The 115,343-nt window shown below is 36.6% G+C and carries 111 protein-coding genes and 1 riboswitch (2 of these 112 only partly in view); of the genes, 42 read left to right on the forward strand and 69 right to left on the reverse strand.

The genetic code is table 11. The features are described from left to right. The 5 genes from ACWPWS_RS15195 to ACWPWS_RS15215 form a co-directional block, all read right to left on the reverse strand. On the reverse strand, positions 1-676 hold the start of the coding sequence (locus ACWPWS_RS15195; protein WP_454047077.1) for a SusC/RagA family TonB-linked outer membrane protein. It extends 2,657 nt beyond the left edge of the window; 676 of the gene's 3,333 nt are visible here — the first part of the coding sequence; its start codon is at positions 674-676; the stop codon falls past the left edge of the window. A gap of 6 nt (positions 677-682) precedes the next feature. Then, positions 683-3,256 carry a zinc-dependent metalloprotease gene (locus ACWPWS_RS15200; RefSeq protein WP_454047078.1) on the reverse strand — a complete coding sequence of 858 codons (2,574 nt, stop codon included), beginning with the start codon at positions 3,254-3,256 and terminating at the stop codon, positions 683-685. A gap of 130 nt (positions 3,257-3,386) precedes the next feature. Next, entirely contained in the window at positions 3,387-4,973 is a 1,587-nt protein-coding gene (locus tag ACWPWS_RS15205; protein ID WP_454047079.1) for a histidine kinase, read from the reverse strand. A 225-nt stretch (positions 4,974-5,198) separates the two neighbouring features. Continuing rightward, on the reverse strand, positions 5,199-5,765 hold the full coding sequence (locus ACWPWS_RS15210; RefSeq protein WP_454047080.1) for a cysteine hydrolase family protein: 567 nt from the start codon (positions 5,763-5,765) through the stop codon (positions 5,199-5,201). Between the two features lie 19 nt (positions 5,766-5,784). Then, positions 5,785-6,729, reverse strand: coding sequence for an alpha/beta hydrolase (locus tag ACWPWS_RS15215; RefSeq protein WP_454047081.1), 945 nt, complete (start codon positions 6,727-6,729; stop codon positions 5,785-5,787). 143 nt (positions 6,730-6,872) lie between these two features. Here ACWPWS_RS15215 and ACWPWS_RS15220 point away from each other — a divergent pair, with 143 nt between their 5' ends. The 4 genes from ACWPWS_RS15220 to ACWPWS_RS15235 all read left to right on the forward strand — a co-directional run bounded on the left by ACWPWS_RS15220 (position 6,873) and on the right by ACWPWS_RS15235 (position 9,443). Continuing rightward, the gene (locus tag ACWPWS_RS15220; protein WP_454047082.1) at positions 6,873-7,232 is read left to right on the forward strand and encodes a winged helix-turn-helix transcriptional regulator; all 360 of its coding nucleotides are present in this window, start codon (positions 6,873-6,875) and stop codon (positions 7,230-7,232) included. Between the two features lie 178 nt (positions 7,233-7,410). Continuing rightward, on the forward strand, positions 7,411-8,586 hold the full coding sequence (locus ACWPWS_RS15225) for a thioredoxin family protein (RefSeq protein ID WP_209788225.1): 1,176 nt from the start codon (positions 7,411-7,413) through the stop codon (positions 8,584-8,586). Positions 8,587-8,599: 13 nt separating this feature from the next. Next, the gene (locus ACWPWS_RS15230) at positions 8,600-9,232 is read left to right on the forward strand and encodes a DUF3575 domain-containing protein (protein WP_454047083.1); all 633 of its coding nucleotides are present in this window, start codon (positions 8,600-8,602) and stop codon (positions 9,230-9,232) included. Between the two features lie 4 nt (positions 9,233-9,236). After that, the gene (locus ACWPWS_RS15235) at positions 9,237-9,443 is read left to right on the forward strand and encodes a hypothetical protein (protein WP_209788219.1); all 207 of its coding nucleotides are present in this window, start codon (positions 9,237-9,239) and stop codon (positions 9,441-9,443) included. Here the strand turns inward: ACWPWS_RS15235 and ACWPWS_RS15240 are convergent, their stop codons facing one another. Next, positions 9,444-10,640: an exo-beta-N-acetylmuramidase NamZ family protein gene (locus ACWPWS_RS15240; RefSeq protein WP_454047084.1), complete on the reverse strand. Its 1,197-nt coding sequence runs from the start codon at positions 10,638-10,640 to the stop codon at positions 9,444-9,446. It lies immediately after the preceding gene. Positions 10,641-10,644: 4 nt separating this feature from the next. Between ACWPWS_RS15240 and ACWPWS_RS15245 the strand changes: the two genes are divergently transcribed. Continuing rightward, on the forward strand, positions 10,645-11,874 hold the full coding sequence (locus ACWPWS_RS15245; protein ID WP_454047085.1) for an ABC transporter permease: 1,230 nt from the start codon (positions 10,645-10,647) through the stop codon (positions 11,872-11,874). 132 nt (positions 11,875-12,006) lie between these two features. Beyond that, positions 12,007-13,005, forward strand: a complete 999-nt coding sequence (locus ACWPWS_RS15250; protein ID WP_209788211.1) for a PLP-dependent cysteine synthase family protein — start codon at positions 12,007-12,009, stop codon at positions 13,003-13,005. Between the two features lie 56 nt (positions 13,006-13,061). Here the strand turns inward: ACWPWS_RS15250 and ACWPWS_RS15255 are convergent, their stop codons facing one another. From ACWPWS_RS15255 to ACWPWS_RS15265, 3 genes are read right to left on the reverse strand one after another with little or no spacing between them, the layout of a single operon-like run. Continuing rightward, positions 13,062-13,589 (reverse strand): hypothetical protein, encoded by a 528-nt coding sequence (locus tag ACWPWS_RS15255; RefSeq protein ID WP_454047086.1) that lies wholly within the window; start codon positions 13,587-13,589, stop codon positions 13,062-13,064. A gap of 38 nt (positions 13,590-13,627) precedes the next feature. Beyond that, positions 13,628-13,930: a chaperone modulator CbpM gene (locus ACWPWS_RS15260; RefSeq protein WP_454047087.1), complete on the reverse strand. Its 303-nt coding sequence runs from the start codon at positions 13,928-13,930 to the stop codon at positions 13,628-13,630. A 3-nt stretch (positions 13,931-13,933) separates the two neighbouring features. Continuing rightward, positions 13,934-14,848 (reverse strand): DnaJ C-terminal domain-containing protein, encoded by a 915-nt coding sequence (locus ACWPWS_RS15265; protein WP_454047088.1) that lies wholly within the window; start codon positions 14,846-14,848, stop codon positions 13,934-13,936. A gap of 93 nt (positions 14,849-14,941) precedes the next feature. On the opposite strand from ACWPWS_RS15265, the gene ACWPWS_RS15270 reads away from it, so the two are divergent. Beyond that, positions 14,942-16,141, forward strand: coding sequence for a dicarboxylate/amino acid:cation symporter (locus ACWPWS_RS15270; RefSeq protein WP_454047089.1), 1,200 nt, complete (start codon positions 14,942-14,944; stop codon positions 16,139-16,141). A 28-nt stretch (positions 16,142-16,169) separates the two neighbouring features. Further along, on the forward strand, positions 16,170-16,682 hold the full coding sequence (locus ACWPWS_RS15275; protein WP_454047090.1) for a hypothetical protein: 513 nt from the start codon (positions 16,170-16,172) through the stop codon (positions 16,680-16,682). Between the two features lie 9 nt (positions 16,683-16,691). Here the strand turns inward: ACWPWS_RS15275 and ACWPWS_RS15280 are convergent, their stop codons facing one another. The 3 genes from ACWPWS_RS15280 to ACWPWS_RS15290 form a co-directional block, all read right to left on the reverse strand. After that, positions 16,692-17,075: a DUF779 domain-containing protein gene (locus ACWPWS_RS15280; protein ID WP_105681083.1), complete on the reverse strand. Its 384-nt coding sequence runs from the start codon at positions 17,073-17,075 to the stop codon at positions 16,692-16,694. Between the two features lie 88 nt (positions 17,076-17,163). Continuing rightward, entirely contained in the window at positions 17,164-18,198 is a 1,035-nt protein-coding gene (adhP, locus tag ACWPWS_RS15285) for an alcohol dehydrogenase AdhP (RefSeq protein ID WP_209788196.1), read from the reverse strand. 208 nt (positions 18,199-18,406) lie between these two features. Further along, positions 18,407-19,936 (reverse strand): aldehyde dehydrogenase family protein, encoded by a 1,530-nt coding sequence (locus ACWPWS_RS15290; RefSeq protein ID WP_454047091.1) that lies wholly within the window; start codon positions 19,934-19,936, stop codon positions 18,407-18,409. A 181-nt stretch (positions 19,937-20,117) separates the two neighbouring features. On the opposite strand from ACWPWS_RS15290, the gene ACWPWS_RS15295 reads away from it, so the two are divergent. Continuing rightward, positions 20,118-21,041 (forward strand): helix-turn-helix domain-containing protein, encoded by a 924-nt coding sequence (locus ACWPWS_RS15295; protein ID WP_454047092.1) that lies wholly within the window; start codon positions 20,118-20,120, stop codon positions 21,039-21,041. A 77-nt stretch (positions 21,042-21,118) separates the two neighbouring features. Here ACWPWS_RS15295 and ACWPWS_RS15300 read toward each other — a convergent pair whose 3' ends face one another. From ACWPWS_RS15300 to ACWPWS_RS15360, 13 genes are all read right to left on the reverse strand, one after another. After that, positions 21,119-22,585 carry a RagB/SusD family nutrient uptake outer membrane protein gene (locus ACWPWS_RS15300; RefSeq protein ID WP_454047093.1) on the reverse strand — a complete coding sequence of 489 codons (1,467 nt, stop codon included), beginning with the start codon at positions 22,583-22,585 and terminating at the stop codon, positions 21,119-21,121. Between the two features lie 14 nt (positions 22,586-22,599). Continuing rightward, positions 22,600-25,389 carry a SusC/RagA family TonB-linked outer membrane protein gene (locus ACWPWS_RS15305; protein ID WP_454047094.1) on the reverse strand — a complete coding sequence of 930 codons (2,790 nt, stop codon included), beginning with the start codon at positions 25,387-25,389 and terminating at the stop codon, positions 22,600-22,602. Between the two features lie 429 nt (positions 25,390-25,818). Beyond that, entirely contained in the window at positions 25,819-27,270 is a 1,452-nt protein-coding gene (locus ACWPWS_RS15310) for a RagB/SusD family nutrient uptake outer membrane protein (RefSeq protein WP_454047095.1), read from the reverse strand. 10 nt (positions 27,271-27,280) lie between these two features. Beyond that, a complete protein-coding gene (locus ACWPWS_RS15315) occupies positions 27,281-30,121 on the reverse strand; it encodes a SusC/RagA family TonB-linked outer membrane protein (protein ID WP_454047096.1) in 2,841 nt (946 codons plus the stop codon). Positions 30,122-30,538: 417 nt separating this feature from the next. Beyond that, positions 30,539-31,867, reverse strand: coding sequence for a hydroxymethylglutaryl-CoA synthase family protein (locus ACWPWS_RS15320; RefSeq protein ID WP_209788167.1), 1,329 nt, complete (start codon positions 31,865-31,867; stop codon positions 30,539-30,541). A 169-nt stretch (positions 31,868-32,036) separates the two neighbouring features. Continuing rightward, positions 32,037-34,547, reverse strand: coding sequence for a M1 family metallopeptidase (locus ACWPWS_RS15325; protein WP_454047097.1), 2,511 nt, complete (start codon positions 34,545-34,547; stop codon positions 32,037-32,039). A gap of 22 nt (positions 34,548-34,569) precedes the next feature. Further along, the gene (locus tag ACWPWS_RS15330) at positions 34,570-34,788 is read right to left on the reverse strand and encodes a hypothetical protein (RefSeq protein WP_142718561.1); all 219 of its coding nucleotides are present in this window, start codon (positions 34,786-34,788) and stop codon (positions 34,570-34,572) included. A 227-nt stretch (positions 34,789-35,015) separates the two neighbouring features. Next, on the reverse strand, positions 35,016-35,810 hold the full coding sequence (locus tag ACWPWS_RS15335) for a thymidylate synthase (protein ID WP_454047098.1): 795 nt from the start codon (positions 35,808-35,810) through the stop codon (positions 35,016-35,018). Between the two features lie 135 nt (positions 35,811-35,945). Beyond that, positions 35,946-36,386: a hypothetical protein gene (locus ACWPWS_RS15340; protein WP_454047099.1), complete on the reverse strand. Its 441-nt coding sequence runs from the start codon at positions 36,384-36,386 to the stop codon at positions 35,946-35,948. Between the two features lie 123 nt (positions 36,387-36,509). Continuing rightward, positions 36,510-37,859: an alpha-amylase family glycosyl hydrolase gene (locus ACWPWS_RS15345; RefSeq protein ID WP_454047100.1), complete on the reverse strand. Its 1,350-nt coding sequence runs from the start codon at positions 37,857-37,859 to the stop codon at positions 36,510-36,512. A 146-nt stretch (positions 37,860-38,005) separates the two neighbouring features. Continuing rightward, on the reverse strand, positions 38,006-38,605 hold the full coding sequence (locus ACWPWS_RS15350; RefSeq protein ID WP_105681097.1) for an IS1096 element passenger TnpR family protein: 600 nt from the start codon (positions 38,603-38,605) through the stop codon (positions 38,006-38,008). A 134-nt stretch (positions 38,606-38,739) separates the two neighbouring features. After that, complete coding sequence (locus ACWPWS_RS15355) at positions 38,740-39,771, reverse strand: sensor histidine kinase (RefSeq protein WP_454047101.1); 1,032 nt, start codon at positions 39,769-39,771, stop codon at positions 38,740-38,742. A gap of 48 nt (positions 39,772-39,819) precedes the next feature. Beyond that, a complete protein-coding gene (locus ACWPWS_RS15360; RefSeq protein ID WP_105681099.1) occupies positions 39,820-40,494 on the reverse strand; it encodes a response regulator in 675 nt (224 codons plus the stop codon). A 324-nt stretch (positions 40,495-40,818) separates the two neighbouring features. Between ACWPWS_RS15360 and ACWPWS_RS15365 the strand changes: the two genes are divergently transcribed. Next, entirely contained in the window at positions 40,819-43,608 is a 2,790-nt protein-coding gene (locus ACWPWS_RS15365; RefSeq protein WP_454047102.1) for a TonB-dependent receptor domain-containing protein, read from the forward strand. 44 nt (positions 43,609-43,652) lie between these two features. Continuing rightward, positions 43,653-45,062, forward strand: coding sequence for a hypothetical protein (locus tag ACWPWS_RS15370; RefSeq protein ID WP_105681101.1), 1,410 nt, complete (start codon positions 43,653-43,655; stop codon positions 45,060-45,062). A 392-nt stretch (positions 45,063-45,454) separates the two neighbouring features. Here ACWPWS_RS15370 and ACWPWS_RS15375 read toward each other — a convergent pair whose 3' ends face one another. From ACWPWS_RS15375 to ACWPWS_RS15405, 7 genes are all read right to left on the reverse strand, one after another. Continuing rightward, positions 45,455-46,693 carry an amidohydrolase gene (locus ACWPWS_RS15375; RefSeq protein WP_454047103.1) on the reverse strand — a complete coding sequence of 413 codons (1,239 nt, stop codon included), beginning with the start codon at positions 46,691-46,693 and terminating at the stop codon, positions 45,455-45,457. Positions 46,694-46,772: 79 nt separating this feature from the next. Further along, positions 46,773-47,618 (reverse strand): AraC family transcriptional regulator, encoded by an 846-nt coding sequence (locus ACWPWS_RS15380; protein WP_454047104.1) that lies wholly within the window; start codon positions 47,616-47,618, stop codon positions 46,773-46,775. Between the two features lie 230 nt (positions 47,619-47,848). Then, positions 47,849-49,183 carry an amidohydrolase gene (locus ACWPWS_RS15385; RefSeq protein ID WP_454047105.1) on the reverse strand — a complete coding sequence of 445 codons (1,335 nt, stop codon included), beginning with the start codon at positions 49,181-49,183 and terminating at the stop codon, positions 47,849-47,851. A gap of 440 nt (positions 49,184-49,623) precedes the next feature. After that, a complete protein-coding gene (gene hemL, locus ACWPWS_RS15390; RefSeq protein WP_454047106.1) occupies positions 49,624-50,913 on the reverse strand; it encodes a glutamate-1-semialdehyde 2,1-aminomutase in 1,290 nt (429 codons plus the stop codon). A 74-nt stretch (positions 50,914-50,987) separates the two neighbouring features. Beyond that, on the reverse strand, positions 50,988-52,046 hold the full coding sequence (locus tag ACWPWS_RS15395) for a glucosaminidase domain-containing protein (RefSeq protein ID WP_105681106.1): 1,059 nt from the start codon (positions 52,044-52,046) through the stop codon (positions 50,988-50,990). Positions 52,047-52,112: 66 nt separating this feature from the next. Further along, on the reverse strand, positions 52,113-53,021 hold the full coding sequence (locus ACWPWS_RS15400) for a 1-aminocyclopropane-1-carboxylate deaminase/D-cysteine desulfhydrase (protein ID WP_454047107.1): 909 nt from the start codon (positions 53,019-53,021) through the stop codon (positions 52,113-52,115). Between the two features lie 311 nt (positions 53,022-53,332). Continuing rightward, positions 53,333-53,659, reverse strand: coding sequence for a hypothetical protein (locus ACWPWS_RS15405; protein ID WP_454047108.1), 327 nt, complete (start codon positions 53,657-53,659; stop codon positions 53,333-53,335). A gap of 40 nt (positions 53,660-53,699) precedes the next feature. On the opposite strand from ACWPWS_RS15405, the gene ACWPWS_RS15410 reads away from it, so the two are divergent. The 3 genes from ACWPWS_RS15410 to ACWPWS_RS15420 all read left to right on the forward strand — a co-directional run bounded on the left by ACWPWS_RS15410 (position 53,700) and on the right by ACWPWS_RS15420 (position 56,597). Continuing rightward, a complete protein-coding gene (locus tag ACWPWS_RS15410) occupies positions 53,700-53,882 on the forward strand; it encodes a DUF5522 domain-containing protein (RefSeq protein ID WP_047434227.1) in 183 nt (60 codons plus the stop codon). A gap of 1 nt (position 53,883) precedes the next feature. Further along, on the forward strand, positions 53,884-54,411 hold the full coding sequence (locus ACWPWS_RS15415; RefSeq protein WP_209788124.1) for a DUF4136 domain-containing protein: 528 nt from the start codon (positions 53,884-53,886) through the stop codon (positions 54,409-54,411). 395 nt (positions 54,412-54,806) lie between these two features. Continuing rightward, positions 54,807-56,597 (forward strand): endonuclease, encoded by a 1,791-nt coding sequence (locus ACWPWS_RS15420; protein WP_454047109.1) that lies wholly within the window; start codon positions 54,807-54,809, stop codon positions 56,595-56,597. A 173-nt stretch (positions 56,598-56,770) separates the two neighbouring features. Here ACWPWS_RS15420 and ACWPWS_RS15425 read toward each other — a convergent pair whose 3' ends face one another. The 17 genes from ACWPWS_RS15425 to namA all read right to left on the reverse strand — a co-directional run bounded on the left by ACWPWS_RS15425 (position 56,771) and on the right by namA (position 72,458). After that, positions 56,771-57,487 (reverse strand): hypothetical protein, encoded by a 717-nt coding sequence (locus ACWPWS_RS15425; protein WP_454047110.1) that lies wholly within the window; start codon positions 57,485-57,487, stop codon positions 56,771-56,773. Positions 57,488-57,591: 104 nt separating this feature from the next. Then, positions 57,592-58,242 carry a hypothetical protein gene (locus ACWPWS_RS15430; protein ID WP_454047111.1) on the reverse strand — a complete coding sequence of 217 codons (651 nt, stop codon included), beginning with the start codon at positions 58,240-58,242 and terminating at the stop codon, positions 57,592-57,594. Positions 58,243-58,260: 18 nt separating this feature from the next. Further along, the gene (locus ACWPWS_RS15435) at positions 58,261-59,034 is read right to left on the reverse strand and encodes a hypothetical protein (protein ID WP_454047112.1); all 774 of its coding nucleotides are present in this window, start codon (positions 59,032-59,034) and stop codon (positions 58,261-58,263) included. 4 nt (positions 59,035-59,038) lie between these two features. After that, positions 59,039-59,407 carry a hypothetical protein gene (locus tag ACWPWS_RS15440; protein WP_454047113.1) on the reverse strand — a complete coding sequence of 123 codons (369 nt, stop codon included), beginning with the start codon at positions 59,405-59,407 and terminating at the stop codon, positions 59,039-59,041. Further along, positions 59,388-59,948 (reverse strand): LemA family protein, encoded by a 561-nt coding sequence (locus ACWPWS_RS15445; protein WP_454047114.1) that lies wholly within the window; start codon positions 59,946-59,948, stop codon positions 59,388-59,390. The genes ACWPWS_RS15440 and ACWPWS_RS15445 overlap by 20 nt, the downstream gene beginning before the upstream one ends. After that, entirely contained in the window at positions 59,948-60,598 is a 651-nt protein-coding gene (locus tag ACWPWS_RS15450) for a hypothetical protein (protein ID WP_454047115.1), read from the reverse strand. The genes ACWPWS_RS15445 and ACWPWS_RS15450 overlap by 1 nt, the downstream gene beginning before the upstream one ends. A gap of 13 nt (positions 60,599-60,611) precedes the next feature. Next, positions 60,612-61,211, reverse strand: coding sequence for a hypothetical protein (locus tag ACWPWS_RS15455; protein WP_454047116.1), 600 nt, complete (start codon positions 61,209-61,211; stop codon positions 60,612-60,614). Positions 61,212-61,216: 5 nt separating this feature from the next. After that, positions 61,217-64,048: an OmpA family protein gene (locus ACWPWS_RS15460; protein WP_454047117.1), complete on the reverse strand. Its 2,832-nt coding sequence runs from the start codon at positions 64,046-64,048 to the stop codon at positions 61,217-61,219. A gap of 11 nt (positions 64,049-64,059) precedes the next feature. Next, positions 64,060-64,548 carry a DUF4280 domain-containing protein gene (locus ACWPWS_RS15465; protein WP_105681118.1) on the reverse strand — a complete coding sequence of 163 codons (489 nt, stop codon included), beginning with the start codon at positions 64,546-64,548 and terminating at the stop codon, positions 64,060-64,062. Positions 64,549-64,577: 29 nt separating this feature from the next. Then, positions 64,578-65,621: a hypothetical protein gene (locus ACWPWS_RS15470; protein ID WP_454047118.1), complete on the reverse strand. Its 1,044-nt coding sequence runs from the start codon at positions 65,619-65,621 to the stop codon at positions 64,578-64,580. A 43-nt stretch (positions 65,622-65,664) separates the two neighbouring features. Then, positions 65,665-67,080 (reverse strand): phospholipase effector Tle1 domain-containing protein, encoded by a 1,416-nt coding sequence (locus ACWPWS_RS15475; RefSeq protein WP_454047119.1) that lies wholly within the window; start codon positions 67,078-67,080, stop codon positions 65,665-65,667. Positions 67,081-67,114: 34 nt separating this feature from the next. Next, positions 67,115-68,089 (reverse strand): DUF2931 family protein, encoded by a 975-nt coding sequence (locus ACWPWS_RS15480; protein ID WP_454047120.1) that lies wholly within the window; start codon positions 68,087-68,089, stop codon positions 67,115-67,117. Positions 68,090-68,150: 61 nt separating this feature from the next. Continuing rightward, entirely contained in the window at positions 68,151-68,321 is a 171-nt protein-coding gene (locus ACWPWS_RS15485) for a hypothetical protein (protein WP_153816338.1), read from the reverse strand. 1 nt (position 68,322) lies between these two features. Further along, positions 68,323-70,254 (reverse strand): type VI secretion system Vgr family protein, encoded by a 1,932-nt coding sequence (locus ACWPWS_RS15490; RefSeq protein WP_454047121.1) that lies wholly within the window; start codon positions 70,252-70,254, stop codon positions 68,323-68,325. Positions 70,255-70,402: 148 nt separating this feature from the next. Further along, a complete protein-coding gene (gene tssD / locus ACWPWS_RS15495; RefSeq protein ID WP_105681123.1) occupies positions 70,403-70,807 on the reverse strand; it encodes a type VI secretion system tube protein TssD in 405 nt (134 codons plus the stop codon). A 290-nt stretch (positions 70,808-71,097) separates the two neighbouring features. Next, positions 71,098-71,376, reverse strand: coding sequence for a DUF2752 domain-containing protein (locus ACWPWS_RS15500; RefSeq protein ID WP_454047122.1), 279 nt, complete (start codon positions 71,374-71,376; stop codon positions 71,098-71,100). A 29-nt stretch (positions 71,377-71,405) separates the two neighbouring features. After that, positions 71,406-72,458 carry an NADPH dehydrogenase NamA gene (namA, locus tag ACWPWS_RS15505; protein WP_454047123.1) on the reverse strand — a complete coding sequence of 351 codons (1,053 nt, stop codon included), beginning with the start codon at positions 72,456-72,458 and terminating at the stop codon, positions 71,406-71,408. A gap of 100 nt (positions 72,459-72,558) precedes the next feature. On the opposite strand from namA, the gene ACWPWS_RS15510 reads away from it, so the two are divergent. Next, positions 72,559-73,041 carry a cytidine deaminase gene (locus ACWPWS_RS15510; protein WP_454047124.1) on the forward strand — a complete coding sequence of 161 codons (483 nt, stop codon included), beginning with the start codon at positions 72,559-72,561 and terminating at the stop codon, positions 73,039-73,041. A gap of 65 nt (positions 73,042-73,106) precedes the next feature. Here the strand turns inward: ACWPWS_RS15510 and ACWPWS_RS15515 are convergent, their stop codons facing one another. From ACWPWS_RS15515 to ACWPWS_RS15550, 8 genes are all read right to left on the reverse strand, one after another. Beyond that, entirely contained in the window at positions 73,107-73,418 is a 312-nt protein-coding gene (locus ACWPWS_RS15515) for a barstar family protein (protein ID WP_454047125.1), read from the reverse strand. Continuing rightward, positions 73,415-74,038: a Zn-dependent protease gene (locus ACWPWS_RS15520; protein WP_454047126.1), complete on the reverse strand. Its 624-nt coding sequence runs from the start codon at positions 74,036-74,038 to the stop codon at positions 73,415-73,417. Before ACWPWS_RS15520 ends, ACWPWS_RS15515 begins: the two co-directional genes overlap by 4 nt. Positions 74,039-74,315: 277 nt before the next feature. Then, positions 74,316-74,417 carry a GIY-YIG nuclease family protein gene (locus tag ACWPWS_RS15525; RefSeq protein ID WP_454047127.1) on the reverse strand — a complete coding sequence of 34 codons (102 nt, stop codon included), beginning with the start codon at positions 74,415-74,417 and terminating at the stop codon, positions 74,316-74,318. A gap of 49 nt (positions 74,418-74,466) precedes the next feature. After that, positions 74,467-74,985, reverse strand: coding sequence for a ribonuclease domain-containing protein (locus tag ACWPWS_RS15530; RefSeq protein WP_454047128.1), 519 nt, complete (start codon positions 74,983-74,985; stop codon positions 74,467-74,469). Positions 74,986-75,033: 48 nt separating this feature from the next. After that, entirely contained in the window at positions 75,034-75,825 is a 792-nt protein-coding gene (gene nadE, locus ACWPWS_RS15535) for an NAD(+) synthase (protein ID WP_454047129.1), read from the reverse strand. Positions 75,826-75,838: 13 nt separating this feature from the next. Further along, complete coding sequence (locus ACWPWS_RS15540; RefSeq protein ID WP_454047130.1) at positions 75,839-76,369, reverse strand: GNAT family N-acetyltransferase; 531 nt, start codon at positions 76,367-76,369, stop codon at positions 75,839-75,841. After that, on the reverse strand, positions 76,359-76,895 hold the full coding sequence (locus ACWPWS_RS15545; protein WP_454047131.1) for a GNAT family N-acetyltransferase: 537 nt from the start codon (positions 76,893-76,895) through the stop codon (positions 76,359-76,361). The genes ACWPWS_RS15540 and ACWPWS_RS15545 overlap by 11 nt, the downstream gene beginning before the upstream one ends. Before the next feature lie 12 nt (positions 76,896-76,907). After that, positions 76,908-77,546: a leucine-rich repeat domain-containing protein gene (locus tag ACWPWS_RS15550; RefSeq protein ID WP_454047132.1), complete on the reverse strand. Its 639-nt coding sequence runs from the start codon at positions 77,544-77,546 to the stop codon at positions 76,908-76,910. A gap of 52 nt (positions 77,547-77,598) precedes the next feature. Between ACWPWS_RS15550 and gldB the strand changes: the two genes are divergently transcribed. The 9 genes from gldB to ACWPWS_RS15595 all read left to right on the forward strand — a co-directional run bounded on the left by gldB (position 77,599) and on the right by ACWPWS_RS15595 (position 84,785). After that, positions 77,599-78,582, forward strand: a complete 984-nt coding sequence (gldB, locus tag ACWPWS_RS15555) for a gliding motility lipoprotein GldB (protein WP_454047133.1) — start codon at positions 77,599-77,601, stop codon at positions 78,580-78,582. A gap of 32 nt (positions 78,583-78,614) precedes the next feature. Then, positions 78,615-78,938, forward strand: a complete 324-nt coding sequence (gene gldC / locus ACWPWS_RS15560) for a gliding motility protein GldC (RefSeq protein WP_034695059.1) — start codon at positions 78,615-78,617, stop codon at positions 78,936-78,938. 127 nt (positions 78,939-79,065) lie between these two features. Next, on the forward strand, positions 79,066-80,205 hold the full coding sequence (locus ACWPWS_RS15565) for a cystathionine gamma-synthase (protein ID WP_065396112.1): 1,140 nt from the start codon (positions 79,066-79,068) through the stop codon (positions 80,203-80,205). A 66-nt stretch (positions 80,206-80,271) separates the two neighbouring features. Next, entirely contained in the window at positions 80,272-80,718 is a 447-nt protein-coding gene (locus ACWPWS_RS15570) for a GNAT family N-acetyltransferase (protein ID WP_454047134.1), read from the forward strand. A gap of 142 nt (positions 80,719-80,860) precedes the next feature. Further along, positions 80,861-81,373: a DinB family protein gene (locus ACWPWS_RS15575; protein WP_454047135.1), complete on the forward strand. Its 513-nt coding sequence runs from the start codon at positions 80,861-80,863 to the stop codon at positions 81,371-81,373. 246 nt (positions 81,374-81,619) lie between these two features. Then, a complete protein-coding gene (tnpA, locus tag ACWPWS_RS15580) occupies positions 81,620-82,048 on the forward strand; it encodes an IS200/IS605 family transposase (protein ID WP_454047136.1) in 429 nt (142 codons plus the stop codon). A gap of 279 nt (positions 82,049-82,327) precedes the next feature. Beyond that, the gene (locus ACWPWS_RS15585; protein WP_047378653.1) at positions 82,328-82,876 is read left to right on the forward strand and encodes an L-threonylcarbamoyladenylate synthase; all 549 of its coding nucleotides are present in this window, start codon (positions 82,328-82,330) and stop codon (positions 82,874-82,876) included. Between the two features lie 109 nt (positions 82,877-82,985). Next, complete coding sequence (locus ACWPWS_RS15590) at positions 82,986-83,330, forward strand: nuclear transport factor 2 family protein (RefSeq protein ID WP_454047137.1); 345 nt, start codon at positions 82,986-82,988, stop codon at positions 83,328-83,330. Between the two features lie 36 nt (positions 83,331-83,366). Continuing rightward, a complete protein-coding gene (locus tag ACWPWS_RS15595) occupies positions 83,367-84,785 on the forward strand; it encodes a CCA tRNA nucleotidyltransferase (RefSeq protein WP_209788039.1) in 1,419 nt (472 codons plus the stop codon). A gap of 164 nt (positions 84,786-84,949) precedes the next feature. Here ACWPWS_RS15595 and ACWPWS_RS15600 read toward each other — a convergent pair whose 3' ends face one another. The 3 genes from ACWPWS_RS15600 to ACWPWS_RS15610 form a co-directional block, all read right to left on the reverse strand. After that, positions 84,950-86,002: a DUF5074 domain-containing protein gene (locus tag ACWPWS_RS15600; RefSeq protein ID WP_454047138.1), complete on the reverse strand. Its 1,053-nt coding sequence runs from the start codon at positions 86,000-86,002 to the stop codon at positions 84,950-84,952. Positions 86,003-86,022: 20 nt separating this feature from the next. After that, the gene (locus ACWPWS_RS15605; RefSeq protein ID WP_454047139.1) at positions 86,023-87,849 is read right to left on the reverse strand and encodes a TonB-dependent receptor plug domain-containing protein; all 1,827 of its coding nucleotides are present in this window, start codon (positions 87,847-87,849) and stop codon (positions 86,023-86,025) included. A gap of 33 nt (positions 87,850-87,882) precedes the next feature. Further along, positions 87,883-88,060, reverse strand: a riboswitch (cobalamin riboswitch). Between the two features lie 137 nt (positions 88,061-88,197). Beyond that, a complete protein-coding gene (locus tag ACWPWS_RS15610; RefSeq protein ID WP_454047140.1) occupies positions 88,198-89,511 on the reverse strand; it encodes a T9SS type A sorting domain-containing protein in 1,314 nt (437 codons plus the stop codon). 154 nt (positions 89,512-89,665) lie between these two features. On the opposite strand from ACWPWS_RS15610, the gene ACWPWS_RS15615 reads away from it, so the two are divergent. Continuing rightward, positions 89,666-91,294: a helix-turn-helix domain-containing protein gene (locus ACWPWS_RS15615; RefSeq protein ID WP_454047141.1), complete on the forward strand. Its 1,629-nt coding sequence runs from the start codon at positions 89,666-89,668 to the stop codon at positions 91,292-91,294. After that, on the forward strand, positions 91,291-92,424 hold the full coding sequence (locus ACWPWS_RS15620; protein WP_454047142.1) for a hypothetical protein: 1,134 nt from the start codon (positions 91,291-91,293) through the stop codon (positions 92,422-92,424). Before ACWPWS_RS15615 ends, ACWPWS_RS15620 begins: the two co-directional genes overlap by 4 nt. A gap of 62 nt (positions 92,425-92,486) precedes the next feature. Here ACWPWS_RS15620 and pafA read toward each other — a convergent pair whose 3' ends face one another. Then, positions 92,487-94,133: an alkaline phosphatase PafA gene (pafA, locus tag ACWPWS_RS15625; RefSeq protein ID WP_454047143.1), complete on the reverse strand. Its 1,647-nt coding sequence runs from the start codon at positions 94,131-94,133 to the stop codon at positions 92,487-92,489. Between the two features lie 102 nt (positions 94,134-94,235). On the opposite strand from pafA, the gene ACWPWS_RS15630 reads away from it, so the two are divergent. The 8 genes from ACWPWS_RS15630 to ACWPWS_RS15665 all read left to right on the forward strand — a co-directional run bounded on the left by ACWPWS_RS15630 (position 94,236) and on the right by ACWPWS_RS15665 (position 98,858). Beyond that, positions 94,236-95,021, forward strand: a complete 786-nt coding sequence (locus ACWPWS_RS15630) for a hypothetical protein (RefSeq protein ID WP_454047144.1) — start codon at positions 94,236-94,238, stop codon at positions 95,019-95,021. A 20-nt stretch (positions 95,022-95,041) separates the two neighbouring features. After that, positions 95,042-95,434, forward strand: a complete 393-nt coding sequence (locus ACWPWS_RS15635) for a VOC family protein (RefSeq protein WP_209788017.1) — start codon at positions 95,042-95,044, stop codon at positions 95,432-95,434. 17 nt (positions 95,435-95,451) lie between these two features. Further along, on the forward strand, positions 95,452-95,988 hold the full coding sequence (locus ACWPWS_RS15640) for a GNAT family N-acetyltransferase (protein ID WP_454047145.1): 537 nt from the start codon (positions 95,452-95,454) through the stop codon (positions 95,986-95,988). Between the two features lie 102 nt (positions 95,989-96,090). Next, positions 96,091-96,324 carry a hypothetical protein gene (locus ACWPWS_RS15645; protein WP_309512645.1) on the forward strand — a complete coding sequence of 78 codons (234 nt, stop codon included), beginning with the start codon at positions 96,091-96,093 and terminating at the stop codon, positions 96,322-96,324. Between the two features lie 130 nt (positions 96,325-96,454). Further along, entirely contained in the window at positions 96,455-97,027 is a 573-nt protein-coding gene (locus ACWPWS_RS15650) for a Crp/Fnr family transcriptional regulator (RefSeq protein ID WP_454047146.1), read from the forward strand. 22 nt (positions 97,028-97,049) lie between these two features. Next, positions 97,050-97,601, forward strand: coding sequence for a putative glycolipid-binding domain-containing protein (locus ACWPWS_RS15655; RefSeq protein WP_454047147.1), 552 nt, complete (start codon positions 97,050-97,052; stop codon positions 97,599-97,601). 103 nt (positions 97,602-97,704) lie between these two features. Next, positions 97,705-97,890 (forward strand): hypothetical protein, encoded by a 186-nt coding sequence (locus ACWPWS_RS15660; protein WP_454047148.1) that lies wholly within the window; start codon positions 97,705-97,707, stop codon positions 97,888-97,890. Between the two features lie 50 nt (positions 97,891-97,940). Then, entirely contained in the window at positions 97,941-98,858 is a 918-nt protein-coding gene (locus ACWPWS_RS15665; RefSeq protein ID WP_454047149.1) for an alpha/beta fold hydrolase, read from the forward strand. Positions 98,859-99,018: 160 nt separating this feature from the next. Here ACWPWS_RS15665 and ACWPWS_RS15670 read toward each other — a convergent pair whose 3' ends face one another. The 3 genes from ACWPWS_RS15670 to ACWPWS_RS15680 all read right to left on the reverse strand — a co-directional run bounded on the left by ACWPWS_RS15670 (position 99,019) and on the right by ACWPWS_RS15680 (position 102,835). Then, positions 99,019-99,945: a malate dehydrogenase gene (locus ACWPWS_RS15670; RefSeq protein ID WP_034699354.1), complete on the reverse strand. Its 927-nt coding sequence runs from the start codon at positions 99,943-99,945 to the stop codon at positions 99,019-99,021. A gap of 118 nt (positions 99,946-100,063) precedes the next feature. Further along, positions 100,064-100,615, reverse strand: coding sequence for a biliverdin-producing heme oxygenase (locus ACWPWS_RS15675; protein WP_454047150.1), 552 nt, complete (start codon positions 100,613-100,615; stop codon positions 100,064-100,066). A gap of 21 nt (positions 100,616-100,636) precedes the next feature. After that, on the reverse strand, positions 100,637-102,835 hold the full coding sequence (locus ACWPWS_RS15680) for an ATP-binding protein (RefSeq protein ID WP_454047151.1): 2,199 nt from the start codon (positions 102,833-102,835) through the stop codon (positions 100,637-100,639). 380 nt (positions 102,836-103,215) lie between these two features. Between ACWPWS_RS15680 and ACWPWS_RS15685 the strand changes: the two genes are divergently transcribed. The 6 genes from ACWPWS_RS15685 to ACWPWS_RS15710 all read left to right on the forward strand — a co-directional run bounded on the left by ACWPWS_RS15685 (position 103,216) and on the right by ACWPWS_RS15710 (position 110,388). Beyond that, entirely contained in the window at positions 103,216-104,265 is a 1,050-nt protein-coding gene (locus tag ACWPWS_RS15685) for a linear amide C-N hydrolase (RefSeq protein ID WP_454047152.1), read from the forward strand. A 138-nt stretch (positions 104,266-104,403) separates the two neighbouring features. Beyond that, the gene (locus ACWPWS_RS15690; RefSeq protein ID WP_209787977.1) at positions 104,404-105,570 is read left to right on the forward strand and encodes a porin; all 1,167 of its coding nucleotides are present in this window, start codon (positions 104,404-104,406) and stop codon (positions 105,568-105,570) included. A 20-nt stretch (positions 105,571-105,590) separates the two neighbouring features. Then, positions 105,591-107,021: an anion permease gene (locus ACWPWS_RS15695; protein ID WP_079242846.1), complete on the forward strand. Its 1,431-nt coding sequence runs from the start codon at positions 105,591-105,593 to the stop codon at positions 107,019-107,021. A gap of 16 nt (positions 107,022-107,037) precedes the next feature. Beyond that, entirely contained in the window at positions 107,038-107,694 is a 657-nt protein-coding gene (locus ACWPWS_RS15700) for a succinate dehydrogenase cytochrome b subunit (protein WP_454047153.1), read from the forward strand. A gap of 11 nt (positions 107,695-107,705) precedes the next feature. Further along, entirely contained in the window at positions 107,706-109,622 is a 1,917-nt protein-coding gene (locus tag ACWPWS_RS15705; RefSeq protein ID WP_454047154.1) for a fumarate reductase/succinate dehydrogenase flavoprotein subunit, read from the forward strand. A gap of 13 nt (positions 109,623-109,635) precedes the next feature. Continuing rightward, positions 109,636-110,388 (forward strand): succinate dehydrogenase/fumarate reductase iron-sulfur subunit, encoded by a 753-nt coding sequence (locus ACWPWS_RS15710; protein ID WP_454047155.1) that lies wholly within the window; start codon positions 109,636-109,638, stop codon positions 110,386-110,388. Between the two features lie 91 nt (positions 110,389-110,479). On the opposite strand, the gene ACWPWS_RS15715 is transcribed toward ACWPWS_RS15710, so the two are convergent. From ACWPWS_RS15715 to ACWPWS_RS15735, 5 genes are all read right to left on the reverse strand, one after another. After that, a complete protein-coding gene (locus ACWPWS_RS15715) occupies positions 110,480-111,253 on the reverse strand; it encodes a cyclase family protein (protein WP_454047156.1) in 774 nt (257 codons plus the stop codon). Between the two features lie 84 nt (positions 111,254-111,337). Next, complete coding sequence (locus ACWPWS_RS15720) at positions 111,338-112,189, reverse strand: GLPGLI family protein (RefSeq protein WP_454047157.1); 852 nt, start codon at positions 112,187-112,189, stop codon at positions 111,338-111,340. Positions 112,190-112,267: 78 nt separating this feature from the next. Next, positions 112,268-112,438: a bacteriocin-like protein gene (locus ACWPWS_RS15725; protein WP_209787962.1), complete on the reverse strand. Its 171-nt coding sequence runs from the start codon at positions 112,436-112,438 to the stop codon at positions 112,268-112,270. Between the two features lie 303 nt (positions 112,439-112,741). Continuing rightward, a complete protein-coding gene (locus ACWPWS_RS15730) occupies positions 112,742-113,704 on the reverse strand; it encodes a hypothetical protein (RefSeq protein WP_454047158.1) in 963 nt (320 codons plus the stop codon). Between the two features lie 61 nt (positions 113,705-113,765). After that, positions 113,766-114,779: a nucleoid-associated protein gene (locus ACWPWS_RS15735; protein ID WP_105681800.1), complete on the reverse strand. Its 1,014-nt coding sequence runs from the start codon at positions 114,777-114,779 to the stop codon at positions 113,766-113,768. A 341-nt stretch (positions 114,780-115,120) separates the two neighbouring features. Between ACWPWS_RS15735 and ACWPWS_RS15740 the strand changes: the two genes are divergently transcribed. Continuing rightward, positions 115,121-115,285, forward strand: coding sequence for a hypothetical protein (locus ACWPWS_RS15740; protein ID WP_228421508.1), 165 nt, complete (start codon positions 115,121-115,123; stop codon positions 115,283-115,285). Positions 115,286-115,296: 11 nt separating this feature from the next. Further along, positions 115,297-115,343: the 5' portion of a DUF7674 family protein gene (locus ACWPWS_RS15745; RefSeq protein WP_209787956.1), read on the forward strand. 310 nt of this gene lie beyond the right edge of the window; only the first 47 of its 357 coding nucleotides appear in the window; it begins with the start codon at positions 115,297-115,299; its stop codon lies off the right edge, out of view.

Consider the following 115,343-nt stretch of genomic DNA (forward strand, 5'->3'; position numbering starts at 1 on the left):
AGAAGTTCTGAAGCTGGTCAATATTATCTTTATCTGTAAAGTTCGGAACATCATTTCCTTCCAATGGAAGGCCATCAATTACCCATAGTGGATCCTGAGGACCGGAAAGAGAAGCTGTACCTCTGATTCTGATCTTCGCAGGACTTCCTGGCGCTCCTGTTTCAGGAGTTACAGCCACACCGGCAATCTGCCCTGCCAGCATCTGGTCTACACTGGCAACACCAGCCTGGCTGATGTTGTCCATTTTCACTGTAGAAACCGCTGAGGTCTGCTTACGTTTTTCAATTTTCTGATATCCGGTAATGATTACTTCCTGGATCTTATTTTTGTCTGAAATCTCAGAAGTTAATCTTATGGTATAGTTCGTTTGTCCTTCATTAAGCTGAATCACTCGGGATTCGTAACCAGGGTAACTTACCAATACTGTTTTTGTATCAGCAGGGATTTCCAGGATAAATTTTCCGTCCTTATCGGTCACTGTACCTACTGATACACTTTCAATAATTCCTTCTAATTCTGTTTTTGTAGAGACGGACTGTGTCTCAATTTTTATAGATGCACCGGTAATAATATGTGAAGTATTGGAATCTTCTATTTTCCCGGTGATGGTTTTCTTTTGCTGGGCCATTGCTATATTAGCAGCCAAAAGAGGTAAAAGTATTAGAGTTTTTTTCATTTCCGTTTATTTGTTTAAAGCCTCTTGAATACGAATGATTAAATCTGTGTAATGCGCTCTGGAAGCATCATCACCTCTGTATCTTGTTCTGTTCAGTAAGTCCAGAACCTTCTGAAGTTCCGCCCTCTTGTAGGTTGTGACTTCAGATACTCTTTTCATGGATGAATAATTAATATTCCTAAGACCATGATCATCTTCATGGAAATTACAGATGGTTGGGATATTCAAAGTATTATCTGTTTTCAATCCTTTCACTGCTGTTTTTTCAAATAATTTGTTTACAGAAACGATCAGGGCATCCACATAATTTTTCTGAGTCATCTTTTCAAGCATCGTCAGGCTTCCCTTTTTACTGAAAATAGCTGTTCTTACCTGATCAAATAAATTCTCTACCGTGTAGATTTCTTCTTTCGAACCGGACATCTGATGTTTCAATTCATTTTCAAGCAACCTCAGCAATCTGTCATCCATAAATAAAGAATAGATATTCGCATACTGCATTCCTCTTGCTGTGGTATAGGGAGTCTGTTCGAATGGTCCCATAGGTGAGTCTTTAACCGGATATGTTTTTTCGGTAATCGGATTGAAGAATAACCATTCCGGAAGGTTGATCGCATTTTTAACAAGATAATCAACAGCTCTTCTCTGAATGTCTGCAGGAACTGCTTCATACGCCTTTTTCTTGTTGCCAAAAACAGTATGATTCAGGTAAATTCCTCCTACATTCGCCATCACATGACCTGTATACAGATCCCATTGCCCGATAACTCCCAGATACAGTTTTCCGGCATTTGTATATTCTTTACCGTCTTCATAGCTCCATTTCAAGAGATTATTAATAACTACTTTCAGATTTTTCATTCCGTACTCGCTGGCTTTCATCGCATCATCCCCTAAATCTTCAGACTGCGAACGCGGATCGATGGTCTCCAGGTAGCTCTGCTGCTCACCATAGAAATACATCGGGTCATCTTCGTGTTTTTCAATTAAGTTTTTCAGCGCTTTTTTCTCAACAAATTCATCCGGATACCAACGGTAACCCCAGTCTATGGCATATTTATCGTAAAGACCAATTTTCGGAGTGATAGCTGAAACACCATCCTCCGGCTGAGCTACGTAATTGTAACGTGCATAATCCATAATGGAAGGTGCCGTACCACCCATTTTGTCTGTAAATTCTTTTGAACGAAGAGACTCTACCGGGAATGCAAAAGATGCTCCCATATTGTGCTTCAGTCCGAAAGTATGTCCTACTTCATGAGATGAAACAAAACGGATAGCTTCACCCATATGTTCATCACTGAATTTATTACCTCTTGCTTTCGGATCGATAGGTCCTGTCTGAATTCTCATCCAGTCATGAAGAGAAGTCATTACATTATGCCACCAGATGATATCTGCTTCGATAATTTCCCCACTTCTAGGATCTACCACTGATGGACCCATTGCATTTGACTTTGGCGAAGCGGCGTAAGTAATCACAGAATATCTTACATCATCAATATCAAAATCTTCATCTTTCTCATCCGGCATTTTCGCAATCACTGCATTTTTGAATCCTGCCTGCTCAAACGCCGCCTGCCAGTCATGTACTCCGGCAATGATTTTCTCACGCCATTGTTTTGGGGTTGCCGGGTCTATATAATAAACAATAGGCTTCTTAGGCTCTACCAGCTCTCCTCTTAAATATTTTTCTTTATCTTCATCTTTGGGTTCAAGGTTCCATTTGGTAATGAAAAACTTTTCATCCATTTTCTGCTGATTGTCATTAAACGACCAGTGTTTTTCGGAGAAAAATCCTACTCTTGAATCAGCTACTCTTGGTCTCATCGGTATTTTAGAAAGCAGAACAAGATTGGTAGTAACCCCTAATGTTACCGGCAGATCTACTCCACCTTCATTTACAGAAGTAGATAATTGAGACTTCACCACAAGGTTCTTAGGAAATGTCTTCACTCCTTCTATATAAGAAAGACTTGATTTCACAGATCCTCCCAATCCTACATTGGCAAGAACATCATTAAAGCTCTTCTGATTACCATCAAAAACTTTGTTGACTTTAATTGCTACAGCTGTAGAATCACTGTTTTGTGCCTCAATATCAAAGACCTCAATTACAGATTCTGAAAAATTGTCTTTCACAGATTTTGTAATGGCATCATTTTTTGGGGATGACACTTTAGGAACCACAGTTTTCACCCATACTTTTTTAGCTACAGGATCACGGTGAAAGGAGATGACCTTATTTTCATAATTCATTCCTTTGTTCAAACCAGCTTCATTCACCTGCATGGGTACCTGAGAAAGTTTGTTAACCACCAAAAACTGACGTCCCATCAAACTGTCAGGAATCTCAAAATAAATATCCGTTTTTACCTGAATGGTATTAAAGAGTCCCTTTTTATAGGTTCCTTTTTTAATCAGGTCTTCAATTTTTTTTGTTTTCTTTGATGAGGATGTCTCTGTCTTATCCGTTTTTTCTTTGTTGACCTTTACTGTATCTTTATCTTTTTTCTGTGCTATTGCCATTGGTGAAGCCATAGCAAGGCCAAGATACAGTGCGAGTCTGTAATTCTTCATTAAAATAGTCCGATTCATTCCAAATAGTAAATATCTTAGTTTCAGCTCGCAAAGCTATAGGTAACGTGAATCATATATATAATATTAGGGAGTGAATGGTGATAATTTGGGAGTGAATGGATTTTTATTTTTACTCCATTAAAGGCAAAAAACATACGAAATATTCACCATCTACAGAAATATGAAGAAGATTATTCTTAAAATATCCATAAACCTGGTTCAAATAATCAATTCCAAATTTCGCTCCCTGCACCGGTTCGGTTTTAGGCTGCCAGGTATTCTTTACCGTGATTCCGTCTTTATCTACAATAATGATAATTTCCAGAGGCTGGTCTATCGTTGCAATATTGTGTTTGGTAGCATTTTCCGTGACAATCTGAAGGGATAAATACGGAATTCTTTTTTCCAGGCTTTCCGGAGCATTAATAATCAGTTCAAACCTCATCTCTTCATCAAATCTGCTTTTCAGAAGTTCCATATACTGCTGTATAAATTTTATCTCCTGTGAAACCTGAACAATATTTTCTTTCGGAGGCACTATAAGATACCGGTAAATCTTTGATAGATTCATGGTAAACTTCTGTGCATTGTCTTTATTGATTCCGATAAGCATATAAAGAGAGTTCAGTGAGTTGAAAAGAAAATGGGGGTTAATATTATTTTTAAGCTGCTGAAGCTGATTGATCACTTCTGCTTTGTGCATCTTTTCGTTTTCTATCAGCAATAAATTTTTCTCAGACTGTATTTTCTCTTTTTCCTGGTAAGCCAGACCGGTTGCCCTCTGAAATAATATAAAGACCGTTACAATAAGGAACAATGCTGCCAGAAAAATATAAACAGTATACGTTTTTATCTTACTGATATTTTCATCAATAATAAAATTAACATGATTCACTACCGTATATCCTTCAAAATTATCAGTCTTTAAAGGTTTTATGAAACGTGTTACTTCAACTCCCAGATATTCTGAAACCGCTGTTCCTTTGGTATATCCCACATCAGTTTTGCTGGCCAAAGTATCATTAGGTTTAATATCTGTAAAATCAAAAATATTCTTTCCAATGTATTTCTTTTCAGGATGGGTAATACAAATTCCTTCTTTGGTAAAGACATAAGCGTAGGTATTGGAGCTCTTGTCTACATTGATAAAATATTGATGAAGATCATCCAGGCTAACCGTAGAACCATAATACAGCTTGTTTTTATCAGGCAGTACCAAAGAATCATAGCTCACCCAGTACATACTGTCTTTTTTGGTAATTAAAAGGTCTTTGAAATGTCCCGTACCATTATTTCTTATCACAATGGGCTTTGCGGTGTGGTCTGTATTCTTAAAAATATCAGATAAGGGATTGTTACTCTCAGACTTTCCTGAACGCCTGTTTTCATAATAATACCAGCTGTAAGGCAGCAGGTTTCTTTTTTTGTTTAAATCATTCAAAACCAAAGAATAATCCTTATAGTTTTTCAGACCGTCTTTCTGGATCAGTGCACGAAGCAGATACTGATAATCTTCAATATTTCTGAATTCATGTTCTATAGATTCATATTTCCTGAAGAATGTTTTCTTGGCAAAATCATCGGTATTTTTCCGGCTGTCCTCTGTGATCAAAAGACTAAGAACAGCAAATGCTGCCACAGCAATCAGGCAGGCAGACAAAGCGGTAATATAAATGGACTTTTTGGATAAAGCGTGCTTAAAATTAATATCCCACATTCCTATTCAATCCTCTTTGCAACTGTTTCTTTTTTTTTTTTTCAAGCAGAAGACGGCATACGAGATTCGCCTTAGTCTCGTGGGCTCGGAGATGTGTATAGAGACAGGCCTATAAGTACGCGTATTTTTTGAATAAAAACATGTATTTCCAACTATATTTATGTCAAAAAAGATAAAAACCCCATCAAAAAGACGGAGTTTCAATGTATTCAGATTATTATTTTTCTACAGCTTTTTTAACAATTCTTCGGTATTCAGGATCGTTGCAAATTCTTCACTCAGATTAGCTAATGCCAGGAGATGAACCAGTTCTGCTTCATATTTTTCTCCGTGTATCCCTACTCTGTCAAAAGCTGCTGTAGCATCAGAAATCACATAGGTTTCAAATCCAAAGTTTCCCGCCATTCTTGCCGTAGTGGAAACACAATGATTGGTCGTAATTCCCAAAATTACCAGAGTATCTATTTTCTGAAGATCTAATTTTTCTTTCAAATCAGTTCCAATAAATGCGCTGTTTACATTTTTTGTAATAATTGGTTCATTATTTTGGGGTAAGACATTTTCATTAAATTCAAATCCCGGATCAGATTCATGCAGTTTCGACTTAAGGTTTGTTGAGCTATGTCGGATGTGAAATATCGGCAAATTCAAGCTTCTCCATTTTTGCAGTATTTTTCCGCTTAATTTTTCTGCTTCTTTATTATTTCTGTTTCCTCCCCAATAGTTTTCATCAAGAAATCCTTTTTGAATATCAATAAGAAGCAATGCCGGTTTTTTGTCTTGTAATTTCATCTGTTTTTATTTTACCTCATTATTTGAAAAGTCTGTTCATAAGAAACGTATTATATTCATCCTTTACAGGGGAATCGAAGAGATCAAATACATGCAGTGCACCAGGAATTACCCATAATTCAGTTTTCACTCCTGCTTTATATAAAAGCTGAGCATATTCTATATCCTCATCTCTTAAAGGATCTAACTCACAGGCAACAATGGTGGTTTGCGGCAACCTTGAAAAAGCATTATAACAGGTAAGATCCGAATATTGAATGCTTTTATCCTCATTTCCTTCGCCCAGAAAATGCAGCCACGCTATCTTTGCGTAGCTTTTATTCCATAGTGGAATATCGGTAAACTCTTCCATTGAAGGAGTATTCAGCCTGTTGTGAATCACAGGATATAATAAGAACTGATGTTCTATATTTTTAATATTATGGTCTGCTGCCATCTGAGTTACAGCCGCCGCAAGATGTCCACCTGCACTTGCTCCGAAAACGGTAATACGATCAGAATTAATCCCCAACTCTGATTCACTATGTTCAATGATCCATTGTAGAGCATCAAAACCATCTAAAACAGGAATAGGAAACCGATATTGAGGAGAAAGCCTGTAATCAACAGAAATAATGGTTGCTTTGAGTGTATCTGCTATTTCAAACATCTGGTCATCCACCTGTTCCGGTAACCCGAAAACATATCCTCCTCCATGAAAGTAAAGCAGAACCCTGTCCAGGTTGAAACCTTCAGGCTGATAAATATGAAGTCTGATCTCATATCCATCTTCTGAACTTGGTATAAAAATATCTTTTACAGCAATATAATCAGGTTTTTTAAAAGGATGTGCTTTCATAAATTCTATTCTTTCCTGTTGAATAATTTCCGGAGCATTCAAAAATAAATTTTCATCAATTTCTAACGAATAAGGAACATTTTCAATACTATTTTTTAAATCAATGTTAATTCTATTCAAATCCATATTTTTCTAAATATTTTATTCTACATAGGCAATAAAACCGCTTTCCGACAGAATATTTCCTGTTTTTATTTGTAAATTTAACCTATCAACATCGTCCTTTCCAAGTGGACAAATGATTGTCTGGAACGAACAAAAATGTAAGTATGAGTATTAAAGAATCATCCACCAATAATGAAAATAAGAAAACGCTGGAGTACAGCTGTTCTGAAATATATGCTGTAAATCTTATCAGTGGCCGCTGGATTCTTTCCATTTGTTACCATCTTAAACATGGGAAACTTAGATTTTTCGAACTGAAAGATAAAATCCACAATATTTCTGAAAGAATGCTTACCCTGCAGCTGAAAAAAATGGAACAGGAGGGGCTCATCGCCAAGAAAGTATATGCAGAAGTACCTATAAAAGTAGAATATGAGCTTACAGAAATTGGCAAAAAACTGATTCCGGTTTTGAATCAGCTGGAAGTATGGGGTAACGAACATAAACAGATGAAGAAAAAATAATCTAAATTCTCACTCATTAAAAAAAATCCCAAAGAGTAACTCTTTTTTTATACACAAACTGAAAGATCAGAAAAATAGGTATAAGTCTTAAAATTAGTTAATATCAACGTTCGATCGGCAGATTCAGCGTTTTATATTTTGAAAATTAATTATCTTCGCCTACAAATCTTATTTGAAAATGAAGAAGATCATCTCCGGGATATCTATTTTTTGTGCCATCGCTATCTCTGCTCAGGAATCCATCAAGTTTCAGGAGCTGCCATTCAAAGATATTATTGCAAAAGCCAAAAAAGAAAAGAAATTGGTTTTTATTGATGCATATGCTTCCTGGTGTGGACCATGCAAAATGATGGAAAAAAATGTTTTCACTCAGAAAGCGGTCAGCGATTATTACAATACCAACTTCATTAATGCAAGATTTGACATGGAAAAAGGAGAAGGCAGAGATATTGCTTCTCAATTCGGGGTACGTTCCTATCCTACTTATCTTTTCCTGAATGGTGAAGGAGAGCTTGTTTCCAGAAATACAGGATATATGGAAGAAAGCATGTTTGTGGCAATGGCTCAGGATATCAATTCACCCGGAAATAAAAAGGGATCTCTTAAAGATCGTTTTGCCAGTGGTGAAAAAGACCCGGAATTTCTTATCAATATCATGAAGCTGAACGCTAATACAGATTATGAATTTGCAAAAAAAGCGTCAGAAAGATATTTCCAGAATAAAAAGAAAACTGAAGAATTAACAAAAGATGAAATTGGTTTTCTTCTCTATTTCGTAAAATCATCGGAAGATACCAATTACAGTGTTTTTGCCTCCAGAAAGGCGGAGATTGTTAAGTTTCTTCCTGAAGAAACATACACCGAATTTGATGCTCAGCTCAAATTAGGAAAAATCGTAGAACAGTCTATTGATGATAAAAATAAAAAAATCAACGATGACTATTTCATGAAAGCTGCCGAACCATTGGTAGGAAAAGAAGCTGCTGTAAAAAAACTGAATCAGACTAAGCTCAGCTATTATGAACAAAACACCAATTTTCCTGAATACGAAAAAGCGGCTTTAGATTATTATAAAAATTCTGACACCTTTGATCCTAATGAGCTTCTAAGAGCTGCATGGATATTTGCAGATCATGTAAAAACACCCTCTTCATTAAAGAAAGCGACTGAATGGGCAGAAAAATCTGTCATGAGAAGCGAAACGTCAGAAAACACTTACATTCTTGCCAAACTCTACAATCTTACAGGAAATAAAGAGATGGCAAAAAACTACGCTGAAATGTCTAAAAATATGGCAGTTCAGGGCAATAAGGATTCTCAATTGGCAGATGAACTATTAAAGCAAATAAAATAAACATTACTACCGGATGAAATATAAATTATTAGCAGCAGGCATTTTAGCTTTCCTGTCCACAAGTACATTGAGCGCTCAGGAACAGGAACAAGGAGGACAGGATAAAAGTTTATACATAAAAGGAAATGCTTTATTTGCTCCACTAGGTATTTTAAACCTTGGAATAGAAAAACAGATCAGTCCAAAATATACGCTTCAGGGAGATGTTTTCATTTCACCATGGAAATCTTTTGGTGGGCATAAACTACAGTTTTACTCTATTTCTGCAGAAGGAAGATATTACTTTACGGAAGCTTTCAAACATTGGTATGTAGGTGCTAACGTATCTGTGGCGGCTTACAATGCCACAAAATGGAGTTATTGGAATGACAGCACTTTTGAAAACTGGAATGGAGAAATTCTTAAAAATTCCAATCTGTACCAAAAAGGATTTTCTGTGATGCTGGGTGTTACAGCTGGATATCAGTTCCAGTTATCCGAACGATGGAATCTTGACATTTACGGAACGATTGGAACATCACAAGGGTTTTATAAAGGGTATGACAAATCCACAGGAAAACGTTATGACTCTGCTGAGAATTTCAATAAAAGCGGTGAAATCATCCCCTACAGAGGAGGTGTAATGATTTCTTACAAATTAAAATAATACCATGAAGCTATTCGGAAGAAATCATATCATTATTTTAGTGATCACTTTTGTGATCCTTTTTTTAATGAATTATATCGGAAATGATCTGCCTGATAAATTACAAAGGGCATTAATGACTGCTTTTGCAGGGGTTGTCGGACTGACAATCGGATTATTTATATTAAATAAGGGCAGAAATGATAAAAATCCGCCCCAGAATTTTGATTAATTAATCTTCGTACACCACATATCGGGTTCTGATCTTTTCGAAACTTTCAAGATCCTTTTTCCATGAATCTTTAATTTCCGGAATTGATTTTCTGGCGATGATCTGTTTTCTTAATTCATCAGTTCCTGATAAGGTATCGAACCACAGGTTTTTCAGGAAGAAATCCTGCTGAGGATTTTTATAATTCTGATAGGCTTTGATAACCCATTCAAGATTTAATTCTCTTAAATCATTAGGATAACCGGAGAGATTTTCACCATAACATAACTTCCCGTTCAGGAAGGGATCTTTAGCACCATAGCTTGGTTTTGGCGTAAACTGATACGGCAGGCTTTCCGTCCATGGAGAACCATAAATCTGGAAAGGAAGATCTGTTCCTCTTCCTACAGAAACCTGAGTTCCTTCAAAAAAACACAAACTTGGATATAAATTGATTGCTTTATCATTGGGTAAATTAGGAGAAGGCTTATCAAGCATTGAATAACGCTGCTTTTTATGATAGTTCTTCATGGGAATAAGCGTGTATTTAGCCTGAACTCCATTTTTCAGCCATTTTTCTCCGTTTACCATCTTTCCATACTCTCCTATGGTAAGTCCATAAACAACAGGAACTTCGTGCAGCCCTACAAAACTTGTCCATTTTTTTCTTAAAACAGGGCCGTCTGTGTATCCATCATGTGGATTGGGACGATCCAGTACCATCACCTCAACATTATTTTCAGCACCTGCTTCCATCAGGTAAGACAACGTGGAAATATAAGTATAGAATCTTACTCCCACATCCTGGATATCAAAAATGACAATATCAATTCCGGCAAGCTGTTCCGGCTTTGGTTTTTTATTATTGCCATACAGAGAAACAATAGGAATTCCAGTTTTCACATCTACTCCGTTTTTCACTTTTGCCCCGGCATCGGCATCCCCTCTGAAGCCATGCTCAGGAGCAAAAATAGATTTTATTTTAATCCCGTTTTTCACCAGAAAGTCTACCAAATGAGTTCTGTCATTCATCAAGCCCGTCTGATTGGTAACAATTCCTATCGTTTTACCTTTTAACAGTGGTAAATATATTTCAGGCTGGTCTGCTCCGGTTTTAAAATCCGGTTGAACTTGAGTCTGAGAATAATATTGGTTGAATACTCCTAAAAAAATTAGGCAAATCAGAAGTAAATTTTTAATTTTGAAATCTAAATTCATAAGCTTGAAATTTCCTTTATATTTCTCTAGAAAAATAGCATTTTCCAAAGATAACAAAAATAACCTTTCAAGGGTTATCATCTTCATTGGCAGGCTTTCCGTAGCATTGGGGATTATTGTTTCCTTAATTACCGTGGCCACCGGTTTTGGTTCCAAAAAAGCTATCAAAGAGAGGCTGGCAGATTTCAGCGGCCATATCACTGTAAGATCCACACGTTCGAATTCTTCATACAATACTTCTGTTCTCGATAACCAGGGCTTAAATATTCCAAAAATAAAGGAGCTTCCCGATGTGGAGAGTACTCAAAAATATGTGATGGTTACTGGAATCATGCGTAATGAGCACAATTTTGCCGGAATCATTTTTAAGGGAATCGGAAAAGATTTTGACAGTTTGAGGTTCAAGAAATTCCTTATCGCCGGAACAACTCCCAAAGTGACAGAAAATGGGTTCAACAATGATGTTGCTATTTCGCAAAAAGTAGCCAATGACCTTCATCTCAAATTAAATGACAGCATTGTAACTGTATTTTTAAAAGCTGATCAGAAACCGCTTTACCGTAAATTCAGAGTTATCGGAATTTATAGAACGGACATCAAACTTATTGATGAACAGTTTGTTATTGGAGGAATTAACCATGCCAGAAAAATTCAGGATATGAAACCTGATGAAATCGGCGGAATAGATATTTTCCTGAAAAATGTAAATGATATCGACAAAGATTTTCCAGACATTGAAAAGCTGATCGGTTATAAAAACTATGCTGAAAAAGCTACTGAGAAATTCCCTCAGATTACAGACTGGATCAGTATTTTTGACACCAACATTGCATTAATTATCATTATTATGCTGATTGTAGTGGTGATTAATATTATTATGGTTCTTCTGATCCTTATTATTGAAAGAACAAATTCTATTGGTCTTCTTAAAACATTGGGAGCAAGCAATTCCCAGATAAGAGCCACCTTCATTAATTATACCCTGATTATTATGATTCCTGGACTTTTGTATGGTAATGCCATCGGATTGGGACTGATTTTAATACAGAAATTCTTTGGGATCATTAAACTTAATCCTGAAAACTATTATGTAAGTACCGTTCCGGTAGATCTTAATCCAATTGCAATTATATCCATCTCAGTGGGAATTCTTTTCATCTCCGGATTGGCTTTGATTATTCCAAGCTACCTGATCAGTAAGATCTCTCCGGTGAAGGCGATTAAGTACAACTAACAGGATAATTGATAATTGAAAGATATTTGTTGTTAATCAGTTGATTTCAGTGTTATCCACAACTTATCCACATGTTATCCACAGCGCAGATAATTTTAAAAGCCTTATCTTTGCGCCGCTTATAAAACATTTATGAAATACGCAAAAAATATCCTTGAAACTATAGGTAACACACCGCTGGTAAAGCTTAACAAAGTATTAGGTGAAGATTTTCCGGCATTAGTATTAGCAAAAGTAGAGACCTTCAATCCCGGAAACTCCGTAAAGGACAGAATGGCTCTTAAAATGATAGAAGATGCCGAAAAAGACGGCAGATTAAAACCTGGAGGAACTATTATCGAAGGTACTTCCGGAAATACAGGAATGGGACTGGCATTAGCTGCTATCATCAAAGGTTACAAATGTATTTTTGTAACGAATTCCAAGCAGTCTAAAGAAAAATGTGATATTCTTCGTGCTGTGGGTGCTGAAGTAATCGTTTGTCCTACAGACGTAAAACCTACTGATCCGCGTTCTTATTATTCAGTATCTAAAAGACTGGCAAAAGAGACAGAAAACGGATGGTACGTAAACCAATATGATAACTTATCCAACAGAGCGGCTCATTATGAATCTACAGCTCCTGAGATCTGGGAACAGACGGAAGGAAAGCTGACTCACTTTGTGGCAGGAGCAGGAACAGGAGGAACGATCACGGGTTGCGGAACTTTCTTCAAAGAAAAAAATGAGAACATTAAAGTAATCGGAGTGGATACTTACGGTTCCATTTTGAAAGAATTCCACGAGACAGGAGAACTGCATTACGATCATGCTTATACTTATATTACAGAAGGTATCGGAGAAGATATCATTCCTGAAAACTATGATATGTCTGTGATTGATCACTTTGAAAAGGTAACGGATAAAGACGGTGCCATCTATGCCAGAAAACTGGCGAAAGAAGAAGGTATTTTCTGTGGATATTCTGCGGGTAGCGCCATTGCTTCTTTGATTCAGATGAAAGATCAGTTTACTAAAGATGATGTCATTGTAGTTTTACTTCATGACCATGGTTCAAGATATGTAGGAAAAATCTACAATGACGAATGGATGAAAGAAATGGGCTGGCTGGAAGAAAACAAAGAAGGTTAATAAACCTCTTTACAGATCATAAAAAAACGGAGCAAAATTTTGCTCCGTTTTTATTTTTATTGCTTGATATTTTCTTTTAATTTAGTTTTAAGAAAACTGTATTCTTTCTCGCTCATTGCTTTCCTGGGAAACATATAACTGTATTTTCCTTCAAGGGAAATAAATTCATTATTGCTGTCAAAGTATTCAAAATCTTTCCATTCACTGGTTTCCTTTTCACCATCAATATTCACCGTGAAAAAATTCTGATCAAACCTGATTTCATACACTTTACACTTTTCCAGTATATTTAAGTAGTGATTCACCTGTTTTTTCCATCTTGAAACTTTATTAACGCTGACAGACAAAAAAATGGCACACAGCAAAAATATAAAACTCAAAAAGTATAAAATCCCCACACTTTCTTTACTCAGAAGATCTTTCAAAAGAAAAACAATGAAAACAATCACTGCTGCTCCAATGGTAGCAATGGTTTTACCTTTCGTTGTAGGAGAAAAAAGCAGACTTCCCTGATTACCGCTAAAATAAATATCTTCAAAAATCTTCCTATCTGTTTTTAGGGTAATCACCTTTTCTTCATTCATAAATTATAGAGTTTGCTTTAAAAAGCTACAAAACTAAACTAAATATCTTCATATTGATCACTTATTGCAGAAAGTTTACTCATTAGTTCTCTGTTTCTGCGGTTCAGAGCATCCAGTTTTTTCAGCATATTATGAATTACTTCAAGGCCTGGCAGATTAATTTCAAGATCATAATGCCAGTTGGCAAATTTCTCCAGATCAGGCAGGTCTTCATACATCAGATAATGAATATTATTTTCAATATGAATATTCAGCAGCCCATAATCTACAAGCCCATCAAAAAAAGTAATTTCTATATTATAGATTTTTACGAGTTCTTCCCGCGATATTCTTTCACTCATGGCTTAGGAATTTTTTAGTTGTTCAAAAAGTTCTTTCTGCTTTTCGGTAAGATTGGTGGGCAGTTTCACTTCATAGGTTACAAAAAGATCTCCATGTTCTCCTTCTTTCTTATAGACAGGAAAGCCCTTTCCTTTTAGTCTTACCGTCATTCCGGTTTGGGTTTCGGGCTTTACTTTAAGGTTTACGCTGCCTTCAAGGGTATTTACTTTCACTTCCCCTCCTAAAACAGCTGTATACAGATCAATCGCTACTTTGGTTTTCAGATCATCACCGGTTCTTTCAAAATCCGGATCAACCGGAATATTGAAGGTAATGTATAAATCTCCGTTTGGTCCTCCGTTTACTCCTGGATTTCCGTGTCCTTTCAGCTTAATCTGCTGCCCGTCATATACTCCTGCAGGAATAGTAATCCTGACTTTTTTCCCATTAATTTCAAAGGTTTGCGGATGGGTTTTTGCAGCATCTCTTAAGTTCAGACTCAGTTCAGCTTTTACATCCTGACCTTTGAATTTACCGGAAGCCCTTCCTCTTGAACTTTTACCGAATCCGCCACCAGATCCACCGAACATATTCTGGAAGAAATCTGAGAAATCTTCTCCTTCACCAAAGTCAGCTCCGGAATATCCTCCGTTATAACTTTGCTGCTGATATTGTCTTTGTTGTTGCTGTTGGGCTTTTTCGTATTCTTCGCCATGCTTCCAGTTTTCTCCGTACTTATCATATTTTGATCTGTTTTCAGGATTGCTGAGCACTTCATTGGCTTCATTCAGCTCTTTGAATTTCTTTTCTGCTTCTTTATCTCCAGGATTAAGGTCTGGATGATGTTTTCTTGCCTGTTTGCGGTAGGCCTTTTTAATATCATCCTGTGTTGCGCTTTTATCTACGCCTAGAATTTTATAGTAATCTATATAAGCCATAGAAATGAGGTTTACCCAAATTTATGAATTTTAGGTCTGAAAATTGTATAACGAAATGTTAAAAATAAACTTATCTTTGATAAAAAGCCCTACATGAAAGAGGTACTGAAAAACTACTCCGGAATCATATTTTTACTTTTAGGAATCACTATTGGAAGCATCATTGGAATTGTTGCTCCTGGTTTTGTGGAATATATTAAACCTTTGGGAGATATATTTCTTAATCTTCTTTTTGTGAGTGTAGTTCCTCTGGTGTTTTTTGCGGTATCCAATTCTATTTCTTCTCTGGAACAGCAGTCTAAATTTGGAAAGATCATCCTTGTGATGTCTCTTACCTTTTTATTCTTTATTCTCACAGCAGCTGTTTTTACAATCTGTGCTGTCTATCTTTTCCCGGTCTCGGGTGTCTCAGGAAGTTCTGAGATGATTACAGAAGCTGCCAATGAGGATACTTGGGGTAACAGAATTGTAAGTTTCTTTACAGTGGGAGAATTCACTGAACTTTTCTCAAGAAGGAATATGCTGGCTCTTCTGGTATTTGCATTTCTGACAGGATTTGCAGCCAGGAAAACAGGAGAAAAAGGACAGCCTTTCAGGGTTTTTATTGCTTCCGGATATGAAGTGATGAAAGAATTGCTGTTATTGGTTATGAAGCTTGCTCCTATTGGTTTGGGAGCCTATTTTGCGTATCAGGTGGCCACTTTAGGACCACAGCTTTTTGGATTTTATGCAAAGCCGTTGGGGCTTTATTATATTGCAGGAATTATTTATTTTCTGGTGTTCTTTTCTATTTATGCTTTTATGGCGAATGGGCAGAAAGGAGTCAGAAGTTTCTGGACGAATGCCATCTACCCTACCTTAACGGCAATAAGTACCTGCAGCAGTTTTGCAACGATGCCTGCAAATTTGCAGGCAGCCTCAAAAATCGGAATTCCGAATTCTATTGCCAATCTGGTGATTCCTATTGGGACTACATTGCATAAAAACGGATCTTCCATGTCTTCTATTATTAAGATCTATGTAGCATTCTTAATCATTGGAAAAGACTTTTTTGATCCTGCCAACCTACTTTTAGCGTTAGGAATTACAGTCTTCGTAAGTATTGTAGCTGGAGGAATTCCCAATGGTGGATATATTGGGGAAATGCTGATGATTTCTGTTTATAAATTACCTCAGGAAGCCATTCCTGCGGTGATGATTATCGGGACTTTGGTAGATCCTTTGGCTACTGTTCTGAATGCTGTAGGAGATATCGTTGCCGCCATGTTTGTCAACCGGTTTGTAAAAGTCTGATTGTTGTTGAACTATTTTCTTTTAACAGATGAACTCATTTTTCAAAAGCATTGGCTTATATAACAGTCTCATTATTGATCTCCAAATCAATAGTGCAGAACTGGTACAGAGATTATGGAAAGTAACCTATAAAACCAATACTACCTTTATATCTCTGGAAAAAGATTCTTCAATTCCCACGCGGTTTGAATATCGGGGAATGATTGATGCAAACAGCTTTACCATAAAAAGAAGAGCCAGGTTATTTGATATGAATCGGAGTAATCCTTTATTTCAGGGGACTATTTCTGATAAAAATGGTCAATCTTCTGTCTTTGTAGAATTTTTTCCTTCGGGTTTTCAGATGTTTAACTGGATGATAATTCTATGTTTTTGCTTCGTGGCAATTTTTGTCAATATACTGGGTGATCAAAAAAACTTTATGTTCGCAGGAATCGCTTTAGTAATTGCTGTCACTCAATATTTCATTCTGAAAAGAGGAATTTCAAAAGGGAAGTATGAGTTTGAAAGAGAGCTTATCTATATTGCTCAAAAACCTTAATCCTTTGCTTTACTCACTACGTTTTACCGGTTCCAGATTTTGATATTCATCGGGAGTAAAAAGTCTGTAATGAACTTTAAAAGTTTTTCCTAAAGGAGTTTCCAGTGAAAAGCCACCTGGCCCGAAACCGTCTGTAACATCGAGTGTAAAGTGGGAATATTGCCAGTATTCAAAAAGATCACGGTCTATCCAGAACTCATATCCACTGATGGTACCAATCATGGCATCATTCATTCTGGGAAAAAACCCTCCTTTCTCGAAACATTGCGGCTGTGTACCTTCACAGCATCCTCCTGCCTGATAAAACATCAGGGGACCATATTGGTCTTCCAGCTTATGGATGACTTCAAGAGCCTGCTCCGTTGCAGAAAGTCTTGATATTTTTGTTTCCATTGTTTTTATTTTAGCTTAAAACAAAATGTATCGTAATAAAAAATCCCGGTAAAATATATTCTAACCGGGATTCACAACACATCATCAATTAATTTGAGCCGGCAATATCCAAAACGATTCTGCCGTCAATCTGACCTTTTTTCATTTTATCAAAAACATCATTAATATCTTCCAGTTTTGCGGCAGTGACCGTAGCTTTTACCAATCCTTCATTGGCAAAATCCAGTGCTTCCTGCATATCTTTTCTTGTTCCTACAATAGAACCCCGGACGGTGATTCTTTTTAAAACGGTTTCAAAAATAGGAAGTTCAAAAGAGCCGGGAGGAAGACCGTTCAGAGCAATAGTTCCCTTTCTTCTCAACACATCTATTCCCTGTTTAAATGCAATCGGTGAAACCGCTGTAATCAAAGCACCATGCATTCCGCCAACTTCTTTATGTAAATATTCTCCGGGATCTGTATTTTTTGCATTAACGACAAGATCCGCACCTAATTTTTTTGCCAGTTCAAGTTTATCATCTGCAACATCAATGGCTGCAACATGCATTCCCATTGCTTTTGCATACTGAACAGCTACGTGTCCCAGACCTCCGATTCCTGAGATAGCCACCCATTCTCCGGGTTTTGTTTCTGTTTCTTTCAATCCTTTATAAACCGTTACTCCAGCGCATAAAATAGGAGCAATCTCCAGAAAGTTGACATCTGATTTCAAATGTCCCACATATCTTGAATCCGCAATGACATATTCTGCAAATCCGCCATCTACACTATACCCTCCGTTTTTCTGTGCTTCACAAAGGGTTTCCCAGCCCGTGATACAGTAATCGCAGCATCCGCATGCACTGTACAGCCATGGAACTCCTACTGCATCTCCTTCTTTTACAAAAGCTTCCGGTCCACAGGCCACCACAATACCTACTCCTTCATGTCCTGGAATAAGAGGCATTTTGGGTTTTGCAGGCCAATCGCCATCCACAGCATGCAAGTCGGTATGGCAAACACCGCATGCGATTACTTTGACAAGGACTTCATATCTTCCGGGTTCTCTTACTGGTACTTCTTCTATTTTCAGTGGCTGGCCGTAGCCTTGAACTACTGCTGCTTTCATTGTTTTTGGAATCATATCTTATTTTTTGGATTGAGTTATTGGGGGTTATTTGTTTTTGTATCCACTTCTGAACAGATAAGTTCTTTGCGTGAGGGATAGTAAGGGCGGCGAGGAACGAGCCGGTGCGAAATGCAATGAAGCACCGAAACGCAGTGCAGCCCTGGATAGCCCGACCGTTTTGCCCTGGAAAAAGCCAAGGCAATCGGGCACGTCCTAAATAATATTAAAAGAAACCTAACTTATTCTTGTTATAAGAAATCAGCATGTTTTTGGTTTGACGGTAATGGTCGAGCATCATTTTATGGTTTTCTCTTCCGATTCCAGATTGTTTGTAACCTCCGAAAGGTGCTCCGGCCGGATATGAATGATATTGGTTTACCCAAACTCTTCCTGCTTCAATCTGACGCGGAATATTGTACAGCTGATGGGCATCTCTGGTCCAAACTCCTGCTCCAAGTCCGTAGATGGTATCATTGGCAATTTTTATCGCTTCTTCTTCATCTTTGAAAGTGGTAAACGCCAGCACCGGACCGAAGATCTCTTCCTGGAAAATTCTCATTCTGTTATTTCCTTTGAAAATTGTAGGCTGAATGTAGTATCCCTCTTCCAAATCTTCTCCAAGGTTATTGACATCTCCTCCTACCAGAACTTCTGCTCCTTCCTCTTTTCCAAGCTGAATGTAAGAAAGGATCTTATCTTTCTGAATCTGTGAAGCCTGTGCTCCCATCATCACGGTTTTATCCAAAGGATTTCCCACTTTGATAGCTTTTACTCTTTCAATCACTCTTTCAATAAAGGCATCTGCAATACCTTCCTGAACCAGCAGTCTTGAAGGACATGTACAGATCTCTCCCTGATTAAGAGCAAAAAGTACGGCTCCTTCTATCGCTTTATCTAAAAATTCATCGTCGGCATCCATTACTGAATTGAAGAATACATTGGGTGATTTCCCTCCTAATTCCAAGGTTACAGGAATGATATTTTCTGTGGCATACTGCATTACCATACGTCCTGTAGCGGTAGATCCGGTGAATGCTGCTTTGGCAACTTTCGGATTGGTCACTAAAGCTCTTCCAAGTTCAGCTCCAAATCCGTTAACAATATTGATGGCACCAGCTGGCAAAAGGTCTCCGATCAATTCCATTAAAACCATGATTGAAACGGGAGTACTTTCTGCAGGTTTCAACACCACACAGTTTCCAGCTGCCAATGCCGGAGCGAGTTTCCAGACAGCCATAAGTATTGGGAAATTCCATGGGATGATCTGTGCGATGACTCCAAGAGGTTCGTGAACAATCAGAGATACCGTGTCTTTATCCAGTTCATTATGAGATCCTTCATCTGCACGAATTACAGACGCGAAATATCTGAAATGGTCAATGGCTAAAGGTAAATCTGCAGCCAGGGTTTCTCTTACGGCCTTCCCGTTGTCTATTGTTTCTACTGTAGCAAGATATTCTAAATTCTGTTCTATTCTGTCTGCAATCTTATTCAGAATAATGCTTCTTTCTGTAGAGGAAGTGTTTTTCCAGGTACGGAAAGCTTTATCCGCAGCATCTACAGCTAATTCCAAATCTTCTTTAGAGGAATGGGCTACCTGGGTAAATTTTTTCCCGTCTACCGGAGAGACTACGTCAAAATACTGTCCTTTAACAGGCGGTGTGAACTTACCGTCAATATAGTTATCATATCTGTTTTTGAACTCCGGACGCTGTAAAAGGGTCGTTGATCTTGGTTCTGTAATAGTACTCATATTAGTTTGTTTTATTTTTTCGATACCACCAAATTACACTGAGAAGCCAAAAAGAGTATAGCACAATCGTATAAAAAAAGTGTAAAATAGTGCAAGGGCTTCAATTTTAGTATTTTATTAACAGCAACGTACGGTCAAATTTTCTATATTTGAGTTACCTCCGCTTCCAAAAATTTTAGAAATGAATAACAATACTAAGATTTTATTAAATACTCCTGAATTACGTAAGGAGAACCAGCTATTGAGTCTTGTTGAAAACCAGACGAAGTTCAATTTAAACAATTGTGAGTTCAGCATTTATGAAACTCATAAGGCTGCTTTTGATGTAAAACTTCATTTTGAAAACATTGCTTTTACAGCCATGCTGAGAGGTAAGAAACATATGAAACTGGATAATAAAACCAGTTATTTTGATTATTATCCGGGAGAAAGTATTCTGGTAGCACCGGGCGAAACGATGGTGATTGATTTTCCTGAAGCGGATGAGACTCCTACGCAATGCATTTCATTAAGTCTTAATCCGGATTTTATTGAGGATTCCCTTAATTATCTCAATTACCACCTTCCCAAAGTAGATGAAACCTCACAATGGAATATTCAGCTGGAGGAGTATTTTCTGTTTAATAATAAAGCCCTTGCCTCAGCTACCAATAATATTATGAGAATTGCCATGGATGATAATTCTCAAAAGGATATCATGGCTGATTTTGCTCTGAAAGAACTTCTGATCAGACTGATGCAGACCCAGGCAAGGAGTATGGTAGAGAAGAATATTGTAAAGAATAAATCCAGAATAGGTTTTGTGGTGGATTATATTAAACGAAATCTGCACCAGAAATTATCCATTGACAGTATCGCTAAACTGGCTTATGTAAGCAAATCTAATTTCTTTAAAATGTTCAAAGATGAGCTGGGAACTTCCCCTAATGATTTTATTCTGCAGGAGAGAATTAACAGGGCAAAAGAGTTGCTAGCCAGTCAGACCAGTATCAAAGAAACTGCTTTTCAGACCGGGTTTTCAGATACCAACTACTTCACCAGAGTATTTAAACAACTGGAAGGAGTAACTCCGAAAAGTTATCAGGATAGGATGATTATGAGATAACTAATTGACCATATACCAATAAAAAAGGGCTCCAATTAATGGAGCCCTTCTTATGTAAAAAAACAATAATTACAAAATTAGTAACCTTTATTTTGTTCAATTTTTGGATTAGCCTGGATTGCCGTAATAGGAATTGGCCACTGCCATTTGAAGTTTCCAGCCTCAAGAGTCTGTGCTACCGCTGGTGCACCTGTACCGTCAAAAAGGTCTCCTTTACCTGATCTCTGAACAGCAAGGTTTAATCTCTTCAATGTGTACCATCTGTCATTTTCAAATGCAAGTTCCAATCTTCTTTCTTTCAGAATAGCATCTAAAAGAGGCTGTCCTGTTTCAGTACCTGGAGTAAATGAAGAATGTCTTTCTGCTCTTAACTTATTCAATAAAACAAGAGCCTGTGCACCATTACCTGTTCTGTAATAAGCTTCAGCAATATTCAATAATACTTCAGCAGATCTAAGATATTTAATCGGTACAATGTTAGCAGGGCCACCATTACCAGCATATTTTGTAACGTGGTTGTACTTTTGTCCGCTATATGTACTGGTTGTGAAATAAGCTGCTTTTCTGATATCGTCAGCTGCATAAGCTGTGTATAGATCATAATCTACAACAAACTCAGATCTTAAAGCTGGAACTGACTGGTTATAAGCTGCACCAACAGTATTATTTGGCTCTGCCGCAGCGTTCGATACCTGGAATAATACTCCGTCAGTAATTCTTGATAAACCTTCATTTTCTTTCCAGATTCTTGTAAAGTTATCCAGTGTTGTGATGCTTGGAGAAAGTCCTAATGCTAGTTCACCATATTTGATTGTATTGGTATAATCTCCTTTATAAAGATTTACTCTTGATAACAATCCGTATACAGCTGCTTTGCTTAATCTTCCTTTATCAGCATCATTTTGTGTAATATTATCAACGGCAAATAAAAGATCAGCGATAATTTTATCATATACCTGCTCAACAGTCAGGTTTCGAGATGATGCTGTATTAGAAGGATTATAATTTTCAGCATAATAAATTCCAACAGAGTTTTTAGCACCTGCAGACTGAGTTGGGATTTGAGAATATGCTCTTACAATATCAAAATGAGCGGCGGCTCTTAATGCTCTTGCCTCCGCTTCTATGTTTGTTTTCTGCGCTCCTGATAATACTCCGTTATTGATGTAAGACAATACAAAGTTTGCTCTGCTGATTACAAGGTAAGCTGCACTGTATAATCCTGTCGTCTGTGAGTTATCAGAAGAAAATTCAAAGTTTGACGCCGCAAAGTTGGTATTTCTTCCTGAAGCTGTACGGATTAGATTGTCTGTAGTAAGGTCACCCATAATAAGCTGACTTCCTGTATCACCACTGTAATATCCAGCTCCTTTAAGAACTGTATAGGCACCGTCCATAGCCTGTCTGAATGATTCAGGTCTGGTCATCGCCTGGTTCTGCTCTTCATTAATTGAAGATGTTTGATCTAAATTTCTGTCGCAAGACGTTAACGAAACAAAGGCAGTTAACGCAGCTAAACTTATTTTTATTATATTCTTTTTCATAAAGCTATTCAATATTAAAATTCTAATTGCAATCCTACCAAGATTGTTTTTACCGCTGGATAAGTATAAAGGTTATATGCTCCAGGAACAAACAATGCTGTAGATTCACCAGATCCTACTGAAACTTCAGGTTCTCCGTGGAATTTAGTTACTGTAAATAAGTTTTGTCCCTGTACATATGCTCTAAGCTTATTGATAGGAGATCCTTCTCCAAGGAACGCTTTATCAAATGTATATCCTAATGTAAGTGATCTTAATCTTAAGTAATCAGATTTTTCAATCCACTGATCAGAATCACGCATACCGTTTGAGTCAACTTTTTGGAATACCCCTGTATCTCCTGGATTTTGCCAAACCTGAGCAGCAGACTGCGCCATATTTCTACCTGCAACAGCCAATGTTGGGTCAACAGCAGCAGCATACATGTTGTTATACGTATATCCACCTAACTTGAATGCAAAGTCTGCACTGAAATCAAGTCCTTTGTACTGAACTGTAGTTCCGAATCCACCAAAACTTTTTGGGAATGGAGATTTATCAGTAAGAGGAACAGCATTAGAAGCACTGTAAACATTAGTAATATTTCCAGCTTTATCATAATATAATGCATTTCCATTACTTGGATCTACTCCTGCAAATCTAACATTATAGAATACATAAGGAGTTTCACCTACTTTAAGATAAGTATCTCCCAGGTTTCTTTCTGTCTGACCGTCTGCTAACTTATCAAGAACTGATTTCTGGAAAGACATGTTAGCATGTAAGTTCCACTGGAAATCTTTCTGCTTGATTACATCTACACTCAATTCAACTTCAAGACCTTTCTGAGACATATCTCCCGCATTGATATACTGGTAGTATCCTCCTTCTTGTTTATCTAAAGGTACAAGCTGTACGAAATCTTTTCTCTTATTTTTGTAAACTTCAACGGATCCACGGATTCTTCTGTTCCACATTGTGAAATCAACTCCTAAGTTGGTGATCGCGTTAGATTCCCATTTAAGATTACTATTACCGATGATAAAGCTGCTGGATGTACCAGGATATAATGCTCCGTTAGCACCATATAAACCATAGCTGACATTGGTTACGTTGTAGTAATCCGGCAGTGTTCCGTCATTACCTGTCGTACCATATGATCCTCTAAGTTTTAAATCATTGATAAAACCACCTTTCATGAATTCTTCCTTCGCGATATTCCAGGCAGCACTTGCAGACCAGAAAATACCACTTTGGTTATTGGCACCAAATCTTGATGAAGCATCTCTTCTCAATGATCCTGTTACCAAATATCTACCTTCATAGTCATAGTTTAACATACCTGCTAAACTGAACAGGGTATTTCTTACTTTAACCCCGGTAAATGTATTTCTGTCAGACGGTGTCGTAATAGATGGAACATTTAATGCCGGAGACTTCAATCCGTAAGCTCCACCGTTCATTGTTTCGTTGTAGTTATCGTTATATTCGATAAATCCTAAGAAATCGAAGTTGTGGCTTCCGTATGATTTTTTATAGTTAATGGAGTTATTCCAAGTATAGTTAAATGTATAGAATGAATTTTTGTTCAATGAACCTGTAGGAACTTTGTTCACTGTGATATCCAGGTTTGAACCTTTCTTCAACCACTGAGTTCCCATGTACCAATCGAAAAGTCCGTTAAAGTTTGTTTTAAACTTCAGACCATCGATAATTTTATATTCAGCGAATAACGTTACCGGAATTCTCAGTCTCTGATCATCTAATCTGTAATTACGGATCTGCTCAACAACGTTAGAACCCGCTCTCATTGTCTGATTATAGCTTCCGTCCGGGTTGTAAACAGGCTCGTAAGGAGCATATTTATACATTGCTCCAAATGGGTTCTGTGTATTGTTTCTGTCTCTGAAATTCTGTGTTTCCTGATACTGAACACCAAGGTTGATTCCTACGTTCAGTTTTTCACTTAGCTTATTCGTAAATCCGAAGTTACCTGTATATCTCTTAAGACCGTCGATATCTCTGATAATCCCGTTGTCAGAATCATACCCTAAAGAGTAGTAGAAAGTACTTTCTCTGGATCCACCCTGAGCACTGAACAAGTAAGACTGGATGCTTGAAGGCTTCAACAGATCTTTTTGCCAGTTGTGATCAAAAGCAGCAAGTCTGTCCATTTCCTGCTGAGATCTCGGCTTAAATCCAAGGTATCCCAATTGATTCTGGAAATCCATCAGCTCTCTGGAGTTCATCATGGTGTAATTATTGTCCTTCAATCTCTCACTGAAACCAAATTTAGTTTCAAATGAGTAATGAGTTTTCCCGGCTTTTCCGGCTTTAGTAGTTACTACCACTACTCCATTTGCTCCTCTCGCACCATACTGTGCTGTAGCAGCAGCATCTTTAAGAATTGAAATAGACTCTACATCTGCAGGGTTGATTGCACTGAACTGTCTTGCAGTCATGTACATCCCGTTTACTACATAAGTAGGCTCTGAAGAACCTCCAACACCGGCAATCCCTCTCACCTGGATGGTAGCAGCAGCACCTGGCTGCCCAGTAGTACTTTGTACAAATACCCCTGAAGCTCTACCCTGTAAAGAGTTACCGATAGATGTTGTAGGAGAGTTTCTTCTGATTTCGTCTCCACCCACAACAGCCTGAGCCTGGGTAATTTCATCTGCTTTTTTCTTCTGGTATCCAGTAACGATTACCTCATCGATCTTATTCTCCTTCAGAACAGAATCATTCTTAGATTTTTGCGCAAAAGCAGCTTGTCCTAAAAAAAACAAAGCTCCTGCACTTAATACATGTAACTTCACATTCATATTAACAGATTTTAATATATTCAAAGGACAAATATGTTAATAAATATCTGTAACATCAATTCATTAAATGCTGAAAACAGGCTTCCAGAACGGAGAGATTCACATTGATACTTGAAAAATGATGGGGAATCATTTTAATTGTATTTAAAAAATTAACAAAAAATAAGTCATTTTAAATATTAACGGAATTTTAATAAATTTCAAAATTAAAATCAATTTAAAGCAATTTAAAGTAATAGGTTAAAAAAATAAACTTCAATAAATAAAACTTACGAAAAATATAAAATAGAACCCTGCCTGATTTTAAGAGAAAATGTAAAAAAACATATTCAATTTCTTAAAATATACATAACAAACGACGAGTTTACCCCTCAAAAGACTGTCTTAGAGACAGCCTTTTGAGGGGTAAAGAGAAAAAATTGTTAATTGCTAATATCCAGGATTTTGTTGAATTTGTGGATTCAAATTAATAGCATCTATAAGAATTGGCCATTGCCACTTATTACTTGTGGAAGATAAAGTTAAAGTGGGAGCAGGAGTTCCATTACCATTGCTTAAAGCGCCCTGGTTAGGTCTTGACAAGCTTAATCCTAATCTCTTTAATGTGTACCACCTGTCAGCTTCTCCCATTAATTCAAGTCTTCTTTCTTTTTGAATTTCATCCCATAAAGCAGTACCTGTTACATTTAACGGTGAATAATCAGAATACCTTGATTGTCTTAAAATATTAAGCAATGCTAAAGCTCTGGCTTGATCAGAACTAAAAGCCGCTTCTGCACCGTTAAGATAGACTTCAGCTGTTCTAAGATATTTATAATTAACCACATTCGGCAATGATCCTCTCGTATTATATTTAATTACATTAATATAGCTCAGGCCAGAAAATGTACTTACTTTAAAATAAGAATTTTTTCTCACATCAGTAGCTTTATATAAGTCATAGAAGTTCTTGTATACTACAAATTCTGATTTAATAGCTCCACTTATAATTTGATTATAGCAGCTACCAATTGTAACTCTTTCTGCATCTGAATTCAAAATCTCCAATAATGTACCATCTTGATTGGTACTATTCCAAACAGAAGGGAAATTACCTATTGCGCCGACACTAGGAGATATTGCTATAGACCCTTCTGCAGCAGCCAAAGCTTTTACATTATCTCCCATAAACAAATATACTCTTGACAATAGTCCTGCAACTGAAGCTTTATTCAGCCGGCCCTTTACAAATGGAGCGGCACTATTATTAGTGGCTGGTATGTTAGCTTTTGCAAATTCTAAATCAGCTATGATCTTTTCATAAACCTGAGAAACATTTAAATTCCTTGTCACCGGAGTATTGGAAGTAGTGGTCATATATGCAATTCCAAGAGAGGTATTTGCATCTGAGGATTGTGTTGGAATTTTACAATAAGCTCTGGCAATATCAAAGTGTATAATACCTCTTAATGCTCTGGCTTCGGCTTCAACTTGTAATGATTCTGCAGGAGTGAGAACTCCTTTATTTAAATTTTCAAGAACAAAATTAGCTCTGGAAATAGCAAAGTAACCTGCTCCATACAATGCTGTAGTCTGCCCGTCATCAGGACCAAATTCCAAAAGCCATGACCTTGTTTCGGTAAGTCTTCCTGATGGGCTCTGGATCAAATTATCAGCAGTTAGATCAGCCATAATATTTTGACTTCCGGAATCGCCACCCGAAAAATATCCTGTTCTTTTCATAGCATCATATACTCCATCTAAAGCAAACCTATAATCAGTATATGATTTAAATGCATTATCCACAAATGTATTGGTATTGGAAAACTGTTCCAAATCTTTATCACATGAAACCGTTGCTATAAAAGCAAATAGTAAACCTGATATAATTATCTTTTTCATTTTTTAAGTTTTAAAATTCTACTTGAACACCAAACATAAACTGTCTTACTGCCGGATAACTAAATAAGGCATATGATCCAGGTACATAAGTTTGATTTGCTGACAATTGATTTTCGCCGGAACCCACTGCCACCTCAGGATCACCTTTAAATTGGGTCCATGTTAATAAGTTCTGCCCTTGAACATACACCCTGAGTAAATTCAATGGAATACTTTCGCCCAGGAATTTTTTATTAAATGTATAGCCTATCATTAAAGTTCTAAATCTTAGATAATCTGATTTCTCCAAGAATTGATCAGAATCTCTTAAACCTACTGCAGTTGGCTTTGGAAGAACATTTGTATCGCCCGGATTTTTCCAATAATTAAGGGCATCAATACTCATATTATCCGTTCTAGATGAGGGGTCTTGTAAAGTCTGAGTTTGATAATTATAAGTATACGCTCCTGTTTTGAATGTAAAGTCTGCTGAAAGATCAAATCCATAAATTTCAGCACTAAGACCAAAACCTCCAAAGAACTTTGGAATTGGGCTTTTGTTTGTAAGGTCTTTAATATCTGCAGAGGCATTATAAACATCTGTAGCTGTCCTTCCATTAATTGTATAAAAATTCTCTCCTGTATTGGGCGCTGTTCTATCCGTAAAATATAATGCTTTTCCATCTGAAGGATTTACCCCTGCATACTCTACAAATCTGTAGAAATATGGTGTTTCACCAATTTTTAAAGCAGTCTCACCCATATTTCTTTGGGTACTTACTCCGTCAAGAGATGTTACTTTAGCTCTTTGCCAAGATGTATTTCCTCTTAATGAAACTTTTAGATTCGTTTTTCTGATCACATCAAATGTAAATTCAGCTTCAAGTCCCTCATTACGCATATCACCAAGATTTTTGTATATTGAATAGTTACCTGATTCGTAGGGAAGTGGTAATAGCTGAATAAAATTATTTCTATCTGTTCGATAAACTTCAACAGCTCCTCTAAATCGGTTATTTAAAAAGGCAAAATCTACTCCTAGGTTGGTTGTTTTATTGGTTTCCCATTTTATATCAGGATTCCCTGTTATAGTGGTAGGCGTCATTGTTGCTCCGCTTCCATAATCTCCATAAGAAACATAACCTACGTTAGCAAAGTTTGGAATATTTCTATCATTTCCTGAAGTACCATAAGATGCTCTGACTTTAAGTTCATTAAAAAAGCCTCCATCTAAAAATTCTTCTTTTGCAGCATTCCAAGCTAAACTACCACTCCAAAATACTCCAGATTTATTATTGGCCCCAAACTTTGAACTTTTATCCCGACGAATAGAACCTGTAACTAAATATTTCTTTTGATAATTATATTCGAACAAACCTAATAGAGAGAATAACGTGCTTTTTACTTTATCTCCGGTAAAAGTATTTTTATCGGATGGAATGGTATTCGAAGGAGCATCTGAATTAGGATTTTTATAATTAGTACCACTTGCAGTAATATTTTCTGTAAACTCACTATTAAACTCTACAAGACCGGTAGCTCCAATAAAATGATCTCCTAATTTCTTTTTAAAATCTATTCTATTTCCATAAATATAATTGAATGAATAAAAAGTACTTTTTCTAAGTGTCCCTAAGCCAGCTGCTCCATTTACGATAACATCTAATTGAGATCCTCGTTTCAGGTCATTCGTATTTACTAAATTATCATATAATGAGTTAAAATACATCCTGTAAGACAGATCTTTATTGATTTTATATTCACCAAAAATATTTCCGGTAGCTCTTAACCTTTGGTCATAATCAACATTATTCCGTAATGCTTCAACAATATTAAAACCTTGTCTCAAATCATAATTATAGGATCCGTCCGAATTATAAACCGGTTCAAATGGATTATATTTGTACATGGCACCAAATGGACTTTGGACATTATTTCTATCCCTTATATTCTGAGTATACTGGTAAGCAGCTCCCAAGTCTAAACCTACCTTCAGTTTATCACTTAAGTTATTTTCAAAATTAAACCTCCCTGTGTATCTATCCAATCCATTAATATCTCTAACAATCCCATCATCTTTATCATAGCCAAGGGAATAGTAGAATTTATTTTTATCACTTCCGCCTCTTGCTGAAAACAGATAACTCTGAAGAAAAGAAGTTCTTAAAACATCTTTCTCCCAACTATGATCCAGCTTTAGTAAAGCCTCTTCCTCCGCTGCTGTATAATCAGGTAAACCTGGTAACCCCAGAGCCCTCATTTCTCTTTCATATTTTAATTTCTGAGCAGCATTCATCATTTCAAAATTCAATTCCTTATTTGAAATTTTTTGAGAGAAGCCTAATCTATTTTCAAATGAGTATTGCGTCCTGCCATTCTTACCTCTTTTCGTGGTTACAACGACAACTCCGTTAGCTCCTCTTGAACCGTATTGTGCTGTCCCCGCAGCATCTTTCAGAATGACTATACTTTCTACATCATTACCATTAACAGCATTAAATTGTCTTGCTGTCATATAAATCCCGTCCACTACGTACAATGGTTCTGAATTTCCCGTAAACCCGGCAATCCCTCGAATATTAATCTCAGCAGTTGATCCCGGCTGTCCGTTTCGTGATTGAACATATACCCCCGATGCCCTCCCCTGAAGCATATTCCCCACAGAGGTAGCAGGTGTTTGTGTTTTTAATTCTTCAGCTGTAACAGTAGATTGTGCCTGGGCAATTTCATCTTTTGCTTTTCTTTGATACCCGGTTACAACAACCTCATCAATTTTATTAGCTATGGTATCCTTTTTCACTTTCTGTGCAAAAGCAGTCTGTCCAAGAAAGAACATAGCTCCTGTACTTAATAGATATAATTTCACATTCATATTAACATATTTTAATATATTTTAGCGACAAATATGTTAACAATCCTTAACAACATCAAATCACAACATACTGCAAAACAACATGTTAAAACGTATTTAATTCATAATTAATATAAAAAAACACCAGCCCCAACTGAGAAACCATTTCTATTGATTTAAAAAATAAACGATAATAGAAATTTGACAGAATTTTGACAGACGAAAAAAATATTATGAGGTTTCACTTTATTGGAAAAAGCGGTAAAAAAAATCAACGAAACAAAAATTTCCGATTAATAATATCCAAAACAAAATAGTTAATATTCACATAAAAAGCATCAAAACACCCCACAATGAGTGATAATACTTCACAAAAAACAACAAAAAAATAAAGCATCCCAAAATATGAGATGCTTTATGTATTAATTTTCTAAAAACTTATGGTTGATAATGATAATATCTGGCTCCAATTAAAACAGGATTTTCTACTTCAATCGAAACAAGCCCGAAACCTTTATAATTTCTGTTTACAGATTCTCTCAATTGTTTTCTATGAAGTTTTTCATAGGTTTCAAAATCAACAGCAGATCTCTGATTTAAATTTTCGAATAAATGCCATTTTTCAACTACTTTTCTCCAGTTCTCAGAAACCTTACCGGCAAACACTTTTGATTTCGAACCGCTTCCATAGCCTACAAAACCAATTTCTTTTCCTGAAAGTTCTTCATTTTCATTAAAAGATGTTTGTAGTGCAGAAAGAAACGCCATAAAAATAGATGCTGTATACATATTTCCTATTTCTGAAGAGGCTCTCTGGCTCTTTTCTATCTTATCATTAATTAATTTCAGATAGTTTTCTGATTTGGCAACCGCCTTCTGTTCTTCTGCTGTTTCATAGGAAAGGTCATTTTCAAGGCTATATATTTCAGTAAAAACCCTTTTTCCATGGAAAGCATAGGGAAGATGGAAAATAATATGTTCCCAGTTTTCATAAGGTTTATTCTCCCCTGTGATCTTTTTATAATGATAATAAGCTTCTTTTATTCTATCCTGATAGCATTGATTAGAATATTGTCCGTCAAAAACAGGCTCATCTGTAAAAACTTCAACCTTGTCAGGATATGTTTCCGGAGCTCCATTCAAATCTTCTTTCTTATATAATCTTCTCGGTTTGAAAAAATCAAAGACACTTTCTGAAGCAACGCCCCAATTATTTTCAATTTCAAGAAGATCCGGTTTTGATGAAACCAAAAGAGCGACAGCTCCACCTCCCTGGGTATATTCTCCTGAAGAAGCCAATTCATATTTTGCATAATCACTGGCAATCACGACTGCTTTTTTATCAGGATTTACTCTTACAAAATCCAGAGCATTATGGAGTGCATCCACTCCTCCTACACAGGCAAAAGTCATATCCAGTACATCACAGTTTCTGAAACATCTTGTCCCAAATTCTTCTTCCAATACTTTTTCTACCATCTGTACAGCATAGGAAGCTGTAGGTTTTGCTGCATCCACCGCACTTTCTGTTCCCAAATATACTCTTGCTATTTCTTCAGGATTGATTTGATAATCTTTTATAAGCTTCAGTAATGCTTCTGCTGCAAAAGTAGCAGCGTCTTCGTGAACATCAGAAAGTCCCATTTTATGAAGACCTAAGCCTTTTTCCAGTTTCGCCGGTTCTATTCCTCTTTTTTCTGCTAAATCCTTAATCTCCAAATATAAACCAGGCACATAATAGCCCGCTGCTTCAATTCCAAAACTCATAATTGTCTAAATTTTAAACGAATTTATGAAAGATAATGCAAAAAACAGTGGTTAAAAATGCTGATTTTTGTAATATCATTAAAAACCAATGGATTTTACCATATAATCTGTCCATTTAATTTCACTTAAAGACAAAAAGAAAGCCGACACATCTGCCGGCTTTCTCTATTTACTTATAGTTTTCAATTGCTTTATTGATCACATCAATCTGTTTATTAATACTTGCTGCATTTTGTGGATTCTGTTTCAGCAGTTCCATTTTTTTGCTCAGCCCATCTTTCAGCATCTGAACCATCATCATTTTAGCCTGTGGATTATCTGCCATCTGGTTTTTGGCATATCCTGCTATTTTGGTAACGCTTTCCGTTGCCTTCAGATTATCGGAAGTCATAATCCAGTTGAAACCATCTTCTGCTGCTTTTCCTAATTCCGGGTTCTGGAATTTAATAAATGGATAAAAAGTGGCAAGAGGGGCAATATTTTCAATCTGAGAGGTAATTTTGTTCTTCACAATAATCGGAAGCAGTTGCGCTCTGAGTTCATCTGATGCTCCTTTCATATCAATTTTGTCAGCCAGAGCATTTGCTCTTGAAGGATCAATGGAAAGAAGTGCACTCATAGAATTTCCTTTTACCGCATTGGAAACGGCGTTTACTCCTTTTTCAAATAACGGAAGGTATTTCTTATCTTTTGTTTTTCCCAAAGCCGCAATAGCTGCAGCCTGAGTTAATGTCTTCGGATCATTGGAAGCCAGTTTTTCAACTTCAGCACCCAGCGCTTTCATTTGTTCAGTATTCGTAAGGTCTATTAAATTCAAAGCTTTTATTCTTACTCTGAAGAAGGGATCTTTCAATGCGGCAGCCAACAATTTTACAGCAGCAGGATTTTTCCCAACCTGATCTTTAATTCCAGTTAAAGCCAGATATCTGCTTTTGAACTCTTTGGAATTTATAAACTGCATCAGATTCTGTTCCGGAGTTTTGGTATCTGTAATCTCTGCCAGTAAAACTCCGTCTGCATTGATATTTACAAGATCAGGAGCTTTGGAAACATCAAAGCTGAAAGTATTTTTAGCTTCTGCATTTACCCAGACATTATATCTTTTAGGTTTTCCGTTGTCATATACATCTATAGCCAAAGGAAATTCAAATGGTTTTTCCTGAGTTTGATTAATCGTTACAGCAACCTGTTTTTTTACAGGCTCAAATGTAGAAGAATAATTAATCTTCGGGTTTCCGTTTCCAAAATACCATTGATTGAAGAACCAGTTCAAGTCTTTACCGGACACTTTTTCAAAAGACAGGCGCAACTGATGGGCTTCTGCATTCTGATATTCGTTGGTTTTCAGATAATCATTCATTCCTGCGAAGAAGGCATCATCACCAAGATAGTTTCTCAGCATATTTAAAATTCCGCCACCTTTCTGATACGTTACCAGATCAAAAACATCTTCCCGGGATTCATAATTGAACCTTACCAGGTTTTTGTTAAAATCCGTTGGGTTGTGAATATACTGATTCACATCCGTCATCAGGTGATAATCTGCCTGGTCTTTTCCATATTTATATTCATTCCAAAGATATTCGGAATAATTGGCAAAAGATTCATTGACGGTAAGGTTGCTCCAGCTTTCTGCAGTCACCAAATCTCCAAACCAATGGTGGAACAATTCATGAGCAATGGTATCTTCCCATGTATTTTCATCGATAAGCTGTCCCGGTTTCTGTAAGATATCACTTCCATGAAGGGTGGCCGTAGTATTTTCCATTGCACCACTTACATAATTTCGTCCTGAAATCTGAGCATATTTTGCCCATGGATAATCATAGTTCAGCCTTTTGGAGAAAAAGTCAATCATTTCCGGAGTATTTCCATAGATCTGCTTGGCATAAGGCTCATATTCTTTTTCAATATAGTAATCAACCGGAATATTTTTCCATTTGTCTTTTACCACGGCATATTCGCCTACTCCCATAAAGAAAAGGTAAGTAGAATGTCTCTTATCCATCACCCAATGATCTGTTCTAAGCCCGTTGGATTCTTTTTTAGAATCTTTCATCAGCCCATTGGAAAGGGTAACATATTTATCGGGAACCGTCATGTAGATTTCCTGTGTTGTCTTTTGATTGGGTTTATCAATCGTTGGAAACCATGCAGAAGAGGATTCTGTTTCTCCCTGTGTCCAGATCTGTGTAGGCATATCCGGTTCTGTTCCCTGAGCATTGATGAAGTATAGTCCTTTCGCATCATTGATTGCCATACTTCCCTCCTGTTTCACTTCATTCGGGCGGGAGGTATATTTGATATACACTGTATAATCCTGATTTCTCTGATAGGTCTTATCCAGAGTAATTTTTAGAACATCATCTTTGTATTCGTATTTTAAAGGAGACTTTTTGCCGTTATTATCAAGAGCTACTTCATGAATCAGCATTCCTTTTGCATCAAGAGTAAGCTCATTTGTAGCATAGAAGTAAGGCGAAGCAGTAAGCCATTCTTCTCCATTCATCTGTTCTTTCTGATAGTCAAAATTTACTTTCAGCTTCGTGTGTTTAAGTTCCGTTACTTTGGTGTGGGTAGCTCTGTATACTTTTTCTCTGCCTGAAGTTTCGGTTTGTGCTGATACATTTGCGGAAAATAAAATTCCAAGTATAGCAATTGATAAAATGGCCTTTCTCATCGGTCTACTTTATTTTTTAGAATTATTTTTTAATGATTATATCGAAAATATCATTGACTAAGGTTTCATAGTCGCCTTTTTTAAGCTGTTCCTTCGTTTTTGCAAAGGCTTTTTTGAGTTCGCTTTCCGGATTTTCGTCATCAACTATTTCTGTTGATGCTACTCCTTTCAGCTGAAGTACAGCATTTTTCAGGGCTTCAATGTCTGCATTTTCTTCTATATTAATTTTTAAATACTTCATGATGTATTTTTAAGCATTTGAAATGTGTGATCTGTACCCGTCCATTGATCTCTTTTTCAAAAGAATCCAATGAGCCGGCGTTGTTCTTTCAAATGTAAGAAACAATTGTCAAAAGAAAGCGTACTGAAGTATTTATATTCTGATTCCATAACTTATGGGCACAGATAAAAACATCTATTAGTATTAAAATAATAGAAGTGAATAAAGAATTAAGTGATAAAAGAATATTAAATCGCTACAGGAGCTTTGATCCCAGGATGTGGATCATAGTTTTCCAGGGTAAAATCTTCGAAATCGAAATCAAAGATATTTTTCACGTCGGGATTCAGTTTCATCGTGGGAAGAGATTTCGGTTCTCTGGCAAGCTGTCTGTTTACCTGTTCAAAGTGATTATTGTAAATATGAACATCTCCGAAGCTGTGAACATAATCTCCTACTTCCAGCTCACAAACCTGTGCCACCATCATCAAAAGCAATGCATAACTTGCAATATTGAACGGCACGCCAAGGAAAACATCAGCACTTCTCTGATACAGCTGTAAGGATAATTTGCCATCAGCTACATAAAACTGGAATAAGGCATGACAAGGAGCCAAAGCCATGTTTGGAATTTCAGCAACATTCCATGCTGATACAATTAATCTTCTTGAATCCGGGTTCTTTTTGATCTGGTCAATTACTTCTGTAATCTGATCTACCACTTTTCCGTCTGCTCCGCTCCAGCTTCTCCATTGTGCCCCGTAAACAGGTCCAAGATCTCCATTTTCATTGGCCCATTCATCCCAGATACTTACTCCGTTATCTTTAAGGTATTTGATATTGGTATCTCCTTTCAGAAACCAAAGCAATTCATAGATAATGGATTTCAAATGCACTTTTTTTGTCGTTACCAAAGGAAATCCTTCAGACAGATCATATCTCAGCTGATATCCGAAAACACTTCTTGTTCCAGTGCCTGTTCTATCGGTTTTATCAGTTCCGTTGTCTAAAATATGTTGTAAAAGATCCAGGTAGTTTTGCATTTTGAATGAGATTTTAAGTTTCAAATTTAGTGAAAACCATTAAAAAAAGCACTCACTTTTATGAATGCTTTTTATAGGGATGATGTTTATTTTCTATTAAACAACTGTATATCTGCAATCTAACAGACATTAATTTTACCATATATTTTCAATGGTCTGATGAATGGTGTTGACAGTGAATGATTCTCCGGTTTTTTTGCCATACATCACTTTTACCAAAGGAGATTCTGCGGAAACAGTCATAATTTTGTACTTCTCAAAAACAATTTCTCCCATTGAAGCAGCAACGTAAAACAATCCCTTATTGGTTTTTACCAATGCCCCGTTCTGAACTTTTTCCGAAGGATCGGATGTTATTTTCTGCAAAATATTCTGCTGGTTCAATACTTCGTTAAGCTGTCTCTGAAGATTATTGATTTCCTGCTGAAGCATTTCTCTTCCGGTTTCATATTTGTCCCCCATTGAGCTTTTTGTATCATTATTGGAAGCCCGTGTTTCTGCAATAAGGTTTTCAAAATACTGGATTTTGTCGGCAACTTTTGCTTTAATGATATTGATTATTTCCTGTTTGTTCATTGTAATGGTAGATTTTTATTGTAGGGTAGATAAACCACCCTGTCAAAATCGCAGATTTTGACACCCCTCCAGCGGAGGGGAATTGAGAACCTTTAAAGACGAGTCGTTAAGATGTACTACTACTTATTTTTCAAATACCGCATAATCCGAAACTTTGAAGCTGAAATCTTTTCCATTGCTGAAATCTCTTTTTGTCTTATCAAAAATATTTCTGAATGTTCCTGATAGCTGTTCGTCTTCAATAGAAAAGTTAACAGGCTCTTTTGACATATTCAGGACTACCAATATTTCATCTTTTCCATTTTTTCTTACGTAGGCCAGAATTTTATCATTGGCTGTCGTATTCAGAAGATAAGTAGTAACATGAGGATCTCCTCCTCTTAAGGCAGGATTGGAAGCTTTTACCTCCAATAATGTTTTATAGAAATCGGCAACCTGGTAGTTATGAGTCCATTTGATGACATCTTTTTCGAAAAATTCCAGTCTCTTCATATTCGGAAGTTCCTGACCTGAGTATAATAAGGGAACACCATTCCATGTTGCGGAGAATACTGCCATAGGTTTTGTGATCACTCCATATTTTTCATATTCGGTTCCGTTCCATGAGTTTTCATCGTGATTGGTGGTAAACCATGCTCTCATTGAGGTATCCCCAATATTGGAATATTGTCTCAGCAGATCTTTTAATTCCTGAAGAGGTTCATTTTTTTTGTAATAATCGGCAGACTTGTGCATCCATTTCCAGGAATAGCTGGCATCAAAAACTTTTCCGTATTCCGGGCTTTCCAGCTCATCAAATTCTCCCAGCCAGAAAAGGGGTTTTACTTTTTCCACTTCGGGGCGTGCCTGTTCCCAGAAATCTACTTCTACCCATGAAGCAAGATCACATCGAAAACCATCGATATCGGTTTCCTGTACCCAGAATTTCATGGCATTGATCATAGCCTGACGCATTTCCTGGTTCTTATAGTCCAATTCAATAATATCATCCATTCCGGAGGCGATATGAAATTTTCCGTCGGGATCTTTCAGATAAAATTCCGGATGTGTTTTTGTCCAGACATGATCCCAGCCTGTATGATTAGCCACCCAGTCGATGATTACTTTGAATCCTAATCTGTGTGCTTCATTCACCATATCTTTAAAATCCTGTAATGTTCCGAATTCAGGATTGACAGAGGTATAATCTGCAGCGGCATAAGGGCTGCCCATACTTCCTTTTTTATTCTGCTGGGCAATTGGGGTAATAGGCATAAACCAAAGTGTTTTTACTCCCATTGATTTCAGGCGGGGCATTTCTTTTGCAAATGCTTTGAAAGTTCCTTCCTGAGTATATTGTCTTATGTTTACTTCGTAGATATTTGTATTATGTTTCCAATCTTTTGGCAGTTCTGTCATCTTCCGGATTTTTTTTTGAGTGGTACAGGAAACAATTCCCAGACCAATTACAGCTAACAAAATTAATTTTTTCATTAAACTATTTTTAACAAAAGTAAGGATTGTTTTTTGGCTGAAAAGGAGAAAAAGGCAAAAAGGAAAAATTTACGTTCTTTATTTTCTTACTATTTTGTCATAAAAAAAGCCCCGGATTAAAATCCGGGGCCAGTATATTGTATTGACTATCTTTCGTCATCATTGTCATCTTCCTCATCAAAGACATCGTCATTGTAGTCTTCTTCTTCCTCATCATCAAAGCTGTCATCATCTTCATCTGAAAAATTCCCTCCAGCTCCAAAATCGTCATCAAAACCAAACTCGTCATCTGCCAAAGGCATTGCTGATTTCTTTTTGCTTCCTCCAGCACTTCCGTTTTTACTAGGTGCCTTCAATGGAACGTTTCCAAATCGGTATACGGTGATTGGATAGTTTACTCCTTTTGTTTCTTCAATTACTTCTACAAGCTCACAGAAGAATTCCCAAAGATCAAGAAGCCCATACTGGAACTGTGCTTTGTCGCCTACATTTTCAAAAGCCTCATCAATGTAAACGTCTGACATAATTTCACCATCACCATCATCACTCATATCTTCCAATGGGACACTTTTTACGATTGTTCCGTCATCTTCTAACAGATTAAAAGTAGAAAGTTCATCTCCCTGCAGACTGAATGCACTTTTAATTCCTAAATGTAAGTTCCATAACGTTTGTTTTCCCTTAACTTCAATATCACGGAAAATATCCTCTTTCGCATCTAATATTACGCGGATTTTGTAAACCATATCAGTTTCTTAAATTACTTTTTTGCCTTTATAATTATGATAAATCTCTGTTGCAAATATATAATAAATGACATGTGACAAAAAAATATTTCAGGATTTTTTAAAATATTTTTTTTTCTTACATTTTGCCGGAATTATTTACTTTTTTCGAGCATAAAACTGAACTTCGTCCCTTCAAGGTAAACGCTTTCTACGGTAATATTTTCGTTATGTGCTTCAAGGATGTGTTTTACAATGGCTAAACCAAGTCCGGAACCACCTTCTCTCCTGCTTCTGCTGGTTTCCACACGATAGAATCTTTCAAAAATTCTTGGAAGAATTTCAGATTTGATTCCCATTCCGTTGTCTATAACCTCTATCAGCACCTTATTTTTCAGAACGCTGGTTTTTACAATCACTTTTGCTTCCTGTCTATTGGCATAATGAATAGCATTGGAAATCAGATTGATGAAAACCTGGGAAATTTTCTGTTTATCAGCCTCCACAAAAATCTGTGGATGAAGAGTCTGAATCTGTAGGGTGGTATTTCGTTTTTCCGCTTCAAGATCAAGAAGGTCGAAAATTTCTTTGATTAAAAGATTGACATCAAATTTTGAGACAGTAAGATTGATTTCGCCGGCTTCCAGTCTATTGATCATGTCAAGATCTGTTACAATAGCAATAAGTCTTTCTACTGATTTATCAATTCTTTCCAGGTATTTGTCCCGAATGGTAAGGTTATCCACTCCGCCATCTCTTAAGGTTTCTACATATCCCTGGATAGAAAATAAAGGCGTTTTCAGTTCATGGGAAACATTTCCGATGTATTCTTTACGGTAGCTTTCCATCTCTTTCATCATATCAATTTCTGATACCTGCTGCTGATTGAGGTCTGAAAATCTTTCACCCAATTCTTTGATGGTAATATTTTCGTCATGATTCTGCACTATTTCCTGCGGAAGAAACCCGGAAAGGCCCTTTACCTGCTTTCTGCTATAGTAATTGAAAAGAAGTTCCAATACTACACAGTTTATCATAAAGATCAGGACAATACAGATGAAAAGACCCGTTTTGAACAAAGGGGTCTCATAATAGATATCTTTCAGCGAGTCGAATACAACTACTAAAAGGAGCATTACCAGTGTCAGCAGACAAGAGGCAACGAGGGTAAGTCTGTAAAATTTCAATTTTACAACGTTTTAATGATTGAACGTAAAGTTAAGATTTTTAAATAATTAAACGATTAGTTTATACCCAATCCCTTTTAATGTCTGAATCGTATTGATTCCGAGTTTTTCTCTTAGCCTTCTGATATGAACATCAATAGTTCTCTCTCCTACAATCACATCGTTACCCCAAACTTTTTCAAGAATCTCTTCTCTTTTGAAAACCTTTTCAGTATTGGAAGCCAAAAGGTAAAGCAAATCAAATTCTTTTTTGGGAAGAAGAAATTGCTGTCCGCTTTTGGAAACTCTGAAATTATCTTTGTCGATAACAAGGTCTCCGATTTCGATAAGTTTAGCATTCTCAGAAACCTGTGAAGTTAACTGTAATAATGCGTTTACTTTAGAGATAAGGATTTTCGGTTTGATCAGTTTTACGATGTAATCATTGGCACCTGCCTGAAAACCTGCTAACTGAGAAAATTCTTCGCTTCTTGCGGAAAGGAACACAATAAGTGTTTTTTGAAGTTCTTTCACTTTACGAAGTTCCTGACAGGTTTCTATCCCATCTTTTTCAGGCATCATAACATCTAATAAGATAAGATCCGGAACAATTTCCTTTGCTTTTTCTATACCTTCGTTACCATTAGTAGCTGTATAGATATCATACCCTTCCTTTTCCAAATTGTAAGACAGAATCTCTAAAATGTCCAGTTCATCGTCTATTAAAAGAATTTTTTTGCTCATCTTCTAGTTTAAGAATTCCCACAAAATTAATTATTTCAATTGATTTCATCTATCTGTCAAATGTTAACTAATTATTAAAAAATAACATTTTGCAGGTAAATTATAAAATCAATAAAAAAATCAATAAATAAATATACACAAATCAAATATAAGGAATAATATCTATAATTAAAACAAAAATTATAATTATATAAATTAAACATCGATAACTATAAATCTCGTTCATTCGTTAATACAAATTTCATAATTAATTAATATTCTCCTAAAGTTTTCTTAAAAACTTAGCCATTATTTAGCCCTTGAAAAAGAAGTAAAAGAAGTAAAATGAAAAAACAACTCCACAAGAGCATAATGCTACTTGCCTTGTTTTCTGCTGGCTATGCTTTTGCACAAAGTCAGATTTTGGAAGGTAGGGTATTGGACGAGAAAGATAATACTCCTATAGAAGGAGTAAAAGTAAAGGTAAATGGTCAGGAAGTAATGACTGACATTTCCGGATACTACTCTATCAACCTTTCCCCTGGTACCAATTACATTGTAACGGTAAGCTCCAATGGATATAATAGAAAAGAGATCAGTGAAGTTATTATCAAAAATGAAGGTAATACTCATCTTGATATCGTTCTGGATAAGCCCTCTATAAAGGAAAAAGAAATTGAGGGAGTTGTCATAAAATCAAATGCAAGAAAAGAAACCATAGCCTCTACCATCGGTTTACAGAAGAATGCCGGTGTAGTTTCTCAGGTTATTGGGGTTGAAGCTATCAAAAGAAGTCCGGACAGAAACACGGGTGAAGTTCTGAAAAGAGTTTCCGGAGTGAGTTTATCTGAAGGAAAATATATTGTAGTAAGAGGTTTATCAGACCGTTACAATCAGGCGATGCTGAACGGTATTCAGCTATCCAGTACAGAACCGGACAGAAAGACTTTCTCTTTCGACCTTTTCCCTGCTAACGTTATCGAAACACTTGTCATCAACAAAACTTTCATTCCTGAATATACCGGAGAATGGGGAGGAGCTTTGATTCAGGTAAATACAAAGGATATTCCTAATAAAAATTTCTTCAATGTACAGGTAGGTGTAGGAGGAAATACGGCTACTATGGGACAGGAATTCCATATGCAGAAAGGTGGAAAATGGGATTTCTTAGGAATTGATGACGGTTACAGAAAGCTGCCCACCAATATGCCTGCAAAAAATGCGTTCAGTATTTTAAGTGAGGGTCAGAAAACCGATATTGGTAAAGGGTTTACTAAGAATTTAGGATACAACAGTATTGGTTATCCTGAAAACTTAAGTTTACAGCTTGACGGAGGTTTCAATACCAAATTATTCGGAAAAGATTTAGGGGTAATTGCTGTTTTAAACTATAGTAATAACAAAAGAAGAACTGAATCTACCAACCGTTTCTTTACCATCAACGACCAACTTGCTGATACCAACTTCGATTATTTTACAGAAAAATACAGCAATGATATTATCTTAGGAGGAATGTTGAACCTTTCTTTAAAGCTCAACAGCAACAATAAAATATCCTTAAAGAATATCATCACCAATAATACGGTGAACCATATGTCCTTCAGAACAGGAAAGGACTTTGAATTTGATCCTATCAACGGGACAAACATTATGGCAAGGGAAATAGGTTTTAAAGAAACTACTTTCTACAATTCTACCCTTACCGGTACTCATAAAATAGATGCTCTTGGCGGGCTTACCGTAAACTGGTACGGAAGCTTCGGAATCCTGGATCAATACATCCCTTTGTTACAGCGTTTACAGTATAACCAATATACTAACATGCCGGGAAGCCCTTATTTAGCATTGATTTCTAATGGTCTTTCTCAAAAATCAGGTAGTGTATTCTACTCTACGCTAAACGATTATTTATATAACGCGGGAGGTGATATTTCCAAGACATTTACAATGTTTGGCCAAAAACAAACCATCAAAGGAGGTTATTTGTTCCAGGTAAAAGACAGAATATACAATTCAAGGCCATTCTCTGTAAGACTTGAAAACTTCAACCAGGGATTACTTTCTCAACCTTTTGAAACTATTTTCAACCCTGGTAATTTTGGAACTAACGGAGGATTTACATTTGATGAGATTGCAGGAAATCAGTACAGATATATTGCCAATACCATCCTTAACGCAGGATATTTACAGTTTGATAACAACTTCACACCGTGGTTAAGAGCCGTTTGGGGATTAAGAGTTGAGAACTTTGATCAATTGGTAGGAAGCACGAAAAAAAGTGATGACCGTTTTGTCAATACAAGGGTTACAGACTTTTTACCAGCTGTTAACTTAACATTCAAGGTAAATCCTAAAATGAATATCCGTCTTGCAGGTTCACAAACTGTTGTAAGACCAGAATTTAGAGAGGTTTCTCCGCTGGCATATTATGATTTTGATCTTGGAGCAACTGTAATTGGTAATAAATCAATTGAAAGAACTAAAATTACGAGCGCCGATGTTCGTTGGGAATATTACCCAAGAAACGGGGAGATTATCTCCGTGGCCGCTTTCTATAAAAACTTCAAAAAGCCGATTGAATTATACTTCAACCAATCAGGGGTAGGAACCAGTAACACCTTCAACTACCTTAACGTAGATAAAGCTGATGCATATGGTATAGAAGTAGAGGCCAGAAAAAAACTGGATTTTGTAAGCGCTCTTAGAAACTTTACGCTGGGTGGAAACGTAGCTTTAATTAAAAACAAAGTAACAGACGAAGCGACTAAGATTGACAGACCAATGCAGGGACAGTCTCCTTATACTGTCAACGTAAGCCTTCAGTATGATACTGAAAAATCAGGATGGTCTTCTACGGTACTATTTAACATGATCGGAAGAAGAATCCTTTATGTAGGAAACGACCAGGTTCCACCAATCTGGGAAGCACCTAGACCTCTTTTAGACTTCCAGCTTGCTAAAAAATTATGGAATAACAAAGGAGAAGTCAAGCTGAATGTTTCAGATATTCTGAACCGTCGTGCTAAATTCTACCATGACCTGAATGACAACGGTAAGTATGACAGCAAAGATGCTCTTGCCATTGAAAGACTTTCAGGAACCAATATCAGTTTAACACTGGGATACAATTTTTAATTCACTCAACAAATAATCTAATAAATAATTTAATTCTTTATAACATGAAAAAGTTCGTTTTATATTCTTTAATGCTTGGCGCTCTAGTATCAACTACCGCATGTAGAAATATAGAAGAAGATGGACCTACCATTATTCAAGATGGAGGTAACGGAAACGGAAATACTGAAAACCTTATTCTTTCAGGAAAAATCACTTCCAGCATTACGCTTAAAGCAAATAAAATCTATAAGCTAAGAGGACTAGTATATGTAACTAACGGAGCTACTTTAACTATCGAACCAGGTACAAAGATCGTAGGTGAAGCTGATAAAAACGGAGCTTTGATCATTACAAGAGGAAGTAAAATCATGGCAGAAGGAACTGCTGCCAACCCTATTATCTTCACTTCAGAAAAACCAAGTCCTAAAAGAGGAGACTGGGCAGGTGTAGTAATTTTAGGAAACGCTCCTACTAATGCATCTTTCGGAGGAGCAAACGGAGTTGGAGAAATTGAAGGAGGTATCAACAACTCTGACGGTCTTGGACTTTATGGTGGAACAAATGCTGCTGACAACAGTGGTATCTTAAAATATGTAAGAATTGAATATGCAGGATATGCATTCTTACCGGATAAAGAGGTTAACGGACTTACTTTCGGAGGTGTAGGTAACGGAACTACAGTAGACTACGTAGAAGTTGCTTATGCTAATGATGACAGTTTCGAGTGGTTCGGAGGAACAGTAAACTGTTCTCACCTTATTTCTTACAAAGGTCTTGATGATGATTTCGATACAGATAACGGTTTCTCAGGAAATGTACAGTTTGGTATCGCAGTAAGAGATTCTCAGGTGGCAGACGTTTCAGGTTCTAACGCATTTGAATCTGATAATGATGCTAACGGTTCTACGTTAACGCCTCAGACATCAGCTACATTCTCTAACATGACGATTATCGGGCCAATCAACTCTGCGGCTCCTGGATCTATCAACGCTTTATTCCAGAATGCATTACAGATCAGAAGAAATTCTTCAATCTCTGTATTCAACTCTGTATTCACAGGATTCCCGGTAGGTTTATTCATTGATGCTACGAAAGGTGCTCCAACGGATAACAATATTGTAGGAAATAAATTATTCTTTGAAAACAACATTTTAGCAGGAAATACTACTCCTTTAAAATTCGGACCATCTACATCAACTCCGACGACGTATACATTAAACGATCTTACGACTTGGTTTAATGCTAAAGGAAATACAATCCTTGCTTCTACAGCTGATGTAAAACTTGCCGGCGCATGGGCTCCTGCAGGAACTACACCAAACTTCACTCCTACTGCAGGTTCTCCATTATTAACAGGTGGAGCATTTACAAACCCTAAATTAGCTACTTGGTTTACACAAGTAACATACAGAGGTGCTGTAAAAGATGCTACAGATACATGGTATGCAGGATGGACAAACTTTAACTTATAACATCATCATATAAGTACCTAGATTTAATTTCAAATAGAAGGCCTTCAGAAGTATTTTCTGAGGGCTTTTTTTATCGTTAATATCACACTTTATGATTAACTGCCCAAATCAATATTAAGGGGTGTTCATATTGTAAAAACAGAAAAAGTAAATATGAACAGTAATTTTTATCGCAGATGGATTGATTTTTATTTATTTTATGAATAGGTTTTGGCTAAAGCCGGTGAATTTATTCATATTTAACAACGGACTAAAGCCCGTTTCTATTGATAGAAAAGAGACCCGAAACTCATAACTCATAATTTATAATTTATAATTCAATAAAAAGCCACCAGAAAAGCTTCCGATGGCAGTTACAAAAAACAAGTGTATAAAAATATATATACTTCAGATTAATTTCTCCAAAACAAATTCCCGTCATTCATCAGGGCTTTTATTTCAGACATCCTGGAAACGGCTTCTGCAGAACATGAAGCTTCTGTGAGAACAACTGCAGCTTCATCACCAGCTTTAGGCCACTGCTGTTGTCCTTTTTCATCCAGAGGAAGAATGCTTTGAGTAGCAAACTGTAAAGCTCTTGACAGGGCAAATTCTGTGGCATAACCGTACAGCTCTGCAATAAGATTGGCTTTCTGCAGCATACTTCCGGATCCGAATGTACTCCAGTAGTCCTGTACGTTATCATTTCCGATCAACACATTCACGCCATACTTTTTCAGGGTTGGTATTGGCATTACCGTTCCTTTAAAAGGTACAGAAGATGCAATTCCTACTTTTCCTGCAGCCAGTCTTTCTGCAATCTGCTCAGTTTCTTTAGGGGAAAGATGAGCCAAAGCAAATGCATGGCTTACAAATGTTTTTGCCTGAAGCTCCGGATTTTCAATTGCTTTATCAATCAGATAATTGATGGTTTTCATTCCGGACTCTCCTGCTTCATGCAGGTGAATATCAATGCCTTTATGGTGATCCAACGCGAGCTGAACGGTAAAATCCATTACCTTTTCAATATTTCCGTCAATGCTCAGCGGATCCAATCCACCAATGAATGCCACACTTTTCAGCTGGGCTGCCGCTTTCATCAACGGAGCAGATTCCGTATAATAAACGCCATGCTGCGGGAAGGCAACCAATTCAGCTTTGAAAGAATCTTTTTTATTTTCAAGAGCCTGTTCAAGATGTTCCAGAGATTTCAATCCTGATGTAGGATCAATATTAAAATGGGTTCTCGCAAAATGAGTTCCGTAGTGCTGCTGCAGACTGATCAGCTGTTCTGCTCTGCTTACAGAAGTTTTCAACAGTTCAGGGATAATTTCCTGCTCATAGGCAATCATATCTTTCACCGTTCTTCTTTTCGGAGAAAGTGCCTGCCATGGCAGACCATATAATGTTTTATCCAGGTGGATGTGCATATCTCTGAAAGCGGGAAGCATCAGATATCCTTTTGCATCGATTGCTTTTAAAGAAGGATCATTTGCTTTTACTGTTTTTATTTTTCCGTCTTCAATTTCGATACTGAAAAGATCAGTTTTTGTTCCGGTAACCTCTTCATTTTCGTATTCAAAACCTGTTTCCAGGCGGACATTTTTAAGGGTATAGTTTCCTTTTGCAGTTAATTGATAGGGAAATTGCATGATTTTAAATTTAACAATACAAAATTAACCAGCCCTGAGGGTAAAACCGGTGTATCAATTATGTCTTGTTTTGTACAGATTATTCTTTGAATTGGGAAGGTGTCATTCCCGTCTGTGCTTTAAAGAATTTTGAAAAGCTGGCGTGATCATAGAAACCGAGATCATATACAATATCTTTCACAGACATTTCAGAAACTTTTAAAAGTCTTTTGGCTTCCAGTAAAATACGATCCTGAATAAGAGATGATGCCGAAGCATTAAGATTTTTCTTGCAGACAATATTCAGATAATTGGCAGAGATATTCAGTTTATCAGCATAAAAAGAAACGGATCTTTCTGTTTTGAAATGTTCATCAATAAGATGCAGAAACTTTGAAATAATGGGGTTTGAGTTATAGACTTCAAAATCTTTGAAAGCTCCTTCCACAGATTTACTCACCAGCAGGCCAATCAATTCACTTCTTTTCTGAATCAGTTCCCAGAATATTTTTTCTGTGCCCAGCTCTTTCTGGATGGCCTGAAATTCATACAGAAAATTTTCAAAAACGTCTTTGGAAAGATTTATCACCGGATGATTCTGGTAATAGGATGCAGAAAATCTTAACGAGGGCAGAAAACTTTCAAACCAGTCTCTGCTGATCATCAGCTGATACCCAATGGTTTCTTTTTCAATGACCCACTGATGTACCTGATCCGGAAAAACAAGGTGAATCTGGTAGTCCTTCACCTGATATTCTGTAAAATCTATGGTATGCGAACCGACTCCGTGCTCAAAAAGATTGATGATAAAAAAGTCATGTTTGTGGGGATCATCAATGGAGCGTGCTCCCGAAAGTTCATTGAACAGCAGATTACAGCCTTTCAACTGATTTTCACTAAATTCCTGAATTCCTAAAATAGGAAAATGATCCGTATGGTAAGCCACTCTGCCTGATTTTCTCCTAAAATTACTAAAATTTATGAGAGAAAAACTAAAACAACCACAAAAGGAACAAAAGTTTTATCTCCATCACGCTATCTTCAATTTCCACCCTCCTTCTGTGACGGTCTCTGAAATTTTAATGAATTTACAGGCTTTCCCTCGTAAAACTTTTATACCCTTTGTGGTCAAAAAAACACAACTAAAAATATATTAAATTCCTTTTTTGTATTGAATTAAAAAACAATGTTTCCCTCATGTACTAAGGACTTCACATCCGAAATTCTCGAAACAGCTTCTGCAGAACAACTTGCATTGATAAGAACAAAGTCTGCCTTATCTCCGGATTTTGGCCATTGCTGTGTTCCTTTATCATCCAATGGAAGGATATTTCCCGTTGCAAGCTTTAAACTTCTTGACAATAAAAACTCTGTTGAGTATCCATACAATTGCGCCATTAAGTTGGCTTTCTGAAGTACACTGCCTGTTCCGAAAGTATTCCAGTGATCTATAATACTGTCATTTCCTGTCAGAACCGTTACCTTATGTTTGTAAAGCGTTGGTATGGGCATAATCAGCCTGCCAAAAGGGATTGTGGAAACAATTCCGATCTGCGCTTCACCTAATTTTTCAGCGATTTCTTCTTGTTTGGAGGCTTCTAATTTTCCAAGGACAAAACAGTGGCTTAGGTAAGTTTTTCCTTTAAGAGCAGGATTTTCATTTACTTTTTTAATCAAGTATTCTACAGTTTTTAATCCTGAATCTCCGGTTTCATGCAGATGGATATCTATTCCCTTTTTATTGTCCAGAGCAAGCTGAACCGTGAAGTCTACTACTTTTTCAATATCTCCATCGATGTTGAATGGGTCTACTCCTCCAATAAAATCAATATCCATTTTCGCAGCTTCTTTCAGGTAAGGCACAGAGTCCGTATAAAACACTCCATGTTGTGGAAAGGCTACCAGCTCAGCACCAAAGCTTTTCTTTTTATTTTCTAAAGCCTTCTGTAAATTCTTTAACGACTGAAGTTTGGAAGTGGGTTCAATATTCACATGACTTCTGGCATAGGAAGTTCCTTTTGACTGTAATAATTCGATCAGTTTTTCTGCCTTGAAGGTCGAATTTTTCAGCATTTCCGGAAGCATTTTCTGCTCCAGCTCTATCATTCCTTTGATTCCTCCCGTTCTTTTTCTCACAGCCTGCCATTGATCGCCATAAAAAGTTTTATCAAGATGAATATGCATATCTTTAAATGCAGGAAGCATCAATAGTCCTTTTGCATCTGTCGTTTTAGCATTAGGCTGGTTTGGAGCAATCTTTGTAATTTTTCCGTTTTCAACTTCTACGTAGAACAGATCTGTTTGGGTAGAAGCCACTTCTCCATCCTGGTATTCAAAACCTGTTTCCAGACGAACATTTTTCAAACTCATTTTTCCTTTTGCAGAGCTGTTATTTTCATCCAGGAAAGGTGATGCAGTCATGATATTAGGTATTAAAGTTAATCCTGCTACAGCCAATGCTGAATTCCGGATAAAATCCTTGCGGGAGATATTATTGTCTGAGGTCTTCATGTCCAATCTATTTAATACAAAATTAAAAAGAAGTGTCCCTGAACAAAGTGTATGAATTATTACAAAATCTGTATGATTTATGCATTGTTTTGATTACTTACTAAAATACCCAGTTTATCTTTTCATGCTACAATAAAAAAAGTATTCACGATAATTGTCATTTCGTAGGAATCCAGATTATAATGTTTTTACACTGTCGAGACTCCTACGGAGTAACAAAGAGACAGGCCAAGCTTTCTGTTTCAACTATGGCTAATAATTGACAACTAATATGAAATTATCCATAATGCTTGTCATTCCGTAGGAATCTAAGCTATTATTAGTTTTATTTGTTGAGACTCCGACAGAGACTGCGTTGAGATTTTTTCAATCTAAACTCTTCAAATCAAATTTTTTTTTTGCATAAAAAAACCGGATCTAAAATCCGGTTTCATTATTATTTATTTGTTAGAATATTCAAATTTTCTTACAGCTTCCAGCGTCATATCAATTTCTTTATCCTTGATGGCATCACTGATGAAGTAAGTTTCATACCCACTTGGCGGAAGGTATACCCCATTCTGCAACATTTGGTGGAAGAAGTTATTGAACAATGAATGATTAGCTTCCTGTGCCTCATCAAAGTTTGAAACTCTGTTGATATGGAAGAATACAGACATCATAGAACCTTTTCTGTTAATTTTATGAGCAATTCCTTTTTCATTAAGAATTTTTCCGATTTCGAAATCTAAAGTTTCCGTAGTCTTATGTAATCTGTTGAAAAATTCAGCATCATTTTTAATAAGCTGAAGTGTTTTTAATCCTGCTCTCATAGCCAAAGGATTCCCACTCAATGTTCCTGCCTGATATACACCTCCTTTTGGAGCCAGATGATCCATAATTTCATTTTTCCCAGCGAAAGCTCCTACCGGAAGACCTCCTCCGATTACTTTTCCGTAAGTCACCAAATCTGCTTTTACATTAAAAAGCTCCTGAGCTCCTCCGAAAGCCAGTCGGAAACCGGTCATCACCTCATCAAAGATTAATAAAGCTCCGTTTTCATCACAGATCTTTCTCAGGTTTTGCAAGAAATTGTTTTCCGGCAATACACATCCCATATTTCCTGCAACCGGTTCTATAATTACGGCTGCAATTTCTCCCTGGTTGTGACGGAATAAATCCTCAACCTGTTCAAAATCATTATAACGGGCTAATAATGTATCTTTTGCAGTGCCAGCAGTTACTCCCGGAGAATTCGGATTTCCGAATGTAGCAGCACCACTTCCGGCCTTAATCAGGAATGAATCTGAGTGTCCGTGGTAGCAGCCTTCAAATTTTACAATCTTATCTCTTCCTGTGTATCCTCTTGCCAGCCTGATTGCACTCATACATGCTTCTGTTCCGGAAGAAACCATTCTGATCTGGTCAATATTCGGGACATTTTCAATGATAAATTTTGCAATTTCTGTTTCCAGTTCTGTAGGTGCTCCGAAGGAGAATCCTTTCTCTGCCTGTATCTTCAGTTCTTCCAATACTTCAGGATGGGTGTGTCCTAAAATGGCCGGGCCCCATGAATTGATATAATCGATATAAGTATTATCATCTGCATCGGTAAGGTAAGCACCCTTTGCCGATTTCATGAAAACAGGCACTCCTCCTACGGATTTGAATGCTCTTACCGGAGAGTTTACTCCTCCCGGAATGTATTTGTAGGCTTCATCAAATAAAGCCGAACTTCTTTGATACTTCATATATACTTAGTTGCTGTTGACAGCTGCCGGTTGGCAATAAATTGTCAACGGTAAACTCTCAACAAAAAATTAAATTAGTTTCGTGGTTTTTTGTCTATTAAATAAATCAGTTGTCCTGCAGATGGCTGTTGTCCTTCATCCATTCTGTTTTTAGCGTACAATTTATTTAATTTAATTCCGAATTTCTGAGCGATATCATGCATATCTTCTCCGGATTCTGCTTTATAGGTAGCTGTATTTCCTGTAGAATTTTTGGATTCAAGGAAAACAATATCATTTTTCTTTAAGGTTTCACCTTCCAGTTCATTCCACTTTATCAGTCTGCTTTCGCTGACTTTGAATTTATTGGCGATGAATTTCACATCCGTATCTTCAGGAATTACAATATATTTCAGACCGTCATTCGGATGGCTTTTGATCAGAATGGAATTAAGAATTTCAGCTTTCGTTTTGATTCTTTCCACTCTTTTTTGCTGTTGTGCGTAAGAAGTCTGTTTGTAAGGAACTTCTACAGTCACCGGGTCTTTAGCTTTTTTCAATGCTTTTGAAGGCTCCAGCTGTGCCATGAAAGTTCTGTCGTCTTTCAGATCCGGATACATTTTAAGAACAGCGTACAATACTTCATTAGAATTGGTATTATCGTATTCGTATAGTCTGTATTTTTCAATTTTGGTAATAAGAATTGAAGCATAGCGCGGATTGGTGGCATATCCTGCTTTTTTCAAACCGGTTGCCCACGCTCTGTAATCTCTCATATCCAGTTTGAAAAGATTTGCGTAATATTTTCTTGTTGATAAAAATATAGAATGATCTTCATAAGACTGTCTTGGATCGTCATACACACGGAAGCATTCATTAGGTGCATCATCGGTATGTTTCATCGTTCTACCGGTCCAGTCTTCTTTACATTTTATACCGAAGTGGTTTTTACCTTCCTGTGCCAATCTGCTTTGCCCGCCCCCGGTTTCCAATAATCCCTGGGCAAGGGTAATAGAAGCCGGAATTTTATATTTTTCCATTTCTTCTACGGCATATTTAGCAAACTTCTGAATATACTGATCTTCGGTTGCCCAATTTTGGGCTGAAAATTTTGATAAAACTAAAAGGCTTATGGATAGGAAAAGTCTTTTCATCTTATATTTTTTATTGTTTTAAAATGAAAGATGGAACACTAAGTGTTTCATGTTTTTCAATTTTACTTATATAATTAAATTTCTGTTCTGTTTTTCTAAAAGCAAATTTGCTCCTTCAATTCCCTGTAATCCTCCGGTATGAAAGCACAAAATCCTGCTGTTCTCAGGAAAATAATCTTCTTCAATCAGTTCAAAAACCTTCTCCATCATTTTTCCTGTATAAATCGGTTCCAAAGGAATACCGTATCTCTCTTTGAAATCATTGATAAAACGGACGTTTCCATCATTTATTTTACCATAACCTCCAAAACATGAATCTATTAGATTAAAATTTTGTCTCAAAGTTAATTCAAAAATTTTATTTTCCAGTGAAGCATCATCAACCGCTTTAAATCCTATAACTTTCTGATTTTCTTCACAAAATTTTGAAATCCCTGCAATGGTTCCTCCGGTTCCAACTGCGGTGCAAAGATAGTCAAAATCTTTTGTTTGTTCGTTGAGCATCATTTTCACCCCTTCCACTGCCTCTTCATTGGTTCCACCTTCAGGAACAATCAATGCCTCAGGAAACTCCTGCTGAAGGAATTCTGTGAGTTTTTCTTTGTGGCGGTATTCTTCACGGGTGACAAATTTCAGGTTCATCCCATTTCTTTTGGCAAAAAGTAATGTGGGATTATCCCGCCATTTATGCTGAAGCTCTTCTCCTCTGATGATTCCCAGTGTTGGAATACCTGTCAGACTTCCTACTGCGGAAACCGCGGCTATATGATTGGAAAAAGCACCTCCAAAAGTAATAATATAGGGATTATCAGGATTTTTTGCCAGATAATGATTGACATTATGGAATAGTTTCCAGTATTTATTTCCTGAAATTAGCGGATGAATCTGGTCTTCCCTTTTAATAAACAGTTGTATGTTTTTATGAATTGGAATTTCCTGAATGGGAATAGGTTCTGTGGGAAGTTTTAATAGCATTTCAGTTTTTAGCGACTCAAGGTTTATTCTTTACAAAAGTAGGAAAAGATTTAGTGTGGTGTGAGTTTTCTTTTTTTCCCACAGATAACGCAGATTTACACAGATTTTTTTTATTCTATATGAATTGTTTAATTGTAAGTTTTGGCTAAAGCCGGATGAATTGTTTATTTATTTGATAAACGGGCTAAAGCCCGTTCCTATTGAATAAGTAGAAATGTGAATACTTGATCTCAAAATAATTCATAATTCATAATTCATAATTCATAATTCATAATTCATAATTCATAATTCATAATTCATAATTCATAATTCTAAAGAAATTTCCTGAAGTTCCAGAATTTTCTTTTTTTGAGATAATTCAGGTTGTTTTCATGGGCATAAGCTTCTCTTTCAAAAGAAATTCTTCTGTAACCAAGATACCCGTCTTTAAGTTTGAAAAACCAGTAATAATATTCAATAACATAAAAAATATAGAAGAAAATGATGAGCATTTCCATCTGTTGCCGCAAATGGATTTTTTCATGATTAATCAATACATTATTTTCCTTATCTTCGGGTTTCCTAATGAAGATAAAGGGAAATAGAGCAATGCCATTAATTTTTAATTTTTTTAAAGGCTTTTGGCATACAATTATCATAGTAACAAATATAAAAAGTTTTTTGACTAGCATTTAACTTATGGCCCATTATGACATCAAAGAAGGTGAAGACTTCTACTATAATGAACAGGGGTACAAGGTTTTTACAGAAAAATTTCATCTGAAAAGAGGATATTGCTGTAAAAGCGGCTGCAGACACTGTCCTTACGGGTACGATAAAAAGACTGATACATTCATTAAAAGTGATAAAAAAAATAAATAAAATGAAAAAATATATTTTTATTTTGTTGGCATCTGCTACTTTAGGCTTAACTTCTTGTAGCCCTTTTCAGGTACGTTCAGATTATGCTGAATCCGCCAATTTCAATTCTTATAAAACTTACAAAATAAGAATTGATGATCTAAAATTGAATGATATTGATAAAGACAGGGTACTGAACGAACTGTCGAGACAGCTTCAGAGCAAAGGACTTCAGTCCGGAGAAAATCCTGATCTGATTATCAACGTAAAAGCAAATCATAAAAAGATTACTGACATCAATTCCTCTTCTCCTTACGGAATGTGGGGATGGGGCGGACCCTTCGGTTGGGGTGTTGGTATGAACAGAACCTGGACAACGAATTACAATGAAGGCGCTCTGATTGTTGACCTTATTGATGCAAGAAGCAACAAATTGGTTTGGCAGGGTATCGGAAGCGGAATTTCTGTAGACTCTCCAAAAGCAAAACAGAGACAGATTCCAGAGATTATGGCTGAGATAATGAAAAATTATCCGCCACAAAGAAAATAAGATGTAAGTCATCCATTATATAAGCCGGTACGTTTTGTATCGGCTTTTTTATGCTTTGTGTTTTTTCATGCAGATAAGACAGATTTGCACAGATAATTATGTTTAATGATTCGTGAGTTTTGTATGATTATTTTTAGATTTTGGCTGAAATCACATAGATTTTTGATTTATTTTATCAGTCAGATCCTTCGACTACGCTCAGGATGACAGCCACTCCTATTGAATTGAATGCAGATACAGATATTTAATCGCAACATCATTCATCATTCATCATTCATCATTCATCATTCATCATTCATTACTTATTTTATTTACATGCAGTGCATTTAAAATTAACGATTTTGTAATTTTTTATTTACAAAAATTGTAGTATTCTTGCTTAAACTTGTATTAATATGAAAAAAGTTATTTTATTTTCTGTATTTGCGGGACTTGCCCATGCGCAGGCTCCTGCAGGATACTACAACTCTGCCAACGGACTGAGTGGCGCGGCGCTGAAAACCGAATTAAGCAGCATTATCTCTAACGGACATATGGATAAAGGCTATAGCGGGCTTTGGACAGCATATAAAACCACTGATATTGATAAGGATTACGAAAATGACGGAACTATCCTTGATATTTATTCAGAAAGGCCTTCCGGCGTTGACCCTTATAACTATACTCCGGGAAGTGATCAGTGCGGGACCTATTCTACTGAAGGAAATTGCTACAACAGAGAGCATATCGTACCTCAAAGTCTTTTCAATCAGGCTTCTCCCATGGTTGCAGATATTCACTTTATCAGAGCTACAGACGGAAAAGTAAACGGAATGAGAAGTAATTATCCTTTCGGAAAGGTAGGAAGTACTTCTTTTACGTCCCAGAACGGTTCAAAGCTTGGAACTTCTGCTTCTTCAGGATATTCAGGAACGGTATTTGAGCCGATTGATGAGTTCAAAGGAGATGTGGCACGTATGATTTTCTATTTTGTAACCCGTTACCAGAGCAAACTTTCTACATTTTCATCAGGAAACATGTTAGGAAGCTCTACTTTTCCGGGATTACAGACTTGGGAGCTGAACGTTCTTCTGGCATGGCACAATCAGGATCCGGTTTCTCAGGCTGAGATCAAAAGAAATAATGCTTCATATACTTTTCAGGGGAACAGAAACCCTTTCATAGACAATCCAAATTATGTAAACCTTATCTGGGGTTCTCAACAGCCTTCAGGTGATACTCAGGCACCTACTACGGCGACAGGTCTGAATGTTTCAGGAACAACTTCCAGCAGCATTTCTCTGGCATGGAATGCTTCTACCGATAATGTAGGGGTAACAGCTTATAATGTTTACATGAACGGAAATCTGCAAACTACAACGAGTTCAACTTCAACAACAATTTCAGGGCTTACTCCTTCTACTACTTACAGCTTTTATGTTGTAGCGAAGGATGCAGCAGGAAATTCGTCATCGAACAGTTCTACGGTTTCCGGTACTACCAATTCTGGAGGTACTACTCCAGGTACCAACTGTGCCAATGAAAATTTTGAAACTATTCCTGCAGCCAGCTCTACTTACTCAACCAAAACATGGAGCAACGGAGCTATTTCATGGACCGCCACAGATGCCAGAACTGATCAGACTCTTAATAACAAAGCAATTACGGTAAGAAACGGTTCTTTAACATCAGGCAGCTCTGCAAACGGTATTGGATCTTTAACAGTCACTACACAGCTTAAGTTTTCCGGAACTAATGGTACTTTTGATGTAAAAGTCAACGGAACAACTGTAGGAACTATTCCTTACAGTGCGTCATCTACAACAACGACTATCAATAATATCAACACTTCCGGGAATGTAGTGGTAAGCCTGGTTAATAATTCATCCAGTAACAGAGTGGCGATTGATGATCTTGCATGGACGTGCTATTCAGGGTCAAGTGCAAGAATGGCTCAAAGTACAGCTATTGAAACAACTTCTAACAGTTTTAAAATCTCTCCAAACCCTATTACCAATCAGGAAATTTTTGTGAAAGGAGATCTTCAGAAGGTAAAAAAAGCTGAGATTTATAACCTTCAGGGGAAAACTCTTCAGACGATTGATCAGCCTTTCAGAAATGGAAATTCTATTAAAACCATAAATCTTGGTCAGGGAGTTTATATTTTGAAGCTGGATCAGGTGACGATGCAGTTCCTTGTAAAATAATTCAAATACTGATTTAATATAAAAATGCCGGTCTTTTTAGATCGGCATTTTATGTTTTTTAAAACTCAACGGTTTCTTAATTGACCGGATTTTTAACGCAGAGGTTTTATTTTTTAATGCTTTATTTTAAGAGAGCAAAGAAAGATCAGCAAGCTGATTTGACTAAGCAAATGTTATAGAGAGATTTTATCCAGATCGGGATATCCTGATCCTTTGAGAAGGTCTTTCCATTCTTTATTTTTGAACACGAAAAGATTGCAGCGGTATTCCTCAGGTCTGTTATCTATTTTGGTTTCACAATAGTAATAGAGCATATCTTTGTTTCTCCATATGGCCACTTCCTGTCTCATTTTATTATGAGTATGGATGATTTCATTGTCTTTAACTTCTGATTCAAAACCTTCGCGGATGGTATCAAATCTGGGTTTTTGGAATGTTTTGTTCAGATTATCCAGAAGTGCCGTTTTTTCTTCCTCTGTATAGATATCAAGCTGATACATTCCCAACTCATCTTCTTTTTCGTTAGCAAGCGGGCCAATTTCCTGATCTACTTTTCCGAAGTGTAAAATTACTTTATTGGTATTTTTATGATTCTTTCCTTCCAGATCTATTCCATTGAAGTGTAATAATTCTTTTGATGAAAAGGCCAGTTTTTCATTTCCAATCAGGGTCACTTCATTGGTTCGAACAGCTTCTTTCTCTGTTGCTCCGGCAGATTTTAAAATTTCATTGATATTTTGTCCCACAGCAACTTTAGCAAGATTGAAAGGTTCTGTCTGAGTACTTCCCTGTGTTTCAACCAAAGACTCAGTATCTTTATTTTTCTGATGGCCGCATGAAGCAATCGCCAAACAGATTATTGGTATTACTATATATTTCAATCTTTTCATAATGTTAGTGTTAGTATGCAGTTCTCAATAATAAAACAGAAAAAAGTGGATTCAAGTATCCGGAATCTGTTTTTTTATTTCTTCATCCTTTTAAAGGCTTATTTTTAATTCATATACTTATACCACGGAGAAGCCGGAGGTGTGGGATATTTTAACCCGAACACAGCATTATTACGATAAGCCTCTTTGGTTACTGAAATATATTTATTTCTTATTTTCCCATCATCTTCAATGGAGATACTTAGTATGGAATAATTTTTTCCATCATCCCAGAAGAAAGAGGTTGGATAAGTAAATGAATTTTTCTCATTTGGATTCCATGAAACTTTTTCGGGAGAAAGTTTTTTCAGTTTCTCAAAAATAGGTTTTACCAGTTTGGCATCTACGGTTGCTTTATCAGTGATAGAAGCTGTAGGATTTCCATGTTTTTTTACTATTTTTTCTGCAAATTCCAGAGAGTTTTTTTCGGCAGCATTGGTGTCTAGTGCTCCTACTTTTCCTTTGTATATGGTAATCCTTGTTCCCATGGTATTATCTAATGTTATATTTCCATAGGTTATTCCTTTGTTTTCATCTGCATAGTATTGAATAATATCGGCTTTTGCGGCATCTTTCATAAATAAATCTTTGTTTTCAAAGTCGTATTTTTTGGCATCATCGCCTAATGAAACTGATGAAAGGTCAAATGATTTATTTCCACAACAGATATTGATTAATACTGCAAAAAGCAGCAAGAAAATGTTCCGCTTTTTCATAGAATAATATAAATGTAATTAGATTATTTCAAATTCTTCCTTTCCTTCCGGAATATAAAATGAAATATCAAGCATCAATTCTTCTTCTGCTTCCGGGTTTTCCAGATATAAAGCAGATTCTCCGTTTGCCCTTTTTAAAAAAGCGACTTTATTTTCTGCACATACAAACATAACGGCATCTTTAGAAACTGGTTGTATTTTAAATCCGGATTTGAAATCTTTTACAAGATCAGTAAAACGTTCTTCTGATTCTGCTTTCGACAGATACATTGAAGCGGCCATATTTTCCTCTCTTTTGGAAATTAATTTTTTATAATCCTCAAATTTATTTTCTCTTATTAATCTTGATATATGATCATAAGCCTGTTCCAGTTTTTTTCTGTTGTCCTTAATATCCTGCAGATTTCTTCCGTTCTGCCACGCAGAAAGCTGATAGGGAACTTCTGCTTTAAAGGAACCCACATGTTTAATAACCTGTTTCTTTTTATCTTCTATGGCTTCAGAACGATAGTCACCAAACTGTTGGTCAAAGACAAAATCATTAGCCACATCAAAAAGTTTAATATTAAATTTCAATTCTGATTTAGGGTGCAGCTGCAAATCGCCGATATTGGGTAAAATGGTTGCTGATACAGACTGAACACCACTTTTCAGTATGGCAAAATTAATCGGAATATTAGTAGCTACCTGCCCTTCAACATTCATATGAATCACAGGATAATCATTAATCCTTATCTCGAACAAACAGGCTGATGCACTGAAATCGATCATATAATAGGGTTGTTTTATCATAATTTTAGTTTTTAATGATTTTAGACCAATCGGTAAACATTTTACTGATGGTATTGGTATTGAGGATGCTAAAGCAAAACATTCCCAGGAGAATAGAGCTCCAGCACCACGCAAGTTTCACTCCGTTCTTATCTGTTATAAAAAAAAGAATCAGCATAGTGACTGTTCCAAAAAAGAATGTGAAAAGCAGGGTGTATAGTATGGCCTGAATAATATACATATTGAATTTCAGTTTTCTGAAAACCCAGCCTATCATACTGACCACCATAATCAGGCCTATAGGAAGCAGCAATGCCCCGAAAAGAACAATTTCGGGTTTTTCCATCAGTATACTTTCATACCCGAAAAATGTATTAAAACTGAACTCCTTCATATTGTTTTTCCTGATTTGAAACTTCTAATAAGGTTTTGTCTTTATAGCTTAGCATTTTTGCCAGAATAACATTGGGAAATTCATGAATTCCTATATTATAAAGGCTTACGCTGTCATTGAAAAATTCTCTTCTGTCTGCTATTTTATCTTCCATTCCGGAAACTCTTTTCTGTAGTTCCAAAAAGTTATTATTAGAAAGAAGGCCCGGATAGTTTTCTGAAACGGCAAAAAATGATGAGAGTGCTCTTGAGGTCTCGTTTGCGAGTTCCGTTTTTCTGTCAGAATCATTCGTGGTGTTATAGAAAGTTCTAAGCTCAGTCAGTTTGGTAAGCAGATCTTTTTCATGATTCATAAACTGTTTGGCAACGTTTACAAGGTTAGGAATTTCATCGGCTCTTTGTTTTAAAATAACATCTATATTCCCATATGCCTTTTCCACATTGAATTTCAGCATGACAAGCTTATTGTACAAACTGATGAAAAAAGCCAGAATGGCTATGATAAGAAATACGGCGATAACGATGGCTACAATTTGATCCATTATTGTGATAAGATTAAAATCATTACTATAAGTATAATAATACAGGTTACCAGAAATGATCTCAACAGAGGCTGGTATTTATTCCAGACTGAAATTCCTGCTGCAGTGGTAATTCCTAAAAGCTTATGACCTGTATCTTTTTTGATAAAGGCTTCACCGTTTCTGGAATCAGCGGCACCTACCAGCAGCATTTCCTGACCAGATTTAAGCAATGTTTCCTTATATCTTTTCTGTCCGTTATAACTTACATTTGTTTCTTCGATGAATATCAATTCTATCCCTTCCGGATGTACTTCAATAGTTCCTGTATCATCCTGCATCTGAAAGAGATTACACTGGGTTTCTTTATGAATGGTTGTATAAGAATTTTTTCCCTCCTTATCTCTTGTAACATCTTCAATCGTATAATAATATCCTATGCATTCTTCTCTTGCAACAGGTGAAATCAAAGGTTCTTTCATAATCAGTTTCCCCTGAATTTCTACCAGTCCCATGGCCACTGATTTTATTTTGGATGTAGGTAATGATGCCTGAATTCTTAAAAATCTTTTTCTAGAATTAGGAAGCAGTAAAACAACTGCAATAATAGAAAGTATAATTAACGGTAAATACGTAATTACTTTTTCTGCATAATAATCATAATTATCCATCAATAAGAGTCTGCTATGGAGTATAAGTTTTTACAAGATGTGCCGCAGCAGTTTCCTGTCCGTCTGCGGTCTTCACCTGATTGTCTACAATATAGAGAACAGAGGAAGTATTGGGCTTATTATTGGTGTATTCATAATATTGTACCAATACCATGGTTTTATCTTTCATATCCCATAGATAGGCTGCATTTCCTAATATTTTTCCTTCGCTGTTCTTTGCGGGAATTCCGGCAAGAACCTTAGGATTTTTGTATTGTGATTTCAGATAAGCCAAAAGATCATTTCCTGCAGCGGTATCTTCCCATTCTATTTTTATTCCTTTTGTAAGTTTTTCCGCAGGATTGTTTATTAATAGTCCTACTGTAGAGCTTTTTACGTTATTTTCTTTATGTTCCGGAAAGGAGATATTCCCGAATTTGTATCCGGCTACATCTTTGGTATACGCAATAGGGAGTGTGGTTACAATTTCCCTTGCTTCTGTCTGATACTTGGTATCTTTTAAAACTTCTTTATACCCTTTGGAAAAATCTACTTTCTCCAGGTCTGTCTTCTGTTGTGACTGGCATGATACAAACATGATAAAACACAAAATTATTAAAACGATCTTTTTCATATTATCTAATTTCTTATTAACGGAATATCGGCACTGAATCCGAAAAGTTCTTCGAGACTTTTGATGACATCAAATTTAGGTACAATTTCGTTAAATTTACCTTCTGCGATAATACCTTCATCTTCCGAACTTCCTTTAAGTTCTGCCGGTTTTTTATTACCTCCTCTAGGTATTTTCTTTTTGGCGGACATTCCTACTTTTCCTTTGATCACATATTCAGCATTGAGCCCATCGAATCCTAATTCCGGACGGTAATTTAATCCTTTATCATCAAATTTCACACCATGCCCGAATGTAATGGAAGCTGATCCCTTACCGCTCATCTCAAAATATCCTTCTACTTTAACAATAACAAGATTGGCTTCTGCTTTTGCCCAAACTCCTGCTTTCAATTCAATTTTAAGGGTATTTTTTGCTTCTATTTTTCCCTGCGTGTCCCCTTTTTCACTTACGGTATTGAATGAAAAACCAACTGAAGTTTTGATTTCACTTGAAATAACGAGATCAATATAAACATCTGAGCTTAGTTTAGCTCCGAAATCATCATTCCCAAATTCCACCCCTGTGTTCATCTGGTCTTTGATCACTCCATATAATCTCACCGCTCCCGGCGCAGCAGTTCCTCCACTTACCGCTCCTGCAACAAGTCCAACAGCCGTACAGAGAAGGTCAACAGTGACCTCTAATCCTATCAGGGGTTCTGCATTAAAAGATATATCAACCTTTGTTCCTAATCTTTCTATTTCTGTATTTTTCTGTTTGGCTCTTTCCAGGCACCATTCTCCCTTCAGATTAATATTGGGTGGTTTGATGGCAAAAGTTACCGGAAGACCTTTAAAACCCATGTTTCTAACTTGTCCTTTAGTTTTGTTGGTAATACCATCAGACATTGCTCCGAGTGAGCCAAAAAGATCATAGAGCTTTTTAAATTTTGTTTCGTATTCTCCTTTAAGCTCTTTACTTCTCTGAAAATTTCCGCTTCTGTTCTTTTCCCATTCACTTTTCAGGCTGAATCCGAATGAAGCATCTTTTTGTTTCCATCTTCTTTCAGCGCCTATTTTACCGGCTTTTGCCTGTAGGTCTTTATGTTTTGCAGCGGGCTGGTTTTGCCATTTTACGCTAAGCTCATTGGTAAGATTAACAAAGAAAGTTAGCGTCCATTTAATATCCGGATAGGCCTTGATTAATACAGTGGTTCTTTTTTCATTACTGAAATACCTGCAGGTATGGGCATGCAAATGGAACTGGTTTGGATTGGCCCACATAGGCCAGATGTAATGTATAGGCATCGTATCAAATTTGGATAAATCTGAATACACTCCATAATTAAATGAAGGTGTAGTAAAGGTCTTTACGGTGTCTCCTTTATCGATGGCCTGGCCTACATCTACGATCAGGACCTGTTTCTTATGTTTTCCTTTGCTGTCTCTGAAACATTCATTGGTTTGAAAACCTGTAACATCAATCGTTAAGTCTTTCTTCATAGATACGCTAGGCGCTGTCACTTCATAGTTAACAGTCTGGGCATCATGGGCATTGAACACGAATGAGATATCTACTCTACGGTTGTTTTCGTAGTCTTTTTCATTTTTATATTTGATATTATCTCTTCCCTTTTTATCATCTGTAGGATCTACTTCTCCTTTTCCCACAGAGATTATTCTTCTGGGATCTAATCCACCGTCTGCAAAGAATTTTTTGACAACGTCTGCTCTTCTTTGGGAAAGTCCTTTATTATAATTCTGTTTTCCAATAACACAGGCATAACCACTCAGATTCATGGTGGCATCTTTATGTTCTAAGAGGAATTTGAGTACATTATTCAGAATGGCTACTCCGTCTTTATCTATGACTGTAGAATCAAATTTATAAAAGATTGTTCTCTGAATATGTTCCTGCAGTGCAGGCGATTGTATTTGCTTTACACCGTTACCATTATCAAAAACTTTAACGGTTGTATTATTAGCCTTACCATCTTTTATTTCACTTTCTGTAATCTTAATGACTTCAAACTTACAAGGTTCCAGTCTGACAGAATTTACATCCGGCTTATAAACTTTAGTCGGGGTCTGGTTCTGGGCTCCGTTGGTATTGGTGGTAACAACTTTATTTTTCACATTAAGATAAATGGCATGAAGATCATCACCCAATTTATCTTTGATGTATTGTTTTGAGGCGTTATCCTTTACTTTAACATAGAATTCCTCTACATTCTGGATATTGTCTACATAGGCCATCCAGGCAAAGGTATTTTCTATTTTGAGATTTACCTCACCATCTATGACCTGTACATTGTTGTAGGTATGTACCAGCTTATCTTTTTTAGCATACTGCTGATTCCACAGCTCGATACTGACTGTATTTCCGTTAAGACCTTCCGTCATCAGGTTCAGGTGCACAATGTGTCCGTAGGAAATATATTCATTCTTTTTATTGTTTTTGATGCTTTTGCTGTTTTTCTGGGTAGACCATTTGCTGCTGACAATTTTGGGATCACACCAGCCTTTTACATATATTCCTGTATCATTTTTGGGGTCTCTTACTCCTGACAGGCTGGCTTCAATATAAAACTGATAGCTTCCACAGAACTGTTTTCCAATTAAAAATTTATATCCTGTAGCAGAGGTTATCTGATTGATAATAATTTTTTTGCTGCTGTTCTGCCTCATCCAGGTGAGAGGTTTCTTTTTGTCTGCGTCTGTAGTGCCTGGTAACCATTCGCCCACGCCAAACTGTACCCACTGATCCGGCTTTATAGTAACCCTCTGTCCTAACACAGACATTTTGGGATAATACAATCCGCTTACAACTTTTATTTTTTTTACACCTTTTGCCATTGTATTATCATTTAGATTGCACCATCCTGCCCTCCTCCAGAAGGCTGTTCGTTATACATTTCTTCGGAATCCACCAACGGATTGATCTGCTGCTGGACATCTTTGTCAGCATTTTTAAAGTTCTGCTGGCTGGCTTCAGCTCTCTGCCCATGGTCTATAATCTCAATACATGGAGTTCCGGCAATAGCACATACTGCTTTGCTGTCTTCTACAATGATATATCCGCCATTGCTGAGCTGTACTTTATCATAAAACTTCTGCCATTCTGTAACCATAATTTTGCAGGGAGGTGGTGGGCCACCCATTTTGGTACAGTTTCCGAATGTATTTTTTTCAAATGTGGCTGCTCCAATTTCTTTCGTGGTAACGATCAGTTTTTTGGAAGCGCTTTTATCATTGGCATATTCTTTTTGGTGTGTAAGTACTTTCAGCTTGTCCGGAACCTGTCCGAACTGGCATTTGCATAGGGCGCCCTGTACTACAATATGTTTTTCTGCCATATTAATTTTATCTTTAGTGAAATGGTATTTTATTTTTCATCAATTCCTGAAACTGATACTGAAATCTTTTTTTCTTCCTGCAGCATGATACTGCATTCCAGGTAAAGAGATTCCGGAAGTGAAGTTTCTCCTTTCAGATAGCTTATGAGTCTGAAAGTTCCTTCTTCATTCATCACAGGTTCATCTTCTATAATCAATGAAAAAGGTGATCTTCTTATAAAATCATCAATATCTCTTTCTTCATATAACTTTCCTGTTCCTTCTATGGTAATCAGGCCTGTTTCTTCTTTCAGCGGATCTGTTTCCAGGGTAAATTTATATCTGGGTTCAATTGCATTGTCCACTACAGGAAAAGTTGTTGTCATCTCAGTTCTGTATTCCTTTCCAAAACTCTGGTATATTCCAAAGAATAAAGTGCGGATGAAGTAATCATTTTTAAGGTAAAGATTGATGGCTTCAGGCTGGCTGATTATTTTTTCAATCTTTCCGCAGTATTCGTCTACGGTTTCGCCTTCAAATTCTTTGTATAATTCTTCTTTTACAGCCGTCCATCTTTTAAGAAATACGTCAGCATTTTCTACGGCTTCAAATTTCCCGTGTTCATCTGTACTAATCTGTAAAGGATATAAAACCTTAGAGGTTCTGTAAGCCAGCAGGTCTGCAATTTCATTCACTTCTTCTTCATTAAGATAAAGGTTGGATGTTCTGTCTATTTCAAAAAAATGAATTCCTTTATCTGTTTTTAACCAGCGAACAGAGGTTTCATATTTTAGTTCGTTTTTAGATTCTCCTTTTTCAATGGTAATGACGACACTGTATCTTCGTACTGAATTTTCCGGCTGAAGGGTAAGACTGTTTCCTTTCCCGAATTTTACCAAAATATTTTTATCTGCAACCGCAGTTCTCGGAACAAAAAGTTCTTTCTGCCCGTTCAGGTTGATCAGAATCATATCCTTAACCGTGCAGTGATTGTTATGAAAGAGTTTTAATGCATCTTTATCCAACCCGTACAGCGAGGCTATACTTTTTAAAGTTTCATCTTTCTGAACGGTATGTATATTATATTTCTGCATAAAAATATTCCTGCTTCAATTCTTTTCTTTATTTGATATTTTATTACAAATGAATAACCCTTGTTCTGTTAGGTCTTGGATCCATACCAATACCTTCTCTTCTTGCTGACCAGTGGAGATATTCATGGCGAAGCTTTCTTAAATCATCCTGTTCCTTTACTTCTTTCTGATAAGCTGTCTGACGGCTTTCCGGGATTTCGTTTCCTCCGTAGGCATCCCGCAGGGCTTTATAATGTTTGAAAGAGTAAGGCTGGCCATCTCCCATCACGTAAGTTCTGAGACGGTCTTTTATTCCTATTAAAAACTGATCATCCAAAATAGAATATTTATCGTCTGTCAGTTTCTTTATGGTAATAGGAAGATTTTTATCTACCCCATATTCCGCCATAAAATGCAAAGGAATGTAGCTATATGTCTTCAGCAGCTTGCGTGTTCCTCTTAGTGATAAATAGAATCCGGGGGTAATGGTGAGCTCATCTTTATGATACCAACCTTCATTTTCAAGCTCTGTTTTTAATGCTTTTAATTTGGTACTGGTAGTCCATGAAGTTTCAACTTCTTCCCATGTTTCCTGTCCGTTTTCGTAAGCTCCACCTACATCACAGTGTACCCCGGGGAATGTTTTTTCAGTTCCGATATGCACTCTCGTAAGGTCAAAATTTTCCCTATGTTCATCTTCTGCAGTAAAGTGAACTACGGTCTGTGCTTTTCCGATATCATTCAGGCTCAGTTCTTCGACGTCATTGCTGAAATTAGGTACTGGCGACAGGTATTTTGAATAGGAAGAAACAGTATCGTAAATTCCCAGGAATCTTACTTTCAACACATCTACTTTTAATCCTGCTTCTTCTAGTTTAAGGCCAAGGTGACCCCATTTTGGAAGTTCTTCTGAGGCAACACCCTTTCCATCATCATCGGAATACGTTGTCACCGACACCGCTTCATTGGCAACGGTTCGGGAAGTGGCTTTATATTTTGCTTTTCCGATTTCGTATACAAAATTACGGGCAGCAGCAGCTCCACGGCTAAATCCGAATACATCAAAAGTAAGCACAGCAATTTTATCGGCTTTCTTTTCTGCTTTAATGGTTTTCACCTTTTTTACAATTTCTTCACAGCCTTTTCTCACTTTCGATCTGATTCCGGTTTCTCCTGTTCCGAAAGCATATCCCAACGTAGCATCGCCTTCCTTATCCTGTGTACCGATACCTTCTATATAAATGCCGAAGTTTTTATCATAGTTGTCCCACATGCGGGCAACATTGCTCCAGTCATTGTTGTAGCTGGTGTTGTCTGTCGCTTTTCCACCGTGTTTTTTATGGGCATCTGTTCCTTTTTTTCTTTCGTCTGTATTGGTTTTATTATTCAGGGTTCCGTCAAAAAAAATCCCAATGGTAATATCCAGTACTTCCTCTTTGGATACAGATGGTGTATAACTTCCAAATTGATTGTTGTGCATAGTTCTTGTTTTTAAATTGACTGAGTGAATGCTATCATTCTATCTTTCGGGATACCCTGATTTTTGCTTTGGTAACAGGCAGTTTTTCTTTTTCAGATTCTAAGGACACTAAAACTTTGGTATTGTCTTCATTTACTTTAATGGTAAGATCAATGTTTTTGTCTTTTCCTGATTTCTGAAACAAGTCAAATATTTCTTTATCATCAAAAGCGTCTATCCAAACTGCATATCTGTTGTTGTTTTTATCTTTCCAGTAAAAACCACAGAATCTTGGTACAGCTCTACTTTTGTAAGTATTCTCTTTTAAACTCTGGTCAAAAAGGTTTTCCTGCTCTCCGTTATAATTGGTAAAACCGAAATCGATCCATGTTGCTCCTTCAGGAAGAATCACAGCAGGTTTCCAGTTGTATTTTTCTCTGTAGACGTTGTAAACATCTGCAGCAGGATAACCTTCTTTTTCAATTTTCTCACGTACTTCCGGCTTGAATGTCTTGTAAGACGGATCTTTAAGCATTCTATCGGCAAAACCTTCCTTCAGCATATACTGAGCATTGTCATAGGCTTTTTCTTTGGTAATTACGGTATCATGAGCCTGGAAAGCACCTATTTCTTTCTGGTTTCCGGGACCTTTCATCCATAACACCACTCTTCCCTGTGGAGCCAGTCCGACAACAAAAGAATTGTAGGTAGATTTCTTTTTCGTATCCTGATCTACAAATCCTTCATCAAAAAGGGCTTTTATCTTTTCTTTATCCAGATTCCATTTTCCGGTGTAGAATTTTTTTTCTACCAAAGAATACCATGTGAATTCAAGCTCGTGGGGAGCATTCATTCTTTCGGTTGTCACGTTCATCGTACCACCTTCTTTGCCCCATCCTGTATTCTGTGTTCCCCAGATGGCATCAAAGCCGTATGTAAAATCATCAGCGACAATTGCTCCTTCATAAACTTCCATCGGATATTCCTGCGGAGCAGAAACGGTTCCGAGCCAACTGTATTTTTCTTCCATTTTTTTATTCTGACAATTCGTTAATGAAAAACACCATATAAAAAGAATCAGCAGGTTATATTTACTTATGACCATGGGACATAATCTTCTTGTTACTTGCTAAAACCAGATTTTCTTTATGTGCTTCCACATTGATTTTCTTTGCTATTTTTTCAACCTTTTTTCCTACACTCAGATGATAAGAATCTTTGACTGTTATGCGCAGATTGGTTGCTGTTTTGATGATCGCCATATCAGAAAAGTTTTGATTTTTCAGCACTGTTGAATTCTACAATTTTTCCACTTTGCATCGTCATGTTTTCCAGTTCGCTGAACATGGAAATTTCACCGGCTATTTCATTGGAAGTTTCAGATTGTCTCTTGAATTCTTTTTCAATCATTTCCGTTCGGGTATCGGAAGCTTCCGTGATGTCTCCCGAAGCAGTAAGTTTCATATCTTTTCCTGCTATGGAAACAATATTATCGTTCGCTGTACTGGTAATACTTGCGCCTGCTCCTATCGAGATTTCTTTTCCTGCGGTAATATTGATATTGTCACCTGCATTTAAAGTAAAGTTTTTAGGTGCTTTCATGCTGATATTCCCCTGTCCGTCCATGAAATAGCTATTTCCACTCGGATCCAGGATCGTTACACTGCCTTCTTCATCATTCATTAAAATTCTGATTCCGCTTCTGGTTTGGATGGATTTCAGGTGATTGTTAACACCACCTCCCAAAGCAATTCCACCATGAAACATTCCTCCCATGACAAAAGGTCTGTCCGGATGGCTGTGTACAAAATTAACCATCACCTGATCTCCCACTTCGGGAATGGCTACATAACCACGGTTTTGGGTAATCTGATCCGTTCCTCCTGCATCAGGGCTCATCATACGGATAAAATGAGTAGTATCATTGGTCTGCCAGTCAAATCTCACCTGTATTCTTCCCTGTCCTTCGGGATCTGTGTTAGAAATTACGGTAGCCGTCTGTGGTTCAGCTTTTGGAATGGTAAATTCCGGTTTTGGAAGAAATCCTGTATCAGCTGCTATTCCTATGAAGCTTCCTTTGTAATGACCGATGGTGTCAATTTCATGTTCCGCTTCTGTAATCATGATTCTGGTGAAATAAGAAGTTTCATTAGAATCCTGTTTTCGCATCTGAACATCTGCTACACAACCCGGATGCAGGAAAGGAACTGTTGTATTTCCTGAAATGGAAAACACATTCACCGCTTCACTTCCGGCCGCACTTTTCTGAGAGTATTCCACATCAAGATGGGTGGTCGCTTTAATGGGAGCCATCTGCAAAGCTGGCGTTTTATAAATAGATTCGTTATGACTGTAGGCTGTTTTCGCCAGATCACTTACATGTTTAATGGGTGTTGAACCCGAAGTCAGTCTTTCATTTTTGTTACTGTTATAGCCATAGAACTGAGGCTTGGTATGTACCGCCTTCAATTCAACTTTTATATCATTGGCACTGCTTCCGTAGGTAAGGGTAATGGGTTTATTCTGAGCCGGAAGTTTTCCGAAATGTAAAACTTCACCATCATAGTAAAATTGTTCACCATAGGCTTCTGCCATTCTTGCCAGATAGTTATAATGTGTTTCATCATACTGACTGCTATAAATGATCTGAGAAAAGTTATTGGCATCTACCCTGACATCAAATCGGCTTTTATCAATTCCCTGTTTAATCACTTCTTCAGCAATGATCCCTACATTCACAGACTGGTTCCCTCCAAAGCTTTGGATATGCGGTGCACCGTCAAGAAGAATGGTAGGACTGAAACCTGTAAGCACAATATTTCCTAAACTCATATGTTCCTGACTGAATCCTACTCCGGTAATGACTCCTACAAAAGTTCTTTCCGGGCTGTTGTCTATATCTTTATAGGAAATAATGGCCGTAAGCCTTTTTCCAAGGAATTTATTGGCCTCTTCCAATGAATGGGTCTGTCTGTCCCCCAGCGTATCGTGTGCCAGTGTCAGTGTAAATTCGTGATGTCTTCTGGTACTTTGTTTAAGCTTGAAATGTTTATAGTACTTGATAATTTTCCCTTCTATGACAAGAGAAAGTTTTACCAGACGGTTGATGCCTGTATGATGGTTTTCAGAAATACCATCCGCATTCTGCGTCGGACGAAAAGACGTCGCTTGTGATTTTCCAGGTGTATTTGACATATTTTTAGTGATTTGATTAGTTTTCTAAACGATTATTCAACAGAAAGGGAGTTTAAAAATAAAAACAAAAGCTCCTGCAGAATATAGTCTTAGGTAAAAAAAGACCGTCTTATGAAGGACAGTCTTTTATTTTTAGTTCATGAAAGACTTAGCTCATTGGCCAAAGTCCGTCATAGAATGAATTTCCATACGTAATGCTTTCAGCACTTATTACAAAGCTGATCAGCATGTTGTTGCTGTCTATTGCATCAAAATCTACTTCATGTTGGATAACATATCCGTTTTCCCACTTCAAAGAGATGAGTGTTCCTTCTTCGTGAGATTTATTAAATTGAATTTCTCCGTTTGTAGGTTTATATTTGCTGTTTAATAAACTTTCTAAAACATCAGATTTTTCTGTTGCTTCAATGGTTACTTTAATCAATGCGTTTGACGGATCAGATGCTACACGTCCTGAAACATCTGTAGATCTTGATACGCTGTAGTTAAGCTTTAATAACTTCTGACCTTCACCTCCATTGAATTTTAAGATTCCTCTCGAATTTCCTGCCATATTCTTACATTTTAATCATTAACGACTGTTCCCTGATATAGGATTTATATAACAAAGATAGACTTCAGGTTCTAATTTAAAAAGTTTTTAAGGCACTGTTTTAGAAATTGTAGTAATTCTACGACATTTTTAGAATTCCGGATTAAAAAATAAATTTAGAATTTTAAACTAATTTATTTTATTTTTCATTGAAAATATTCTACAAAACCCACGAGAACTAGAGTACTGAAGAAAACACTCAATAAGCATTTCCTTCAGTATCATCTATTTAGTTTGTCTTTCCTCCGTGATTAGTGATGTTTATAAATATACCCGATTACCATAATAATCAGGTTGATGATGATCATAATCAGTAAAATATTACCGTATTTTCTTTTTTTATCGATAAAACTCAGACCAAGAATTATAAAGAATATCAATAAGGTATACACAGCAGGATACATTTGAAAAGCTTCTGCAAACTTTCCTTCGAACACCAATACAACGGCTCTCTGTGCACCACAGCCCAGACATTCTACTCCCAGGAATTTTTTACTGGGGCAGGTAAGCATGAAATCATCAATATCCATCTGTACTGGTTTTATAAGAGACCTGTTAATTAAGAAGAAATTTTGGCTCTGGTATACTGATGCGGGAAAAAGCAGTTTTCTTTCATTTCAAAAGATCCCTGAACAGCAATATATGGGTTTCTAAGGATCTCTCTTGCTACGAAAATTAAATCGGCATCGCCTTTCTGAAGAATTTCTTCAGCCTGCTCCACTTTAGTAATCAACCCTACTGCTCCTGTCTTTACAACGGCTTCATTTCTTATCTGTGATGAAAAAGGAACCTGATAGCCATCGAAAACCGAAATTTTGGCACCATGAATATTTCCACCACTGGATACATCAACAAGATCTACAGCATGTTCTTTTAAAATTTTAGCCAGCTCAACACTGCTTTGGATATCCCAGCCATTATCTGCATATTCCGTCCCTGAAATTCTTACAAAAAGAGCAGTATTTTCATCCAGTTCTTCGTTAACAGCATCTACAATTTCGATCAGAAATCGGATTCTGTTTTCAAAACTGCCTCCATATTCATCTGTTCTGATATTGGAAAGTGGTGACAGAAACTGATGGATCAGATATCCGTGCGCCCCATGAATTTCAATAACGTCAAAACCAGCTTCCACAGCTCTTCTCGCAGCTTTTTTAAAATTCTGAACCTGCTCCTTTACCTCATCTGTAGTGAGTGTATGCGGAATTCTTTCTGTGGGGTGATAAGGAACAGGACTTGGCGCCACCGTTTCCCAGCCTTCTTCCAGAGGAATCTGTATATTATTCCAGGTAGATCCTTTTCTTCCGGCATGGGCCAACTGAATTCCGATTTTGCTTTCTGAATTTTTATGAACAAATTCTACAATTCTTTGCAGCTTTCCTGCTTGTTCATCATTCCAGATTCCCATACAGTGATTGGTAATCCTTCCTTTAGGTTCTACTCCTGTAGCTTCTACCATCAAAAGACCTGTTCCGCCCTGAGATCTGCTTCCGTAGTGTACAAAATGGAAGTCGTTAGCCTCTCCGTTTTCACATGAATACATACACATGGGAGACATTACCCATCTGTTTTTTAACTCTACATTTCTGAATTTTATTGGTGTGTATAGCATTTTACTCTTTAAAAAAATTGAACTTTTCACAGGAAGAATAAAATATTGCCCACTTCATTAAAAAGAACTAATTTTACCCCCCTTTTTTAGTTGACAATATATGAAAAAAGACATACAGATCAGTTACGAATATTTTAAAAATAGCAGTGAACTGAGCGATATAGAAAAACAATTATTTGAAAGAGCCAAAGAGGCTCGTGAGAATGCTTATGCGCCTTATTCTCAATTTTTGGTAGGATGTTCCGTATTATTGGAAAATGGAGAAATTTATTCCGGAAACAATCAGGAGAATGCAGCCTATCCGTCCGGGCTATGTGCAGAAAGAACTACTCTTTTTTGGGTAGCCGCCAATTTTCCGGATGTGAAAATAGAAAAGATCTTCATTGTAGGAGGTCCTAAAGAATTTCATGAAAAGAATCCTCCGATTCCTCCTTGTGGAGCATGCCGCCAAAGCTTGATTGAGTATGAAACCAAGCAGAACGAAAATATCGACCTTTATTTCTCAAGTATGAATGAAGAGGTTGTAAAAGTAAGTGCAGTAAAAGATCTGCTTCCTTTTTATTTTGATTCGACGTTTTTATAAAGAAAGATTTTATCCTTGTCAAGGGTAATAAAAAAGCTGTTTCATATGTTGAAACAGCTTTTTTATTATTCTTCTTCAGATTCTACCTCATCATCTTCGTCTTCGTATTGCTCCAGATAGTAGCTAAAGCTGAAGTCTTCCACTTCCTCTTCGGCATCTTCAAGAGTAGTCAGCAGGTCTTCAAAAATCTCAAGCTGATCTACAGTCATATTTACGAATTCCAGGTGGAGTGGCATTTCCAAGTCTCCGGTTATGGTGTCAGACAGTGCATCAAGATTATCGCCAAAATGTTCAGGAAGCTGAATTTTTTCCTTTAACTGAGCGTAAAAATCTTCATAGTCACCTATGTCTGTAAAATCTATATATACTGTCTTCATATTGAACTAAATTTCCAATTTTTATTAATTAAAAAAGCTTTGCATTTTTGGCAGAAATCCGTTTCTTCATCAGTAGGATTCTTGCCTTCTGCATCTCTCATAAAACACATTTTTTCAGGGCAATGTGGCAGCCCCTGCGTATGCCCAAGTTCGTGAATGGCTATTTTATAAAACTGCTCATCGGGATTTTTCCTGCTCAGCCTGAACTTTGAAGCTACACAAGCTTTACCTGGTCTATACCCCAATCCCATAATTCCAAAGTCTTTGATCTTTCCTCTGGTGGCACTGATATCTTTTGAAGTAAGACCAATGGTAACAAAACCTTCTTTTGTTTCCTTATCTAAGAACTTAATAATCGAATCTGCCCTATACCGATTTCTCTCTTTATAATAAGTATTTTCCGGAAAATCTATAGCATCCAGCACTTTTACCTTCGGATATATTTTTTTGATTCCTTCCGCTACTTTTGCTACAGTTTCAGGCTGAATATCTTTAAATGGCTGAATAAGGATAATTATACCCGGTTTTTCTGCTTTTCCTTTTACCATACTTTTCTTTTCCGAACATGAAAGGGCCAGAAGTAAAATGATGGTAAAGTAAAAAAGATTATAATTTTTCAAAAATACTACTTATGTCTGTTTAAATACAAATTTCATATAGTCATTGCGAGGAGCTGTGCGACGAAGCAATCTCAAAAAATATCAAAATATGCTTGATATCATCCGTAAGATCTTTCCAATCTGGGTTTATACTATTAATTAAATCCAATTTCTTTTGTCTTGAGCCAGCCTTTATTTGTTTTTCTCTAACTATAGCATCACCTATTTCCTGAAAAGCTTCCCAATAAACTAAAATATATAAATTATATCTTGAGGTAAAGCTTTGTGAATAGTATGCTTATTTATGCTGTTGCACACGTTTTGGCAGATTTGAAGTAACTCCTATGTAAAGAGTTGTATGATTTTTATTCGTCATAATATAGACAAAACCTGCTTTCACTTATTATTATTTTTGAGATTGCTTCGTCACTTTGTTCCTCGCAATGACGTTACTGTTTCTCAAAGCTCTTATAATGGTTTTTGGTAAGGTATACGTCTCCATTTTGAGTGTAAATGATACGGTCAGCATTTCTTCCTCCGCAATGATAGTTTACATCTGCTTCAAAATATTTCTCTCCGTCCGGCAAATGTCTTTCTCTGTTTCCGAATTTATCTCCGCCAATAGCTTTTCCCGGAAGCACATCACAAAGATTCCCCTGGGAAGGATTCCATCCTTGTTTTCTGGCTTCGTTTTTAGTGATATAATAATCCGGAAGTTTATGATTTTGTTTTACGTAGCTGATAACTATTTTTTCTTCTGTAAGCTGATCAATGGAAACCTGAGCAGATGAATTTCCGTTATTGGAAGCTCCTTCTGAAGAGGTACTGCCATAGCTCACCGTTTCCTTTTTTACTGAATCTGACTGATCTTTTTTATCTGCAATAAAATTTTTATAGATATACATTACAGACATTCCGAAAAGGAGTCCCAGACATATAAAAAACACGGATCTTATTTTACCGTTCATAACAATCGTTGTATTAATGTGACAATTTACCAGTATTGGTACAGTGTATTATGCTCTCCACTCTTCGGGAATATCACAAACCGGAATAGGATCCATTTTATGCTTGGCGGCTTTATGCATTCTGTCAAAAATTAAGAATACTTCCTTATCTCTTCCTTCATAATCATCGGCAGTTTTATTTCCGTATTCTTTCTGGATTTTTTCCAGTTCCGGATAAGATGCACCAATTTGCTGTTCATCTGTTCTGTCTACATCCCAAAGTCCATCAGTAGGAATCGCTTCCTGAATGCTTTTAATTAAATTAAGCCCTTTGGCCAATTCATATACCTCCGTTTTATAAAGATCTGCAATGGGAGAAACGTCTACTCCACCATCTCCATATTTTGTATAAAATCCGATCCCAAAATCTTCCACTTTATTACCTGTTCCGCAAACTAAAAGTCCGTTCAGCTGTCCGTAATAATATAAAGTAAGCATTCTCAGACGTGCTCTTGTGTTGGCGAAAGCCAGTTTTTCATTAGGAAACAGATCATCTTTTACATCAAAAGTTTTATAAAGCTCCTCAAAAGCAGGGGTCAGATCTACAGACATTGTTTCTACATTCGGAAATCTTGATTTAAGGTCATCCATATGATCCTTTGCGCGGTCTACCTGATCTGCTTTCTGACGGATTGGCATTTCAATCAGCAATGTTTTCAGTCCGGTCATTGCTGCCAGCGTAGAAACAACTCCTGAATCTACTCCTCCTGAAACCCCGATTACATATCCGTTTACTCTTGCTTTTGCCGCATAATCTTTTAACCAGTTTACAATATGATCTATCACTTTTTGTGTCTGCATCGTTTATATTTTTTTAGTCTATTCCAAATTCCTGAGGGTATTTCACCACTCCTTTTTTATTTTTTAATCCATCTTTTACCAATTCTACAGCCATTCCGTTTTCTTCCGGAATATAGAATGGAAAAGAAATCCCAAAATTACTTGTTTTTTTGTAACCAAAGCGTGGATAATAATTTTCATGTCCGATCAATATTACAGATTCATATCCCAGTTCTTTGGCAATACGATGTCCTTCAAGAATAAGTTTTGCTCCTATTCCCTGATTCTGAAATTCAGGCTTTACGGAAACAGGCGCTAATGCAAGAGATCCGAAGGATTCTCCATCCCCTTCAATGGTAATTTTTGTAAACAGAATATGTCCGGCAATTTCTCCGGTTTCATCTTCTGCAACCAATGATAATTCCGGAACAAAGGCTTCAGATTTTCTTAATTTTTCTACCAGAAACTGTTCCTGATGATCACTGTATTCCATTTCTCTAAAAGCCTCTTCTGTAAGTTGAAAGACTTTTTGATGGTCTTTTCCCTCTTCTTTTCTAATAGTCATTACTCTTATATTTTTCACATTTCAGTTCGTACCAGAAGCATTCAACATCAGATTCGTCTGTAAACTCACCTGTTTTCTCAAAACCCAATTTTCCTAGCATATGTTTTGAACCCGTATTTCCGGCATCAGCGAAAGCATATATAACGGCTGCTTTCAGTTCATCAAAACCATAATATAAAGAAGCTTTTGCTGCCTCCATCGCATATCCTTTTCCCCAGAATTCTGGAATTAAACGATATCCCAGATCCAGAGTATTCACGTAACCATTGACAGGCTGTGTCAATAATTTCAAGCCGCACCACCCTATCAGCAATCCGCTTTCTTTTTCAATAATTGCCAGCCTTCCTACTCCATTTTCCTCATACTGCTTCTGAATCATTTTGATGACTTCCTTAGATTCTTCAACTGTAGTTACCGGCTCTCCCAGATATTTCATCACCTCAGGATTGGAATCCAAAAGAAAAATGCGTTCAACATCTGCCTCTTCAAGTTTTCTTAAAATCAGTCGTTTTGTTTCTATTTTCATAATGATTAGTTTTTATTCTTCTGCACCAAAAATGGTAACCTCTGTTTTTGTTCCTTTCTTTATATCTGTTTCCTTTATCTTATTCCCGATTATATTCAGAGTCTCTAAAGCCGGATTCCCGGAAATATCAATTTTTTGAAGTTTATTATGTTCCAGATTCAGTTTTCTTAATCCTTTACACTGAGCCAGGTCAATTGTTTTTAATTGATTTAAAGATAATGTTAATTGATCAATTTTTGGAATTCCTGTCAACGAAATACTTTCCAATCTATTATGATCCAAATACAAAGAACTTAAGTTTTTCAGATTTTCTGTTTTGAATGAAGAGATTTTACATCCTGTACATGAAAACAATTCAAGCTGATCGAGGTTGCTTATTACCATATTAGGAATTACATTATCATCCAGGACAATCATTTTTACGTTTTTAAAAAAGTGCAGATCATCCGTAGAAGTGATTCCTTTCTGAACAAGGAACAGATTGGTAACCCTATCTGCCTCAGGAGATTCCAGCATTCCATTTTTATTCAGATCAAAATTTTCCAGTACTGCTTTTTCAAAGTTTTTATCTTTAAATTCAAGCTTTTGCCCATAGAAAAAAGAAAGTCCATAAATAAGGTAAATGGCAGTAAATATTTTAATTTTCATCATGAATTGTGTATTTAATCCTTATTTTTGTAAACTTAAATTCCATGTAAAAATAATGAAGATTTTTAGATATATTGCACTTTCTTCTCTTTTAGCTGCCGGACTTATTTCCTGCAAAAATGAACCTGAAAATCAATGGAAGGTAGAAGTTAAACAAACTGCCGAAAAAGTTGACATCACGGATATTTCCAAAGAGTTTTACAACCCGGCTCTTCCGCTGGATCAATTTAAAGCTCAATTTCCCTGGTTTCAGGGCAGTGTTTCTGATGCCGATTTTGGAAAAAGAAGAGCAGATGCTGAAGAAATAAAAATCTATAAGGAAGCGATTGGGAAAATAGATCAGGCAAAGCTTCAAAAAGAACTTCAGAATTTATTTTCACATATCAAATATTACTTCCCACAGTTTAAAAATCCAAAAGTATATCTGTTTTCATCAGCTTTACAGATGGTTCAGGATCCGATATTTTATGACCAGAAGGGCAATCTGTTATTTATAGATGTCACCGGTTTTATGGGAGATGGAAATCCTAATTATAAAGGCCTGGAACTGTATTTCCAAAAATCGATGAACCCACAAAATATTGTTCCAAAAGTGTCGCAGCTTTTCGCTGAAAATATTGTTACGGAATCTCCTGATCATCAGAAATTCATTGATCAGATTATTCTGAACGGAAAAGTAATGATTCTACAGGATGCTTTTCTCCCTGATGTTCCTGATTATCTGAAAATGAATTATACTCAGAAGCAGTATGAATGGGCAACAAGTAATGAAGCCAACATCTGGAATTATTTTGTAGAAAGCAATCTTATTTTCGGAGATGATCCAAGATTGGGAGAGCGTTTTATTTCTCCTGGCCCATTCTCGAAATTTTACACAGAGATTGACAATGAATCTTCACCGCAAATCGGAATTTTTACGGGATGGCAGATCTGCAAGGCATATCTTAAAGAAAAACCTGAAACAAAGTTGACCCAGTTCCTGAAAATGGATGCTACCACAATTTTTAATCAATCCGGTTATAAACCGAAACTTAAATAATAGAAAATTTAGAATTTAGAAAAAATAGAAAAATGAGAAAGACTCAGATTACGATAGATGTAGAGCTTGATGAAAATCATGTCCCGGAAAATATTACATGGAATGCTCAGGATGGTGGTATTGATAAACAAGATACCAAAGCAACGATGATTTCTGTATGGGATGATAAAACAAGAGAAGCCCTAAGAATTGATCTTTGGACAAAAGAGATGCCTGTAGATCAGATGAAGATGTTTATCCACCAGATTTTAATATCTTTAGGAAGTACGTATCAGAGAGCGACAGGTGAAGAGGATGTGGCCCAGTGGATGGAGGAAATTGCAGAAGAATTTGCGGTGAAATCTGCTATTAAGTAAAAAATACAATTGCAACAAGCTGGAGGCAGTAAGCGGTAAGCTTTTTGTATTCAGCTAGAGCAACTTTTAATAAAAACAATGAACATTAAACTCATATGCTTAGTGTTCAAGCCTAAAGCAAAAAATTATGAATTTTAATACAAAAGTAATTCACGGAGGGCAGCACCACGAGTCTGCAACAGGTTCTGTAAATGTACCTGTATTTCTGACCTCTACATTTGCACAGAAAAGCCCGGGAGTACATTCCGGATATGAATATTCAAGAGCTGCCAACCCTACAAGACAGGCATTGGAAGATTCTTTGGCAAGTATTGAAAACGGAGCGAGAGGTTTAGCTTTCGGTTCTGGTCTTGCAGCCATCGACTGTGTTTTGAAATTATTAAATCCTGGTGATGAAGTAATTGCCGTAGATGATCTTTATGGTGGTACTTACAGAATGTTCACAAGACTTTTCGAAAAATATCAGCTGAAATTTACGTTCGTGAATTTTGATGATGTTTCTAAAATTGCTGATGTTATCACGGATAAAACAAAACTGATCTGGGTAGAAACCCCTACTAATCCATTGATGAAATTAGTGGATATCAAAGCAGTAGTAGAAATTGCAAAGGGAAAAGATATTTTAGTGGCTGTAGACAATACTTTTGCAACTCCTTATATCCAGAGACCCATTGATCTTGGAGCTGACATCGTAATGCACTCTGCAACCAAATATTTAGGAGGACACTCTGATGTGATCGCTGGAGCTCTTATCGCTAAAGATGCTGAACTGGGAGACAAGCTTCACTTTATCCAGTTTGCAAGTGGTGGTATTTTAGGACCTCACGATTCTTATCTTGTATTGAGAGGAATCAAAACACTGGCGTTAAGAATGCAGAGACACTCTGATAATGGACTTGCTGTAGCCAAATATCTTGAGACCCATCCGGCTGTAGATAAAGTAATTTATCCTGGATTGGAATCTCATCCACAGTATGAATTGGCAAAATCTCAGATGAAGGAATCCGGAGGAATGGTTTCATTCACTTTCAAATCTGGAAAGAAAGAAGATGCTATCAAATTCTTAGAGAAAGTAAGAGTATTCACCCTTGCAGAATCTTTAGGAGGAGTAGAATCTCTGGCTAACCACCCTGCTCTGATGACCCATGCTTCAATTCCGGCAGAAAAACGTGCTGAATTAGGAATCACTGATGACCTGGTTCGTTTAAGCGTAGGGATTGAAGATGCTGAAGATCTTATTGCAGATCTTGAGAAAGCTTTTTCTTAATATACTATAAACTAAAATGAGAAGGGTTGTCAAATCCTTCTCATTTTATATCACACACCAAATACTATGAAAAATACAAGAAAAGCTGCTATTTCCGATCTGCCCCAACTTTCGGAATTATTTGATCAGTACAGAATATTTTATCATAAAACATCCAATATTCCCGCAGCAACAAATTTTCTAAAGGAAAGACTTGAAAATAAAGATTCCGAAATTTTTGTAGCAGAAGAAAATGGTAACCTGACAGGTTTCGTACAGTTATATCCCCTATTTTCATCCACAAGAATGCAGCGCTACTGGCTGTTGAATGACCTCTACGTAAATGAAAACCATAGAGGAAAGGGATATTCCAAAGAATTAATTGAACAATCTAAAGAACACTGCCGTTCATCTAAAGCATGCGGTATTCTTTTAGAAACAGGAAAAAGTAATGATATAGGGAATCAGCTTTATCCATCCTGCGGCTTTGAGCTGTATGACTCCGTAAATTTCTACGAATGGAGCAATTCATGAGTAATGAGCAATAGGTAATGAGCAATTTTTTTTAATGTATATCATTCAAAAACACCTCTGTCCTTTATTTCAATAACTCGAATCACCACTCTCGGAACTCGTACCCCGCATCTCAAAATCAATTGATAAAAACAAAAACAATATGACCGATTTTCAAAAATACATTCAAAGATATTTAGATCAGATTCCAGCAGGAGACTGGTTGAATGAGCTGCAGATATCCGCAGACAAAACAATAGGGATTTATTCAAATCTTACTGAAGATCAATTTAATTTCGCTTATGCAGAAGGGAAATGGACTTTAAAGGAACTTCTACTCCATCTATCAGATACGGAAAGAGTGTTCCAATACAGAATATTAGCTTTTGCCAGAGGAGAGAAAAACAATCTTCCAGGCTTCGACGAAGATGAATATGCTAACCGATCTTTTGCAAGTGAAAGAACCATCGAATCCCTTCTGGAAGAATACAAGCTGGTAAGAAAATCTTCTCAGATTCTATTAGAAACCCTTCATCCTTCCGCTTTACAAAATACAGGTACAGCCAATGGTCATGAAATTTCTGTAGAAACCATCGGAAAACTGATCGTGGGACATAATTATCACCACCTGAATATTATCGAGGAAAGGTATTTATCGAAATTGGGATGGATGTAAAAATTCAAAAATAGGGTTGAATTATTTTAGGTTTGGGCTAAAGCCGGAGGATTCTTATCTCTGAATTAAATGGGCTAAAGCCCATTTCTATTGAATAGGATACTCTACGTTTAATCATCCCACCAATTAATAAAACACATAAAAACATCAATAGGAACGGGCTTTAGCCCGTTTTCATATTATATACCATTCCTTTGGCTTTAGCCGAAACTTAAAAAAAACATTACTTTTGATAAAACAACACAAATGGCTTTTATCAAAATTTATATTCATCTTGTCTTTTCTACAAGAAACAGAGATCCGTTTCTCAATACATTTGACATACGTCTTAAGGTCTGGAAACATATTAAAGAATATGCTACAGAAAAAGGAATATTTTTAGATATGATTAATGGATATTCAGATCATTGTCACTGCCTTATTTCTCTGGGATCTGATCAGAATATAGAAAAAATTGTCCAGCTTTTAAAAGGTGAATCTTCTCATTGGATCAATAAAAATAATCTTACTGTAGGAAAGTTCTCATGGCAGGATGAATATTTTGCGGTATCAGTTTCTGAGTCTATGATAGATAGCGTAAGAAATTATATTAAAAATCAGGAAAAGCATCATCAGAAAAAAAGCTTTGGTGAGGAGTATAGGGAATTTATTCAAAAATATAATTTTAAAATGTGATTAGATTTTGGCTAAAGCCGAAGGATTTGTTTCTTTTATTTAAATGGGCTAAAGCCCATTTCTATTGAATAGGATACTCCACGGTTTTTTAATCATCCCACCAATTAATAAAACACATAAAAACATCAATAGGAACGGGTTTTAGCCCGTTTTCATATTATATACCATTCCATTGGCTTTAGCCAAAACCTATAAACATTCCCACATTTACATCCCATTTTTTTGCCTAAAATTCACAGATTCTCTACCTTTATCCTTTCTTTGAACTCATATACTATTATGGAACATATTATCGAAATATTAAAATCCGGCGGAACAATCCTTTATCCTACAGATACGATTTGGGGAATTGGTTGTGATGCTACCAATATAGAAGCTGTCAATAAGATTTTTGACATTAAAAAGCGTGAAAAAAATAAATCCATGATCATCCTTGTTGAGTCTGAGAAAAGACTTCAGGATCTGGTGGATGTTCCTGAGATGGCGTGGGAAATTATTGATCTTAGCGAAAAACCGGTAACTATTGTTTATGAAAATCCAAGAGGTCTTCCGAAAGAACTTCTTGCAGAGGATGGAAGTATAGGAATCAGATTGGTAAAAAATGATTTCTGCAAAAAACTGATCACAAAACTGAACAGACCTTTGGTATCTACTTCCGCCAACTTCAGTGGTGAAAAAAGTCCGTTGAAATTCTCTGATATTTCTGAAGAGATGATCAGCCTTGTAGATTATGCGGTGGAAGAAGACAGAGAAAAAGTTTCAAAATACTCAGGTTCTTCCGTTATCAAAATATGGAATGACAACAGGATAAAAGTTCTTCGGGAATAAAAATCCTGAACCTTTATATTTAATTTTTTTAGAGTCTTGTCAGTTCATATCGGCAGGATTTCTTTTTTTTAATTCTATCTTTGCAAACTCAACTCATAAATTATTTGCTATGAATCATCAGGAATTTGCTCAAATGTGGGTTAATACTTGGAACTCTCATGATTTAGAGGATATTCTCTCCCATTATTCGGATGATATTGAGATTACCACTCCCATGATTGCAATGGCTACCGATGGTAAGGAAAGTTCTTTAAAAGGAAAAGAAGCCGTCCGTGAATACTGGAAAAAGGCATTGGAAAAATTTCCTGATCTCCGTTTTGATCTGATACATTCCACTGCGGGAGTAGATTCAGTAGCATTATTTTATAAGTCGATTATGGATAAGCATGCTGTTGAAGTCATGTTTTTTAATGAAGACGGAAAAATTAGTAAAATGTATGCTCATTATGATTAATGGTAGCATACGTAGAAATTGTCACTATTATTAACGATGAAAATTAATCTTAATCAAAATAAGAATTTAAAACTATTTAAAATCATTTCTGAAGCAGCAGAAAGGAATAACCAGTCCGTATACATTGTGGGCGGTTATGTGCGTGACCTTCTGATGAACAGAAAAGCTTCTACAGATATCGACTTTGTAACAGAGCAAAGTGGTATTGAACTTGCCCAAAATGTAGCTCAGGATATAGATCCTAAATTAAAAGTTTCCGTATTCAAAACATATGGAACAGCGATGATTAAGTATAAAGAACTTGAGCTTGAATTCGTGGGAGCCAGAAAAGAAAGCTATACAGAAAACAGCCGTAAACCTGAGGTGGAAGGCGGAAGTCTGGAAGATGACCAGAAAAGAAGAGATTTTACCATCAATGCGATGGCTATTTCTTTAAATAAAGAGAACTTTGGAGAACTGATCGATCCGTTTAACGGGGTGGAAGATCTTGAAAAAGAAATCTTAAGAACTCCTTTAGAACCGGCTCAGACTTATTCTGATGATCCATTGAGAATGATGAGAGCAGTACGTTTTGCTTCAACTTTAAATTTTAAAATCGAGGAGAACTCTCTGCAAGCGATCCAACAGGAAGCGGAAAGAATCAAGATTGTTTCTATGGAAAGGATCATGGTAGAGTTCAACAAAATCATGCTTTCTGAAAAACCGTCTATCGGACTGAGACTGATGGAACAAACAGGTCTTATGAAACTGATTATTCCTGAACTGATTGAACTAAAAGGCGTGGAAGAAGTGGAAGGACAAACCCACAAGGATAACTTTTATCACACGCTGGAAGTGGTGGATAATATTTCTGTGAATACGGACAATCTGTGGCTTCGTTGGTCTGCTCTGCTCCATGATATTGGAAAAGCTCCAACAAAAAAGTTTGTAGAAGGAACGGGATGGACCTTTCACGGACATGAATTTTTGGGCTCAAAAATGGTAAAAACACTTTTCCAGAGATTGAAATTACCATTGGGAAGCGATATGAAATATGTTCAGAAAATGGTGAAACTTTCATCAAGACCTATTGCACTGATTACTGATGACGCTTCAGATTCTGCATTGAGAAGACTTTTATTTGATGCAGGTGAAAATCTTGAAGATCTTTTTACCCTTTGCAAAGCAGATATTACCACGAAAAATTCCAAAAAACAGGAAAAATTCAAAAGAAACTTTGAATATGTAGCGGTAAAGATCAAAGAAGTGGAAGAAAAGGATCAGGTAAGAAATTTCCAGCCGCCTATTACCGGTGAAGAGATTATGGAAATGTTTAACCTTAAGCCAGGCCGTGAAATTGGTATCTTAAAAGAGAAAGTCAAAGAAGCCATCCTGGAGGGTGAAATTCCTAATGAAAAAGAAGAAGCCACAAAGTTTGTTATTGCTGAGGCTGGGAAACTGGGATTAACATTATAAAGTAAATTTATAAAAAGCATAAAAAATCCGGCGGAATGTTCCATTCCGCCGGATTTTTTATGCTCACTGATGAAAACAAAGCCGACCGGTTTCGAAGAAACCGGCCGGAAAAAAACACAAATGATGAAAAAATAAAAAATTATATTTTTATATACTGTAAGGTATTATGGATTCAGGTAAGTTCCGTTAGCACCCAGACCTCCTGTTTTAAGAGATCCCAGTTTGCTACCCGTAGTTGCTGAATACACTACCATTTCACTGTCCTGAGTAAACTGTTTAACATCTGATGCAAAAATTCTTCCATCAATTACATTAAATCCATAAAGCGTAAAATAAGGACCTCCATCTGCAGCTGTTAACAATGGAGTTGTAGGAATTACAGGAGTCGCTAAACTTGTTGTATACACTTTATTCGAAGAGCTGAAGTATAATTTATCGTTATCAATCTGAAGGTTGGTTGCACTAGGAATTCCTGTCAGTGTAATTACTGGTGTAAGAGTTCCTGTACTTGAAATCTTATAGATGTAAGAATCTGTAGCTGTTGAAGAAATTGTGTAAACATTAGATTTGTAAGACACCGTATTTCCAATCTGACCATTCGGAACAGTAATTTCAGTTTTATTGTCATTGGAAGTATTGATATAAGTAATCTTATTTCCAAATCCTGATGAAGCATTTTGTACAAAAACATTTCCTCCTGCTTCTACTGTTTTATCAGAAACGTCAGTCATACTGATTTTACTTACAAATGAATAGTCAGAAGCTTTATATTTCGTTACACTTTTCGTATTGGCTGTGAAATTGGTATTGGAAACGTAGATAAAGTCATTCGCAAAAGTAATTCCTCTTGGGTTATCTAGCTGATCAGTAATTACTGCTAACTTCTTGAACGTATAACGGTCTACAACAACAATTTTGTTTGAGTTATTGATCACAAGATAAGCCTTATTTCCGCTAAGACCAATCGTCTGAAGAACATCACCAAGGATTTCTTTATTGTTATAACCGTACACATCATCCTGCTTCAGGCTTAAATCTCTTGTCAGGAATGTTACTTTAGCTCCCTGGCTGTTAAAGTTCCCTTCATTAGAGATAAAATATCCGTTCTGATAAGTGATCGGGGAGATTTCAATTTCGTCAGAACCATTTGTACATGAAGAGATATTAAACAATAATACCACTGCAAAGAGTACAGTTAAAAGTTTAGTTATTTTCATAATTTATTCAATTTTATTTGTTAAAAATTTATTGCTGCATACACACTATAGTTTCTTTTCGGTAAAGGATAAAAAGCTACGGTTTTATAATATGTATTGGTTAGATTATTCACTTTAAACCCTAAAGTATATTTTTTGGCTAAGGTTGCAGAAACACCCATATTTAAAAGAAAATAAGGATCTATGGCATCTGATCTTTTTTCATCACTTGTCGTGTAGGTAATACCATTCAGCAGTCCCTGTGCGAAAAATTTAAAGAAACCATATTCATAATCTATATTCGCCGTCCCTCTGTGCATAGGAACGTAAGGTCTCTGCATCTTCGTTTCTTTATCAATAGATTTTGCATAATAATATCCTGCATTCGCTCTGAATTTATGATTCCCAAACTGTTTACTGAAAGACAACTGGGATTCCAGCCCGTAAGATTCAAATTTATTGATATTGGATGCCTGCCAGTAGCCCAAAGCAGTGGGAAGCCATACGATAAGATCCGTCACATTCATATAATAAGGAGACAAAGTAAGTTTGAAATCTCCCATTTTGAACTCATTTGTCATATCAAACTGAGTAGAAGTTTCGGGTCTCAGATCTTTATTTCCTCCCGGTTCATAATAAATATCATTAAATGACGGATATCTGAAATTCTTTGATACGTTAAGACTCACATCATACCATTTCAAGGCATTCCATTTTCCGGAGAATGAATACATAAACGGAGACTTCACATCTTCCACAAAATCTTTTTTAAATCCACCTTCAAAACGCAAGTCCTTCGTAGCAAAATACCTCAACAATCCTGAAATTGAGCCGATATTTCTGCTTACATCAGATATTCCACTCGCGTACCCTTCTCCTTTATTGATCTGAAATTCTCCGATAAGATTAAAATTCCATTTTGAATTCAGGAAATAATTGAAATCATTTTTGAAGATATAATTTTTCCCGGTTCCGCCACTGGATTTAGGCTGATTTAGTGAACCGAAATACTGAAAGTTTTCTTCCGTATAGGCTGCTTTAAAGGAGTTGCTGAAATTTGTTTTGTTCCAGTCCCACGAAAGAAGACTTCTTACACTTTGAGTCTTATATTTTGTCTTTGTTCCTGTTTCTTCATACACAGGATAATGCTGTGAAGAATCAAAAAACTGGCTCTGCCATGAAATTTTATGGTCGTTTGTTATCTTGTAGGAAGCTCCTGCATTGAACGTAGTATTGTAATAATTTCCGTTTCGGTTAATATAGTTCAGATCGCTTACCTGATAATCATTTTCACTTACAGAATAATTTCCGGAAGCTTTAAAACTGAACCTATCATTACTGTAAGAACCTTTTACAAAATTGTTATAGGTATTAAAAGAAGCAACTTCTGAAAATAAAGAACCATGAAAACCTTTGTTAAAATCAAGGGTATTATTCAGGTGAATACTTCCTCCGATAGCACCACTTCCATACACCACACTTCCGCCACCGGCTTTTATACCGATCTGATCATAGCCAAACAAAGCAATATTATTGATATCTCCCTGGCCCAGAAAACTGGAATTGATATTAATCCCATTCCAGACAAATGCTGTCTGCTGAGCGGTAGTTCCTCTGAATGAAGGCGAAGAAACAGCACCACGACCATTTTCTTTAATAAAAACCTGCGACTGAAATCTCAGAAGTTCCGAAAGATTACTGGAGTTTTTCTCGGCATCTTCCGCCGAAATTATTTTTACAGGATGAAAAAGTTTAACCCTGTTCATCTGGTTGTCGAAAACATAAATAGTATCGATGGTTTTCTCTTGTCCAAAAAGAAAGCAACCATACGATGAAAAAAGCAGTACTAAAGATCTTTTTATATCCATACTTTTTTACTTTTCCTCCGAAAGCAATATGTTTTTTTAATTATAATTCCGGCAGGTCTCCTGACTTTCGCATTCTGCTCCTTCCCGTTTTTATACAGTGGTTTTTTGCAGAAACTTTTGTTGCGATTTACAGTTGCGGGGACAGTCCGGGAGTTACACCCGATTCCCTTTTCATTCCAAAATACTGGAAACCAAAATTTTTGCAAAGATAGTTTTTTTATATGTATCCGCCCAAAACCATACGTATGCTTAAAAAGCCGGTCTTCTTATGAGCTGAAACAAAAAAAGAACAGCTGCTTTCAATATTGAAAACAGCCATTCATCCCACTACTTTACTATTTATATATGTTATTTTTTAATCAGCTTATAAGTCTCTTTTTTACCTCCTTTCACAGAGTATTGTAAAATATAATCTCCTTTTGACAAGGATGAAACATCAATCTGTCCTTCTACAGCATTGAATGATTTCACCCTTTGTCCAACCATATTATAAATTTCTGCGTTCTCTATTTTTCCTGTTCCTTTAAAATATAGAATATCAGCAACTGGATTAGGATAAATACCTATGCTGTTTTTTTCTTTTACAGCATCATTGACGGATAAAAATTCAGAAGTATCCAGATAAAAAGCAATCATCTGACCTGAAGCATTTGTTCCTGAACCGGCAATTTTCTTTCCGTCCTGAGAAATAGCCAGAGGAAGTCCCATGGTTACTCCATTCGTTGCAATTCCTAAAGATGCTGCATAATCATTCAGATTAATCCTTCCGGTAGCAGAAGTCCAGATAAAACCTTCTCCCGACATGGGAGGAGCACCAAATGCTCTGTAATATCCGATAACTTTTTTCCCATCAGCAGAAATTCCTGTTGCACCTCCTTTGAAACTGAAAGAAGCATTAGGATGGGTAATATACGTGAGCCCGCTTACAGTATTCCAAACATAGGGATTAGGATTTGCCGATCCTATGATGGTATTTCCGTCTGCAGAAATCCCTCCTGCTTCCCCTACATTATTTCCGTTATTATCAGTAATAAAACTTTCTACTCCATCCTGCCATTTTGCACCGCTTCTCGTACCGTTTGATTCATCCTGCCATCCTACAATTACTGTTCCTGTAGCATTAATTGCATTTGCTCTTGAACTGCGTCCGGAAACAATACTTCCAAGATCTACCATTCCGTTCACTTCATCCCATTTCACAGCGTGGGCATTCGCGGCAGTAAGAAACCCCAGCCCTACAATTGTATTTCCGTTGGTAGTCATTCCCCAGGTAGAACTTACACTTCCGTCCCATCCGGTAGGAACAAGTCCGCCCCGGTTTACCCAAGTGGCAGCAGCAACATCATACGTTGATATTTCATTAAATCCTGTTGCAGTATTGGTAATGGAAGATGATATTTTCGTTCCGTCATTCGAAACAATAGTCCTTCCTGCAGCCGGATATCCGTTTGAAATAGAACCTATCTGTACAAGTCCTCCTGCTGCATTCCATTTATAAATTCCTCCTGCGCTGGTATGCATACTTACTATTCCATTATCAGAAACTGCACCTACATTATAATTTCCTAAACTTATTACAGTTAGCTGTGCCCCTGCAAAACAAAATTTAAGGAAAATACAAGCCGTCAATATTTTCATTGACATTCTGTAAAAATTTTTCATATTTTATTATATTTAGCGTTTCGAATTGGTGGAAACAATATTAATACAATATTTAGCCTATCCAAAGAAATAGGCTTTCATAATTCGTGAATTTCAAAAGAATTTAATTTTTAAAACACTCATAAACAAACAGATACAAAACAACATTTTGAATATGGATTTTACCAGAATTATTCAAAAAAACACAAAAAACAAATTACCAGAACAAAAATTATTTCAAAACAGCAGAAAAATATTCCTGTTTATTTTTATTTACAGCTCTTATTGTATCAATGGACAGTCCGGTCCGGACTTTACTATTTTAGCCGATAAGGCATTTCTCAAGCTCTATCAAAATTCTGACGAATGCATCAGTTATACCCAGGGAATTCTGGTCAGTGATCAGAATACAGAACACAAAATTGTGCTGCAAAATATTATTTCACAAGCTTTTGCCATGAAGGGCGATTATGTACAGTCTGTGAATATTTTTGCTCAAAAAGAGGATAATAATCAGGCAAATGATCTTTCCTATGACATGCAGGTCTTCAGTGATTATAATCTTGCGGATCAGTATCAGAATCTGGGGTTGTACAACCAGTCAAAAAGAATTATTTCTCATCTTTTATCTGATCAGAAACTCCTTAAAAGTAATGATCCCACTTTAAAAGTCACTACCGCAAAACTGTATCAGCTTCAGGCTTTGAACTCCGGAATCAACAGGGATTATCCAACAGCATTGAAAAACCTTGATAAAAGCAATCAATACCTCAGTGGTCATAATGAAGAGAAGAAAATCTTAAAAATCGAAAACAGGATTTTCCGGTCTTCATACCTACTGAAGCAAAATAAACTCCCTGAATATAAATTCCTTATAGAAAGTGTCATTTTAGATCTTGAACATCAGAAAAACAAACCTTTTCTGCTAGGGCTGGCTTATGAGAACTTATCCCAGTATTATTTCCTGAAACAGGATTATACAACAGCTATTGAAAAGCTGGAAACCGGGCTTGCATTGATTGAAAACCTTCCTTTCAACAATTTAAAAATTAAAATTTACGAATCACTGTCCCGTAATTACTACGCTATTCATAATGATGCAAAATACCATCAATACAATAAACTTTATACTGACTTAAAAACAAAAACAGATGTAAGTTCGAAAGAAGGAATACGGTATCTTGTGAAACTCGTTGAGACCAACCAGAATAAAAACATTGAATTTCAAAAACAGACATCACTCAGGTCTTCCCTGTTTTTGATTATCATTTTATCTTTGATTGTTATGGCCCTTTTTACCTATTTTTTACTCATTACAAGCAAAAATAAAGATTTAAAAAAACAATTTGATTTCTTTGAAAAACAGATCAGCCAGAAACCTCAACCTAATTTAATAAGCAAAACTCCTGCAGCAGCAAAAGATTCCGGATCTACCAAAATATCCAGGGAAAAAGAAGATGAAATCCTCCAAAAGCTTGAAGAATTTGAAAAATCTGACCGCTATCTGAATAAAAATATGTCACTTTCGATGCTTTCTTCACAAATGGAAATCAATACAAAGTACTTATCCGAAGTCATCAATAATAAAGAAAAAAACTTCAACGGATATATTAACAAACTAAGGATCAATCACATTGTACAGTTATTAAGAAGTGATACTGCTTTTCTTAACTATAAAGTGAGCTACCTTGCGGAGTATTCAGGATTTTCATCCCACAGTGCCTTCACAACCGTTTTCAAATCCGTCACCGGAATGTCTCCCAATTCCTATATTCAGGAAATCAGTAAAACTAAAGCCGTATGAAACTATTTTTAAAAATACTATCACTGCTTCTGATCGCTTTTTATACTTTTACGAAAGCACAAAAGACACCAGACAGTGTCTTAATGAAAAAAGCTAAACTTGAAATTTATGACAACCCTGATAACACCATTAAAATTGGGGAACAATTATTAAAGAAATCTCATGACGTAAAGACCTCTATTAATCTTTATATGATTCTTTCCACAGCCAATATCGCTAAAAGGAACTTTGAAGAATCGTTAAAGTATATTTTAAAAGCAAAGGAACTTTCCCAGAAAACCAATGATCCCAAAAGCCAGTCAGGGGTACTGATCTCAGTGGCTATACAGTATCAGCAAATGGAACTTTTCAGCAAAAGTCTTGAAACATTGAATGAAGCTGACCAGTATATTGCAAAAATCCCGGCCAAAAATCCAGAAAGATATAGTGAGACGGCTGCAAGCTACGCCATAAGAGGAATGATTTATAAAAGCCAGTCCAATTCAGAAATTGCATTGGAAAAATTTCTGATTTCTATACAAAATTATGAAAAGGTTCCCGTAAAGAAAATTACTTATTCCAATATGAGTGTGGTGTATTACAATATTGGGCATTGCTATCTTAATCTCAATCAAATTGATAAAGCACAGGAAGCTTTTTTACAATCTATCGCCTACGCCCGAAAGAATTATGCTAAAAGTCTGGAAGCTTTTGCCCTGAAAGGAATTGCTGAAATCCATAAACAAAAACATGAAAATCAATCTGCCATAAGCCTTTTACTAAAAGCGGAAAGCCTTTGCAAAAATACCGGAGATATTATTCTGAATGAAGGACTTTACAAAGAATTGGCCGATAATTATCTTGCTATGGGACAGCAAAAACTCTATCAGCAGTATAATAAAAAATACCTGGAAATGCGTTTCAAAAGAAAGCAAAATGAACTGAAGTCCATTAATCAGGTGATTGACAATCACAATAAGGAAACTGCTTTGAAAAGTAAAAATCTGAAATCTTATTATCGCTACATTAAAATTGTATCTGTTCTGCTGGGATCCATTTTTATCGTTATCCTTTTATACTTTATTATAAAAATCAGAAAACAGAATAAAAAGTTTCAGAAAGAGATACAGCAAATGATAAGAACGTCATAAGCTCTGAAAAATAAAAAAACATTCCGGATAGGAATGTTTTTTTATGATCTGTAATTTTCGATTTATCTACCAATAACCTCAGTGATCGGGTTTCCTACATTTCCACTTGGGAACTGAATTTTCAATAGAGAAGATACAGTAGGAGCAATATCTGTCATGTGATATTCTTTATTGCTTTCTCCTTGTTTCACTCCCCATCCCATAAAGATCAATGGAATATGTGAGTCATAAGAATTCCATACACTGTGTGTAGTTCCTGTTTTAGAATATGGAGGAAGCATAGAATCGTGAGAAATTAACTGGATATCCCCGCTTCTCTGTCTGTTGATCCCATTGATAATTCTCTGTTTAATTGGCTCCGGAATACTCGCTTCCTGAACTCTATCTACAGAAACAGCATATAAAACAGTAGGATCTTTCTCAATTTCTTTTACAGCAAAGTTTCTTACGTCATCCAATTCAAGCTTGCTATCTGCCAATACTTTTCTGTCGAAATAAACCTGGTAGTTATCAATGGCATTGACCAATTTATCTGCTCCGAATTTATCTTTCAGTTTTTGGTTCAGATTCTTTTCAACATCTTCCCCGAAGAAACCTGTAGTGATTTTATGTTCTTTAAGAAATCCTACAGAATGTGCTCCACCGTGGTCAGCAGATAGGAAAACCGTATATTCTCCTTTTCCTACTTTTGAATCCAGATATTTGAAGAATTCTGCTAAATCCTGATCTAATCTGATATACACATCTTCTACCTCAATAGAATTAGGCCCGAATTTATGTCCTGCATAATCTGTAGAGGCAAGGTTGATGGCTAAAAAGTCCGTAACCGCATCTCCGCCTAGTTTTTCACCTTCAACAGAAGCTTCGGCTAACTTTAACGTCAACGTATTTCCGAAAGGTGTATAGCGGATATTATCTTTTTTAGTTTGGTAGTCTTTTGCTAAATTACTGTAAGGGAAAGTAGGTGTTTTTGCACTTCCCAACAGGCCTTCCCAAGGCGAATTGTCCGGTGCACTTTCCGTATATTCATTGATTGGAAGTAAAGTATTCCAACCGTTGGCTACTAATTTTTCAGGAAGGTTCTGAGAGTTGAATGATTTTACCCATTGAGGAAGATCATTCATATACCAGGTACTGGTAATAAAGTTTCCTGTACTGTCATCAAACCAGAAAGCTCCGTTTGGCGTATGTCCGGCAGGAAGAATAGAAGCACGGTCCTTTAAAGAAACTCCTACTACTTTTCCCTGGAAGTTGGTGGCCAGCCTTAATTCGTCAGTCACCGTAGTAGACCAAAGGTTTTTTGGAGAATGGCTTCCTGTTTTTACATTGGTGGTTCCCACGGGCTGAACGCTTTCATCCGCAGTACAGTACACTCCTTTTCCTGTTTCCTTATCCGTCCAGTCGTTTCCTGCAATTCCGTGGATAGCCGGTACAGATCCTGTATAGATACATGTATGTCCCAAAGCCGTAATGGTAGGAACATAAGGAATATGTACATTATTCAAAGAATATCCTGTATTCAAAAGTCTTTTGAAACCGTCATTTCCATATTTACCATAAAAACGGTATAAATAGTCCCAACGCATCTGGTCTACTACCAGACCTACAACTAATTTGGGTCTTTCCAGTTGAGTATTTTTGTTCTTCTGTGCATTGATTGTAACTACGGACAATAAAGTAGCTGCCGCAATTGAAATGTTCCTAAGCATCCAAGTAAATTTTTATTGATGACAAATTTAAGGGTTTTGAAAGTTTTGGAGTATGAAATTTTATTTAAATTTGATTATTGTACAATTATCAATCAATCTTCTATGATTTTAGGCATATACTGGTATTTCAAATTTCCGGATCATTTATATGACTTTAAGTTTTTCAAATTCTATCCGGGGTATGGCGGCCATGCCGATAATCCGGCTGAGCTGGCAGCAAGAGTTCAGGTTAAAAATACAGATGATTTTATGATGAAACTGGAAGAACTGAAATCAGACTTTAACAAAACCTATCTACATGTCAATACCGATGGGAATCAGTTGATCCTCAATATCGGAGACCATATGCTTTTTGATTTTCACTTTCAGTTTGCCGTAGAGATTGAAAAGTTACTGATCCGTGAAAATGCAATACTATTAGATCCAAGCCTTCCTTTCACCCTTCAATCCAGTAAAAGCTATCCTCCTGAAAAAGAAGAGTTCAAAAGTATAGAACACCGGTTCATTCAGATGGTGGGTTCAGATTTTAAAAAAAGTAATGCTGAAAATTATACGGCCAGAATTGACTGTAATCTACCTTTAGAGCATAAACAAAATCTTATTAATGATTTAGTACAGATTTGCCGGGAGGAAAATCTCCATGTATTCTATTATCATGATTCTGATTTTAATGCTCATTGCAATCTGATGCTATTTTTCAGCAATGGCAGGCAGAAAAAAGAGAATATCCAAAAGGTTGATATGAATTCTTTTGGAAGTAAAGTTCGCCAAATTACCCGGAAATACCCTCTCCATTTCGGTCATTTCGGAAGCTTTAAAGAATATCCTTTACAAGGGTCTCATGTAATGTTGATAGCAGATGAAGAATATATTTTAAACAAAAAATAAAACCATTTAAATTCAATCCTATGATCAAATTCAAATATGTCATTCTCTATGTGGAAGATGTAGAGCAGTCTATGAATTTTTATAAAAACACCTTTGGTTCTGAAATAAAGTTCATCACCCCTGAAAAAGATTATGGTGAGCTATTGACAGGAGAAACAACGCTGTCATTTGCTTCTCTCAGTCTTGCGAATTCCAATATTAGAAAAGGATTTTTAAGCTCAAAAACTCAGGATAAGCCTTTCGGAATAGAACTGGGATTTACCACAGACCATGTAGAAGCCCTGGTAGAAAAGGCCATAAAAAACGGAGCTGTTCTTTATGAAGATATCACGGTAAAACCATGGGGACAAAAAACAGCCTATATCCAAGATCCTGATCATTATCTGGTAGAAATCTGTACTGAAATTCAATAAGTCTAAAAAAATTTGATGTGGAAATAAAGAAATTACAAAAATTATCCTCTAATCCAAGTTTAGAATGGGGACATAACGGCTATACAACAGAAATAAGATACATCGTTTCATCTATAGAATCCGGAGGTTCTTTTGAGTTCATTTTAAAAGAAAAGTCTTTGCCTTATACCAAAACCTGGGAAACAACTTTGGAAGAACTGGAAGAACTCAATACAATTATTGAAAAGGAAAATTCTTTCGGTGCTTTTGTTGACGAAAAACTTGCAGGCTGGATTATTGGTGAACACAGGACATGGAACAACAGCTTTTATATTGAAAACATTCTGATCGATGAAAAGCACAGACGGCAGGGAATCGGAATCAGCCTTATTAAAAGTGCGATCAAAGAAGCCAGAAGATTAAACTGCAGAGTTATTGAACTTGAAACACAAAATACCAACTATCCTGCGATACAGTTTTACAGAAGAATGGGATTCACTATTACCGGACTGAATACAAGGCTCTATGAAAATGCAGAGGAAATCGCACTTTTCATGACTTTAGATCTAGAATAAATCTCAAAATCTTACCCTCTTTTAATTCCAATACGTTAAAACACTTGTTAGTGTGTTAAAAATTTTATACATTAGTAATCAACAAATTAAAATCTTATTACTATGAAAAACCTTAAAAGACTTAAAAGGAATCAGCTTGTACTGATCAGTGGAGGTGACACTCCCTATGCATTATGTGATATGGATGGAAATTGTCCGCCTACTATAGGCTCTTACTATTGTAGTGACGGTACCTGTTACAGGGTTTCCGGTGGCGGCGGCAGCAATCCCGGATGTAACGAACCTATGCGCCTTTGCCAGGAATGGGAAACAGGATGCGGATGCGTTTATATGTAAAATATTTTTGTTAGATAAAATTTTGTTGAGGGCGGTTTTACCGCTCTTTTTTATGACCTTTTCAAAGGCAAAACACGCTTACATTCTCCGGCAATTTCATTAATTTCGCAAAAACAGAAACTCCAATATCATGGAAAATCTTCTGAAATATATCAGATCTCTCACCCCATTTTCTGACGAAAGCTGGAAAACACTTCAGCCCGCTCTTTCGGAAAGGAATTACAGGAAAAATGAACTGATGTTACAGGAAGGTGAAATCTGCAACGCTTTATTTTATATTGATAAAGGATTTTGTAAGAGCTATTATGAAATAGAAGGAATCATAAAAAACACCGGATTTTTCTTTGAAAATGAAGTAGCAACTAATATCAGCAGTTTTGGAAGTGGCCAAAAGTCTGAATTTAATATCATCGCTTGTGAAGATCTGCATGCTATTATTTTTGATAAAACAAAATTATTTGAAGCAGCTAAAAATGCACCTGAAATTGAAACACTAGGCCGCCATTGTATCCGGGAATTTGCTTCCAGACAAGAAGAATTTTCAAATCTGTTCAAACTTTATACAGCAAAACAAAGACTGGAATATCTCGAAACCCGACATCCCGAAATGCTGCAACGTGTCTCACTCACTCAGCTGGCTTCATTTCTTGGGGTAGCAAGAGAAACATTAAGCAGAATCCGGAAACGAAGAATTACCCGTTAACGAATTACATCCAAAAAAATATATGAAAACACTGATCTGGAAAGGAATTCTTTTCAAGTCTCTTGAATATTTTAATTTGCAATCTGATGATAAAAATTATAGCGTAACATCAAAAATTATCGGATCTTATGAAGATAAAATCTACGCTGTAAACTATAGCATTATCATTGATAAAAACTGGATTGTTCAGAGTTTTTTAATCGAATCTGAAATCAATAACAGTAAAAGAACACTTACAGGAAAAAGAATCCGGGATCAATGGGAAATCAATAATGCTGTACATCCTGAATTCAATAATTTCACATTCATAGATATCTCACTTACGCCATTCACCAATACTTTACCGGTCAACAACTTAAAGCTTTCAGAAAGCAGCTCTAAGAAGATTGATGTTATTTATATTGATGTTTTAAACCATAATATCAGACCTGTTCAGCAACAATACACCCGAACAGCGGCTAATAAATACCTGTATGAAAATATTGAAAACGATTTTAAAGCAGAAATTTCAGTGGATGAAAAAGGATTAGTTACAAATTATCCAAGACTGTTTGAAAAGATTGCAGAACATTGAGACATAAAACAATATCACAAGTGATGAGATAAAGCTGCTGTTCTTGTTTTCACACCACACATCTGATCCCTTCCACCCAATATAATAAAGCATAAAAATAAATATGGATGTCAATTTTTTAGGATTAATTGGTAATTTAATAAGGCTAATTTTCATTTTCAAACTCAACTATAAAAAACAACAGGAAGCATCTCAAAAAGATTTTGAAAAAGAAGAAAAAAAAGATATTACTGTAGGTTCTGTGGCTATAGTATTCATTATAATTACAGGGGTATTACTATTTCAGTAATTAAATAATATTCAGCGTAATAAACAGTCCTTTATAATTGTTATAAGGATATGAAAACAATTGCTCTCTTACTCTTTTTTTTCGTTTCCCTGACTGTCATTTCAGCTCAGAATCATCACTCCGAAGGTTTTTATGAAACTTCAGATCATGTAAAGATCAAGTACAAGGTCTCCGGAAAAGGAGAAGCCTGCATTTATATTCCCGGCGGTCCCGGACAGGGCTATCCATCGTTTGAACTGATGGGCGGAAACCATCTGGAAAAAAACATGCAGATGATTTATATGGATCAACGGGGTTCCGGGGCATCCGGTACTTCGGAAAACTATCATCTCGATAAAATGATTCAGGATATAGAAGAACTGAGACAGCATCTCCAATTGAAAAAAATATTTCTCCTCGCTCATTCCTTTGGGGGAATCATTGCGGTCAGTTATGCAAAAAAATATCCCCAGCATACCAAAGGGCTTATCCTTGCCAATGTCACGCTCCACTTCCTGAATGATGAATCAGTCAAAGAACAGATTGAATACGGAAACAGTCTTCTACAGGCAAAAAACAAAGCCGTTCCTAAAGACAGTCTTACCTCAGAACTTTCAAAAATAAGCAGTGCATTAAGGAAAAAAAGAATCGGATATAAATTTCTGACTGAAGATATTGAAACCATAAAAGAATCCGATAAGATTGATTCTCTCCATCCCCGAATCATCGACTTCGGAATGGCTGTTATCTCAAAACCTAAAGACTTCCCGGAATATTATGCCGATTACGCTTCCATTACAAAAAGTATCCCTGTTCATGTATTGATCATCACCGGAAAAAAGGATAAAGCTGTCGGTACCCAGCATTATAAAACCTTCCGTTTTCCCAATCAGAAAGTAGTATCCATTGATGGTGGCCACCTTTTGTATTATGAAAAAAATAAAGAGTTTGTGAATGCTGTCAGTCAGTTTGTGAATACTACAAAGTAATATTGTATTGACTATTTTACAAATATTAAGTTTTTGGCGCGGCCTCCGGCCGCGCCAAAAACTTTTCTCAATATTCAAGAGTTTAAAAACAACCCCGGCTGTTTCAAATGAAACAGCCGGGGTTTATCTATTTTAATTCCTGCTTAAAAGCGGGCTATTATTAAAATTTAAGATCTCCATTCACTTCTCTAACTGCGTTAGCAGCTTCAGCGAATTTCAATTGCTCTTCAGCAGTCAAAGTTACGTTTACAATTGATTCTACTCCGTTTGCTCCGATGATAGCTGGAACACCAAGGCAGATATCATTTTGTCCGTATTCTCCTTCAAGCATTAAAGAACAAGGGATCATTTTCTTCTGGTCACATGCAATGGCCTGAACCATTACAGAAACTGCTGCACCTGGAGCATACCAAGCTGAAGTTCCTAATAATTTAGTAAGAGTAGCTCCTCCTACTTTAGTTTCTTCGATTACATATTTTTGTTGCTCATCACTCAAGAACTCAGTTACAGGAACCCCATTTCTTGTCGCTTTGCTCAATAATGGAAGCATACCTGTATCACTGTGAGCAGCGATTACCATACCGTCAACATCAGAAATTGGAGCTTCCAATGCTTCAGCCAATCTGTATTTGAATCTTGCAGAGTCTAATGCACCACCCATTCCGATGATTTTGTGCTTAGGAAGACCTGAAGTTTTGTGAACAAGGTAAGCCATAGTATCCATTGGGTTAGAAACCACGATGATGATTACTTCCGGAGAATGTTTTACTAAGTTTTCAGTAACTTCTTTCACGATACCAGCGTTGATACCGATCAATTCTTCTCTTGTCATTCCAGGTTTTCTTGGAATCCCTGAAGTGATTACTGCTACATGAGAACCTGCAGTTTTGCTGTAATCTCCTGTTGTACCCGTAATTTTTGTATCAAATCCGTTAAGAGATGCTGTCTGCATCAAGTCCATTGCTTTTCCTTCAGCAAACCCTTCTTTAATGTCTACCAAAACTACTTCTGAACAGAAGTTCTTCATTGCGATGTATTCTGCACAGCTTGCTCCTACAGCGCCTGCACCTACTACAGTTACTTTCATATTGTTACTTTTTAAAAATTATTTTTTGTTAGTTAAGTTTAAATTTGAAACTCCCCAAATTTAACAATTCCTGAAAAATTGAGCAATTTTTCAGGAATTTAATTAGAATTAAAATAAATTAGTTGACGTTCAGTAAAAACGTATATAATTTTTTCGCGCCGGAAAGCACTTCATTGTAGTTTTCTTCGGCTACCTCTGTATCCAGAACTTCTTTAAAATTCTTCCACATAGGCCCTGTATTTTCCTGATAACATCCGAAAAAGTTGAAGGTAACCTCATCAAATCCTTCCGTTTTAGAAAGCTGTTTTGCAATTACATTTCCACCAAGGGTAGAACCTTCAATCACATACATGGCTCCAAGTGCTTCATGTTCGTTATTGAAATCCAGAGGATGAGATACTTCCTGATTTTCCAGAGAAAGGCTTTTCAGGTCTTTTTCAATAAGGGAGAGTTTTTTTCTAGCATCAAGCTGAAGTTTCTCTGCATACTTACCGGAAAGGCTGTTGAATATTTTATCTTCACTGTGAAGAAGCATCAGGTAATTGGTGTGGATAATCTTTTTATAATCCTCTAAAGTGAAAGTTTTGTTAAAAATCTTTTCAGAATTAAAAAGTTTTTCTGCTGCATCGTGATAATCTGCTGTATTCTGTTTAAGATATTCTGATACCATACATAACGTTTTAAAAGTTTCTCAAATATAAGGCTTTTTGAACGTTAAAATAAAGGAAGTTCCCTCACTGTTGCTTTCAAAATCCACATTTCCTCCCAATCTTTTCATAATGCGGTGTACAATAGACAGCCCTACCCCGTTTCCTTTAAACTTCTTGGCATTATCCATTCTGTTGAAGATTTTAAACATCTTATGTTTCTCCTCTTCAGGAATACCAATACCATTATCAGAAATCCTGTAAATAATAGTCTGGCCGTCTTCAGTTCCTTCAATTTCCACTTGCGGAAGATCTTTGTGGGACGAATACTTCACTGCATTATTGATGATATTCAAAAATACCTGATGAAGCATGGTTTTATCAGCCATGACATCCGGGCATTCCTTAATGATAATTTCACTGTTCGGACTGCCATAGGTCATCTTGGCATTTTCGGAAATTTTCTCAATTGTATGAGCCGTTTTAAGACTTTCAAGCTGAATTTCGCTATGCTTGGCACGGCTAAGCTGCAGTACATCATGCATCATTTCCGCCATATTGTCGATTTCCTCTATAATCGAATTAATCTTGGTCTTACTTTTTCCAGAATCATCTCTAAGATTTCCCAAAAGCATTTGAGCATTCAGCTTCATTACAGTCAAAGGAGTTCCCAGATCATGGGAGATGGTATAAGAAAAACTGTCAAGCTCTTCATTTACTTTTTTAAGCTCATCATTAAGCCTTTTGATTGCATTATAATTTTTATGAGAAGTTTCTAAAATGAGGTCCCTTACAGCCTGTACAGCACTCACATTTCTGGAATTCCATCTTTTAGAATACCCTTTGATATTTTCAGTAAAAATACGGAAGGAAGTTCTTGGTGATATCATCTGTCTTTCTTCGCCGTTCTGAGAAAACACACTTATTCTTTTCTCCGGATTTCCAGCCCAGTTGATGTGTTCATCAAACTCTTTCCGAAACCAGATCAGCATTTCATTTTTATCTCTTTCAATAAAGTAAATAACAATTCCTGCTGCATTTTCAGACAGATCCAGCTCTTTACCATGGTCTTTAAGGAAGTTTCGGCTCACATAAATCAGATCACTGGTATTTTCAAGTGCCCATTGTGCAATGGTATTTATACTTTCCAACCCTGGAGTATTTCCGTCTGTCACAATATTCTCATCGGAAACAATGGCAAGTCCGTCTGCTTCAGGTAAGTTTCTGATCTCTTTTTTGCATTCGATAAGAGAATCAAACAGGTTATGGTGCTTTAGAAATTCCGTTTTCATCTTAGACATTTTCTCATTCAGTTCCAAACGGTAGTTCAGCTCACTTTTAGATTTAAAAGATGAATAGGCATTCGCAGCCAGCGTGGTAAAAATTCCGGCCTGTACTCTATCCTCAAGGTCAATATGCTTGGGTTCTACATTCTGGCAGGTAACCAGCCCCCAAAGATGATCATCAATAATAATAGAAACACTGAAGCTTGAAGCCGCTCCCGAATTTTTAAGATACTGCCCATGAACAGGCGACATCCCTCTGGAAGCTGAAAAAGTAAGATCAATACTTTCCGCACTTTTGCTTAAAATAGGAACATTATCAGCATATACATTACTGAAAATTCTTTTTCTTTTTTTCAGATAAAGATCCCGTGCCTGTTTCGGAATGTCAGACTCCGGATAATGAAGCCCCAGAAAACTTTCCATATTTTCATTTTTCCTTTCGGCAATTACCTTTCCGGAACCGTCCATCATGAATTTATAGACCATCATCCGGTCATAGTTTACCACCTTTGACAGCGTTTCCAGAAGATGATTCCAGAGTTCTTTTTCGTTATCAATGATGTAAAAATTGTCATACTTATTGGAAATCCTCTTGTCAGGATTGATCAGGACTTCTTCGAATTCAAGAAAAATGGAAGATTCACTCCTGAAAACAGAAAAGTGATACTCTTTTTCGTTGATAAAAATTTTGTCGAAATAGGTTTCGTTTTTACGTCTGGTAAACCTTTCCAGAGAAGTATATATTTCTGAATTGATAATACTCTGAAAGCTTTCGGGAAAGTCTGTAATCTTCTTTTCGAAAAGCTTTTCCGGGTTTTCGATGGTAAATATATCCGAGATATTCCTGCTAAAAAAAGTGATGGTGTGGGATTCCGCATCAATGCCAATCAAATAGCCAAAACTTTGTATAGAACCCGGAATATGGATAGGTTCTTCATGACATTCTACAAAATTCATATATCTCTTCAGTCTATTAATCAAATATAGCGTTTTTTTGAACAGTGTTTACTTTTGTGGTATATAATTTCAAAGTACACTCTACGACGCATTCATGGGAGATAACAGATAAAAAATGTAGTAAAAATGCATTTAAATATTCTTCATTTTCACCCCTTTTTTATGCCATATCATTAAAATATACGAAAAAAAATCCAATAATCAGGTTATGCACTCTTTAATCATGATTCATAACATGGATTACAGATTATTAACTTTAATAATTGTTTTATTTAAACAATTTTTGCTAAATTTATATCACCAAATAATGAATATGATCAAAATTAATTGAATTATTCACAATAAATTCAATATAAAATTTAAATTCAAATAATACTATTATGAAAAAGTTCCCATTAATTTTATTTTCTCTGATCCTCTCTGTAGGATTATGGAATCCATCAGAAGCATGTACAAGGGTAGTTTACAAAGGACCGCAGAACACCATTATTACAGCCCGTTCTATGGACTGGCGTGATGAAATCCCGGCCAATTTATGGGTTTTGCCAAAAGGTATAGACCGTAACGGGCAGGTAGGTTCTAAATCGGTAAAATGGACTGCCAAATACGGAAGCCTCGTCAGTACGTCATGGGATATTGCATCATCAGACGGAATGAACGAAAAAGGATTGGTTGCTAATCTGCTTTGGCTGGGAGAATCCCAATACCCAAAATTCGATGGAAAAGGAAGTAAAAAGGGAATTGCCATCTCATTATGGGCACAATATTATCTTGATAATTTCGCCACCGTAAAAGAAGCTGTAGAGTATTCACAAAAAGAACCGTTTGTGATTGTAAGCGATTATATTCCGGGAACAGAGAGATTTACAACCGTTCACCTTTCCATTTCCGATGCTTCAGGAGACAGTGCCGTATTCGAATATATTAACGGAAAACTGGTGATCCACCATGATCCTTCTTATACCGTTATGACCAACTCTCCTATTTTTGAGGAACAGCTCGCTCTTAACAATTACTGGAAAGGGATTCCCGGAACAGTTATGCTTCCCGGAACCAACCGCGCTGCAGACCGCTTTGTGAGAGCTTCATACTACATCAATGCAATTCCGCAGACTGCCGATACCCGCACAGCAGTAGCCAGTGTTTTCAGTGTCATCAGAAACTGTTCTGTACCTTATGGAATCTCTTCCGCTACCGAACCCAATATTTCATCCACAAGATGGCGTTCTGTTTCGGATCAGAAAAACCTGGTATATTATTTTGAAACCGTTTTCACTCCCAACACATTCTGGGTAGATCTTAAAGATTTTGATTTAAGCTCTAAAGGAAAAGTGATGAAACTGGATCTCAGTAATAATAACACCTACAACGGTAAATCCAATGCAAGTTTTAAAGAATCTGCACCCTTCACATTCTTAGGATTAAAATAGATATTTCGCCACAAAAAATGCTTGCGCTTAGTAAACAATGCCCTAAGTATGCCCCATTATGATTTTATGAGATACTAAAACGGGTTGGATAAGCAGTTGTGGTAAAATAGAGTTCACAATAAAAAAACAAAAATAGATATGGCCTTTTTTTCGATTAAAAAGAAAAGCCTGATCCTGTGCATGCTGGCCTGTGCCTTATCAGCCCATGCACAAAATCAGGATTCTCTGAAGACCACACCTCCTCCACAGGAAGAAGACAATGTAAAATATCCACAGCTGCAGATCAAAGGCCTTTTTCAGGCACGTTATCTGGTAGGAATGTCTAAAGATGTTGATGTAAACGGGCTTCATCATACCGATGGCTCCGGAACTGATAATAATTTCATGCTCAAATACATGAGGGTTCAGGTTCGGGCACAGATCAGTAAACGAACGGAAGTTGTTGTTTTGGCCAACCTTGCCGATTTTAAAAATGACCCCAAAAGCAGAGTTCTTGAAAACGCTTATCTGAAGTACACTTTCAATCCTAAATTAGCCATTACTGTAGGACAGTTCAGACCTTGGTTCGGTATTGAAGAGACTTATCCTATTGATATTATTAAATCTCTAGACTGGTCCAATCAATATACGGAATTTGGGAAACTGGGCTGGACAAGTTTCCAGATCGGGATGTCTGCTACTGGACAACTTCAACTGGGAGAAATTCCTTTCCAATATGCAGTTTCCGTGGTGAACGGAAATGGAAAGAATCAGATCAATGATAATGACAACGGAAAGCAGTACTCTACCCGTCTTGTTTTCGGATTATCAAAAAAATATCATTTCAATGTAGGTCTGAATGGAGGAACCGGAGAAGTTTTCAGCAAAAAAGTGTATGCTCTGGGTATAGATCTAAGTTCACTGATCCAATTTGATCCAAAATGGAGCCTTGATATGCAGCTGGAAGCCAAACAGGCAACCAACCACGTTCTGTACAACTCCATTGCTCCGGAATTACGTCCTGACAATCCTGATCAGTATCTTATCCGTGGAGCCTACTTCCTGCCGAACCTGAGATATGAAATCAACCACAAAAATCTCAGTGCTTTCGAATTATCCTGCCGCTACGAATATCTTGACACCAATTTCAGAATGGCTTCTAACCCAAGACAAACCATTACCCCAATGTTCGGATTAGAATTCCTGAAAAATTACGGAGCAAGAATTCAGCTGGGAGTACAGTTTGACCGCTACAAATATCAGGTGGAAAACACCTCACAATACAACAACAATCTATTTATAGTGCAAGTACAAAGTAGGTTTTAAACGATTAAATAGTTAGTATCATGAAAGAAATTAATATCAAAAACGTAGCGATCACATTTGTTGTTGCGTTAATCATATGGTTCATCCCTGCTCCGGAGGGTGTTGCAGAAAATGCCTGGCATCTTTTTGCCATCTTTGCGGCAACTATTTTAGGAATCATCCTTAAAGCTGCTCCAATGGGTACAATGTGTATGATGGCCATTGGTTTTACAGCCCTTACACAGGTAGTTGCTCCGGGAGATGCCGGAAAATCCATTACCAAAGCGCTTTCCGGTTTTGGAGACAAAGTAATCTGGCTGATCGGGATTTCATTCTTTATTGCCAGAGGATTTATCAAAACAGGATTGGGAAACCGTATCGCCTTTTTATTCATCAGGGTCTTTGGTAAAAGTTCACTGGGACTTGCGTACGGATTAGGACTTGCTGATGTTTGTCTGGCTCCTGCTATTCCGAGTAATACAGCAAGAGGTGGTGGGATTATCTACCCTATTATGAAATCTATGGCAATAAGCTTCGATTCCGTTCCTGAAAAACCGGAAACCCATAGAAAACTAGGATCATTCCTGACTTTGAACAGCTACTATATGAACCTCATCGCTTCTTCCATGTTCCTTACCGGAACAGCAAGTAACCCGATGTGTCAGAAATTTGCAGCCAATCTTGGGATTGATATTACCTGGATGTCATGGGCTGCGGCAGGTTTCATTCCGGGTGCAGTAGCATTCTTTGTCGTTCCTTTGGTATTGTACAAATTATATCCGCCTGAACTGAAAAAAACGGGTGATGCACCGAAAATGGCCGCTCAGAAATTAAAAGAAATGGGCCCTATTTCCAGAAACGAATGGCTGATGCTGTTAGCATTTTTTATTCTGCTGGCCCTTTGGATATTTGGAGGAGCACTTTCTATTGATGCTACCACTACAGCATTCATCGGATTAACATTATTGCTGTTAACTTCAGTATTAACCTGGGAAGATGTAAAAGGAGAAAAAGGAGCATGGGATACTATCGTTTGGTTCGCCGTACTGGTGATGATGGCAAGCTCTTTAAATGAATTAGGTTTCATTGGATGGTTCAGTAACCTTATCAAAGTACAAATTGGAGGTTTGAGCTGGCAGGTAGCCTTCCCGGTTATTATTATAGTCTATTTCTTCAGTCACTATATTTTTGCCAGTGCCACCGCTCACGTAGCGGCTATGTATGCAGCATTGCTGGGTGTTGGGGTTTCTTTAGGAATTCCTCCTATGTTGTTGGCAATGATGCTTGGTTTCATGGGTTCTATTTATGGAGTACTTACCCATTATGGCCACGGTCCGGCTCCGGTATTCTTCGGAAGTGGATATGTAGATCTCAAAGCCTGGTGGGTAAGAGGTCTTGAAATAGGAATCGTCCTATTGATCATTTATATGGTTGTAGGAGGATTGTGGATGAAAGTCTTAGGATATTATTAATCAATAAATCAAAAATATGTTATCAACACTGTCAAGAAAAATGCTGATGTGCCTTACAGGACTCTTTTTGGGATTCTTCCTGTTGATTCATTTCCTTGGAAATCTTCAGCTTTTTCTTCCACAAGAACAGGCACACCTGCAATTTAATGCCTATTCGCATTTTTTATCAGGAAATATTATTATTAAAATAGTGTCTTACGTCTTATATGCCAGTATCATTTTGCATGCTGTAGACGGACTTATGATCACTTTAAAGAATAAAAAATCAGGCGGCGGCTATCAGAGAGACGGACGTGGAAGAGCCAGTAAATGGGCTTCCAGAAATATGGGAATCCTTGGAACATTAATTCTGATTTTCCTGGTGATCCATTTCCAGAACTTCTGGTATATCTATAAATTCGGAAATCCGCCTTTGGATGAAAACGGAAATAAAGATCTCTACATTCTGGTAGTGAATGTCTTTAAAGAATGGTGGTACGTTATCATTTATGTGTTATCAATGATCGCTTTGTGTTATCACCTGATTCATGGAATACACAGTGCGGTAAGAACATTGGGACTGTATCATCCTAAGTTTGTACGATGGTTCAAAACGATTGGGATTGCCTATTCAATCATTATCTGTATAGGTTTTGCATTGATGCCGGTGTATGTATTCTTTACTTATCATTAAACAGAACGGTCATGATTTTAGATTCAAAAATACCACAAGGCCCATTGGAACATAAATGGGAAAATTATAAAAAGAAAGCAAGACTCGTTAATCCTGCCAACCGAAAAAAACTGGATGTGATTGTTGTAGGAACAGGGCTGGCGGGAAGTTCTATCGCAGCTTCTTTGGGAGAGATGGGCTATAATGTCAAGTCATTCTGTTTTCAGGACAGCCCGAGAAGAGCACACTCTGTGGCAGCGCAGGGAGGCGTAAATGCAGCAAAAAACTATAAAAACGATGGTGACAGCGTATACAGAATGTTTGTAGACACGCTAAAAGGCGGAGATTTCAGAGCCCGCGAAGCCAATGTATACCGTATGGCAGAATGTTCTCTTAACCTTATTGATCAGGCTGTAGCTCAAGGTGTACCTTTCGGTCGTGAATACGGGGGCTATCTGAATAACCGTTCTTTCGGTGGAGTTCAGGTAAGCCGTACTTTTTATGCCAGAGGACAAACCGGACAACAGCTTCTTCTGGGAGCTTATCAGGCATTGATGAGACAGGTTGGAAAAGGCTCTGTACAGTTATTTTCAAGACATGAAATGCTTGATCTGGTTACCGTTGACGGGAAAGCCAGAGGAATTATCGTTAGGAATTTAGACACAGGAGAAATTGAAAGACATGCAGCACATGCTGTAATATTGGCAACAGGTGGCTACGGAAAAATCTATTACCTGTCTACCCTTGCCATGGGATGTAATGGCTCTGCCATATGGAGAGCTCATAAAAAAGGAGCTTTAATGGCTTCTCCAAGCTGGATTCAGGTACACCCTACTTCTCTTCCACAATCCGGAGATTATCAGTCTAAACTGACCTTAATGTCTGAATCATTGCGTAATGACGGACGAATCTGGGTTCCCTTGAAAGAAGGTGAAAACAGACCACCCAATGATATTCCGGAAAATGAAAGAGATTATTATCTGGAAAGAAGATATCCGGCTTTCGGAAATCTTGCGCCAAGGGATATTTCTTCCCGTGCGGCAAAGGAAAGAATTGATGCCGGTTTCGGAATCGGACCTTTGAAAAATGCAGTGTATCTTGATTTTTCAAAAGCAATACAGGAACAGGGAAAAGATAAGATCAGCGAAAAATATGGAAACTTATTTGATATGTATCTTAAAATAACAGGATATGATGCCTATAAGGAACCTATGATGATCTCTCCCTCTGCACACTTTTCAATGGGCGGGCTATGGGTAGATTATGAACTGATGACCACTGTGCCGGGACTTTTTGCTTTAGGTGAAGCTAATTTTGCAGATCATGGAGCCAACAGATTAGGCGCAAACTCTCTTTTACAGGCTTCAGTAGACGGATATTTCATTGCTCCTTATACGATTGCCAATTACCTGGCCGATGAAATTCATACCGGAAAAATTTCACCGGATACTCCGGAATTTGAACAGGCTGAACAAGCAGTGAAAGAACAGATTCAGGACTTTATGAACATCAAAGGAACCAAAACTGTTGATTATTTCCACAAAACATTGGGAAAACTCCTGTACGATTATTGTGGTCTGGCCAGAAACAAAGAAGGATTGAAATACGCCATTCAGGAGATCAGAAAACTGAAACAGGAATTCTACAAAGATGTAAGAGTTTCCGGACAGGGAGATAAAATGAATACTGAACTGGAAAAAGCAGGCCGTGTTGCTGATTATTTCGAAATCGGAGAACTGATGTGCTATGATGCATTAACCCGTAACGAATCCTGTGGAGCTCATTTCCGGGAAGAGTTCCAGACACCGGATGGAGAAGCTATGAGAAATGATACCGAATATCAGTTTATCTCTGCCTGGGCATGGACGGGTGAAAATGGCGAACCAGCATTGATTAAAGAGCCTTTAATCTTTGAAGAGATTCAGCCAACGGTAAGAAGTTACAAATAAAAAACAGAAAATTATGGATTTACATCTTAAGATATGGAGACAGAAAGACAGAAAAAGTGAAGGAAAACTCGTAGGTTATGACCTGAAAGGATTAAATTCCCATATGTCTTTCTTAGAAATGCTGGATACCCTGAATGAAAAACTGATCATTGAGGGAGATGAACCTGTAGAGTTTGATCACGACTGCCGTGAAGGAATCTGTGGTCAATGTGGGATGATGATTAACGGTATTGCCCATGGTCCTCTGAAAAATACAACAACCTGCCAGCTTCATTTAAGGTCTTTTAAAGATGGGGAAACGATTCTGATAGAACCATTCCGGGCTGAAGCATTCCCTGTAAAGAAAGATTTAAAAGTAGACCGTTCTGCTTTTGACAGAATTATCTCTTCAGGAGGTTTTGTATCTGTAAATACCGGCCAGGCTCCTGATGCAACGGCTATTCCAGTGACTCACCAAACGGCTGAAGAAGCTTTTGATTCTGCTGCATGTATCGGATGTGGAGCTTGTGTGGCTACCTGTAAAAATGGAAGTGCCGCCTTATTTACCTCTGCAAAGATTACCCACATGGCACTTCTTCCTCAGGGGAAAGAGGAACGAAGTAAAAGAGTGTTGGATATGATTGCACAAATGGATACGGAATTATTCGGGCACTGCTCCAATACGGAAGCCTGTGAAGTAGAATGTCCTCAGGGAATTTCCGTACTCAATATCGCCAGAATGAATTTTGAGTACAACAGAGCTTTGTTTTTCAGAAAGAAAAATTAAATGAGACGAAAGTCGAAATGATACTATTTAAAAGGACGAATTTGCTTATTGACAAATTCGTCCTTTTTGTTTTTCTGTAAAATTTACATTCCTATGCATCTATCATCGCTACTACTCTCGCCGGAGCTGCAGATCCTCCGACAATTTTAAGAGGAAATACACAGACCTTAAATCCGGATGGAGGCAATGCTCCAAGATTGGTAAGCTGCTCGATGTGTAAATATTCTTTCTCAATTCCTACGCGGTGGCCTTCCCAGAAGAATTCGGGGTCATTTAGTTCTTTGGCTTTCTGAGCCATATATTTTAGAGGAAGATCCCAGCCCCACTGATCAATTCCCATTACTTTCACGCCCTGGTCAATCAGCCACTCTGTAGCTTCTTTGCTCATTCCTGTTCCTTTTTCTACAAAATCAGGAGTTCCCATCAGCTTATCACGATCCGTTCTGATCAGTACAATATTTCCTTCCTGGATGGTGATTCCGTTTTTATTCAGATCATTTTTCAGATCATCTACCGTGATGGCTAAAAAATCTTCTTTATGAGTACAGTCGATCACAATTCCTTCTCCATAACACCACTCCAATGGAATCTGATCTATTGTTTTAGCAGGTTTCCCTTCTACTACAGGGCCATAATGCCATGGAGCATCAATATGGGTTGTAGCATGAAGTCCCATATTTTTGATGGTATCATCTGCCCAACCCGTCCAGTTTTTAGGAAAAAGTCTAGAAGGAAGTCTCAGTGCCAGACGAATCAGCCAATGTGATTTTCTGTGTGCTTTATGTTTGATTTTCACCCGCATGAACCATGGGTCGCCTGCATTATACTGAATAGGCTTTGTTAAATCGACAAGTGTTGTTTTCATATGATTTAGCTAAGGAAGCAAAGATAATGAATAAGGTAAAAAGTACGAATAGATATTAGCAAACGAAAAAAAGATTAGCCTTTACTAATCTTTTTCCAATTCTATCGGGTTTTCATATTTTTTATTTTCTTCTCTTTCTTTTTGTCTCTGCCTTATCATTTCTTGGCCTTGTATAATAGTTGTTTCAGAACTTTGAAGTACACCCATTAAATTGGCATTAGCATCTTTTACCGCTTTTTCAAATTTCGGTCGAGTTGTTTCAAAAGCTTCATTATATCGATTTTCGTTCATCTTAATTAATTTACCTTTTAACTTAAATGCAGGTGTAGATTTTACAAGCTCAAAATCATACTCTTCTTTGTCATCTGTTATTTTAACAATCAATCCAGGCAATCCGCTAAATTTATATGGCCCATAGGGTAAAGGAATTTCGGGAGAATACCAGGCGATCCAATTTCGCCCCTTAAAGGTAACTTCTGCTTTTTTACAATTTATTGTGTTTATTATTTTTGTATCATTACTTAATTTCCAATTCTTAATGATCGGTTCTTTATAGGTGAGTATTGACATTCCAACTAAGTTAAAATACTGTATATTTTCATTTGATTGTATTATGGTAAAGGCAAATTTTGTTTTTGGAACGGATACTCCCTTCGAACTTAAAAGTTTTGCTCCATTTTCCAACGTTTTTATCGGAAGTGCTTGAAATACTGAATCTCTTTTCAATGATTGAATACTTGCAAAAAAAGAACGTTTATCACCTACCTGTAATGAAAAAAGTTCTTCATGTCTATAATCAGGAGTTAATGTATTCAATTTGGCTTTTAATAAATAGGTAAACTCACCACGCAGAGTATCTTTTTTATGTAATTGAGAAAAAAATAAAACACTAAAACATAAGCCTAATAATTGAAATATTTTTTTATAGTAATACATAGAATTATTTTGGATTACAAAAAAATATGCACTTATAACTTTATAAGGTCATAAGTGCAAATAATTAAATATGAAACATTATTTACAGTAATTTGCTTCAAGATTAGCAAGCCACTGATTTGCTTGTTCAGCAGTCCAATCTTGAGTTGTAGTAGCAGTCTGACCACAAAATTCTGCAATCCACACCTGTTTAATACCTCCTTTTACAGTTTTAAGGTCTTCACGAGTCAATTTTTTTAATTTTTTCATAAAATATGTTTTTTGGTTAGATCACAAATATATATAACTAACTCTCATCGATAGCATATCTTTTATTATGTTAAGTAGCTATTTATCTGAGTAAAACATATTTTTCACTTAAAGATTTTCCGTATAAAAATGAATGGGTTTTATCATATTAGTTAAACAAAAAAGCATTTATTAAAAAAATGCTTTTGGGTATTTTTTTATATGTTAAATAATTAATTTCAAACAGAGATTTTGAGAGGTAAAGTGTAAAGGTTCTTTAATTATTTTGATGCATCATTATCCTTTTGCTTTGTTCCTTTGTTCTTAAAATCCTTTAGGAATCATAATCTTCTTCGGATCGTTCTCATCATACATGATCTCAATGTTTCCATATTTAGGGACAGAAGAAAGATTTAAAAGGCTAACAACTTTCTTAAAGACTGCAATATGTTCAGTTCCTCTGAAATCTTTAAAACTCACCTGAAACATAATCTGCGGCTGATCATTTACCATAAGACCAGTCTGGCTTACACTAATGATATTGGCTTCCGCATTTCTTCCTGAGAAGAGGATCCGTTCTTCTTTCTTATTTTTAAAAAGCTTACTGATCAGCAATTGGAAAACCAATATATAAATCAGAGTCATCACTCCACTGAAAATAATCGGGTGCATGAAGGTCAGAAACCTCCAGCCAAAATCGAAGGATTCCCTCATGTAGAAATAATAATATAATCCAGTCACATAAGCAAGTAAGAATACAATGAATGCAACTCTTAAAATGATTCCAAAGGAATTAAAACCAACCTTCTGGTCGCTTAAAATAAAGTAAGGTTCCTGTGACACTTTTGGATTCAGCAATACTTTCACCTTATTTCCGACAGCAAATCTTTTTTCCTGTGGTTTGGAATCGTGAAACACCATTTGATGTTCAATTAATGTATTTCTAAGATTAGGAAATGAAAGAACGATCTGAATGACATTCATATTGGTTTTCGGAATATATTTCAGAAGTTTATAATCAATGATCTGTCCTTCTCTCGGAATTCCATTCCTCAGTATAGACTGGATGGTACTTTTCTCCTTAAAGGTTTTGATGAAAAGAATATTAATAAAGAAGGCAATCACATACATCCATATGAGCAAAGAAAAACCGAGATACCCATAGCTCAAGGCTAATGAATTTCTCGGTTCTGTTGCGAGTTCTTCCCCCATCATATAAATGAAAATCGGAAAAGGAGCGCAGAAAAAAAAGAAAAAAGCTCCCCAGAAAATGATCATGAATTTCATAACTGTTATTTTGTGTGGTCTGATAAAGTTATGATATTATTATGAAATGACCGACTTCTTTTTATACCTCTTTTTCGAAATAAAGTCTGTAGTATTTTCCTTTATCATCTTCACCCATTTCTATTTTCTGTCTGTCTCCGTGGATGTAGATGTGGAAGTTCTTATCTAATTTAATGATACTCTTAAAGTGTCTCTGTGTCTTTTTTACCGCTGCTTCACTGATCGGGAATTCTTCAGCGATATTCACCTGCATATCCTGTTCGTAATCTGTTTTAAAGTTCACGAAACTTTCAATTACATGTTCGTCACCCAATACCTCACTGGCAAATTCATCCAGTTTAAACTCTTCTTTTTCTTTGAAGAAATTGATGGATTTATTCAGGAAATCTGCCTGATCCGCTTTGGAAACTTCAAATTCCTGAGGAAGCTGTTTTGTGATATAATCTTTATAAACCATCAAAGCTTCCTGCGTGTGGAAATATTCGTCATCACGTTGTTTCACTTTCAGGAAATCCTCGAACCAGTAGTACATATCTCCGTTCTTGTTGTTGTCAACTACAGAAAGTATGTATCCGGTTTCTTTATTATTGTTATAAATCAAAGCGGCTTTATCAATTTTGGATAAACCAATTCCCTGATCTTTTTCAATGTCAAATGTTTCTTCTGCAGGATTTATTTTCAGGAAAGATTCTCTCTTCTCTGTTTTAAAGATCCCGATTTTATCTACCTTGTCCGGACGGTCACTTTCATCTTCAAAAAGAACGATAAAAAGCTCTCCACTCTGAACTCTTGGGTTTTCTGCCGCTTCAAAAAGATGCTTTGCAATATTCTCAGATTCCCAGATGAACTTGGACTTGTCATCAAAAATCTCAGATACAGCACTGTACACCGGATTATTGACCAGGTAAGTATCACTATAAAAATGGAAGGTTTCTTCCGATTTAAAAGAACCTAAAAAGTAATCTTCAAGCATTTCTGCCATTCCCTCTTCCAGTTTCAATTCCTCCTGGGAAATCGTCAGGGAATCCCCATTGATCTTATTTCCTACTCTGTGTACTATTATTTTTGAAAACATTTTTCTGAATATTTGGACTGCAAAGATATTCATTCTTATCCTTATTGCGAAACTTAAAAAATGTCATTTTAGAGAGAGCTGAGTTTTTAACCACCCCGTCAAATCTTCGATTTGCCACCCCTCCAAGGGAGGGGAATTATCACTCAGTCATTTGTAATAGGTTTGTGGAAGAAGTTTTGTTGACTTTTATTTTCCAAATTGATAAAACCCTTATCATTTTGACATGTTTTTTTGTTTAAAAAGCAAGACCTAAAAACCACAATCAGCTGTATTTCAATTTATTAATCAAGTTTCTTTTCTAACGGAATATCATTGGTATCATCATTTGAAAACATAGAAAAATGGACTTAAAGACCTTAAACAGACTCGACAAGCTCAGAAGATTAAAAAGCAAAGGACCTGAAACTCCAAAATGGCTGAAACCTTATCATATGCTCTTTTTTGCTTTTTTAACCATTTTCATCTTTGGTGCGATCATTAAACTATTAGAACACAATCCAAATTAAAATATAATATTATGAATTATCTGCAAGCCGTAAAGGAAATCACAGACGTGGTTCCCGA

The sequence above is a fragment of the Chryseobacterium sp. Marseille-Q8038 genome (genome assembly GCF_965111995.1).

Coding starts and splice junctions, on each gene's coding strand:
- ACWPWS_RS15200 (WP_454047078.1), bottom strand. CDS start 3,256: ATGAAGAATTACAGACTCGCACTGTATCTTGGCCTTGCTATGGCTTCA.
- ACWPWS_RS15205 (WP_454047079.1), bottom strand. CDS start 4,973: ATGTGGGATATTAATTTTAAGCACGCTTTATCCAAAAAGTCCATTTAT.
- ACWPWS_RS15210 (WP_454047080.1), bottom strand. CDS start 5,765: ATGAAATTACAAGACAAAAAACCGGCATTGCTTCTTATTGATATTCAA.
- ACWPWS_RS15215 (WP_454047081.1), bottom strand. CDS start 6,729: ATGGATTTGAATAGAATTAACATTGATTTAAAAAATAGTATTGAAAAT.
- ACWPWS_RS15220 (WP_454047082.1), top strand. CDS start 6,873: ATGAGTATTAAAGAATCATCCACCAATAATGAAAATAAGAAAACGCTG.
- ACWPWS_RS15225 (WP_209788225.1), top strand. CDS start 7,411: ATGAAGAAGATCATCTCCGGGATATCTATTTTTTGTGCCATCGCTATC.
- ACWPWS_RS15230 (WP_454047083.1), top strand. CDS start 8,600: ATGAAATATAAATTATTAGCAGCAGGCATTTTAGCTTTCCTGTCCACA.
- ACWPWS_RS15235 (WP_209788219.1), top strand. CDS start 9,237: ATGAAGCTATTCGGAAGAAATCATATCATTATTTTAGTGATCACTTTT.
- ACWPWS_RS15240 (WP_454047084.1), bottom strand. CDS start 10,640: ATGAATTTAGATTTCAAAATTAAAAATTTACTTCTGATTTGCCTAATT.
- ACWPWS_RS15250 (WP_209788211.1), top strand. CDS start 12,007: ATGAAATACGCAAAAAATATCCTTGAAACTATAGGTAACACACCGCTG.
- ACWPWS_RS15255 (WP_454047086.1), bottom strand. CDS start 13,589: ATGAATGAAGAAAAGGTGATTACCCTAAAAACAGATAGGAAGATTTTT.
- ACWPWS_RS15260 (WP_454047087.1), bottom strand. CDS start 13,930: ATGAGTGAAAGAATATCGCGGGAAGAACTCGTAAAAATCTATAATATA.
- ACWPWS_RS15265 (WP_454047088.1), bottom strand. CDS start 14,848: ATGGCTTATATAGATTACTATAAAATTCTAGGCGTAGATAAAAGCGCA.
- ACWPWS_RS15270 (WP_454047089.1), top strand. CDS start 14,942: ATGAAAGAGGTACTGAAAAACTACTCCGGAATCATATTTTTACTTTTA.
- ACWPWS_RS15275 (WP_454047090.1), top strand. CDS start 16,170: ATGAACTCATTTTTCAAAAGCATTGGCTTATATAACAGTCTCATTATT.
- ACWPWS_RS15280 (WP_105681083.1), bottom strand. CDS start 17,075: ATGGAAACAAAAATATCAAGACTTTCTGCAACGGAGCAGGCTCTTGAA.
- adhP (WP_209788196.1), bottom strand. CDS start 18,198: ATGATTCCAAAAACAATGAAAGCAGCAGTAGTTCAAGGCTACGGCCAG.
- ACWPWS_RS15290 (WP_454047091.1), bottom strand. CDS start 19,936: ATGAGTACTATTACAGAACCAAGATCAACGACCCTTTTACAGCGTCCG.
- ACWPWS_RS15295 (WP_454047092.1), top strand. CDS start 20,118: ATGAATAACAATACTAAGATTTTATTAAATACTCCTGAATTACGTAAG.
- ACWPWS_RS15300 (WP_454047093.1), bottom strand. CDS start 22,585: ATGAAAAAGAATATAATAAAAATAAGTTTAGCTGCGTTAACTGCCTTT.
- ACWPWS_RS15305 (WP_454047094.1), bottom strand. CDS start 25,389: ATGAATGTGAAGTTACATGTATTAAGTGCAGGAGCTTTGTTTTTTTTA.
- ACWPWS_RS15310 (WP_454047095.1), bottom strand. CDS start 27,270: ATGAAAAAGATAATTATATCAGGTTTACTATTTGCTTTTATAGCAACG.
- ACWPWS_RS15315 (WP_454047096.1), bottom strand. CDS start 30,121: ATGAATGTGAAATTATATCTATTAAGTACAGGAGCTATGTTCTTTCTT.
- ACWPWS_RS15320 (WP_209788167.1), bottom strand. CDS start 31,867: ATGAGTTTTGGAATTGAAGCAGCGGGCTATTATGTGCCTGGTTTATAT.
- ACWPWS_RS15325 (WP_454047097.1), bottom strand. CDS start 34,547: ATGAGAAAGGCCATTTTATCAATTGCTATACTTGGAATTTTATTTTCC.
- ACWPWS_RS15330 (WP_142718561.1), bottom strand. CDS start 34,788: ATGAAGTATTTAAAAATTAATATAGAAGAAAATGCAGACATTGAAGCC.
- ACWPWS_RS15335 (WP_454047098.1), bottom strand. CDS start 35,810: ATGCAAAACTACCTGGATCTTTTACAACATATTTTAGACAACGGAACT.
- ACWPWS_RS15340 (WP_454047099.1), bottom strand. CDS start 36,386: ATGAACAAACAGGAAATAATCAATATCATTAAAGCAAAAGTTGCCGAC.
- ACWPWS_RS15345 (WP_454047100.1), bottom strand. CDS start 37,859: ATGAAAAAATTAATTTTGTTAGCTGTAATTGGTCTGGGAATTGTTTCC.
- ACWPWS_RS15350 (WP_105681097.1), bottom strand. CDS start 38,605: ATGGTTTACAAAATCCGCGTAATATTAGATGCGAAAGAGGATATTTTC.
- ACWPWS_RS15360 (WP_105681099.1), bottom strand. CDS start 40,494: ATGAGCAAAAAAATTCTTTTAATAGACGATGAACTGGACATTTTAGAG.
- ACWPWS_RS15365 (WP_454047102.1), top strand. CDS start 40,819: ATGAAAAAACAACTCCACAAGAGCATAATGCTACTTGCCTTGTTTTCT.
- ACWPWS_RS15370 (WP_105681101.1), top strand. CDS start 43,653: ATGAAAAAGTTCGTTTTATATTCTTTAATGCTTGGCGCTCTAGTATCA.
- ACWPWS_RS15375 (WP_454047103.1), bottom strand. CDS start 46,693: ATGCAATTTCCCTATCAATTAACTGCAAAAGGAAACTATACCCTTAAA.
- ACWPWS_RS15385 (WP_454047105.1), bottom strand. CDS start 49,183: ATGAAGACCTCAGACAATAATATCTCCCGCAAGGATTTTATCCGGAAT.
- hemL (WP_454047106.1), bottom strand. CDS start 50,913: ATGAAGTATCAAAGAAGTTCGGCTTTATTTGATGAAGCCTACAAATAC.
- ACWPWS_RS15395 (WP_105681106.1), bottom strand. CDS start 52,046: ATGAAAAGACTTTTCCTATCCATAAGCCTTTTAGTTTTATCAAAATTT.
- ACWPWS_RS15400 (WP_454047107.1), bottom strand. CDS start 53,021: ATGCTATTAAAACTTCCCACAGAACCTATTCCCATTCAGGAAATTCCA.
- ACWPWS_RS15405 (WP_454047108.1), bottom strand. CDS start 53,659: ATGATAATTGTATGCCAAAAGCCTTTAAAAAAATTAAAAATTAATGGC.
- ACWPWS_RS15410 (WP_047434227.1), top strand. CDS start 53,700: ATGGCCCATTATGACATCAAAGAAGGTGAAGACTTCTACTATAATGAA.
- ACWPWS_RS15415 (WP_209788124.1), top strand. CDS start 53,884: ATGAAAAAATATATTTTTATTTTGTTGGCATCTGCTACTTTAGGCTTA.
- ACWPWS_RS15420 (WP_454047109.1), top strand. CDS start 54,807: ATGAAAAAAGTTATTTTATTTTCTGTATTTGCGGGACTTGCCCATGCG.
- ACWPWS_RS15425 (WP_454047110.1), bottom strand. CDS start 57,487: ATGAAAAGATTGAAATATATAGTAATACCAATAATCTGTTTGGCGATT.
- ACWPWS_RS15430 (WP_454047111.1), bottom strand. CDS start 58,242: ATGAAAAAGCGGAACATTTTCTTGCTGCTTTTTGCAGTATTAATCAAT.
- ACWPWS_RS15435 (WP_454047112.1), bottom strand. CDS start 59,034: ATGATAAAACAACCCTATTATATGATCGATTTCAGTGCATCAGCCTGT.
- ACWPWS_RS15440 (WP_454047113.1), bottom strand. CDS start 59,407: ATGAAGGAGTTCAGTTTTAATACATTTTTCGGGTATGAAAGTATACTG.
- ACWPWS_RS15445 (WP_454047114.1), bottom strand. CDS start 59,948: ATGGATCAAATTGTAGCCATCGTTATCGCCGTATTTCTTATCATAGCC.
- ACWPWS_RS15450 (WP_454047115.1), bottom strand. CDS start 60,598: ATGGATAATTATGATTATTATGCAGAAAAAGTAATTACGTATTTACCG.
- ACWPWS_RS15455 (WP_454047116.1), bottom strand. CDS start 61,211: ATGAAAAAGATCGTTTTAATAATTTTGTGTTTTATCATGTTTGTATCA.
- ACWPWS_RS15460 (WP_454047117.1), bottom strand. CDS start 64,048: ATGGCAAAAGGTGTAAAAAAAATAAAAGTTGTAAGCGGATTGTATTAT.
- ACWPWS_RS15465 (WP_105681118.1), bottom strand. CDS start 64,548: ATGGCAGAAAAACATATTGTAGTACAGGGCGCCCTATGCAAATGCCAG.
- ACWPWS_RS15470 (WP_454047118.1), bottom strand. CDS start 65,621: ATGCAGAAATATAATATACATACCGTTCAGAAAGATGAAACTTTAAAA.
- ACWPWS_RS15475 (WP_454047119.1), bottom strand. CDS start 67,080: ATGCACAACAATCAATTTGGAAGTTATACACCATCTGTATCCAAAGAG.
- ACWPWS_RS15480 (WP_454047120.1), bottom strand. CDS start 68,089: ATGGAAGAAAAATACAGTTGGCTCGGAACCGTTTCTGCTCCGCAGGAA.
- ACWPWS_RS15485 (WP_153816338.1), bottom strand. CDS start 68,321: ATGGCGATCATCAAAACAGCAACCAATCTGCGCATAACAGTCAAAGAT.
- ACWPWS_RS15490 (WP_454047121.1), bottom strand. CDS start 70,254: ATGTCAAATACACCTGGAAAATCACAAGCGACGTCTTTTCGTCCGACG.
- tssD (WP_105681123.1), bottom strand. CDS start 70,807: ATGGCAGGAAATTCGAGAGGAATCTTAAAATTCAATGGAGGTGAAGGT.
- ACWPWS_RS15500 (WP_454047122.1), bottom strand. CDS start 71,376: ATGGATATTGATGATTTCATGCTTACCTGCCCCAGTAAAAAATTCCTG.
- namA (WP_454047123.1), bottom strand. CDS start 72,458: ATGCTATACACACCAATAAAATTCAGAAATGTAGAGTTAAAAAACAGA.
- ACWPWS_RS15510 (WP_454047124.1), top strand. CDS start 72,559: ATGAAAAAAGACATACAGATCAGTTACGAATATTTTAAAAATAGCAGT.
- ACWPWS_RS15515 (WP_454047125.1), bottom strand. CDS start 73,418: ATGAAGACAGTATATATAGATTTTACAGACATAGGTGACTATGAAGAT.
- ACWPWS_RS15530 (WP_454047128.1), bottom strand. CDS start 74,985: ATGAACGGTAAAATAAGATCCGTGTTTTTTATATGTCTGGGACTCCTT.
- nadE (WP_454047129.1), bottom strand. CDS start 75,825: ATGCAGACACAAAAAGTGATAGATCATATTGTAAACTGGTTAAAAGAT.
- ACWPWS_RS15540 (WP_454047130.1), bottom strand. CDS start 76,369: ATGACTATTAGAAAAGAAGAGGGAAAAGACCATCAAAAAGTCTTTCAA.
- ACWPWS_RS15545 (WP_454047131.1), bottom strand. CDS start 76,895: ATGAAAATAGAAACAAAACGACTGATTTTAAGAAAACTTGAAGAGGCA.
- ACWPWS_RS15550 (WP_454047132.1), bottom strand. CDS start 77,546: ATGATGAAAATTAAAATATTTACTGCCATTTACCTTATTTATGGACTT.
- gldB (WP_454047133.1), top strand. CDS start 77,599: ATGAAGATTTTTAGATATATTGCACTTTCTTCTCTTTTAGCTGCCGGA.
- gldC (WP_034695059.1), top strand. CDS start 78,615: ATGAGAAAGACTCAGATTACGATAGATGTAGAGCTTGATGAAAATCAT.
- ACWPWS_RS15565 (WP_065396112.1), top strand. CDS start 79,066: ATGAATTTTAATACAAAAGTAATTCACGGAGGGCAGCACCACGAGTCT.
- ACWPWS_RS15570 (WP_454047134.1), top strand. CDS start 80,272: ATGAAAAATACAAGAAAAGCTGCTATTTCCGATCTGCCCCAACTTTCG.
- ACWPWS_RS15575 (WP_454047135.1), top strand. CDS start 80,861: ATGACCGATTTTCAAAAATACATTCAAAGATATTTAGATCAGATTCCA.
- tnpA (WP_454047136.1), top strand. CDS start 81,620: ATGGCTTTTATCAAAATTTATATTCATCTTGTCTTTTCTACAAGAAAC.
- ACWPWS_RS15585 (WP_047378653.1), top strand. CDS start 82,328: ATGGAACATATTATCGAAATATTAAAATCCGGCGGAACAATCCTTTAT.
- ACWPWS_RS15590 (WP_454047137.1), top strand. CDS start 82,986: ATGAATCATCAGGAATTTGCTCAAATGTGGGTTAATACTTGGAACTCT.
- ACWPWS_RS15595 (WP_209788039.1), top strand. CDS start 83,367: ATGAAAATTAATCTTAATCAAAATAAGAATTTAAAACTATTTAAAATC.
- ACWPWS_RS15600 (WP_454047138.1), bottom strand. CDS start 86,002: ATGAAAATAACTAAACTTTTAACTGTACTCTTTGCAGTGGTATTATTG.
- ACWPWS_RS15605 (WP_454047139.1), bottom strand. CDS start 87,849: ATGGATATAAAAAGATCTTTAGTACTGCTTTTTTCATCGTATGGTTGC.
- ACWPWS_RS15610 (WP_454047140.1), bottom strand. CDS start 89,511: ATGAAAAATTTTTACAGAATGTCAATGAAAATATTGACGGCTTGTATT.
- ACWPWS_RS15615 (WP_454047141.1), top strand. CDS start 89,666: ATGGATTTTACCAGAATTATTCAAAAAAACACAAAAAACAAATTACCA.
- ACWPWS_RS15620 (WP_454047142.1), top strand. CDS start 91,291: ATGAAACTATTTTTAAAAATACTATCACTGCTTCTGATCGCTTTTTAT.
- pafA (WP_454047143.1), bottom strand. CDS start 94,133: ATGCTTAGGAACATTTCAATTGCGGCAGCTACTTTATTGTCCGTAGTT.
- ACWPWS_RS15630 (WP_454047144.1), top strand. CDS start 94,236: ATGATTTTAGGCATATACTGGTATTTCAAATTTCCGGATCATTTATAT.
- ACWPWS_RS15635 (WP_209788017.1), top strand. CDS start 95,042: ATGATCAAATTCAAATATGTCATTCTCTATGTGGAAGATGTAGAGCAG.
- ACWPWS_RS15645 (WP_309512645.1), top strand. CDS start 96,091: ATGAAAAACCTTAAAAGACTTAAAAGGAATCAGCTTGTACTGATCAGT.
- ACWPWS_RS15650 (WP_454047146.1), top strand. CDS start 96,455: ATGGAAAATCTTCTGAAATATATCAGATCTCTCACCCCATTTTCTGAC.
- ACWPWS_RS15655 (WP_454047147.1), top strand. CDS start 97,050: ATGAAAACACTGATCTGGAAAGGAATTCTTTTCAAGTCTCTTGAATAT.
- ACWPWS_RS15660 (WP_454047148.1), top strand. CDS start 97,705: ATGGATGTCAATTTTTTAGGATTAATTGGTAATTTAATAAGGCTAATT.
- ACWPWS_RS15665 (WP_454047149.1), top strand. CDS start 97,941: ATGAAAACAATTGCTCTCTTACTCTTTTTTTTCGTTTCCCTGACTGTC.
- ACWPWS_RS15670 (WP_034699354.1), bottom strand. CDS start 99,945: ATGAAAGTAACTGTAGTAGGTGCAGGCGCTGTAGGAGCAAGCTGTGCA.
- ACWPWS_RS15675 (WP_454047150.1), bottom strand. CDS start 100,615: ATGGTATCAGAATATCTTAAACAGAATACAGCAGATTATCACGATGCA.
- ACWPWS_RS15680 (WP_454047151.1), bottom strand. CDS start 102,835: ATGAATTTTGTAGAATGTCATGAAGAACCTATCCATATTCCGGGTTCT.
- ACWPWS_RS15685 (WP_454047152.1), top strand. CDS start 103,216: ATGAAAAAGTTCCCATTAATTTTATTTTCTCTGATCCTCTCTGTAGGA.
- ACWPWS_RS15690 (WP_209787977.1), top strand. CDS start 104,404: ATGGCCTTTTTTTCGATTAAAAAGAAAAGCCTGATCCTGTGCATGCTG.
- ACWPWS_RS15695 (WP_079242846.1), top strand. CDS start 105,591: ATGAAAGAAATTAATATCAAAAACGTAGCGATCACATTTGTTGTTGCG.
- ACWPWS_RS15700 (WP_454047153.1), top strand. CDS start 107,038: ATGTTATCAACACTGTCAAGAAAAATGCTGATGTGCCTTACAGGACTC.
- ACWPWS_RS15705 (WP_454047154.1), top strand. CDS start 107,706: ATGATTTTAGATTCAAAAATACCACAAGGCCCATTGGAACATAAATGG.
- ACWPWS_RS15710 (WP_454047155.1), top strand. CDS start 109,636: ATGGATTTACATCTTAAGATATGGAGACAGAAAGACAGAAAAAGTGAA.
- ACWPWS_RS15715 (WP_454047156.1), bottom strand. CDS start 111,253: ATGAAAACAACACTTGTCGATTTAACAAAGCCTATTCAGTATAATGCA.
- ACWPWS_RS15720 (WP_454047157.1), bottom strand. CDS start 112,189: ATGTATTACTATAAAAAAATATTTCAATTATTAGGCTTATGTTTTAGT.
- ACWPWS_RS15725 (WP_209787962.1), bottom strand. CDS start 112,438: ATGAAAAAATTAAAAAAATTGACTCGTGAAGACCTTAAAACTGTAAAA.
- ACWPWS_RS15730 (WP_454047158.1), bottom strand. CDS start 113,704: ATGAAATTCATGATCATTTTCTGGGGAGCTTTTTTCTTTTTTTTCTGC.
- ACWPWS_RS15735 (WP_105681800.1), bottom strand. CDS start 114,779: ATGTTTTCAAAAATAATAGTACACAGAGTAGGAAATAAGATCAATGGG.
- ACWPWS_RS15740 (WP_228421508.1), top strand. CDS start 115,121: ATGGACTTAAAGACCTTAAACAGACTCGACAAGCTCAGAAGATTAAAA.